81 protein-coding genes, 2 tRNA genes and 1 pseudogene (1 of these 84 running past the window's edge) are annotated in these 115,343 nt (G+C 61.2%); 60 read left to right on the top strand and 24 right to left on the bottom strand.

Annotation, left to right across the window (positions count from 1 at the left end):
• The 5 genes from ftsX to DW870_RS00385 form a co-directional block, all read left to right on the top strand.
• Positions 1 to 352 carry the end of a permease-like cell division protein FtsX gene (gene ftsX, locus DW870_RS00405; RefSeq protein ID WP_117769462.1) on the top strand. Its footprint begins 569 nt before the window's first position, so the window shows 352 of its 921 coding nt (coding positions 570–921); its start codon lies beyond the left edge, outside the window; its stop codon occupies positions 350 to 352.
• A 135-nt stretch (positions 353 to 487) separates the two neighbouring features.
• A complete protein-coding gene (locus DW870_RS00400) occupies positions 488 to 2,623 on the top strand; it encodes a ribonuclease R family protein (protein WP_117876600.1) in 2,136 nt (711 codons plus the stop codon).
• A gap of 177 nt (positions 2,624 to 2,800) precedes the next feature.
• Positions 2,801 to 3,406, top strand: a complete 606-nt coding sequence (locus DW870_RS00395) for a recombinase family protein (RefSeq protein ID WP_055251867.1) — start codon at positions 2,801 to 2,803, stop codon at positions 3,404 to 3,406.
• 105 nt (positions 3,407 to 3,511) lie between these two features.
• Positions 3,512 to 4,093 (top strand): VanZ family protein, encoded by a 582-nt coding sequence (locus DW870_RS00390; protein WP_055251869.1) that lies wholly within the window; start codon positions 3,512 to 3,514, stop codon positions 4,091 to 4,093.
• A gap of 122 nt (positions 4,094 to 4,215) precedes the next feature.
• A complete protein-coding gene (locus DW870_RS00385) occupies positions 4,216 to 4,575 on the top strand; it encodes an arsenate reductase family protein (RefSeq protein ID WP_055251871.1) in 360 nt (119 codons plus the stop codon).
• Positions 4,576 to 4,647: 72 nt separating this feature from the next.
• Here the strand turns inward: DW870_RS00385 and DW870_RS00380 are convergent, their stop codons facing one another.
• Positions 4,648 to 5,058, bottom strand: a complete 411-nt coding sequence (locus DW870_RS00380) for a hypothetical protein (RefSeq protein ID WP_117564211.1) — start codon at positions 5,056 to 5,058, stop codon at positions 4,648 to 4,650.
• Between the two features lie 265 nt (positions 5,059 to 5,323).
• On the opposite strand from DW870_RS00380, the gene DW870_RS00375 reads away from it, so the two are divergent.
• The 6 genes from DW870_RS00375 (at position 5,324) to DW870_RS00350 (ending at position 7,909) form a co-directional block, all read left to right on the top strand.
• Positions 5,324 to 5,397, top strand: a tRNA-Gln gene (locus DW870_RS00375).
• Between the two features lie 17 nt (positions 5,398 to 5,414).
• Positions 5,415 to 5,491 (top strand) — tRNA-Glu (locus DW870_RS00370).
• 97 nt (positions 5,492 to 5,588) lie between these two features.
• Positions 5,589 to 6,506 (top strand): hypothetical protein, encoded by a 918-nt coding sequence (locus DW870_RS00365; protein ID WP_117876598.1) that lies wholly within the window; start codon positions 5,589 to 5,591, stop codon positions 6,504 to 6,506.
• On the top strand, positions 6,496 to 6,966 hold the full coding sequence (gene smpB, locus DW870_RS00360) for an SsrA-binding protein SmpB (protein ID WP_006235325.1): 471 nt from the start codon (positions 6,496 to 6,498) through the stop codon (positions 6,964 to 6,966). The genes DW870_RS00365 and smpB overlap by 11 nt, the downstream gene beginning before the upstream one ends.
• Before the next feature lie 206 nt (positions 6,967 to 7,172).
• A complete protein-coding gene (locus tag DW870_RS00355; protein WP_117876596.1) occupies positions 7,173 to 7,676 on the top strand; it encodes a flavin reductase family protein in 504 nt (167 codons plus the stop codon).
• 89 nt (positions 7,677 to 7,765) lie between these two features.
• Positions 7,766 to 7,909: a rubredoxin-like domain-containing protein gene (locus DW870_RS00350; RefSeq protein WP_055251878.1), complete on the top strand. Its 144-nt coding sequence runs from the start codon at positions 7,766 to 7,768 to the stop codon at positions 7,907 to 7,909.
• Between the two features lie 227 nt (positions 7,910 to 8,136).
• On the opposite strand, the gene DW870_RS00345 is transcribed toward DW870_RS00350, so the two are convergent.
• Entirely contained in the window at positions 8,137 to 9,393 is a 1,257-nt protein-coding gene (locus DW870_RS00345) for an Nramp family divalent metal transporter (RefSeq protein WP_117876595.1), read from the bottom strand.
• Between the two features lie 521 nt (positions 9,394 to 9,914).
• Here DW870_RS00345 and gltB point away from each other — a divergent pair.
• The 5 genes from gltB (at position 9,915) to DW870_RS00320 (ending at position 20,255) form a co-directional block, all read left to right on the top strand.
• Entirely contained in the window at positions 9,915 to 14,612 is a 4,698-nt protein-coding gene (gene gltB / locus DW870_RS00340) for a glutamate synthase large subunit (protein ID WP_117876593.1), read from the top strand.
• Positions 14,613 to 14,617: 5 nt separating this feature from the next.
• Positions 14,618 to 16,099 (top strand): glutamate synthase subunit beta, encoded by a 1,482-nt coding sequence (locus DW870_RS00335; RefSeq protein WP_117876591.1) that lies wholly within the window; start codon positions 14,618 to 14,620, stop codon positions 16,097 to 16,099.
• Between the two features lie 352 nt (positions 16,100 to 16,451).
• On the top strand, positions 16,452 to 17,159 hold the full coding sequence (locus tag DW870_RS00330; RefSeq protein WP_117769477.1) for a hypothetical protein: 708 nt from the start codon (positions 16,452 to 16,454) through the stop codon (positions 17,157 to 17,159).
• A gap of 344 nt (positions 17,160 to 17,503) precedes the next feature.
• A complete protein-coding gene (locus tag DW870_RS00325) occupies positions 17,504 to 18,589 on the top strand; it encodes a hypothetical protein (protein WP_117769479.1) in 1,086 nt (361 codons plus the stop codon).
• A gap of 295 nt (positions 18,590 to 18,884) precedes the next feature.
• Positions 18,885 to 20,255, top strand: coding sequence for an amidohydrolase family protein (locus DW870_RS00320; RefSeq protein ID WP_233504575.1), 1,371 nt, complete (start codon positions 18,885 to 18,887; stop codon positions 20,253 to 20,255).
• Between the two features lie 107 nt (positions 20,256 to 20,362).
• Here the strand turns inward: DW870_RS00320 and DW870_RS00315 are convergent, their stop codons facing one another.
• The 7 genes from DW870_RS00315 to DW870_RS00285 all read right to left on the bottom strand — a co-directional run bounded on the left by DW870_RS00315 (position 20,363) and on the right by DW870_RS00285 (position 31,457).
• The gene (locus DW870_RS00315; RefSeq protein ID WP_055310332.1) at positions 20,363 to 20,836 is read right to left on the bottom strand and encodes a hypothetical protein; all 474 of its coding nucleotides are present in this window, start codon (positions 20,834 to 20,836) and stop codon (positions 20,363 to 20,365) included.
• 146 nt (positions 20,837 to 20,982) lie between these two features.
• Positions 20,983 to 21,255, bottom strand: coding sequence for a metal-sensing transcriptional repressor (locus DW870_RS00310; protein WP_022094020.1), 273 nt, complete (start codon positions 21,253 to 21,255; stop codon positions 20,983 to 20,985).
• Positions 21,256 to 21,294: 39 nt separating this feature from the next.
• A complete protein-coding gene (locus tag DW870_RS00305; protein WP_055251893.1) occupies positions 21,295 to 21,516 on the bottom strand; it encodes a heavy-metal-associated domain-containing protein in 222 nt (73 codons plus the stop codon).
• A gap of 147 nt (positions 21,517 to 21,663) precedes the next feature.
• Positions 21,664 to 24,003, bottom strand: coding sequence for a cation-translocating P-type ATPase (locus DW870_RS00300; protein ID WP_117769485.1), 2,340 nt, complete (start codon positions 24,001 to 24,003; stop codon positions 21,664 to 21,666).
• 498 nt (positions 24,004 to 24,501) lie between these two features.
• Positions 24,502 to 27,837 (bottom strand): CAP domain-containing protein, encoded by a 3,336-nt coding sequence (locus tag DW870_RS00295; RefSeq protein ID WP_117769487.1) that lies wholly within the window; start codon positions 27,835 to 27,837, stop codon positions 24,502 to 24,504.
• A 401-nt stretch (positions 27,838 to 28,238) separates the two neighbouring features.
• Positions 28,239 to 30,323, bottom strand: coding sequence for a DUF6273 domain-containing protein (locus tag DW870_RS00290; protein WP_158556877.1), 2,085 nt, complete (start codon positions 30,321 to 30,323; stop codon positions 28,239 to 28,241).
• Positions 30,324 to 30,494: 171 nt separating this feature from the next.
• Complete coding sequence (locus DW870_RS00285; RefSeq protein ID WP_117769491.1) at positions 30,495 to 31,457, bottom strand: FHA domain-containing protein; 963 nt, start codon at positions 31,455 to 31,457, stop codon at positions 30,495 to 30,497.
• 507 nt (positions 31,458 to 31,964) lie between these two features.
• Here DW870_RS00285 and DW870_RS00280 point away from each other — a divergent pair.
• From DW870_RS00280 to DW870_RS00225, 13 genes are all read left to right on the top strand, one after another.
• Positions 31,965 to 34,223 carry a DEAD/DEAH box helicase gene (locus tag DW870_RS00280; protein WP_199573559.1) on the top strand — a complete coding sequence of 753 codons (2,259 nt, stop codon included), beginning with the start codon at positions 31,965 to 31,967 and terminating at the stop codon, positions 34,221 to 34,223.
• Positions 34,224 to 34,844: 621 nt separating this feature from the next.
• On the top strand, positions 34,845 to 35,606 hold the full coding sequence (locus tag DW870_RS00275) for a 4Fe-4S dicluster domain-containing protein (protein ID WP_117769493.1): 762 nt from the start codon (positions 34,845 to 34,847) through the stop codon (positions 35,604 to 35,606).
• Positions 35,607 to 35,949: 343 nt separating this feature from the next.
• Positions 35,950 to 36,462, top strand: a complete 513-nt coding sequence (locus DW870_RS00270; protein WP_158556878.1) for a PTS glucose transporter subunit IIA — start codon at positions 35,950 to 35,952, stop codon at positions 36,460 to 36,462.
• An 18-nt stretch (positions 36,463 to 36,480) separates the two neighbouring features.
• Positions 36,481 to 37,335 carry a PRD domain-containing protein gene (locus DW870_RS00265; RefSeq protein WP_233547368.1) on the top strand — a complete coding sequence of 285 codons (855 nt, stop codon included), beginning with the start codon at positions 36,481 to 36,483 and terminating at the stop codon, positions 37,333 to 37,335.
• A 99-nt stretch (positions 37,336 to 37,434) separates the two neighbouring features.
• Complete coding sequence (locus DW870_RS00260; RefSeq protein ID WP_117769497.1) at positions 37,435 to 39,051, top strand: PTS transporter subunit EIIC; 1,617 nt, start codon at positions 37,435 to 37,437, stop codon at positions 39,049 to 39,051.
• 3 nt (positions 39,052 to 39,054) lie between these two features.
• Entirely contained in the window at positions 39,055 to 40,437 is a 1,383-nt protein-coding gene (locus DW870_RS00255) for a 6-phospho-alpha-glucosidase (RefSeq protein WP_117769499.1), read from the top strand.
• Between the two features lie 256 nt (positions 40,438 to 40,693).
• Positions 40,694 to 42,526 carry an NAD(P)-binding protein gene (locus DW870_RS00250; protein ID WP_117769501.1) on the top strand — a complete coding sequence of 611 codons (1,833 nt, stop codon included), beginning with the start codon at positions 40,694 to 40,696 and terminating at the stop codon, positions 42,524 to 42,526.
• Positions 42,520 to 44,163 carry a [FeFe] hydrogenase, group A gene (locus DW870_RS00245; protein WP_233504577.1) on the top strand — a complete coding sequence of 548 codons (1,644 nt, stop codon included), beginning with the start codon at positions 42,520 to 42,522 and terminating at the stop codon, positions 44,161 to 44,163. Before DW870_RS00250 ends, DW870_RS00245 begins: the two co-directional genes overlap by 7 nt.
• On the top strand, positions 44,164 to 44,331 hold the full coding sequence (locus DW870_RS09440) for an iron hydrogenase small subunit (protein WP_233504578.1): 168 nt from the start codon (positions 44,164 to 44,166) through the stop codon (positions 44,329 to 44,331).
• Complete coding sequence (locus DW870_RS00240; RefSeq protein WP_233506189.1) at positions 44,325 to 45,389, top strand: ABC transporter substrate-binding protein; 1,065 nt, start codon at positions 44,325 to 44,327, stop codon at positions 45,387 to 45,389. Before DW870_RS09440 ends, DW870_RS00240 begins: the two co-directional genes overlap by 7 nt.
• 3 nt (positions 45,390 to 45,392) lie before the next feature.
• Positions 45,393 to 46,772 (top strand): ATP-binding cassette domain-containing protein, encoded by a 1,380-nt coding sequence (locus DW870_RS00235; RefSeq protein ID WP_147332633.1) that lies wholly within the window; start codon positions 45,393 to 45,395, stop codon positions 46,770 to 46,772.
• A 215-nt stretch (positions 46,773 to 46,987) separates the two neighbouring features.
• Positions 46,988 to 47,209, top strand: coding sequence for a hypothetical protein (locus DW870_RS00230; protein WP_022093947.1), 222 nt, complete (start codon positions 46,988 to 46,990; stop codon positions 47,207 to 47,209).
• Between the two features lie 23 nt (positions 47,210 to 47,232).
• Positions 47,233 to 48,141: a CPBP family intramembrane glutamic endopeptidase gene (locus tag DW870_RS00225; protein WP_158556879.1), complete on the top strand. Its 909-nt coding sequence runs from the start codon at positions 47,233 to 47,235 to the stop codon at positions 48,139 to 48,141.
• A 156-nt stretch (positions 48,142 to 48,297) separates the two neighbouring features.
• Here DW870_RS00225 and DW870_RS00220 read toward each other — a convergent pair whose 3' ends face one another.
• Positions 48,298 to 50,433: a YgiQ family radical SAM protein gene (locus tag DW870_RS00220; protein WP_233547367.1), complete on the bottom strand. Its 2,136-nt coding sequence runs from the start codon at positions 50,431 to 50,433 to the stop codon at positions 48,298 to 48,300.
• A gap of 253 nt (positions 50,434 to 50,686) precedes the next feature.
• On the opposite strand from DW870_RS00220, the gene DW870_RS00215 reads away from it, so the two are divergent.
• The 3 genes from DW870_RS00215 to DW870_RS00205 all read left to right on the top strand — a co-directional run bounded on the left by DW870_RS00215 (position 50,687) and on the right by DW870_RS00205 (position 54,383).
• Complete coding sequence (locus DW870_RS00215; RefSeq protein WP_117769509.1) at positions 50,687 to 51,403, top strand: YoaK family protein; 717 nt, start codon at positions 50,687 to 50,689, stop codon at positions 51,401 to 51,403.
• Between the two features lie 165 nt (positions 51,404 to 51,568).
• Positions 51,569 to 52,735 carry a lactaldehyde reductase gene (gene fucO / locus DW870_RS00210; protein WP_117769511.1) on the top strand — a complete coding sequence of 389 codons (1,167 nt, stop codon included), beginning with the start codon at positions 51,569 to 51,571 and terminating at the stop codon, positions 52,733 to 52,735.
• A gap of 604 nt (positions 52,736 to 53,339) precedes the next feature.
• Entirely contained in the window at positions 53,340 to 54,383 is a 1,044-nt protein-coding gene (locus tag DW870_RS00205) for a M42 family metallopeptidase (protein WP_117769513.1), read from the top strand.
• A gap of 136 nt (positions 54,384 to 54,519) precedes the next feature.
• Here the strand turns inward: DW870_RS00205 and mnmA are convergent.
• Together mnmA and cysK are read right to left on the bottom strand one after the other, a co-directional pair.
• Positions 54,520 to 55,623, bottom strand: a pseudogene (gene mnmA / locus DW870_RS00200) (tRNA 2-thiouridine(34) synthase MnmA); the annotation flags it as partial.
• Positions 55,624 to 55,801: 178 nt separating this feature from the next.
• Positions 55,802 to 56,740 (bottom strand): cysteine synthase A, encoded by a 939-nt coding sequence (gene cysK, locus DW870_RS00195; protein WP_117769517.1) that lies wholly within the window; start codon positions 56,738 to 56,740, stop codon positions 55,802 to 55,804.
• 253 nt (positions 56,741 to 56,993) lie between these two features.
• On the opposite strand from cysK, the gene DW870_RS00190 reads away from it, so the two are divergent.
• Positions 56,994 to 57,422: an Rrf2 family transcriptional regulator gene (locus DW870_RS00190; protein WP_022094857.1), complete on the top strand. Its 429-nt coding sequence runs from the start codon at positions 56,994 to 56,996 to the stop codon at positions 57,420 to 57,422.
• Between the two features lie 141 nt (positions 57,423 to 57,563).
• Here the strand turns inward: DW870_RS00190 and DW870_RS00185 are convergent, their stop codons facing one another.
• Positions 57,564 to 57,929 carry a phage holin family protein gene (locus DW870_RS00185; RefSeq protein ID WP_117769519.1) on the bottom strand — a complete coding sequence of 122 codons (366 nt, stop codon included), beginning with the start codon at positions 57,927 to 57,929 and terminating at the stop codon, positions 57,564 to 57,566.
• A 324-nt stretch (positions 57,930 to 58,253) separates the two neighbouring features.
• On the opposite strand from DW870_RS00185, the gene DW870_RS00180 reads away from it, so the two are divergent.
• From DW870_RS00180 to DW870_RS00125, 12 genes are all read left to right on the top strand, one after another.
• Positions 58,254 to 58,553 carry a YerC/YecD family TrpR-related protein gene (locus DW870_RS00180; RefSeq protein ID WP_022094855.1) on the top strand — a complete coding sequence of 100 codons (300 nt, stop codon included), beginning with the start codon at positions 58,254 to 58,256 and terminating at the stop codon, positions 58,551 to 58,553.
• A 184-nt stretch (positions 58,554 to 58,737) separates the two neighbouring features.
• Positions 58,738 to 61,836, top strand: a complete 3,099-nt coding sequence (locus tag DW870_RS00175; RefSeq protein ID WP_117769521.1) for a PD-(D/E)XK nuclease family protein — start codon at positions 58,738 to 58,740, stop codon at positions 61,834 to 61,836.
• A gap of 3 nt (positions 61,837 to 61,839) precedes the next feature.
• The gene (locus tag DW870_RS00170) at positions 61,840 to 65,505 is read left to right on the top strand and encodes a UvrD-helicase domain-containing protein (RefSeq protein ID WP_117848434.1); all 3,666 of its coding nucleotides are present in this window, start codon (positions 61,840 to 61,842) and stop codon (positions 65,503 to 65,505) included.
• A gap of 175 nt (positions 65,506 to 65,680) precedes the next feature.
• On the top strand, positions 65,681 to 69,484 hold the full coding sequence (gene dnaE, locus DW870_RS00165) for a DNA polymerase III subunit alpha (protein WP_117769525.1): 3,804 nt from the start codon (positions 65,681 to 65,683) through the stop codon (positions 69,482 to 69,484).
• 28 nt (positions 69,485 to 69,512) lie between these two features.
• A complete protein-coding gene (locus tag DW870_RS00160) occupies positions 69,513 to 72,977 on the top strand; it encodes an SNF2-related protein (protein ID WP_117769527.1) in 3,465 nt (1,154 codons plus the stop codon).
• A 150-nt stretch (positions 72,978 to 73,127) separates the two neighbouring features.
• Positions 73,128 to 73,490: a desulfoferrodoxin family protein gene (locus DW870_RS00155; RefSeq protein WP_055285739.1), complete on the top strand. Its 363-nt coding sequence runs from the start codon at positions 73,128 to 73,130 to the stop codon at positions 73,488 to 73,490.
• 117 nt (positions 73,491 to 73,607) lie between these two features.
• Positions 73,608 to 75,593: a hypothetical protein gene (locus DW870_RS00150; RefSeq protein WP_158556880.1), complete on the top strand. Its 1,986-nt coding sequence runs from the start codon at positions 73,608 to 73,610 to the stop codon at positions 75,591 to 75,593.
• 242 nt (positions 75,594 to 75,835) lie between these two features.
• Entirely contained in the window at positions 75,836 to 76,357 is a 522-nt protein-coding gene (gene ruvC / locus DW870_RS00145; protein WP_022095142.1) for a crossover junction endodeoxyribonuclease RuvC, read from the top strand.
• Entirely contained in the window at positions 76,357 to 76,977 is a 621-nt protein-coding gene (gene ruvA / locus DW870_RS00140; RefSeq protein ID WP_117769531.1) for a Holliday junction branch migration protein RuvA, read from the top strand. Before ruvC ends, ruvA begins: the two co-directional genes overlap by 1 nt.
• Positions 76,977 to 78,044 (top strand): Holliday junction branch migration DNA helicase RuvB, encoded by a 1,068-nt coding sequence (gene ruvB / locus DW870_RS00135; RefSeq protein WP_117769533.1) that lies wholly within the window; start codon positions 76,977 to 76,979, stop codon positions 78,042 to 78,044. Before ruvA ends, ruvB begins: the two co-directional genes overlap by 1 nt.
• A gap of 144 nt (positions 78,045 to 78,188) precedes the next feature.
• Complete coding sequence (locus tag DW870_RS00130; RefSeq protein WP_117769535.1) at positions 78,189 to 79,856, top strand: formate--tetrahydrofolate ligase; 1,668 nt, start codon at positions 78,189 to 78,191, stop codon at positions 79,854 to 79,856.
• 180 nt (positions 79,857 to 80,036) lie between these two features.
• Positions 80,037 to 81,044 (top strand): hypothetical protein, encoded by a 1,008-nt coding sequence (locus DW870_RS00125; RefSeq protein WP_117769537.1) that lies wholly within the window; start codon positions 80,037 to 80,039, stop codon positions 81,042 to 81,044.
• A gap of 12 nt (positions 81,045 to 81,056) precedes the next feature.
• Here DW870_RS00125 and DW870_RS00120 read toward each other — a convergent pair whose 3' ends face one another.
• Complete coding sequence (locus tag DW870_RS00120; RefSeq protein ID WP_117769539.1) at positions 81,057 to 82,238, bottom strand: cation diffusion facilitator family transporter; 1,182 nt, start codon at positions 82,236 to 82,238, stop codon at positions 81,057 to 81,059.
• Positions 82,239 to 82,456: 218 nt separating this feature from the next.
• Here DW870_RS00120 and DW870_RS00115 point away from each other — a divergent pair, with 218 nt between their 5' ends.
• A complete protein-coding gene (locus DW870_RS00115; RefSeq protein ID WP_117769541.1) occupies positions 82,457 to 83,794 on the top strand; it encodes a hypothetical protein in 1,338 nt (445 codons plus the stop codon).
• Between the two features lie 724 nt (positions 83,795 to 84,518).
• On the opposite strand, the gene DW870_RS09250 is transcribed toward DW870_RS00115, so the two are convergent.
• Entirely contained in the window at positions 84,519 to 84,791 is a 273-nt protein-coding gene (locus tag DW870_RS09250; protein WP_117848843.1) for a helix-turn-helix domain-containing protein, read from the bottom strand.
• 254 nt (positions 84,792 to 85,045) lie between these two features.
• On the opposite strand from DW870_RS09250, the gene DW870_RS00110 reads away from it, so the two are divergent.
• The gene (locus tag DW870_RS00110; protein WP_117769543.1) at positions 85,046 to 85,315 is read left to right on the top strand and encodes a hypothetical protein; all 270 of its coding nucleotides are present in this window, start codon (positions 85,046 to 85,048) and stop codon (positions 85,313 to 85,315) included.
• Between the two features lie 95 nt (positions 85,316 to 85,410).
• Here DW870_RS00110 and DW870_RS00105 read toward each other — a convergent pair whose 3' ends face one another.
• Together DW870_RS00105 and DW870_RS00100 are read right to left on the bottom strand one after the other, a co-directional pair.
• Entirely contained in the window at positions 85,411 to 87,900 is a 2,490-nt protein-coding gene (locus DW870_RS00105; RefSeq protein ID WP_117876587.1) for a phosphatidylinositol-specific phospholipase C, read from the bottom strand.
• Positions 87,901 to 88,205: 305 nt separating this feature from the next.
• Positions 88,206 to 88,799: a hypothetical protein gene (locus tag DW870_RS00100; protein ID WP_117769547.1), complete on the bottom strand. Its 594-nt coding sequence runs from the start codon at positions 88,797 to 88,799 to the stop codon at positions 88,206 to 88,208.
• Positions 88,800 to 89,262: 463 nt separating this feature from the next.
• On the opposite strand from DW870_RS00100, the gene DW870_RS00095 reads away from it, so the two are divergent.
• The 7 genes from DW870_RS00095 to DW870_RS00065 all read left to right on the top strand — a co-directional run bounded on the left by DW870_RS00095 (position 89,263) and on the right by DW870_RS00065 (position 100,026).
• The gene (locus DW870_RS00095) at positions 89,263 to 89,895 is read left to right on the top strand and encodes a cyclodeaminase/cyclohydrolase family protein (RefSeq protein WP_158557029.1); all 633 of its coding nucleotides are present in this window, start codon (positions 89,263 to 89,265) and stop codon (positions 89,893 to 89,895) included.
• Between the two features lie 2 nt (positions 89,896 to 89,897).
• Complete coding sequence (locus DW870_RS00090) at positions 89,898 to 90,752, top strand: bifunctional 5,10-methylenetetrahydrofolate dehydrogenase/5,10-methenyltetrahydrofolate cyclohydrolase (protein ID WP_117848839.1); 855 nt, start codon at positions 89,898 to 89,900, stop codon at positions 90,750 to 90,752.
• A gap of 354 nt (positions 90,753 to 91,106) precedes the next feature.
• Positions 91,107 to 92,630: a C69 family dipeptidase gene (locus DW870_RS00085; protein ID WP_117770612.1), complete on the top strand. Its 1,524-nt coding sequence runs from the start codon at positions 91,107 to 91,109 to the stop codon at positions 92,628 to 92,630.
• A 99-nt stretch (positions 92,631 to 92,729) separates the two neighbouring features.
• The gene (locus tag DW870_RS00080) at positions 92,730 to 93,146 is read left to right on the top strand and encodes a hypothetical protein (RefSeq protein WP_022095127.1); all 417 of its coding nucleotides are present in this window, start codon (positions 92,730 to 92,732) and stop codon (positions 93,144 to 93,146) included.
• Between the two features lie 8 nt (positions 93,147 to 93,154).
• Complete coding sequence (locus DW870_RS00075; protein WP_117639742.1) at positions 93,155 to 94,918, top strand: AarF/ABC1/UbiB kinase family protein; 1,764 nt, start codon at positions 93,155 to 93,157, stop codon at positions 94,916 to 94,918.
• A 431-nt stretch (positions 94,919 to 95,349) separates the two neighbouring features.
• Positions 95,350 to 99,132, top strand: a complete 3,783-nt coding sequence (locus tag DW870_RS00070) for a DUF4430 domain-containing protein (RefSeq protein ID WP_158561621.1) — start codon at positions 95,350 to 95,352, stop codon at positions 99,130 to 99,132.
• 9 nt (positions 99,133 to 99,141) lie between these two features.
• Complete coding sequence (locus DW870_RS00065) at positions 99,142 to 100,026, top strand: DUF4430 domain-containing protein (RefSeq protein WP_233508891.1); 885 nt, start codon at positions 99,142 to 99,144, stop codon at positions 100,024 to 100,026.
• Between the two features lie 159 nt (positions 100,027 to 100,185).
• Here DW870_RS00065 and DW870_RS00060 read toward each other — a convergent pair whose 3' ends face one another.
• The 3 genes from DW870_RS00060 to DW870_RS00050 form a co-directional block, all read right to left on the bottom strand.
• Positions 100,186 to 100,593: a GtrA family protein gene (locus tag DW870_RS00060; RefSeq protein ID WP_022095123.1), complete on the bottom strand. Its 408-nt coding sequence runs from the start codon at positions 100,591 to 100,593 to the stop codon at positions 100,186 to 100,188.
• Between the two features lie 218 nt (positions 100,594 to 100,811).
• Positions 100,812 to 101,207 (bottom strand): GtrA family protein, encoded by a 396-nt coding sequence (locus tag DW870_RS00055; protein WP_117758763.1) that lies wholly within the window; start codon positions 101,205 to 101,207, stop codon positions 100,812 to 100,814.
• Positions 101,208 to 101,285: 78 nt separating this feature from the next.
• Complete coding sequence (locus tag DW870_RS00050; RefSeq protein WP_117758764.1) at positions 101,286 to 103,202, bottom strand: fructose-1,6-bisphosphatase; 1,917 nt, start codon at positions 103,200 to 103,202, stop codon at positions 101,286 to 101,288.
• Positions 103,203 to 103,521: 319 nt separating this feature from the next.
• On the opposite strand from DW870_RS00050, the gene DW870_RS00045 reads away from it, so the two are divergent.
• Positions 103,522 to 104,412: a DegV family protein gene (locus DW870_RS00045; RefSeq protein ID WP_117876585.1), complete on the top strand. Its 891-nt coding sequence runs from the start codon at positions 103,522 to 103,524 to the stop codon at positions 104,410 to 104,412.
• A gap of 80 nt (positions 104,413 to 104,492) precedes the next feature.
• Here the strand turns inward: DW870_RS00045 and DW870_RS00040 are convergent, their stop codons facing one another.
• Entirely contained in the window at positions 104,493 to 105,584 is a 1,092-nt protein-coding gene (locus DW870_RS00040; protein ID WP_117639734.1) for a hypothetical protein, read from the bottom strand.
• 190 nt (positions 105,585 to 105,774) lie between these two features.
• Between DW870_RS00040 and DW870_RS09290 the strand changes: the two genes are divergently transcribed.
• Complete coding sequence (locus tag DW870_RS09290) at positions 105,775 to 105,945, top strand: hypothetical protein (protein WP_158565173.1); 171 nt, start codon at positions 105,775 to 105,777, stop codon at positions 105,943 to 105,945.
• 24 nt (positions 105,946 to 105,969) lie between these two features.
• Here the strand turns inward: DW870_RS09290 and DW870_RS00035 are convergent, their stop codons facing one another.
• Together DW870_RS00035 and DW870_RS00030 are read right to left on the bottom strand one after the other, a co-directional pair.
• Positions 105,970 to 107,073, bottom strand: coding sequence for an RsmB/NOP family class I SAM-dependent RNA methyltransferase (locus DW870_RS00035; RefSeq protein WP_117876583.1), 1,104 nt, complete (start codon positions 107,071 to 107,073; stop codon positions 105,970 to 105,972).
• 36 nt (positions 107,074 to 107,109) lie between these two features.
• Positions 107,110 to 109,260: a class I tRNA ligase family protein gene (locus tag DW870_RS00030; RefSeq protein ID WP_117876581.1), complete on the bottom strand. Its 2,151-nt coding sequence runs from the start codon at positions 109,258 to 109,260 to the stop codon at positions 107,110 to 107,112.
• A gap of 132 nt (positions 109,261 to 109,392) precedes the next feature.
• Between DW870_RS00030 and DW870_RS00025 the strand changes: the two genes are divergently transcribed.
• The 3 genes from DW870_RS00025 (at position 109,393) to queA (ending at position 111,827) form a co-directional block, all read left to right on the top strand.
• Positions 109,393 to 109,959, top strand: coding sequence for a DUF3267 domain-containing protein (locus DW870_RS00025; RefSeq protein ID WP_117770604.1), 567 nt, complete (start codon positions 109,393 to 109,395; stop codon positions 109,957 to 109,959).
• A 10-nt stretch (positions 109,960 to 109,969) separates the two neighbouring features.
• On the top strand, positions 109,970 to 110,545 hold the full coding sequence (locus tag DW870_RS00020) for an epoxyqueuosine reductase QueH (protein ID WP_117876579.1): 576 nt from the start codon (positions 109,970 to 109,972) through the stop codon (positions 110,543 to 110,545).
• Positions 110,546 to 110,615: 70 nt separating this feature from the next.
• Positions 110,616 to 111,827, top strand: a complete 1,212-nt coding sequence (gene queA, locus DW870_RS00015; RefSeq protein WP_117770602.1) for a tRNA preQ1(34) S-adenosylmethionine ribosyltransferase-isomerase QueA — start codon at positions 110,616 to 110,618, stop codon at positions 111,825 to 111,827.
• 389 nt (positions 111,828 to 112,216) lie between these two features.
• Here the strand turns inward: queA and DW870_RS00010 are convergent, their stop codons facing one another.
• Entirely contained in the window at positions 112,217 to 113,980 is a 1,764-nt protein-coding gene (locus DW870_RS00010) for a hypothetical protein (protein ID WP_117848833.1), read from the bottom strand.
• Positions 113,981 to 114,274: 294 nt separating this feature from the next.
• Here DW870_RS00010 and DW870_RS00005 point away from each other — a divergent pair, with 294 nt between their 5' ends.
• The gene (locus DW870_RS00005) at positions 114,275 to 115,075 is read left to right on the top strand and encodes an SDR family NAD(P)-dependent oxidoreductase (RefSeq protein ID WP_035137314.1); all 801 of its coding nucleotides are present in this window, start codon (positions 114,275 to 114,277) and stop codon (positions 115,073 to 115,075) included.
• The last annotated feature ends 268 nt before the right edge of the window (positions 115,076 to 115,343 follow it).

The following is a 115,343-nucleotide window of genomic DNA, read 5'->3' as shown; positions in this document are numbered from 1 at the left end:
TCTGACCTTTATCGCATTCATCTTCATCAACAACACGATTCGCCTGTCCATCACGGCGCGTCGTCGTGAGATTGCGATTATGCGTCTGGTCGGCGCCAGCAACGGCTTCATTCGTGGCCCGTTTATCACCGAGGGCGTGCTGCAGGCCATTTTGGGCTCGCTGCTTTCCATCGGCGTTCTGGAGCTGCTGCGCAATCTGATGATCCCGCGTCTGCAGGAGAGCATCGGCTGGATGTCGTTTGCCCTGCCGATGCAGTACTACCTGGTGACCTATGCTGCGCTGATTCTGGTCGGCGTGATTATCGGTCTCTTTGGTTCTGCCATCGCCATGCGCCGCTACCTGCGCGTGTAGGCATGCTTGGAATTCATCCCTTCCAACGGGTCGTCTCTTATGGGGCGGCCCGTTTTTTGATCCCTAGGGGACGGCAGGAAAGCGAATCATTTGGGTAGACTCTTTGGAGTTCGCAATCGATAGTTAGGAGGCGCCATGGGGCGCAATAACAAGCATAAGCGTGGAGCTCGCAATCAGCGCGGGCCGGTGCGCAGCGAACGCCGTCCGAGCCTGACCGGGCGCGTGCAGCTCCATGAGCATAGCGCCTACGTTGTAACCGAAAACGGCGACTACAAGGTCATGGGCCGCGGTAAGCGCGAGATCATGGATGGCGATACCGTTGCCGTGAGCATTAAGAACAGCCCGCACGGTGAGCGGCGCGCCGTGATCGAAAGCGTGGTTGAGCGTGCAGCCATAAGCGTGGTGGGCACGTACCAGACCGCCGGTCCGCTCGGTGTGATCGAGCCGCTCGATTCGCGTCTGAAGGCCGACTTCTTCATTCTGCCCGAGGATACCTCGGCGGATCGTCTGGGTGTCCACCCGGGTGATGCTGTTGTCGCGCGCATTTTGACCTACCCGACGCGCCTGGAATCGGGTACCGTGACGATCGAACGCCGCATTGGCGGAGATGACGCGCCCGATTTGGGCGTTCAATATGTGATGGCGCGTTACGGCTATACCGATAGCTATCCCGAGGCCGCGCTGGACGAGGCCGAGGGGCTTTCGCTCGATGTGTCCGCGGCGCTTAAGGACCCGCTCCGCCGCGATCTGCGCGACCGCTTTGTCATCACGATCGACCCAGTCGACGCGCGCGACTTTGACGACGCCATTTCGCTGGAGCGAACGCCCGAGGGTGGCTACAAGCTGGGTGTGCATATCGCCGACGTTTCACACTATGTGGCTTGGGACGGGCATATCGATCTTGAGGCTCGCCATCGTACGACATCGGTGTATCTGGCCGATCGCGTGCTTCCCATGCTGCCCGAACGCCTGTCCTGTGACCTGTGTTCGCTTCGCCCTGACGAGGACCGTCTTGCGTTTACCGTCGATATCGAGCTCGATGCGCAGGGTCGCGTGCGGCATTACGATCCGTACCCCAGCGTGATTCGCTCGCGTGTGCGTATGGACTATGACGGCGCCGAGGCGCTGCTGGTGCGTGCCGGCGCGGTGGAGTATGGGGTGCTGGAGGGTGCGGCCGAGGATGTTGCGGCTGCTGAGGCCTCGCGCGAGGAGGCGCTTGAGCGCGGTCTTGCGTGCGAGGAAACTGCTCGCGGCTATAACGTCGACCTCGGCGATTTTCTTGTCGCCGCCAACGAACTCGCCGAACTTCGCCGTCGTATTCGTCGTGCCCGCGGCTCAGTCGATTTTGACACGGCCGAGATTCGCGCTCTATTGGATGAGGACGGAGTACCCGTGCAGATTGTGGCGCGTGAGCGTTCGTGTGCCACGTCGCTTATCGAGGAAGCTATGCTGCTCGCCAACGAGTGCGTTGCAGAGTGGCTGGCAGACCGTGATATCGAGGCCTGCTATCGCGTGCATGAGGATCCGAGCCCCGATAGCCTGCACGGTGCCGCCGTTGCGCTGGCGCAGCTAGGCATCATCGACGATCGCCGTGCTGCCGGTATTGCCCTGGGGAGCCCCGATGAGCTGCAGGCTGCAGTCGATGCTGCCGCCGGTACGGCCAACGCACCGCTCGTTAACACGCTGCTTCTGCGCAGCATGCAGCGCGCGCTGTACAAGCCGCGCAACGAGGGCCACTTTGCGCTCGCCGCGCCGTGCTACTGTCACTTTACGAGTCCCATCCGTCGCTACCCCGATCTGGTGGTGCACCGCGTGCTCAAACTGCAGTTGGCCTATGAGCGGCTCGGCGGCAAGGACGCCTTGGTCCGTACGCCGCGGCTGATCGGCAAGGGGCGCGAGTCGCTGCCGCGCATTCTGCCGCAGATCTGCCGCGCATGCAGCGATGCCGAGCGCGCGGCAGATGCCGCCAGCCATGCGACGCAAAAGATCAAGATTGCCCAGTACTATGAGGACCGTCTGGGCGAGCGCTATGCCGGAACCGTCTCGTGGGTTAGCAGTATGGGCCTCTTTGTGCGCTTGGACCTGACGCAGGTCGAAGGCTTGGTTTCGATCAAGAGCCTGGGCAACGAGTGGTTTGAGTTCGACGAGGACGCGCTAACGCTCACAGGTGCCGACACGGGCACCCGTTACGAGCTGGGGCAGCGCGTAATTATCGAGGTCTCGCGCGTCAATACCACGCGTGGGCACTTGGACTTTAAGCTTATCCATTAGCCAAATCCCGGCTCATGGTGGGGGAGCGGAGGGCGGCCTTTCGGGACCGCCCTTTGCATTTGAATCGTGGCTACCTTGCCGTCTGCTCGGCCGCCCGCTTACCTGCTATTTGAGAGGTAGAACCTACCAAAATAAACCTGTCCCTTTTTGGCAGGTTTACAAGAAAGCGGGGATGAGATGGCGACGGTGTACGGTTATGCGCGGGTGAGTTCGCGCGATCAGAATCTTAATCGGCAGCTGGATGCGCTGGGCGCCTATGGCGTGGGCTCAGCGAATATTTATGCCGACCATGCGAGCGGCAAGGACTTCGATCGACCGCGTTATCGCGAGCTGCTGCACGTTCTGGGAGACGGGGACGTGCTGGTGGTGCTTTCTATCGACCGACTTGGTCGTAATTACTCCGAGATTCTTGAGGAATGGCGGCGCATTACCAAGGAGCTCGGGGTTGCCATTGTGGTGTTGGACATGCCATTGCTTGACACGCGTGTCAGGGCCAGCGGCGCGCCGGATGTGACCAACACCCTGATTGTCGATATTGTGCTGCAACTGCTGAGCTACGTGGCGCAGGTGGAACGCGAGAATATCCATCGGCGCCAGGCGGAGGGAATTGCAGCGGCGCGGGCGCGAGGGGTCCGTTTCGGTCGACCTCGCAAGCCGTGCCCTCCTCAGTTTGAGCTAGTGCGCGATAGCTATGAGGCAGGCGATATTACCCGCAGCCAGGCAGCAAAGTGCCTGGGCGTGTGCGTGGGGACGTTTGATCGCTGGATGCGCGAGGCGGGGTAGGGGTTTGCGTCGCCTTGTCGCTTCCTGTTGCGATTCAAATTTTGATACGGTGACGATGTCATTTGGGGCTACACTCGCTGATATTCAAAAAAAGGAGGTTGGCCCTTGGCGCGCGTAAAACAAATAATCGGATGGACCGCGATCGTTCTGTTCGCTGCAACGCTGGCGGGCATCTGGGTGCTGACGGAGCAAAATGCGGTGGAGACGTCGTTGCTGAGCGAGTCCACCGCGCGTGTGGTGGAGGGTCAGGCTACGGGCGTTCAGGCCGCCGATGCCACGGGTGAAGCCCAGACGGAGAACGGAATGACCGGGGGCACCGATTCGGCTGCCTCGAATGTCCGGTCTGGCCGACTTGCTTCCATTCGCATGTGGGTGGGCGCAAACGTCCGTCGCGTTGCCCATACCGTAGAGTTTTTCTTCGTCGGATTGTTCGCCTCGGTGATCGTGGCTTGCTTTTCCAGGCGTCCGTGGAGCGTGTGCTCCCGTTGCGTGCCCGTATTGCTCTTTTGCGCCGCCTGCTCCGTTGGCGATCAGGTACATAAGATCTTTGTTCCCGGCAGGCATTTCGACGTTATCGATTTAGGATTCGATGCTGCGGGCTATATCACCGCCATGCTGTTGGTATTGCTGGCAGCGGCGTTGGTGCGCCATGCGACTCGGCCGATCGGCGCCCATGCAAGGCGCTAGCCTTAAGACGAGACATCGCGACTGCCTATGCTTCGACATTGACTACAATAACGGCTGCAATCGCGAGCGGTCGTCGATGTGCAGTTTTCCATACACCTGTTTTCTCTAAGAAAGGAAATCCCATGGCGGTATTGTTTGTTGAATATCCCAAGTGCTCGACCTGTAAGAAGGCCAAGGCATGGCTGGACGAACATGGGGTAGAGTATATCGACCGCGATATCGTTTTGGACAATCCCACGGCTGATGAGCTTGCGACCTGGATTGCTCGTTCGGGGCTGCCGGTGCGGCGCTTCTTTAATTCGTCGGGCATGAAATATCGAGAGCTGGGCCTGAAGGCGCGTCTGGATGCGGGCATGACGGATCGGGAATGCTATGAGCTGCTGGCGACCGACGGCATGCTGGTCAAGCGTCCGCTGCTGGTGGGCGACGACTTTGCGATTCCTGGCTTTAGGGAAGCGGCTTGGGCCGAGGCGTTGCTGTAGCGGCTCCGGAAAATGCGACCCGTTTTGAGTGATCGGGGTGGGATGTGTTTTCCATCGGCGGGCTCGCTCGGCTCAATCCTCGAGCTGTGCCCATTCGTGCGGATCGTAGACCTTTACGTGCTTGTTGGGCTTGCCGCTCCAGTACTCCTCGTCCATAAAGGGCAGATATGCCTGAACGCCGGGGCAGATAAAGGGGATCCGCTGCTGTTGCAGTCGCTCGCGCTGGCGCTGCTCCAGGTGCGCCTCGGATATGACGGTCGGCATACCGGACAGCTCGACGAGGCTTGCCTGGATTCGCTTAAGGTCGGGGAGTCCCGCGTGCCATGACATCCGCATGATCAAAAAGGATGCACGGCGGTATTTTGCCTGCATCACCGTGATGGCGGGGCGCAGAGTGGGATGGATTTTGTCCCGTTCGGGCCAAAGGTCAGCAGTGATCTCGAGGCCCAGGGTCTCCCATAGGTAATCAAGCTCTTCGTCCATGGCGCCTCGATATCCGTGCAATGATGACGGTTCGATTGTGCCATCAGCCGTGAGTGCTGCATTGTTGTAATCTACCAGCGGTAGATGCGGGATGTTTTACGGGCTTTGGCGCCGTACGTGTCGCTGGCGCTTCACAGGTCCTTCACGTGTTGGCCGTATTTGACTGAATTTCAAAAAAGTCAAAATTGGGGCTTGCGTCACGGTCGGACTTCCCGTATATTTCTTTCTTGCGCAAAGGCACAGCCGAGCGCAGCGATGCAGTCATTGGGATGTCGTCTAATGGCAGGACAGCGGATTCTGGTTCCGTCAATGGGGGTTCGACTCCCTCCATCCCAGCCATTGCATTTGCTACATATGGCCCGTTCGTCTAGCGGTTTAGGACGCCGCCCTCTCAAGGCGGAGATCACCAGTTCGAATCTGGTACGGGCTACCAAAATTGAACGCCCGGGCCTCGTAAGAGACCCGGGTTTTGTGTATTGACCGATATTTAAGGCGCGCGTTGAGTCTGCCGCCCGGACCGAGGAGTTGTCATGGACCTGCCTATCAGCTTGGAAGACATCACGTATGCCGAGAACTATCTGGCGCAGGGCGACCTGGCTACGGCGACGCCGCTGCTTGAGCGTCTGGTGGAGCTCGCCGAGGAGTATATCGACGCTGAGTGCAAGACGGAGGAGAAGCGCCAGTACTTTAGCTTCGACAGCAAGTTTGAGCGCCTGGCCTATCGCCGTGTGGAGAAGGATCCGCGCGAGCTGGTGCAGGTCGAGGTTCCCTTTGACCGCCTGTACTCCGACATGGCGTTTGCCTACATTCGCCAGCAGGATTATGTGAGTGCTCGGAATGCCCTGATGCAGGCCGTGCGTTGGGATCCCATGAACTGCAACTATCGCTTGGACTTGGCCGAGCTGTTCCGCGCGCTTGAGGACAAGCAGGAGTGGGCATCGCTCTCGTTCTCGGTGCTGGAGCGCGCGAGCGACGGTAAGTGCGCCGCACGCGCCTACACCAACTTGGGTCAGTACTTCTTGGAGCCCGAGACCGAGAACATTTCGGCTGCCGTGGGCTGCGCGCGTCTGGCGCTGCGCCTGGCGCCCAATGATGCGCATACGACGCGCCTGCTCAACAAGATCCATACCACCTATCCGGATGCCGCGGACGAGAGTGACGACCATGTGATGGGTGAGCTCGCCCTGCAGGGCGTGCCGACCTCGCCTTCGGCCGAGATCGCCATCTGCCTGATCATGTGCGCGACCGATGCTGCAAGCGACGGCGACAAGCAGGAGGCTACGCGCCTGACGGTCCGTGCCCGCGACCTGGTGGGCGAGGAGGCATGCGCGGCGATCATTAAGCTGGTGCGCGAGAGCGATGCCGAGCTTAACGCCGAGCGCAAGGCAAAGCGCGCGGCTGCGGGCTCAAACGCCGACGACGTCAAGGAGGCCGGCGATGCCCAGTAAGCGCGAGCGCAAGCTCATTTCCAAGAATCGTTCGGCACATCACGAGTACTTTATCGATGAGACGTTTGAGTGCGGTATTGAGCTGAGCGGCACCGAGGTCAAGTCGATTCGCGAGCGCGCGTGCCAGATTACCGATACCTTCGCGCTGATCCGCGGCGGGGAGTGCTGGCTCGTCGGCCTGCATATCCACCCTTATAGCCATGGTGGCGTGTGGAATCGCGATCCCGACCGTCGGCGTCGTCTGCTGCTGCACCGTAAGGAGATCGACTTTCTTGACGGCAAACTTCGCAACCGTGGTTATGCGCTGGTTCCGTTGGAGCTCTACTTTAATACCGACGGCCGCGTAAAGCTGCTGCTGGGTCTGGGCCGCGGCAAGAAGCTCTACGACAAGCGCGAGGACATGGCCAAGCGTGATGTCCAACGCGAGATCGACCGCGCCCTCAAGGAACGCAACCGCTAGGCACTCTGTATAAGTTGCGGTGGAATACGGACTGTTTTGCCTGTTTGAGGGGCTATTCAGTCCCTATTTCACCGCAACTGCGGGCGTCTCATCTTGCTTACTGTTCTGACACATATGTCTCAAAGGCGGCGTCCGTTATGGGCGCCGCCTTTTTTGTGGGTACATACATCCATAAGGTACCAACCCGGGTTAGGGGAGTGATCGTTATGGACAAAACTGCGTTCTTTACCATGCCGAGTGGTCTGTACGTGGTGAGCGCTGCGGCAGACGGGCTGCGCGCCGGCTGCGTCATCAATACGGCGGTGCAGGTGACGTCCATGCCGCCGCGCATTTCGGTTGCCGTGAACAAGGACAACGTCACCTCGGGCGTCATCGCATCGGCCAAAGCGTTCGCGCTGACCGTGATCGATCAGACTGCCGACATGCTCTACATCGGTAACTTTGGGTTCCGCACCAGCAGCGATTATGACAAGTTTGCCAAATACGAGACCCGCGAGACGGCTCTGGGCATGCCTTATGTGTCCGAGCACGCGGCGGCTCTGTTTAGCTGCCGTTTGATCGACACTGTGGATGTGGGTACGCATCTACTGTTTATCGGCGAGGTCGAGGACGCCGAGCGCCTGAGCGACGAGACGCCGTTGACCTACGACTACTACCATAAGGTCCTGAAGGGCAAGACGCCTCCGAAGGCGTCCTCGTATCAAGGCTAGAAATGTTTTAAAAACACTTGCATTATATTATTGAGAACATATACTAATAAGCGAAGTACATCACCAGTCACGTTCGAGAGGAGAACATCATGGCTGAGGAGAAGAAGACGTATAAGTTCGTGTGCGTCGTTTGCGGTTACGAGGTTGAGGTCGATACGCCCGAGCTGCCCGAGGATTATGTGTGCCCGGTGTGCGGCGTCGGTCCCGATCAGTTTGAGCTCGTCGAGGAGTAGCTCGCAGACACGCGGCGAAAGCCGAACATAGCTCTGTCCAAGGGCCCCGGTCGAATTCTCGGCTGGGGCCCTTTTCCTCCGTCCCCAAGGGATCACGGTTGCTGTTGGCCGATCCTGTCTGTTGTGAGTCCGGCCGACCTTTTGTCTCGATCTGTAACATCTAGACATCAAAAGCGGGTCTAGATGTTACAGATCGAGACATTTGCCTGGGTAGGTGCCCCGCCCCATTACATCCCTGTCAACAGCACGACATCGAGAATCGTCACGATGGCGCCGATCCCTACGAGCAACGCGTTGAGCGGGCGTGAATTGGCGTATTTGCCCATAACGCGGGGCGAACTGGTGAGCCGTATGAGCACAAAGACCGTAATCGGCAGCTGAAGCGACAGCAGTGCTTGACTCCAAATGAGACCCTCAAAAGGATTCGGGACGACCAGGCACGCCGCCACTGCGCCGACGAAACAGGCCACCACCCCGATCGAGGAGTGTCGGTCGTGGATGTCGTATTCCTCGTTGAACATGCCCGCGGTGATGGTGCCCGCCGCCATGCCCGCCGTTACACTACTCGATATGCCCGCAAACAGCAGCGCCACCGCAAAGATGGTCGAGCTTGCCGGGCCCAAGATGGGGGAGAGCGTGGCCGCTGCGACGGCGAGGTCGCCTACGACCATGCCGTGCGCAAAGAAGGTCGTTGCGGCCAGGATGACCATGGCCGAGTTGATTGCCCAGCCCACGCCCATCGAAAAGAGCGTGTCGAAGAGCTCGTAGCGCAGACGTTCTTCGATAACCTGCTCGCCTTGGCCTTCGAAGTGCATGGATTGGATGACCTCGGAGTGCAGGAAGAGGTTGTGGGGCATAACGACCGCGCCTAGGACACTTACGATAATCGCGGCCGAGCCGGTGGGCATACTGGGTGTGATCCAGCTTGTGGCGGCTTGCGGCCAGTTGACCTTGACCAGCAGAAGCTCGGCTAAAAACGAAAGTCCCACCACACCCACGAAGGCGATGATCCAGCGTTCGGCGCGTTTGTAGGAGCTTGTCATGAGCATGGCAATCGATGCCGCCGCCACGATGATGCAGCCGGCGCGTACGGGCAGGCCAAAGAGCATTTGAAGCGCGATCGCACCGCCCAGGACTTCGGCCATGGCGGTGGCGACCGTGGCTAGATACGCGCTGCCGAGTATCGCACGCCCGACGAGGCGGGGCAGGTGGCGCGTCGTGGCCTCGGCAAGACACATGCCCGTGGCGATGCCCAAGTGCGCCGCGTTGTGCTGCAGCACGATGAGCATGATCGTGGACAGCGTGACGATCCACAGCAGTGCGTAGCCAAACTGCGAGCCCGCGGCCATATTGGAGGCCCAGTTGCCCGGGTCGATAAAGCCGACGGTGACGAGCAGCCCGGGGCCGATATGCCGCGCAATGTCTAGGCCTCCGTGACCACCGGTGCGTCGGGAGCCAAAGTGTTGTTTGAGATGGTTGAGCATGGTGCGCTCCTGCGTGCCGTTTGTTTGACGCCGCAAAGGATACCCGTTTTAGGCTTAAAAGTTAATCAAGACTAACAAAATTGCTGTATTTGAATAGGATGATGAAGGGGGGTTGCGAAATGTCTTGATCTGTAACAACTAGGGATGGAAATTGAGCCTAGGTGTTACAGATCGAGACAGGAAGAAATGGCCCTATGGAATGTCTCGATCTGTAACAGCTGACCGCCAAAATCGGCCCTTCGTGTTACAGATTGAGACAAACGGAGCCGTCTCTCAAAAACATCTCGATCTGTAACAGTAAGTCGACGAAATTGGGCTCTCCTGTTACAGATTGAGATGTTTGAAGCGGTGAGCTTACGGACCGAACCTGGGGCCCTTGTTGTCGTCCTTGAGGTCGGCGGTGTCCACTCGTAGGGCGCGCGTTACGCGATTGTTTCGAAACGGGCGGGAAACACAACGGGCCGGCGATGCTCCTAGTATGCCTATTCAACTGACTGTCATATTTCTAGGGGAGGATCGCGATGCAGGCAGATTCCGCTCAGCAGCAGGACCTTTATCGCCCCGAATTCGACCACGATGCATGCGGCATCGGCGCGCTTGCCGATATCAACGGTGAGCGCCATCACCAGATTCTGGACGATGCGCTGTCCATTCTGGTCAACTTGGAGCACCGCGGCGGCACGGGACTCGAGAAGAACACCGGCGACGGCGCTGGCATCCTGTTCCAGGTTCCGCATCACTTTTTCCGTAAAGAGGCCCAAAAGTGCGGCCAGATTCTGCCGGCAGAGGGCGACTATGGCGTGGCCATGCTGTTCTTCCCGCAGGACGACAAGGGCGTAGAGGATGCCCGCCGCGTGTTTGAGGAGGGCTGCGCCGAGGCCGGTGTGCCGCTGCTCTTTTGGCGCGAGGTGCCCGTCGACCCGCACGACCTGGGCGAGACGGCCCGCGCCTGCATGCCTACTATCCTGCAGGCCTTCCTGGGCCGTCCGGACGACACGCCCGCCGGCGATGCCTTCGAGCGCCGCCTGTACGTGTGCCGCCGCACCATCGAGAAAAAGGCCGACGCCGAGTTTGCCCTGCGCGACAAGATCTTCTATGTGTGCTCCATGAGCTCGCGCACCATCGTGTACAAGGGCATGCTGGTTGCCACGCAGATGCGCCGCTTCTTCATCGATCTCAACGACGCCGCCGTCAAGACGGCCGTGGCGCTCGTCCACTCGCGCTACTCCACCAACACCACGCCCAGCTGGGAGCGCGCGCACCCCAACCGCTTTATCATCCACAACGGCGAGATCAACACCCTCAAGGGCAACGTCAACTGGATTCGCGCCCGCGAGCCCAATCTGTACAGCCCCGTGCTGCAGCACGATCTTGAGCGTGTGATGCCCATCATCAACCGCGAGGGTTCCGACTCTGCGATTTTGGACAACGTGCTCGAGTTTTTGGTCATGAACGGTCGCCCGCTCACGCGTGCCGCGTCCATGCTGCTGCCCGAGCCGTGGGACCACAACGACAATCTGAGCGAGGAACGCCGCGCCTACGATGCCTACCAGTCCATGCTCATGGAGCCGTGGGATGGCCCGGCGGCCATCGCCTTTACCGACGGTCGCACGCTGGGTGTCGCCCTCGACCGTAACGGCCTGCGTCCCGCCCGCTACTATGTGACGCGCGACGGTCGCTTTATGCTGGCAAGTGAGGTGGGCACCATCGAGGTGAGCCCCGAGAACATCCTGACGAGCGGCTGTCTGGGGCCGGGTCAGATGCTCGAGGTCGATTTTGCCCGCGGCCGCGTGATCTACAACGATGAGCTGCGCGCCCGCTATGCCAAGGAAAAGCCCTACCGCGACTGGATTGCCGAGGAGACGCTGACCGTCGACGCGCTCGATGAGCCCGTTGCGGCAACGCCCGCCGAGGACGCCGAGGTGCCCGCCGCCGTGCGTATGGCCAAGCTCGGCTACCACTGGGATGACGTCGACGAGGTCGTGCGTCCCATGGCCCAGCAGGGCAAGGCCCCGCTCGCCTCGATGGGCATCGACGCGCCGCTGGCTTGCCTGTCCAAGAAGACGCGTTCGTTCTTTGACTATTTCTATCAGCTGTTCGCTCAGGTCACGAACCCGCCCATCGATGCCCTTCGCGAGCACATGGTGACTTCGACCACGCTCTATCTGGGCAACCACGGCAACCTGCTCGAGGATTCCCGTACGGCCTGCCAGCTGGTGCGCCTGGAGCGCCCGTTGCTCAACGAGGAGGAGTTCGAGCGCATCTGTGCGATTGACCGCGTGGGCTTTAAGACCCGTCGCTTCCGTGCCGTGTACCGTCGCGATGCCGGTGAGGGCGCGCTGCAGACTGCGCTCAAGCAGCTTGCCGAGGACGTTGAGTCTGCGGTCCGCGACGGCGTGAACATCGTGGTGCTGAGCGATCGCGCCGGAGCGGGCGAGGTGCCCGTGCCGTCGCTGCTTGCCGTGGGCTGCGTGCACAATTACCTGATCCGCGCTGGCGTGCGCACCTTTGCCGACATCGTGGTGGAGTGCGGCGACGCCGTGTCCCCGCACGACTTTGCGGCACTGGTGGGCTACTCCGCGAGCGGCATCTATCCGTACAACGCACATGCGTGCATCCGCGACTTGGCGGCGCACGGCGATCTGGACGTGACAGCCGAGCAGGGCATCGCCAACTACAACAAGGCTGCGACCGCCGGCATCGTTTCCATCGTGTCCAAGATGGGCATCTCCACGGTGCAGAGCTACCATTCGGCGCAGATCTTCGAGGCCGTGGGCTTTACGCCGGAGTTCGTCAATGCGTACTTCGCTGGCACGGTGAGCCGTGTGGGCGGTATGGGTGTCGAGGACGTTGAGCGCGAGCAAAACGAGCGCTACGACGCCGCGCTCGCTATCCTTAAGAGCCCGGCTCCCGATCAACTGCCCACGCTGGGCCTGACCAAGTGGCGCCCGCTTGGCGGCGAGGATCACCTCATCGATCCGCAGACTGTCTACTTGCTGCAGACCGCCTGCCGTGAGGACAGCTACGACACCTTTAAGGAGTACAGCGCCCGCCTGCACCGCACCGGCCGTGCCGTGCGCCTGCGTGACCTGCTGGACTTTAATGCCAACGGTCGCACGCCGGTTTCGCTCGACGAGGTGGAGCCCGCGCTCAACATCGTCCGCCGCTTTAACACCGGCGCCATGTCGTACGGTTCCATCAGCAAAGAGGCACACGAGTGCATGGCCATCGCCATGAACCGCCTGCACGGTCGTTCCAACTCGGGCGAGGGCGGCGAGGATCCGCGTCGCGAGACCCCGCTGGCCAACGGTGACTCCAAGAATTCCGCCATCAAGCAGGTGGCAAGCGCGCGCTTTGGCGTGACGAGTCGCTACCTGTGCAGCGCCTTTGAGATTCAGATCAAGATGGCCCAGGGCGCCAAACCCGGCGAGGGCGGACACCTGCCCGGCAAGAAGGTCTACCCCTGGATTGCCGAGGTCCGTCAGTCCACGCCCGGCATCGGCCTGATCTCGCCTCCGCCGCACCACGACATCTACTCCATCGAGGACCTGGCGGAGCTTATCTTCGATCTTAAGAACGCCAACCCCGGCGCGCGCGTGTCGGTCAAGCTGGTCAGCGAGGCCGGCGTCGGCACCATCGCCACCGGTGTGGCCAAGGGCGCGGCCGACAAGATCTTGATCAGCGGTCACAATGGCGGCTCGGGCGCCGCTGCGCGCGACTCTATCTGGCATGCGGGCCTGCCGCTGGAGCTTGGCCTTGCCGAGGCCCAGCAGACGCTGCTGCAAAACGGCCTGCGCTCGCGCGTGGTGCTCGAGGCCGATGGCAAGCTCATGGACGGCACCGATGTTGCTGTCGCTTGCCTGTTGGGCGCCGAGGAGTTTGGCTTTGCTACCATGCCGCTCATCTCCATGGGCTGCCTCATGCAGCGTGACTGCCAGCAGGATACCTGTCCGGCCGGCATCGCGACGCAAAACTGCCGCCTGCGTCACGGCTTCCGCGGTAAGCCCGAGCACGTTGAGCACTTTATGCTCTTTGTGGCCGAGCAGCTGCGCGAGATCATGGCGAGCCTGGGCTTCCGCACCATCGACGAGATGGTCGGCCATCCCGAGTGCTTGCGTCAGATCGAGGTCCCGGGCAACCGCAAGGCAAACCTGCTCGATCTGTCGCCCGTGCTGGCGAGCGCGACCTGCGAGTTCGGTGCCCATATCCCGGGTGCCGACGGTCGCCACTTCCTGCCGCAGATGGCCGCGGACAGCGAGCTCGACAAGACGCTCGACTCCACGTTGTTTGTGCCCTATACGGCCGATGCCCGTGCACACCTGCGTCCGATTCGCTTCCGCGCCGATATCGCCAACGTCAACCGCTGCGTGGGCACCATCTTGGGCAACGCGGTGACCAAGGCGCATCCCGAGGGCCTGCCCGCCGGCTCCATCACCGTCGATTGCGATGGTTCGGCCGGTCAGAGCTTTGGTGCCTTCCTGCCGCGCGGCATTACGCTCAACGTGTGCGGCGACGCCAACGATTACTTTGGCAAGGGCCTTTCGGGCGGCGAGGTGTCGGTGCGCCCCAATCCGCATGCGACCTACAAGTTCGACGAGAACATCATCGTGGGCAACGTTGCGTTCTTTGGTGCTACGAGCGGCCGCGGCTTCATTAACGGTCTTGCCGGCCAGCGTTTTGCCGTGCGTAACTCCGGTGCCACCGTGGTGGTCGAGGGCTGCGGCAATCATGGCTGCGAGTACATGACGGGCGGTCTGGCGCTCATCCTGGGCGAGGTCGGGCAGAACTTTGCCGCCGGTATGACGGGCGGCGCGGCCTATGTCTTTGACCAGTACGGCACGCTCGATGCCCGTGTGAACCACGAGAGCGTTGAGCTTAAAGCCCCGACGGCCGGTGAGCTGGCGCAGATTCGCGAGCTCATCCAGGAGCACGTGGACGCGACGCAGAGCCCGCGCGGCATTAAGCTGCTCTACAGCTTTGAGACGATGAGCAAGCACTTTGTGAAGGTCATTCCAACCGAGTACGAGCGCGTGCTGGCGATTGTCGCCGCCGCCGAGGCCGTCGGCAAGACGCATGAGCAGGCCGAGGAGCTGGCGTTTGACATTGTGACCGGTCGCGCCGACGCCGCCGATGTCGCTCGCTTTGATGTGGCGGGTGGTGTCGCTGGCGCTGTGCCCGCCGCCGCCAGCTCTGTTGCTTCGACCAAGAAGGAGGCGTAAGTGCCATGGGTAAGCCCGGTGCTTTTCTTGATATCGATCGCGTGACCCACGAGCTTCGTCCCGTGGAGGAGCGCAGCCATGATTTTGATCCGCTGTACGTGGAGCTCGATGACGATGCACGTCGCGCCCAGGCGAGCCGTTGCATGATGTGCGGCGTGGCGTTTTGCCAGATGGGCGCGAGCTTTGGCAAGGCACGCCCGAGCGGCTGCCCGCTGCACAACCTGATTCCCGAGTGGAATGAGCTGGTGTACCGCGGCCGCTGGGACGAGGCTGCCGAGCGTCTGTCGCTCACCTCGCCCATGCCCGAGTTCACGAGTCGCGTGTGCCCGGCGCTGTGCGAGGCCGCATGCAACTTGGGGTCGGTCGACGGTCAGCCCACGACGATCCATGACAACGAGCGTGCGATCAGCGACCACGAATGGGCAAACGGTGGCCCGCGTCGCTTTGAGCCGGCGGGGGAGGGCGCACCCACGGTCGCCGTGGTGGGCTCCGGTCCTGCTGGTCTGGTGGCAGCATGGGAGCTCGCGCGTCGCGGCGCCCGCGTGACGGTGTTTGAGCGTGACGACCGTCCGGGCGGTTTGCTTATGTATGGCATTCCCAACATGAAGCTCGGGAAGTCCGTGGTCGAGCGTCGCGTGGCGCTCATGCGCGAGCTGGGCATTGTGTTTGAGCTGAGCGCAGATGTGACGGACCCTGCGGTGGCAGCCAAGCTCGATGGCTTTGACGCTGTCGTGGTGGCTGCCGGCGCTCGTGCTCCGCGTGGGCTTTCGGCTGCGAACATTGATGCCCCGGGCGTGGTGTACGCCGTGGACTACCTGACGGTTTCGACCGTCTCGGTGCTCGATGGCGGAGAGCCCGTGGTGAACGCGTGCGGCCTGGACGTCGTGGTCATTGGCGGCGGCGATACCGGTAACGACTGCGTGGGCACCGCGGTACGTCAGGGTGCGCGCAGCGTGCGCCAGTTTGAGTTCTTGCCGGCGGCGCCTGATGCGCGCGCGGCGAGCAACCCCTGGCCGCAGTGGCCAAACGTTAAGAAGACCGACTACGGCCAGCAGGAGGCCATCGCTGCCATGGGCGGCGAGATGCGCGCTTGGGGCGTGGATACGCTCGAGGTGCTGCTGGACAAGAAGGGCGCGGCCGCGGGCCTGCGCGTGGTCGATCTGGATTGGTCGGCTGGCAAGCCCGAGCGCATCGCGGGCTCCGAGCACGAGGTGCCGGCGCAGCTGGTGCTCATCGCCTGCGGCTTTACGGGTCCTGAGCATGGCGTGTTCGATGCGGTAGGCGTGCCTGTTGCCACCGCTGGTCGTCCGCTGCCTGTGATGGCCGTCGAGGACTCGCATCTTGCGGCGCGTGTCGACGGCGTCGCCGCGGATGCCGCGCCGGTGTATGTTGCCGGTGATGCGCGCAACGGCAGCTCGCTCGTTGTGAACGCCATGGCCGACGCCCTGGCCTGCGCTGCCGAGGTCGCCGAGGCGCTGGAGCTGTAAAGTAGTCATTTAAGAACGTCCCCAATGACTGGTCATTTTTGTCTAGTCGTTGGGGACACTCTTTGCGAGCGGTTCGTTCGTTTGTCGACGCGCGAGTGTCCATTCGGCGTCTTCTTGAGCTGTGGTGCTCTGCTGTTTCTGTGGTGGCCGGGGGCGCTTGGCTCAAAAGGGCGGGTTGGCCGCCTATGTTTACCTGCGGTTTTGTTCCAGTGCGCATTTTCGGTCAAGCTTTTCGTCAAGTGTTTGGTCAGCATCTGGTTTGCAGCCGGAGGCCTATTTTGCCCGCGCTGGTCGTGGCTGCCCACCCTCCTCGTAAGCTCAAATTGAGGTCCATCAGTTTGAGGAGGATGCCATGACTGATCACGCTTTAGATCGAGCGCAGCTGGCCGAAGCCGTCGGCAACGATATTGCCGACATGGCCCATTTTTGGATGCTGCGGAAGTTCCAGTTTTTGGAGCCGGCGCGTGAACAGTTCGAGATCATTGTCGACCCGTGGCTCAGCTATTGCACCGAGCCTTCGCAAAACGAAATCATGGCCTACAACATGGCATTTACCGATTGGCTGCTCTTCGAGCGCCCCTATCGCCATGGCAAGACGTTGCTCGAGCTGTATGTTGAAGAGCCGCCGACATTGCTTTCGCCTGCCTCGCTCAAGCGGCTCGAGCAGGTACGCGACACACAGTATTTCTCGCGCTTTGGCATTTTGGACAAGGATCCTGCGAACGGCATGGTTGCGCTGAAGGATACGCGCACCGACCGTCGCTTTGATGTCTACGACCCGCATATCGTGCAAAAGGAGCATTGGAGCGACGGCGCGATTGCGGTGCGCCTCGCCTGCGTCGACGATGTCTGGCTGACGGCGGGACAACTCTATCTGTATGACATCGCACGCCTGAGTGACACGGCGGTCGATGGGCCTGGTGCGGTGCATCCGGAGGACCTGCAGGATGGCTTTGACACCTTGTGCATCAGTTTCTTCTTGCGTCTGGTCCGCGACATCATGGGCGCCCAGGGGCGGTACGTAAAGTCGCTCAACATCTACGAGCAGGAGTGGGAGTAGGGGATGTGACTGGCGTCGCCTGCTGCCCCTGACTTTGTCTCAATCTGTAACGTTTAGGGACAAAAAACCGGTCTACCTGTTACAGATCGAGACGAACGCTTGGGCGCCGCTGGTTTGTCTAAATCTGTAACGTTTGGGGGCTGGAGAACGTCTAACTGTTACAGAACGAGACGTTTGGCACCTGGTTGGGGGAATGTCTCAATCTGTAACATCTACAGGCCAAAATTCGACCTACCTGTTACAGATTGAGACAAAGGGTGGACGCGGTACCGAAAGATCTTGGTCTGTAACATCTAGCGGTCAAAAATCGGTCTTTCTGTTACAGATCGAGGCGTTTGCCGACAGTGGCAGCGGTGACAATGGTCCATTTGTCCGATGTGGTGGTGATGGAAGTGTCTAATACCGTTTTTAAACACAAGCATGCAGCACGTAACACCTTGGCGCGGAACAGGATGCTCGCGCGGCTCACGGAGGCGACCGAGCAAGGTGCACTGCTCGCAACGCATGACAATGCCGAGCTCATGTGGCTACGACGCCATGTTGGAACCGACGATATCGCGGAGCCCGAGCCGTACCTGTTCTGTTTTCAGCATGATTGGGATGCATTGACGCCGGCGGAGCGAGCGCTGAGGACTATCAAAGGGCTTGCGGAGTTTCATCCCGATTGGGCGTTTTGGGGCTATGACGCGGCGCTTTTGTGGGGTCTGGAGGTGCCGAATGATCTGCTCGGGCCACGATATCTTGTTAAGACGGGTTGCTCGGTGCCGCTGAGTGCAGGATGTCGGCTGTTGCGTCCGCAGGCGGCGGGTGCACTTGAACAAGCCGACGGCGTGCAGGTGACGTCGTTTTGGCGCACGGTGGAGGATTGCTTACTGCGTGCGCCGTTCTCCTACGGGTTGGCGATTGCCGATTCTGCACCGCGGGCGAAAGGCGTATCACGTTGGGATTTGTGCGAGCGCCTCCGCGCCGATTGCGAGGGCAGGCGAGGGTATCGCAGGGCACAGGTGATTGCGTCGTATGCGGACGGGCTGTCCGAAAACGGCGGCGAGTCTCGGTTCCGAGCGTTCTTTATTGCGTACGGCTTTCCAGTTCCGGAGCTGCAGGTGGAGTTTCGCGACCCGCTCGATCCGAGCCAGGCGTTTCGCGTCGACTATTTTTGGCGGCTCATGGACGGGACGTGTGTCATCGGCGAGCTCGACGGAAAGGGGAAGTACACCTTGCAGAACGGCGAGGGTCGGGAGTCGGTCGGCCCATTCGTGGCAGAACGTCAGCGAGAGTCCCATCTGACGATGCTCGGGCACAAGGTGCTTCGGTTTACGTTTGATGAACTCAAGAACCCGGGGAAGCTGGCTGAAAAGATGAGGTTGGCGGGTATTCCGCGACGGCCCGATTTGGCTGAGGAGTGGAGACGTCAGTGGTATGGGCGCTGAGAGGTTTTGTCTCGATCTGTAACGTTTAGAAGTTGTTTGAGTTCGTAATTGTTACAGATCGAGACAAACCGGTGAAACGTCGACCGAATGTCTCGATCTGTAACATCAGGGGGCCCAATAACCCTGTACCTGTTACAGATCGAGACATTCCCCTGATGTTGCTGGGGTGGGGCTGCAACGTATTCCGTCCCCCACATCCCCTCTTCCCTCCGTTAACCGATATGCTCGACTTTAGGTCGCTGCATTAGGTGATAATGGACAAATGTTCAAGTTAATCGTGAGGGAGGAGCTCGATATGGCGTCTGCCGATCGTCCCACGTTGTTTATCAATGCGACCGTCTTGGATGGCTCGGAGCATATGGAGCCGCAGCCCGATATGGCCGTGGCCGTCGAGCGTGGCATCATCACCTGGATTGGTCCGAGCGCCGTGGCGCAGGCGCCGGCGGGCGCCGAGGTCATCGACCTGGCAGGGGCGTATCTCATGCCGGGCCTCATCAATATGCATGTGCATCTGTGCGGTTCGGGCAAACCGGTTTCGGCGGGCGATGCGGGCGCGCTGATGAAGAAGCTCGATAATCCCGTGGGGCGCGCCATCGTGCGCCATATCTTCAAGGGCAGCGCTCAGCAGCAGCTGGCAAGCGGCGTGACCACGGTGCGCGGCGCGGGCGACCCGCTGTTTGCCGATCTGGCCGTGCGCGATGCTATCGATGCCGGCAAGTATCAAGGTCCTCGCCTGGTGGCGCCGGGAACGGGCGTCACGGTGCCGGGCGGCCATGGTGCGGGCCTGTTCGCCCAGGTGGCCAACAGTCCCGCCGAGGCAGCCGAACAGGTGCGCGACCTGTATGTGCGCGGTGCCGACGTCATTAAGCTGTTCGTAACGGGCGGCGTATTCGATGCGACCGAGGTGGGCGAGCCGGGCGTGCTGCGTATGCCGGTGGAGGTTGCCACGGCGGCATGCAAGGCGGCGCACGATATGGGCCTTCCGGTTATGGCCCATGTCGAGAGTACCGAGGGCGTGAAGGCCGCGCTTGAGGCCGGCGTTGACACGATTGAGCACGGCGCTCCGTTGACACCCGAGATCTTGGAGCTGTACCGTGGCGCCGCGGGCACGCAGCTCGAGGGGCGTGCTCCGAGTGTGACCTGCACTATCAGCCCGGCGCTGCCGTTTGTATTGCTCGACCCGGAAAAGACCCATTCGACTGACACGCAAAAGAAGAACGGCGATATCGTGTGCTCGGGTATTATCGAGAGCGCTCGTGCCGCACTGGAAGCTGGCGTTAAGGTGGGCCTTGGCACGGACTCGAGCTGCCCGTTCGTGACGCAGTACGACATGTGGCGTGAGGTGGCCTATTTTGCCAAGTATGTCGGCGTGAGCAACGCCTTCGCGCTGCATACAGCTACGCAAGTCAATGCTGAGCTGCTGGGGCTGGGCGGCGAGACCGGCACAATTGAGTGCGGCAAGGCTGCCGATATCTTGGTGACGCGCGAGAACCCGCTCGATGACCTGTGCGCTCTGCGTGAGCCGATGCACGTGATGTGTCGCGGCGATCTGGTGCGCAAGCTCAAGGTGAAGCGCATCCTCGAGGTGGACGCCGAGCTCGACGCGATTATGGCCATGCCTGCCGAGGCGTTGGCCGAGGAGCTTGCCCGCGATGGCGTGGCGTAAGCGCGCGATATGGTGATGCGACAAAGGGACAATCCTTTTGTCATAATCAGAAAAAGCCGAGGTCCCAGTGCGAGGCCTCGGCTTTTATTTGTCCCATGGTATGGCGGCTATGAGCGCGTCTCCATCTTGGCATGGCACTTGGGGCAGGTGACGCGGATCTTGCCTTTGCCCTTGGGAACGGAGAGCATCTGGCCGCAGTTGGGGCACTTAAGATAGGCCGTGGTCTTGCGGCCCTTCCACATCTTCTTGGCTGTGCGCTTGGCACGTTCAAAGTCTTCCTTGCTAGTACCGGCTGCGCGCGAGGCGTTGGCCGCTGCAGCTCCGCCGCCCAAGCTAGCTACAAACTTGCCCAAGCCGGGTACGTTTGCAGTCGCGGCGACAAAGGCCTCGTTCTCCTTGTGACGTGCGTCGATATTTTTGGACAGGCCGCGCAGCACGCCAATCACGATTACGGCGATGGCAATCCAGCTGAGCCACTGGATGCGGGCTATCGATCCGATCATCGCGATGACGATGCCGGCAAAACCCATCACGATGGTGAGTTCATCGGCACCATTGCGACCCTTCATAAAGTCATTCATGCAAATTGCCTTTCGTTCGATATGCTGCACGCCTTTATACCCGATTTAGAGCAAGGGGGACAGGTTAATCTGCACCAATGTGGTGCAAACATACCTGTCCCCGGAATACCAAGACGGTGCAAACGTACCTGTCCCCAATGCCCCAATTACTTGGAGAGTTTGTCGACGACGCGTTCGATTTCGGCGAGTTTGGCGGCTTTGAGGTCTTCGTCGCCCGATTCGATTGCCGAAGTCACGCAGCCCTCGATATGCGCCTTGAGCACGTCGGCGTTAATGCGCGCGAGGAGCGCCTGTGTGGCCATGAGCTGTGTGGAGATATCGACGCAGTAGCGGTCCTCCTCGACCATCCGCAGGATGCCGTCGATCTGACCGCGTGCCGTCTTGAGCATGCGGGTCACCGATTTATGGTCTGCCATCATGGCGGGTCCTCGTTTCTGGTCGGGGGTACGTGCGGGTCGTTATGCGGCGGTCACCGAAAGGGCGTGGAACTTCTCGCCGGCGCCCTCGACGGCGGCAGCGAGCTGCTCAGCGGTCACGGTGTCGGCGCACTCCACCTGTACGGTCTGAGTCTCGTGATCGGCGTCGGCGTCGGTCACGCCGGCCACGTTGAGCAACGCCGTCTCGACGGTGGCGTCGCAGTGGCCGCACATAAGGCCGGAAGTCTTAATTGTGAAACGCATGGGTATTCCTCTCTGTTGTGTCGGCTTTCCCAGGCACCCGACCTTGACCTTCAAGCCGTCGCTCGCGTACCAAAGTACGCGTCGCTCCTCTTTCAGGTCAATCTCGGGCACCTGGAAAACCCGTTCTAAATGGACTTAATGGCGATCCTATTTTGCCACTTTGGGCTTAAAGGATTTTAGGCGCAGAGCGTTGCTTACGACACATACGCTCGACAGGCTCATGGCCGCAGCGCCAAACATCGGCGAGAGCTGCCATCCGGTGAGCGGGAAGAACACGCCCGCCGCCAGCGGAATGCCGATGCCGTTGTAGAACAGCGCCCAGAACAGGTCCTGCTTGATGTTGCGGATCGTGGCGCGCGAAAGCTCGATGGCCCGCGCAACATCCATGAGGTCACTGCGCATGAGCACCACATCAGCCCCTTCTTTGGCGATGTCGGCGCCGGTGCCGATAGCAAGGCCCACGTCGGCGCGCGCCAGGGCGGGGGAGTCATTGATGCCGTCGCCCACCATGGCGACCTTGCCGCCCGCATCCTGCAGTTCGCGCACGTGGCGTTCCTTGTCGGCGGGGAGAACGTCGGCGATGACCTGTTCGCTGCTCAGCCCCACGCGGCGGGCGATCGCTTCGGCGGTGACGCGGTTGTCGCCGGTGAGCATGCGCACGTCGACGCCAAGCGAGCGCAGTGCGGCGATGGCCCCGGCGCTCGTCTCCTTGACCTCGTCAGCCACGGCAACGGTGCCGGCAAGCTCGCCGTTCTTGGCAAAGAACAGCGGCGTCTTGCCCTCGGCGGCAAATTGCTCGGCAAGACCCGCGGGCACGGTAACGCCCAACTCGTTCATCAGGCGTACGTTGCCGGCTGCAATGGCGTTTTGCCCCTCGCGCGCCGTAACGCCGCGACCGGGCACGGCGGTAAAGTCCTCGACCATGCGTGCGACGATCTCGCGTGTCTCGCACTCGGCCATAATCGCCTCGGCCAGCGGGTGCTCGCTCGAGCGCTCCAACGCGGCGGCCAGCTTGAGCAGCGCCTTTTCGCTCATGGCGGGCGAGCCGTCGGCGCGCGTGGCTGCCACGATATCGGTCACGGCAGGCTTACCGCGGGTGACGGTGCCCGTCTTGTCGAGCACCACGGTGCCCACGCTGCGCAGGTTCTCCAGTGCCTCGGCGCTCTTAAACAGAATGCCCATCTCGGCGCCCTTGCCGGTGCCGACCATAATGGCGACGGGCGTGGCCAGGCCCAGCGCGCACGGGCAGCTGATCACCAGCACAGCGACGGCGGAGGTGAGCGCTTCGTTGACGCTTCCGGTCAGTGCCATCCACACCACGAAGGTCACGGCCGAGATCACGAACACCACGGGCACAAACACGCCGGCGACCTTGTCGGCCAGGCGGGCGATGGGCGCCTTGGTGGCGTTGGCATCCTCGACGAGCTGGATAATCTTGGCGAGCGACGTGTCGGCGCCCACACGCGTGGCGCGGAAGGTAAACGAGCCCGTGCGGTTGACCGTGGCCGCATTGACAGTGTCGCCGGCGGTCTTCTCCACGGGGATGGACTCGCCGGTGAGCGCGCTCTCGTCCACGGCCGAGCTGCCCTCGAGCACCACGCCATCGACGGGGATGGACTCGCCGGGGCGCACGCGCAGGACCTGGCCGGGAAGGATGGCGTCGACATCGACGGTGGTTTCGGTGCCGTCCTCTGCTACGACGGTCGCGGTCTTGGGCGCCAAGTCGATGAGCGCCTCGATGGCGCCGCCGGTCTTGGATTTGCTGCGTGTCTCGAGATATTTGCCCACGGTGACGAGCGACAGGATTGTGCCGGCGCTCTCAAAATACAGGTTGTCCATGCCCGTCATCATGGCCTCGTGGACCTGACCCGCGGCTAGCTGGTCGGCCATGATGAACATGGCGTAGAGCGACCAGGCGATGGAAGCAGTGGCGCCCACGGCAATAAGGGCGTCCATGGTAGGCGCGCCGTGCGCAAGCGATTTAAACCCGTTGATAAAGTATGCGTCGTTGACGTAGACGATGGGAATGAGCAGGACGAGCTCGGTGAGCGCGAGCGTCATGCTGTGGGTGTGGTCGGTGAAGACGCCGGGCAGTGGCCAACCGAGCATGTGCCCCATGCCTATGTAGAACAGTGGGATGAGGAATACGATCGAGACGATGAGGCGGGTGCGCATGGCAGAGGCGGCGGCCTCCAACTTTTTGGTCGGCGACTCCATATGGGCGGCGCCGGACCTGGCTTGCGCACTTCCGCTTTGGACAGCGTCGGTGCCCGCGCTGACGGGCGAGGCCGAGTAGCCCGCGCGGTCGACAGCGGTGCAGATGTCGTCGGGGGAGACCTGCGCAGGGTCGTAGTCCACCAGCATAGAGCCGGCGAGCAGATTGACCGCGACGCTTTGGACGCCGTCGAGCTTGCTCACGGCACGGTCCACGTGCGCCTGGCAGGCGGCGCACGTCATGCCGCCCACATCGAACTTATCTTGAGCCATGGCTTCTCCTTTCTGTGACGTAGTGTCGGAAATGTTAACCATCCGATACTATACACCCATACCCCCTGGGGGTGTCCAGTACAGAAATAATATATGAGATTTCGTTACAGATGAGGATGGATGGTTGGCCGATGGACCGTCCCAACCAAGCATCTCAATCTGTAACATCTAGCAGGGAAAATGACCTCTAACTGTTACAGATCGAGACATTGCGTCGAGCCACAACTTAACGTCTCAATCTGTAATATCTGGGGACCGTTTTGCCTGCTAGATGTTACAGATCGAGACAAACCATTCGGGGGTAACCCGAACATCTCGATCTGTAACAGTAAGACCGATGTTTGGGTCTTAGTTGTTACAGATCGAGACAATCTCGGAGCAGATGCCCCGGGCATACAACGTAAAACGCCGGGGAGCCCGCGTGATGGGCGCCCCGGCGCATGTTGGGCAGGGTTTGCGAAGCGGTGGGAGGGAGGAGAAGCCGTCCTCCCGAAATCCTTACTCCTGACGACGCTTCTTGTCAGTCAGGAAGACGCCGGCGGCTACGAGCACGACACCTCCGATGACAAACGTCTCACCGGCGAGCGCAGCATTGTCGCCCGTGGTGGGAAGCGCCGAGTTGTCGGCCGTCTTGGCGTTGCCGGCAGACGGCTTTCCAGCAACCGGCTTAGCGGCGGCCTGCGTGATCTTGGCCTGCTCGGCCTTCGCCGCCTCCTGCTCCTGACGAGCGATCTCGTCCTTCAGGGCCTGCTCGGCGGCAACGCGTTTTGCCTTTGCCTCGTTGTAGGCGTTGAGAGCCTCGGTGTAGGCGGGCGTCGCAGCATCAAGGTCTGCCTGAGCGGCATCAAGTGCGGCCTTTGCGTTATGTTCTGCCTGCTTGGCGGCGACGCACTTGGCAAAGAGGGCATTGAGCGTATCGTTCGCGTTTGCGTCAGAGCCAGTAGCAATGCCGTTTTCGACGTTGATGGACTTGAGCTTTCCGAGAGTAGCGGCAGCGGCGTCCGATGCGGCCTGAGAATTCTCGACCGCCTGTTCGGCGTTTGCGATGGCGTCGTTTGCCGCACCAAGGGCGACTCCGGCCTCAGTCACTGCTGTGTCGGCGTCCTTCTTGGCCGCCTCGGCGGTGGCAAGATTATCGGCTGCATTGCTCAGGGCGTCGGCACGGGCCTTCTTTGAAGCAAAGTCGTTTTCCGCCGTGGCCAGATTGCTTGTGGCGTGCTCCGCGGTCGCCGCCTTGGCCTCGGCGTTGTCCTTCGCGGTGTCGAGGGCCTGCTTCTTGGCAGCCCCGTCGAGCTTCGCCTTTTCGAGAGCGCTCTGGGCAGACGTCTGGGCTGCCGTGGCTTCATCAAGCGCCTGATGGGCCTCATCGGCTTTCTCCTGAGCCGCAGCAACATCGGCTGAATACTTGGCAAGTTCCTTCTTTGCATCTTGCAGAGCCTGCTGCTTTACGAGAGTCTCTGCCTTGGCGTCATCAACCTTCTTCTGACTCTGAGCGGCTTGCTCTTGCGATGCCTTAAGCTCGGCGCGCTTCTGGTTGACGACCTGCTCTGCGGTCGCCACGTTGCTTTGGGCGGCTTTGACCTGGTTTTCGGCTTCGGCAACTTTTCCGTTTGCCTTGGCGAGATTCTGCTTTGCTAGGGCAACAGCGGCGGCGGCACTTGCTACGCTGTCGTTCTTGGCGGCAAGGTCGCTATTCGCGGCAACAATGCCTTCCTGCTTTTGAGCGACGAGGGTCTCAGCTGCCTTTACGGCATCGGCTTTCGATGCCGCCGTGCTGCGCTTTTGCTCAAGGTTCGTCTTTGCGGCGGCAAGGTTATCGCTGGCTTTGGAGAGGCTCAGCTGATACTGATCAAAGAGATTCTCGAGTTCATCGATCGAGTATTCTTTTTCGTACGAACCGTAATTGTTGTCGATCTCCAAGACGAACACATACGGCCAAAGGGTTCCGCGCGAGTTGATGCCGTATCCCATGGTTTTGGCGTTAGGTTGTACGATATTCAAATAATGGCCGACGGTGCCAAAGTCTGCCCCTTGCTTTTCGAATTCGGTTTTGTGGCTCCAGAAAGTATCCCAAGCATCTTTGGGGGCAACGTTGCCAAGGCCGGCTTTCGCCGCAGCCTCGTCAAATATCTCCTTTTCAGCATCGACCCATTGGTGCGCGATGTTTTCTTTAGTACTGAAGTTCCAGGCGGCATTTTCACAATTGGCGTAATCTGAGTGACCTAGCGTTTTGTCAGAGTAATTGGAGTCGGATTGAGCGATTGCCATTTGCTCGGCCGTCACCCTAAGCTCACTCAATCCAACGCTTGCACGGTATTCGTTAATCTCGCGCAGCTTGTTAAACGATAGCTTGGCGTTGTCGAGTGACGTGCCGTCTTTTTTATCGCCAATGGTCGTCGGGTTTTTATCGCTCTGCCTATAGATGATGTTTGCAGCGTCGTTGGCGCCGATGAACTGGTAGAAGCCGATGACGCTCTGCGCCTCCGCCGTCGTTGCCTTATCGGTTGCTGCCTTGCATGTATCGTATGCTTTCTGTGCATCGATAACGGCTTGATCGGCGGCCTCCTGGTTTGCCTTGGCAGTTTCGAGCGCCTTGTCTGCCTGCTCCTTCTCGGCTTTTGCCTGGTCGACTTGTTTCTGAGCGGCCATTGCCTTCTCCAGTTCGGCAGCATGTGCCTGCTTCGCCGAGGTCAACTCCGATTGCGCCGCATCGGCTTTCGTCTGGGCTGCCGTTACATCATGTTCGGCTGCTGCGACTGTCTGCTTCTTGGCTTCGAGCTCGCTTTCGGCGCCGGTGAGGGCGTCCCGCTTGGATGCAACGTCGCTATTTGCCTGAGAAAGGCCTGCTTCGGCAGTCGCCTGCTGCTGTTTCGCCTGGTCGAGTGCGCTTTGGGCAGCATCGACCTTTGCCTGGGCGGCGTCATACTCCGGGCCCTCGGCGCCTGCCTTTGCGGCCGCCAAATCGGCTTGTGCGCTGTCGTACGCTGTCTGTGCCGCGACTACCTTACCATCCGCGGCGTTCTTTTCCTGCTGAGCGGAAGCCAGCGTGCCTGCCGCTTCGTCGTAAGCGCTCTGCGCGGCGCTCTGAGCCTGCTGAGCGTCAGCGAGCGCGGAATCGGCAGTGGCCTTCGCAGCCTTTGCTTGATCCAGAGCGGCCTGCGCATCTGCGGCAGCCTGCTCGGCGACCTTGATTTCCTCCGGCGTTGCGTTGGCGGCTGCCTTTTGGGCTGCCTCGAGCTTGGCCTGCGCATCAGCTGCCGCCTGTTTTGCGGCGTCAAGGACCTTCGACTTGTCCTCGGCGTCGGTCTTGGCTGCATCGAGCTTTCCCTGGGCATCCTTCAGCGTGGCACTGGCGCTGTCGGCCGCCTTGACGCTTTCATCGAGCTGGCGAGCATATTCGGCGCGCGCGGCGGCCTCTGCCTGCGAATTATCGGAGACGGAGACGTCATAGGTGCTTTGTGCGTTGTCGCGTGCCGCCTGCTTTTCGGTATAGGGGGCAGCCACCGTGTCGTAGTCGGATTTGGCGTCTGCCTCGGCAGCCTTTGCGGCGTCGATCGCAGCCTGCAAGTCGGCAATCTTCTGGGCGTCTGCCTTTACTGCGGAGCCTGCCGCCTCGCCGGCGTGGACAGCAAGCGGGGACATGATCGCGTCCTGTGCCGTGGTATCACTCACATCGTTGGCAAATGCCGAGAACGGCGCGAGCAGCGACGAGCCGGTCATAGCGATGGTGGTTGCCGCGGTGACGGCGAGTCGTGTTGCCTTGTGGCCCGAGAATGTGGGGCGAGGCTTGGCGCCGCCTGAGACTTCCGAGTGTTTAGGTGCGTACTTTGTCATTTCTTCTCCCAATCGTTGAAGGGGTACCTACGACAATTCGTACGTTACGACCGCCGAAAGGGCTCCTGTTGCGCAACATTGGCAAGGAAACATCGACGCACTTGAGTCACATTTATGAGGCGAAGTTCTCGGCAAGCTAATGTCTCAATCTGTAACATCTAGCAGTGAAAATGACCTCTAACTGTTACAGATCGAGACGGACCATCCGCGGTCAACTCAAATGTCTCGTTCTGTAACATCTAGAGAGGTTTTTGACCCCTTACTGTTACAGATTGAGATGTTGTCTCGCGGGGTTGGGGTTTGTCTCGTTCTGTAACATCTAGACCTGTATCTGCCGAGCTGGTGTTACAGATCGAGACATTTGCCGGGGAGGGGTCCCGTCACGGCAAGACGCCCGCCGCCTAGATACAGAACCCGGGAATCACACAGGTTAGCTTGTTTGGCTTTTCCGCAGGCGTTGCGTACGTAAAGACGTCGCCGTCGTGGCCCACACGGTTTATGTAGAGCGTGCCTTCGGTCTCCGATGAGTCGGGGCTCACCGTGCGCTCCCACCAGCAGGTGTCCTTGCCCTTCCACTGGCGGACCATCGTCTCGTTCGTGGAATACGGGCTCACCTTGAGCTCGCGGAAGAGCTGATACTCCTTGCCCTCGCCGTTGTAGATTTCTGCCAGGTAGTGATAGTCCTTGGCAAACGAATCGGACGGTTGCGTACCGCACAGCTCGACCATGGCGGGCAGCCAAAGGGTTGCGGGCAACTCGCTCAGGCACGATGCGCTGTTGGCGGCGCCCACATTGTTCGAGACCTTCTTGACCCCTTTAATGAGTGCGCGCAACTTGTTGGGCAGCAGCTTAAGGCCGTCGCCGTCGAGCCATTCCCGCAGCTCGCAATCTGCCCAGCCGGCGCTCGGCGGTTCAGACGCAGCGTTGCGCTCGGCAATACCCGCGTCGAACATAAACGTCAGTCCGGCCTTGCCCGTCCCGTCCAGAAGCTCATCGTGACGGATGCCCACAAGCTGCGCGCCGACCTCCAGCCCGTTGGTGAGTTTCACGCGCTTGGTACACGGATAGGGGATATGCCCGTTGTCATCGAGCAGATGATAGCGCTTGGCAATCTCGCGTGCCTCGCTACGGGTCTCGGCGGCCTTAATCTTGAGCGAGATCTCCTGCAGCTGATCCCAAGTGTAGTCGTCAAGCGAACCGCGGATGCCGTTCAGGTAGTCGGGGATGCCAAAGCCATGGGTCGCCGCCCCAATGACGCTGAGCCCCGCAACGACTGCAACGACGCCACCGATAATAAAGCGGCGGCGGGTCATGGCATCGTGCCGGGCCTGCTCCAGGATCTCTCGCGCGCGCTCGCCGGCGACGTCGACCTTAAGGTGCGTACCGGAGTCGATGTCGATTGCGGCGTCACTGCCCGCGCCTTCGCGGCCCTCGGATTCGGCATCGGTGAGGTATGCCGAGAGCGCCTCGAGCATCTGCTGCTCGGTGGGACGATCGCACTGCTCGACTGAGAGACCCTTCATGATGATTTGGACGAGCGCTTCATCGCCCTCGCAGCGCGGCTCGAGCGGTGCCGGCTTGGTCTTGGTCTTTACGAGATAGAACGAGCCGGTTGCAGCGGCGTCCGTCGACTCAAAGTCAAACGGTTTGCGACCGCTGTAGAGCTGGTACAAAATGCTCGAAAGCGCATAGACGTCGATTGCCGGCGAACGGCGAAGGGCCGCGATGCCTTCGATATCCTGCGTGAGCATCTCGGGCGCGGCGTATGCGGGCGTGGCAAAGCGCCAGATGTCGGCGCGCCGGGTGATCGTGTCGTCGCCGAGAGCCATGGTCGCGGAGCCCATGTCGATGAGGCAGGGGTCAAAGGAACAATCAGCAATCTGCTGCTCGAGCGTTCGGCTGGTGGTGCGGAACATGATATTGGCAGGCGAAAGGTCGCGATGGACGACCGGATTCACAAGGCCTTGGGTCATCAAGAGCGCACGAAGCACGGCGTTTCCGACGGCGGCGACCATCTGGGTGGTCAGCCCGCCCGAGGCGTCGTGAGGAAGCAGGGGCAGCGCCTGCTTGAGCGAGGTGCCCTCGACCCACTCCATGAGGATGAGAGGGTCATCCTCGCACGATCCGTAGCCATAGACGCGCGGAAATCCGCGCAGGTGCGAGACGGTACACAGATGACGGTACTCCTCGAACAGCGCGGCGGTGCTGGCCAGGTGCGCTGCCGATTGCTCGGCGGAGCGGTCGGGGGCTTGGCCGGAAAGGATGGCGTTGTCCTTGAGTAGCTTGACGGCAAAGACCTCGCCGCTCGTGTTGGTCGCGCGCAGCACGTGTCCGATGTTGCCGTTGTTGCGGTGGGCCGTCTGGAGAATAAGCGTCATAAACCGACGCTTGGCGTCGTCCTCGGCGCTGGGGTCGACCGCCACGGCGGTGTCGAACGTGTCAAGACGGATGAGTTTGTCGCCATAGGCGCTATCGGTAGTATCCATGGCGTTCCTTTGTCTGGCATGGGTTGCCGCGCGTATACGTGAGCAGTGCGGATATCGGTAAAGTACCATGATAGCCGCACTGCCCACGTATACCGCTGAGTATTGTCGTTTACGACGCAGAAGGTAGAAGACGAAAGACGGACGGCGACCGTCTTCCGATCGCCGTCCGTGCTAGTCCACAATGACAAGGAATGTCGTGTAGAGACCCAGATGGAGCCTGTCGCTGTTGGCGATTTCCACGGGGGGATAGATCTTGCCGGGCTCGCGTAGGTCGCGCGGCGGCTCGATTACGATATCGCCGTCGCCCGCGCCCGATTCGAGCACCGTGCCGTTGGTCGATCCAAGGCCCTGGGCGTACCAGTGCTCACCCTCAAGCCAAATGCGAAGATGTTCGCGCGATGCGTCGGCGCCCACATCGGTGATGCTGGGCGAGGTTTTGGGCAAGGATCCAATTACCGTGCCACGCGGATCGCGTGTGAGGGGATGGATTTGCATGTCGACGCAGTTGTCGGCATGTGTCCTGAGCAGACCGAGGTTGGGAGCGACGGCGTGCGGCTGATCCAGACTGCCCATAAAGCCACGTCCGACGGTAGTTTCGGTGGTGCCAAAGTGCCCACCCGTCTTGCTGTCGCAAAAGCGCTCGACGGTGGCCACGCCCTGAACGGGATCGGCGAGCGCCCCCGTTGCCACAAAGAGCATAAGGTAAAGCGTGCTTTTCTCACGCACGGCATTGCCGTCAAAGTTGTCGATGCGATTGAGGGCATTTGCATATAGGCGGCTGTCCAGCTTGTAGCTGGCGAGAGCCGACATCATTTCGTTGGCGGCCGGACCGCGATAGTGCTCGGCGATTGCCCGATAGGCGGACTCGCCGCCGCCGAGCTTGCTGCAGATTGCCGCGGAAAGGTGGAGCGTGGTGACGGTAAAGTCGCTGTAGATGGCGGGCGCGCACTGGTCAGGCTTGCGATGGACGATGTAACGGGTGAGATACGAGCGGTTGGAAGAGCATTTCTCGAGCAGGGTACTGCCGAGATAAGAGTTTCCATTGATGAGCATTCGGGCGATCTCGAGATGTTTAAGACCGCCGAACGAGCGAATATCGTTATAGAGGACCGAGCAAGGCGTCTCTGCTGCCACGGATACCTCCTTTGATTGCTTCCTAGCCAATATGGCGATAGGAATTAATGGCTCCCGGTGGGCGACGTATTAAATGGCTGCGCAATATACAGCGTAACCAAAGCAACATTATAGGCCACATGTTCGAAATTGCAGGAAGACTGAGAGATTTGGTTTGGACTGGACGGAAATCCCCCTCTGTCTTGTTCTGTAACATTTGGACCCGGTTTTGCCCTGCATCTGTTACAGATTGAGACAATCGGCCAGGCCCGCCCCGTCCGCCTCGTCATCTGTGGTTTACGTGGGGGCATACGGAGTGCGGGTATACTAACCGGCGGCGAATCTGCTCCATCGCTTAGAGCTGCTGCGTCTGGACGGCGCGTGATAGGGCTGCCAAAGCGATCGCCAGCGTGCTGAGCAACGTCCTCTCTGTGCGCACCTGTTTTTGTATGTATTAGCGCACTACCAAGCACGCCCGCGCGGCCGCATGCCGTGCCCATTGCGCGTGCAGATAAGGAACAACAACATATGCGTAATTCTGTATCCGACGTCACGGACGCCGAGATTCTGGACGAGGCCCGCGAGGCCATGACCCAGGCTGCCTTCGATGCCGCCGATGAGGCCAATGCTGCCCAGACCGTCGAGTCCGCTACCGAGAGCCTGCCCGCCTTTGACGAGCTGGGCCTTTCGGACGAGATGCTTCGTGCTATCGAGAACCTAGGCTACACGGCGCCCACGCCTGTCCAGGCTGGCTCGATCCCCGTGGTGCTCGAGGGCCGCGACCTGCTTGCCGCTGCTCAGACCGGCACCGGCAAGACGGCCGCCTTCTTGCTGCCGACCATGAACAACCTGGAGCACATCGCTCCGCCCAAGCCCGTGCGCGAGCGTGGCGGTCGCAACCGCCGTCGCGGCGCCAAGAAGCCCGAGGGCAACGGTCGCGGTCCCTTGATGCTCGTCATCACCCCCACGCGCGAGCTTGCCCAGCAGATCGACGAGGTCGCGAGCAAGATTGCCGACGTCACTGGCCATGTCGCCGTGACCGTCGTGGGCGGCGTGAGCTACAAGCCGCAGACCGCGGCGCTCAAGTACGGCTGTGACATCCTGGTCGCTACGCCGGGCCGTCTGGTTGACCTGATCGAGCAGGGCGCCTGCCACCTGGACGAGGTCAAGGTGCTGGTGCTGGACGAGGCCGACCGCATGCTCGACATGGGCTTTTTGCCCGCCGTCCGCCGCATTGTGCGCGAGACGCCGGCCGAGCGTCAGACGCTGCTGTTCTCGGCCACGCTCGACGAGGAGGCCGTGGGCGAGATCACCGACCTGGTGAGCGACCCGGCACGCGTGGAGATCGCGCCCGCCACGTCGACCGCCGACACCGTCGACCAGTTTGTATTCCCGGTGTCCATCGAGGCCAAGAACAATCTGCTGCCCGAGTTCCTCAAGAAGGAGGGCCCGGAGCGCACCATCGTCTTTATGCGCACCAAGCACCGCGCCGACAGCTGCTGCCGTCGTCTGGAGCGCAAGGGCATCAAGGCCGCCGCGATTCACGGCAACCGCAGCCAGGCTCAGCGCGAGCGTGCCCTTTCGGCCTTCCGCGACGGTACCGTCGACGTGTTGGTGGCAACCGACGTGCTCGCCCGCGGCATCGACATCAGCGACGTGCGCTACGTCGTGAACTTTGACGTGCCGGCCGAGCCGACCGACTACATCCACCGTATTGGCCGTACGGGCCGCGCCGGCGAGCTGGGCTGGGCCATCACGTTTGTGACCGAGCAGGATGTCGATGAGTTCTACGAGATCGAGAAGCTCATGGACAAGACCGCCGACATCTACGAGGCCGGCGACCTGCATGTGGGCCCCAATCCGCCCGCGGTTGACCCCGAGCGCGATCCTGCGGCCTTTAAGGTGAAGAAGAAAACCAAGCGCGGCAAGTCCAAGAGCAAGAAGAAGCTTGAGCAGGCGCGTCGCGACGGCAAACGCAACGGCGACGATTACGGTGATGTGGCCGGTCGTTCCAACCGCGGTCGAGACGAGCGTCGCGGCGACGGTGAGCGTCCGAGCCGTCCCAAGCGCGGCGGCAAGACCCGCGTGCGCGAGGGCGTTCAGGCTCGCGTGGACGAGGCTGTGGAGAGCGTGGCCCGCGAGGTGGCTGCCGAGGAGCGCGGCGGTGCTGGTGTCGTTGAGCAGGCCCCGCGCGGCAACCGTGCCGAGCGCCGTGCCAAGCAGTTCCAGGGCGAGGCGCATCGCCGTCGCCGCGAGGACGAGGACCGCGGCGGTCGTCGCCGTGTTGAGCGCGAGGACGAGGGCCGTGGCTCGCGTGGCGGCAAGCGTGGTTCGGGCGATCGTCGTCGTTCCGGTCGCGATGGCGAGCGCGGCGGCCGTGATGAGCGCCGTGGCGGCGAGGGCCGCGGTTCGCGTGGCGAGCGTGGTACTCGCGGCGGCGAGTCCCGTGGCGGCAAGCGCTTTGATGAGCGCGGTGGCCGTGGCGGCGAGCATCGCGAGGGCACTCGTGGCAATGGCAGCCGCAGCGGTGCTGGCCGCTCTAACGAGTCGCGCGATCGCCGCGATCAGCGTGCCAGCCGCGATCGTCGCGATGACTGGCGCAACTACGACGATACCCGCGAGGAGCGTCGTGGCGGCTATCGTGGCGGGCGTGGCGGCAACCAGGCCGGCTCCCGCGGCGGCCGTGCCGGCGGTCGCGATAATCGTGGTAGCTATGGCAATAGTCGTGGCGGCAAGCGCGGCGGCAGCTCCCGTCGCCCCGGTGACGGCGGCGGCAAGCGCAAGTAACATACGCATCGCCCGCTAGAGCGAGGTGAACCAAGGGCCCCGAGCAACTACGCTCGGGGCCCTTTTTGTTTGCCGTATCCGATCGCTAGTTCAAATGTGATTTCCTCGGGAATGCATCTAGAGGATGCCGTGGGCCTGTTTCCTACCATGCGGCAATGGGTCCCATGGGGTGCGCCGTGCATTTTTTGGAGTATTCTGCAGTTCGAGTTGTCTGCATATGATTTGACGTCGCCAACGGTGGCTTTCGGATATCCCTAGCGAGCGTTCTGAGTCAGATTTCGTCGTTTTCCGGAGCAGGGGCGCGTCATTCTCGCCATGTCGGAACCCAAAATGACGCAGCGCCCTAAAGGTTTGCCCGCTCGGGGTATTGCTGGCGCGGTCACGTTGCAGAATACTCCGTTTTTTGCACGGGCCAGGATGGGGTACCTCGGGAGAACACGGCGGTATCCCGTAAATATATACAATCTGTACCGTAATTTATACAAAACGAAGAGGCAGACAGCGTAGGGTTGGTGCATTGGGGTGCTTGATGCACCAAAATGGGGATCCCACGTGCCGTATACTCTGGCTGGATGTGAAAACGGCTTGACGCGTTGCCAGACGTAGGGGGAGGGTGTCTCGATGAGCGTATTCGAAATTGTGTTTAGTCCGACGGGTGGAACGCAGAAGGTGTCTGGCCTTGTGGCCGGGGCACTGGACAAGAATACCGTTACCGTCGATCTGACCGATAGCGGGCTAGATTTCAGCGCTGTCTCGATGACTGAGGACGACGTGGCCGTAATCTCTGTGCCGGCGTATGCCGGTAGAATCCCGGCTGTGGTGGCTGACCGGTTGGGCATGGTTCACGGCAACGGAGCGCGGGCCGTTCTGGTGTGCGTCTACGGAAACCGCGCGTTTGAGGACACGCTCGTAGAGCTGGAGGACGTTGCGAAGCATGCGGGATTCCGGGTGATCGCGGCAGTTGCGGCCATTGCAGAACATTCCATTGCGCGACAGTTTGCTGCCGGTCGTCCGGATGCGCAGGATGCGGCGCAGCTTGCTGAGTTTGCTCAGCAAATTCAGCAAAAGCTGTTGGCTGAGGATGCGTCCGAGCCCTCTATCCCCGGCAATCGTCCTTATAAACAAGCTGGAGGTCACCGCATGGCGCCCGAGGCAACAGAGGATTGCGTCTCCTGCGGTGCATGCGCCGCGGCGTGCCCCGTTTGTGCTATCGACAAGGGTGACTCCAAACGAGCAGCTGGCGAGGCGTGCATCTCCTGCATGCGCTGCATCGCCGTATGTCCGCGAGGTGCTCGCAAGCTTGATTCCAGCAAACTATCCGCTGTTTCCCAGATGCTGAGCAAGGTTTGCGTCGTGCGGAAGGAATGCGAGCTCTTCATCTAGCGCATACGAAATTGGCGCAATGGGGCCAGGTTAATCTGCACCGACCTGGTGCAAACAAACCTGTCCCCAATGCACCAGAGCAAGGAGTGTCCCCGGGTGCCGGCAGAAAAGGAACGTCCCTAAGTACCGCATAAATACCGTTTATCGGAGAAAAAATACCGTTCGCCGGTCATAATGATTGTTCCGGCTTTGGGCTTGTCTATAATAACCCCCGTAAAAGAAATGCGGAAGGTTACCGAGTCCCCTCGGACGTGGGCCTAACCAAAGTCTTAGAACGGGTGTGTCTCAATGGGTGCATTCGATTGATTTTGGTTGGGCTATATTTATGAAGGGACATGTCACCATGGGTTTCTTTTCTCGCCTAATGGGTGGTTCGGATAAGCAGACGACTGCGGCTTCCGAGTTCGAAATCCTCGCTCCCGTTTCCGGCGAGCTTGTTAATCTAGAAAAAACCAATGACCCCGCTTTTAGCAGCCGTGCAGTGGGCGATGGCGTTGCCGTGGTTCCCCAAGAGGGAACGGTGTGCGCTCCTGTTTCCGGTACCGTCGCCGCTCTGTTTCCGACTGAGCACGCGCTGGGCATCATGTCCGATAACAGCTCTGCTCAGGTGATGCTGCATATCGGAATCGACACTGTTAAACTTGAGGGCAAGGGCTTCCATGCGCTTGTTGCCCAGGGTGATCACGTTGACGCGGGCCAGCCCCTCGTCGAGGTCGATTTCGACGTGGTTCGCGCTGCCGGCTTTGATCCCACGGTCTTCGTTATCGTGTGCGAGCGTTCGGAGAACTCGACTCTTCGTGAGCATGCTTCCGGCCCTGTTGCTGTTAAAGAGCCTGTCGTCTGGCTTTCCGAGTAAATTCTTGTGGTGGGTACCGTGGTTATCAAGCGAGTTTTTAACAACAACGTCGCAATGGTCACTTCGGACGATGGCTCCGAGCTCATCGTCATCGGTCGAGGCCTCTGCTTTGGCCGTCATGCCGGCGATGCCATCGACGAGGCGTCGATCGAAAAGACCTACGCGTTGCAGGAGGGAACTTCTCAGGACTCGCGTACGATTGACCGCTTGGCACATCTTTTGGAGTCCATCCCCACCGTCAACCTCGTGATTTCCGAGGAAATCGTTCAGATGCTTCGTCGAGAGCTCAATGCCGACATCAACGATAAGATTCTCATTGCTCTCGCAGACCATATCAGCCTTGCTTTGGAGCGCGAGCGCAAGGGCGTCCCCTGTGAGAATCCGTTGCTACTCGAGATCCAGCAGTTCTATCGCAAGGAGTACGCGCTTGCGGGCCGTGCGCTGCAGATTGTCAAGGAGTATATGGGCATCCAGATGAGCGAAGAAGAGCAGGGTTTCATTACGCTGCATATCGTCAACGCCACCATGCCGCAACGCTCCGATCGTCTGATTGTTTCGGTCCAGCTTGTTCGCGACGTGCTCGCGATTGTTTCTGAGCGCTATGCTACGACCCTCGATGACACCTCGCTGCCTTACGAACGTTTCGTTCGTCACCTGCAGTTTTTCGCACAGCGAGCGCTCGATCCTACGGCCGGGCAAATCAACGGAGACGCGCTGTTCCGAATCGATGAAACGGCGTATCCGTGTGCATTCTCGTGCGCGGACGCCATAGCCGCTCACTTGTCGTCTATCTATAACGTTGTCGTTACCGATGCCGAAAAGAGTTATCTCGCATATCACATTGTTAACCTGCTTGGAGAACCTGGTCTCTAGGCATAACGTGCCCACACATCGATTGATATAAGGCAAGGCTCACGGTCTTGTCTAGGGCACATCTGTCTTAATTTGCGGAAAAGGAAGGGGAGTACCGCTATGACCGCAAAAAAGAAGTTCAATTTCAAAGCGCCGTTGGAGGTGTTCGCGAAGTCGATCGTCCAGCCGATGATGTATCTCTCGGTTGCCGGCATCCTGCTCATCGTGGGCATTATTCTGACCAACAAGACCATCTGCGCTTTGGTCCCCGTACTGGGCTCCGGTCCGTTCCAACTTGTGGGCGCCGTTGTCTATCAGTCGCTGATGTTTATCATCAACAACCTCTCGATTCTGTTCTGCGTGGGCATCGCCGGCGCCATGGCAAAGAAGAACAAGGGTCATGCTTCGCTGATCGCCCTGATGTCGTTCTTCCTGTTCCTGCAGGCTAACAACATCGTGCTCAACGCCACCGGCTCTCTTGCCGATGCGAGCGGCATGCTCGGTCTTACCGGAACCGGCCAGGCCACCGTTATGGGCATCCAGGTACTCGATACTGGCGTGTTTGGCGGCATCATTCTCGGTTGCATCACCGGTGCCGTGTTCAACAAGTACTCGAACAAGCAGTTCCCCATTGCCCTTTCGATGTTCTCGGGCGTTCGCTTCCCGTTCCTGATTATGATCATCATCTCCTGGATCATGGGCGCTGGCTTCTGCATCGTTTGGCCTCCGGTTCAGGGCGCCATCTCCTCCGTTGCCGGCATCATTAAGGAGTCGGGCAACATCGGTCTGTTTATCTACGGCATGCTCAACAAGCTGCTCGTTCCCACCGGTCTGCACCACCTCATCTACACCCCGTTCCAGTTCTCCGATGTGGGTGGCACCCTGACACTGGGCGATCAGGTTATCGCCGGCGCCTACCCCATCCGTGTCGCCGAGATGGCAATGACGGGCCAGCCCTTCTCCGATAGCACCTACTTCAACAGCTACACCTTCAACAACCTGTGGCCCTACATCGGTATCGGTCTCGCCTTTATCGTCACCGCTTACAAGGGGAACAAGGATAAGACCAAGGCCGTTATCATCCCGCTGATCATCACCGCCGTGCTCTCCTGTGTCACCGAGCCCATGGACTTCCTCTTTGTCTTTGCCGCTCCCGTGCTCTTTGTCGTTCACTCGGTTCTTTCCGGCATCTTCCTGGTCCTGCTCAAGGTCCTCTCCGTGCCCGCTTCGACTGCAGGCGGCATCATCAACATCGTGGTTTCCAACCTGGTCCTCGGTGTCGACAAGACCAACTGGCCGGTTATGCTGGTGCTTGGAGTCGTCAACGCCGCTCTGTACTTCTTCCTCTTCACCTTCCTTATTAAGAAGCTCAACCTCCACACGCCTGGTCGCGAGGAGGAGTCCGAGCTCGCCGAGTCCGTTGCCGAGGGCGAGGCCGCCGCGTCTGTCGCGGTGAAGCAGGGCGCTGTTGCCGCGGCTCCCGCAGAGGGCGTCGATGCAGGTATTGCCGACCTGGTCGCAGGTCTTGGTGGCAAGGACAACATCGAGGAGCTCGAGAACTGCTTTACGCGTCTCCGCGTGAACGTTAAGAACCCGGACCTCATCAATGAGGACCTCATCAACCACGTGCCCAACAGCGGCATCAACCGCAACGGCAATAATATCCAGATCATCTTTGGCATGAAGGTCGCCGAGATGCGCGACAAGGTCGAAAACGCAATTGAGAAGGAGCAGTAAACAATGATCATTACTCTGTGTGGTGGCGGATCCACCTTTACCCCCGGCATCGTCAAGTCCATCGCCCTGCGCAAGGACGAGCTCGACGTTGACGAGATTCGTCTGTACGACATCAACGAGGAGCGCCAGCGCAAGATCGGCGTGCTCGTGGACTGGATTTTGCACGAGGACCTCGGCCTGGACATCAAGCTCACGGTGACCACCGACAAAAAGACGGCTTTTACCGACGCGAGCTTCGTGTTTGCCCAGATGCGCGTGGGCGGCTACGCCATGCGCGAGCAGGACGAGAAGATTCCGCTGCGTCACGGCTGCGTGGGTCAGGAGACTTGCGGTTGCGGCGGCCTTGCCTACGGCATGCGCACCATCTTCCCCATGGTCGAGCTGATCGATGACGTTGAGAAGTACGCCAAGAAGGACTACTGGATTCTCAACTACTCCAACCCTGCCGCCATCGTCTCCGAGGGCTGCCGCGTGCTGCGTCCCAACGCTCGTATCATCAACATCTGCGACATGCCGATCGCGATCATCGACGTGGTTTGCGCCGCGCTCGATATCGACAAGAAGGATGTCGAGTACGATTACTTTGGCCTCAACCACTTTGGTTGGTTCACCTCGATCCGCCACAAGGGCGAGGAGGTGCTCCCGCAGCTGCGCGAGTACATCAAGGAGCATGAGATTCTGCTGCCCGACTCTTACCTCAAGGGCATGGGCTCGCTCATGGCAAAGAAGCCCGAGGAGGCCGTCGACGAGCACCCCGAGCAGAACCGCCACACCAAGGGCAGCTGGTACTACGTCTGGAAGGGCGAGTACGAGATCATGGAGTGCTTCCCGGAGTACCTGCCCAACACGTATCTGAACTACTACCTGCAGCAGAAGGAGTTCGTCGAGCACTCCAACCCCGAGCGCACCCGTGCTAACGAGGTTGAGGAGACGCGTGAGAAGAACCTCTTTGATGGTATCGACCATTACGAGAAGACGGGCGAGATCGACGAGAGCACGTTCTATGCGGGTAGCCACGGCGACTGGATTGCCGATCTGGCTATCGCTCTGAAGAACGACACCAAGCAGCGCTTCCTGGTCATTTGCGAGAACAAGGGCGCCATCCCCAACATGCCCTACGACGCTATGGTCGAGCTGCCTGCCTACATTGGCAAGAACGGCCCCGAGGTCATCAGCCGCGACAACATTCCGCTGTTCCAGCAGGGCCTCATGATGCAGCAGCTGAACTCCGAGAAGCTCATTGTCGAGGCTACGATCGAGGGTTCGTACGAGAAGGCGCTTAAGGCCTTTACGCTCAACAAGACCGTGCCGTCGATGAAGGTCGCCAAGGAGGTTCTCGACGACATGATCGAGGCCAACAAGGGTTACTGGCCCGAGCTTAAGTAAAAGCAACAGGGTCGCTGGCCGCATGCCTGAAGCAATGCCCCGCCCACGTGATTGCGTGGGCGGGGCATTGTCGTTTGGTAACGCGTTTTATCAAATATGGCATTTATCTGCGATAATGTTCATTTTCACCGCTGATGGTGACATTTCATACCGCCTGCCGAACTGCGTGGAGACCTAACAACTTTTTAGGTCAGTGTTGTGCGTGTAGCAATTTCGCCCGGCCTCGCCTCCGGGCTGCCATGTGAGAGGGGATCTTATGGCTCGACTGCACGTAATGGAACGCAGCCACGCTCAGGCCGTCATGGACGACCTGCACGATGCACTCGGACGTCGTCTGGCGGTGAGTTCACTCGCCCCGTGCCCCGTCGAGTTTACGGCGGCGCTCGTCAACCTGTGCTCCACCCAGAGCTGCGGCAAGTGCACGCCCTGCCGCGTGGGCCTGAGCGCGCTGAGCGACCTGCTCGCCGATGTGCTCGAGGGCCGCGCCGACGAGTCCACGCTCAACTTGATTGAGCGCACGGCCCGCACCATCTACCTTTCGAGCGACTGCGCCATCGGCTACGAAGCTGGCGCCATGGCACTCACGGCCATTCGCGGCTTCCGCGACGATTTTGAGCACCACATCCGCGAGCACTCCTGCGGCTTTGACCGCGAGGCTCGCGTCCCGTGTGTCTCGGGCTGCCCGGCGCACGTCGACATTCCTGGTTACATCTCGCTCGTCGAGGCAGGCCGTTATGCCGACGCCGTCAAGGTCATCCGCAAGAACAACCCACTGCCGCTCGTCTGCGGCTTGGTGTGCGAGCATCCCTGCGAGATGCACTGCCGCCGTGGCATGGTCGATGATCCCATGAACATTCTCGCCCTCAAGCGTTTTGCCGTTGAGCACAGTGACCTCAACGACCACAAGCCGCATGTAGTGGACAACACCGGCAAGCGCATCGCCGTGATCGGCGGCGGCCCGGCCGGCCTTTCCTGTGCCTACTACCTGGCCGTGATGGGCCACAAGGTGACCATTTTTGAGCAGCGCCACCACTTGGGCGGCATGCTGCGCTACGGCATCCCCAGCTATCGTCTGCCGCGCGAGCGCCTGCAGGCCGAGATCGATTGGATCTTGAGCGCCGGCATCGACGTTGAGCTCGATCACTCCGTCAACGGCGAGGAGCTTGTCCGCCTGCGCGACGAGTTCGATGCCGTCTATCTGGCCATCGGTGCCCATAGCGACAAGAAGCTCGGCCTTCCGGGCGAAGAGGCGCCCGGCGTGGAGTCGGCCGTCAAGATGCTGCGTGCCATTGGAGACGACGAACTGCCCGACCTGAGCGGCCAGCGCGTGTGCGTCATCGGCGGCGGCAACGTGGCCATGGACGTGGCGCGCTCTGCCGTGCGCTGCGGCGCCGAAAAGGTAAGCATCGTCTACCGCCGTCGCATCTGCGATATGACGGCTCAGGACGCCGAAATCGCCGGCGCCCAGGCCGAGGGTTGCGAGGTTCTGGAGCTTACGGCCCCGCTCGCTATCGAGACGGGCGAAGATGGTCGCGTGAGCGGCCTGCGCGTGCAACCGCAGATTATCGGCGAGCCCCGCCGCGGTCGTCCGGCTCCGCGTGCCGCCGCTACGCCCGAGCGCGTCATCCCCTGCGAGCGCGTGTTTGTCGCCATTGGCCAGGACATCGATTCCAAGCCGTTTGAGGACATGGGCATCGCCTGCAAGTGGGGTTGCGTGGTCACCGACTCGGACGGTGCCGTGCCCAACTTCGATGGCCTCTTTAGCGGCGGCGACTGCCAGACCGGCCCCGCCACCGTCATCCGTGCCATCAACGCCGGCCGCGTGGCTTCGGCAAACATCGACCGCTATCTGGGCTTCGACCACAAGATCAAGCTCGACGTGGAGCTGCCGACCGTTCAGTTTAAGGGCAAGCACGAGTGCGGCCGCTGCGAGCTGGGTGAGCGCGAGGCCGGCGAGCGTATTCACGATTGGAATCTGGTCGAGCAGGGCCTTACCGAGGAGGAGGCGCGCCAGGAGGCAAGCCGCTGCCTGCGTTGCGACCACTTTGGTTTTGGCGCGTTCCGCGGAGGGAGGAACCTGGAATGGTAGAGCTCAACAACCCCACTGTCAGCGATAACACCGAAAGCGGAGCACTCAATATGGTCAAGCTCACTATCGATAATTGCGAGGTCGTGGTGCCCGAGCACACCACGATCCTGGACGCGGCCAAGTCCGTCGGCATCCAGATTCCCACCCTGTGCTACCTGCGCGATCTGAACGAGATCGGCGGCTGCCGCGTGTGCGTGGTCGAGGTTGAGGGCTGCGACCAGCTGGTTGCCGCCTGCAACAACTACGTGCTCGATGGCATGGTGGTCCACACCAACAGCCCCAAGGCCCGCGAGGCGCGCCGCACCAACGTGCAGCTGCTGCTTTCGCAGCACGATTCACGCTGCACGAGCTGTGTGCGCAGCGGTAACTGCAACCTGCAGACCATTGCCAACGACCTGGGCATTTTCTATCTGCCGTATCAAAGGCATTTGGCGGGCGAGGGCTGGGATTTCGATTTCCCCATCATCCGCGAAAACGACAAGTGCATTAAATGCATGCGCTGCATCAAGGTGTGCGAGAGCGTACAGGGCCTAGGGATTTGGGACCTGACCAACCGCGCCACGCATACCGCCGTGGGCACCCGCGGGCGCGTGCCGATCGGCAAGACCGATTGCGTCGCGTGCGGCCAGTGCATCACGCATTGCCCGACGGGCGCGCTGCGCGAGCGCGACGACACCGAGACCGTGTTTGACGCGCTCGCTAATCCCGACAAGATCGTGCTGGTGCAGATCGCGCCGGCCGTGCGTAGTGCTTGGGGCGAGGAGCTCGGCATTCCGCGCGAGGAGGCAACCGTCGAGCGTCTGGCTTGCGCGCTGCGCCGCGTAGGCTTTGAGTATGTGTTCGATACCGATTTCTCGGCCGACCTCACCATTATGGAGGAGGGCTCCGAGCTGCTCGAGCGCCTGGGCGCCGCCGCTAAGGGTGAGGGCGACAGCCGCGGCTGGCCCATGTTTACGAGCTGCTGCCCGGGCTGGGTGCGCTTTGTGAAGGCACGTTACCCCGAGTTTGTCGACAGCCTGTCCACGTCAAAGTCGCCGCAGCAGATGTTCGGCGCTATCGCCAAGACCTACTACGCCAAGGTGCTGGGCGTGGAGCCCGAGCGTCTGTTCGTGGTGTCCGTTATGCCATGCACGGCCAAGAAGGCCGAGTGTGCGCTGCCGAGCATGATGGGCGAGGGCGGCGCGCCCGACGTGGACGTTGCGCTGACGGTGCGCGAGATGGTGCGCATGATCCGCGCGAGCCACGTGAGCGTTGACACGCTGGTCGAGGAGCCGCTCGATACGCCGTTGGGCTTTGGCACGGGCGCGGGTGTGATCTTTGGCGCCACGGGCGGCGTGATGGAGGCCGCCGTGCGCTCGGCATATTACCTGGTGACGGGCAAGAACCCGGATGCCGACTTCTTCACTGACGTGCGCGGACTCGAGGGCTGGAAGGAGGCCGTGGCCGATATCGACGGTACCAAGGTGCGCGTCGCCGTGGCGCACGGGCTGGGCAACGCCGCCCGTCTGCTCGACGCGATTCGCGACGGCCGTGTGAGATATGACTTTGTTGAGGTCATGGCGTGCCCGGGCGGCTGCGTCGGTGGCGGCGGTCAGCCCATCCACGACGGCTGCGAGCTGGCGGCTGAGCGTGGCTAGGTGCTGTGGAGCCTGGATGCGAAGGCGGACATTCGTTTCTCGCACGAGAATCCCGATGTCCAGGCGTGCTACCGCGAGTTCTTAGGCGAGCCGCTCTCGCCACTGGCCGAGGAGCTGCTGCATACCGACCATCACGCATGGACGATGCCTAACGAGGGGACATGCTAGCGATGCGCGCGTTTGATTTTGAGATGTCGCGCCGGGGGTTTGCCTCGGCGCTCGCCGCGGGCGCCCTGTCACTTGCGCTCGCGGGCTGTGGCGGCGGGGCTGCCGGTGCCGGGTCCGCCGCGGGCTCGGTTGCCACGGACGGCGCCGGTGCTGCCGCAGAGCCGGTCGAGGTGCACGTCGCCTCGCTCAAGGGTCCGACGTCGATCGGTCTGGTGCAGTTTATGGACCAGGCAGCCGATGGCGAGACGGACAATGAGTTCGACTTTGCGATCAACACTGCCGCCGACGAGATTGTGCCCAAGGTCATTCAGGGCGATATCGATATCGCCCTGGTGCCCGCCAACGTGGCGAGCGTGCTCTACAACAAGACCGAGGGCGCGGTGCAGGTCATCGACATCAACACGCTGGGCGTGCTGAACGTGGTGACGGGCGACGCGAGTGTGGCCTCGTTTGGCGATCTGGCGGGCCATACCGTCTATATGACGGGCAAGGGCACCACGCCGGAGTACGTCATGAACTACCTGCTGGAGCGCGCGGGCTTGGCCGGTCAGGTGGCGCTCGAGTTTAAGAGCGAGCCTACCGAGGTGCTCTCGGCTCTGCTTGCCGACCCGACTGCCGTGGGCGTGCTACCCGAGCCGTTCAAGACGGCGGCCATCGCCAAGAGCGAGGGCAAGCTGTCGGCACCGGTGAGCCTGACCGATGTGTGGGACGAGCTGGCAGGAGACACGGGCTCGCGCTTGCTGACGGGTGTGACCGTGGTGCGCCGTGCCTTTGCCGAGGAGCATCCCGAGGCCGTGGCGGAATTCCTGAGCTGCCATGTTGCGAGCGTTGAGGCCGTGAACGCGGCGCCGGCGGACTGGGCGCAGGCCGTGGTCGATGCGGGCATCGTGGATAACGCCACGATTGCCGAAAAGGCGATTCCCGGGTGCATGCTTGTCTGCCAGACAGGGAAGGATATGAAGGCCGCGCTCGGTGGGTACCTGAAGGTGCTGGCCGATGCGGACGCGAGCGCCGTGGGCAGCAAGCTCCCGGCTGATGATTTCTACTACATGGAGTAACCCGTGCGTGCGTTTGCTCGACAAATGATAGAGCGTATGAAGGCGGTGGCGGCAGCAGGTGCCGTTGCCGCCTTTTGGCTTGCCGTGTGGGTCTTCGTGGCGGCGCTGGTGGCACAGCCGCTGATTTTGCCGGGTCCGGGTGCTGTTGTGGTGGCGTTGCTGCGGCTGGTATGCGATGCCGGCACGTGGGCGATTCTGGCGGGCTCGGGTGCGCGGATTCTAGGCGGTTTGGCGCTTGCCGCGGTGTGCGGTGGTTTGCTGGCCGGAATTTCGTCGCGCTCGCGGGCGTTTGCCCGCTTGGTGGCTCCGGCGCTTTCGTTTGTTAAGGCGACGCCGGTTGCCTGCGTGGTGGTCCTGCTGCTCATTTGGCTGGGGTCGGCGCGCGTAAGCATTGCGGCGGTCTTTTTGATGGCGCTGCCGGGAGTGTATTTTTCGCTGGTCGAGGGTTTGGCACAGGTTGATCAGCCGCTGGAGCAGATGTTTCGTCTGCATGGCGTGCAGGGTTGGCGTCTGTTTTGCGCCCATACCTGGCGCGAGGTCCTGCCGTTTGTGCTTTCGTGTGCGCGTGCCGTGATCGGCATGAGCTGGAAGGCCGGCGTGGCGGCGGAGCTCATCGGCATGGCGACGGGCACCGTGGGCGAACGCATCTATCAGGCGAAGCTTTTGATCGAGACGGCGGACCTGCTGGCGTGGACCGTGCTGGTCGTGGCGGCATCGTGGGCATGCGAGCGCGTGCTGGTGTGGTTGCTGCGGGCTTCGGGGCCCGTGGCGTGGCGTACTGCCGTGCGGGCGCATGGGCGCGGTGGCCGCGGGCGTGCGTGCGGCTCTGCTGGCGGCGGGGCTGCTGCGGAGCTTGCGCTCGCCGTGGGCGACCGGGCGCCCTGGTCGCCGGCGCTCGACGGACTGGTGCTTCATGTGCCCGCCGGTGGACGCACCTGTGTGATGGGCGCTTCGGGCGTGGGCAAGTCGACGTTGCTTGCGCTGGTGGCGGGGGAGTGCGCACCGTGCTCCATGGTGTTTCAGGATGTGCGCCTGGTCGAGGACGCCTCTGCTTTGGATAACGTGCTGGTGTGCGCCGATGCACGCGTGAATACCTCGAGTGCCGCTGCCTTGTTGCGCCTGCTGGTACCGGGGATCGATGTGCATGCCCGCGTGGCCGAGCTCTCGGGCGGGCAGCGCCGTCGTGTCGAGATTGCCCGAGCCCTGCTGTGTCCGGGCGGCGCAGTGATTCTGGACGAGCCCTTTACCGGTCTAGACATCGCTGCGCGCGACGCATGCACCGAGGTCGTGCTCGACTTGCTCGACGGCCGTATGCTGTTGCTTGCCACGCACGATTCCGCTGACGCTCGGGCCCTCAATATCTCGGACATCATCACGCTCTAAAGACTTACTCAGCAACAAATTGATCCGTTTTTTCTCCGTCCCCATGGGGTCGGGTATGGTATTCTATCTACGGGGTAATACTTAGGAATACCAAGTAATACCAACGCCGTAGAACAAACTCAAGATGCGGGCCAATCGGGTTGCCTTCACAGCCCGTCGCCCAGCCGCGTGGCCCGCATCCATCCGCACCACCGTCGTTTCAAAAAGGAAGCGCCATGGCAGAACACATGACCCCGGTTGTCGCGAAGGTCTTGCCCGAGGAAAAGGCGGCCTTCGCGGCGGCAACCCAGCTCGTGGGCACTACGCCGTCCAACGCCATCCGCATGTTTATCGCCGCCTTCAATCGCTGCGGCACCTTCCCGTTCGACATCTCGCCGAGCGGGGCTTTTGGTAAAGAGTGTCCCCAACAGCTAGTCGTTGAAGAACGTCCCCAATGACTAGTCGTCGGGAGGAGGTTGGCATGCTCAATGCGATGATTTGGGCGCTTGCCTGTTTTGGCGTCGTCGCTGCCGATATTGCCCTGAGCGTCGTTTTGTTTTCCGCCCTTGGTGTCGCGTCGGTGTTCATGGGCTTTTCGATTGACGACCTCGATATTCAATTGCTTCAGGCTGCCGCGCAGATGGCGTCGTTTTTGATGGCACTGCTGTGGTGGCGTTATCTGTGGCCGCGCTCGTTTATGGCGCGCTGGCAGGGCGAGCGCCCGCTTGGCGGGGGAGCAGGCAAAGCATGGAGGCGCATCGCCTGCGTTATCGTGATCGGCCTTGCCCTGCAGGTGGTCGTTGGCTACGTGACCGACGCTGTGCTGTCGCTGTTGCCCGAGGCGGCGGCCGATTACAGCGAACTTGTCGAGGAGACGGGCATGGGCGAAACGAGCTATCTGGCCGTCCTGACCACGGTGATCGGCGCTCCGTTTTGCGAGGAGCTGCTGGTGCGCGGTATCATTTTTGAGTTTTCGCTCCGAGCATTTAACCCGCAGTGCCGTCCGCTCTGGAAGCGCCGGCGTCGTGCGAGCGCGCAGGGCGGCGCCATGGTGCCCTGGGCGGCCCCAAGCACGTGGGGTATCGCAGCGGCGATTGTACTGCAGGCGGCAATCTTCGGTTTTATGCACATGAATTGGGTACAGGGTTGCTACGCGGGTGCCGCCGGCCTCATCTTCGGTTGGGTGCTCGTGACCACCGGAAAGCTCCGCTACACGATCCTGCTGCACTTTGCCTTTAATGCCGGGTCGTATCTCATGGGGCTGCCGTGGTTTGTGAATACGCCGCTCGACGTTGTGGTCACGGTTGGCATCGCCGGCTTTGTGCTGGTAGAGGCGATGCGGTCGCTCAAACTGACGTGCCAGACGGATCGTCCCTGCCAGCAAGCGTGATTCCCCTAAGGAAAACACGGCTAGGCGTGTCTGAGCGTGTTCCCCCTAGGGAAATCACGACTGGAGACAGCCCAAGCGTGTTTCCCCTAGGGAAAACACGCTTGGGCGATGAGGAGACGCCGACTGGCCAAGAGGCACCGGCCGGCCCTCGCCACGCTAGTTGTGGCGTCCGCCGCCGTTGGCGCCCTGACGTCCCTGGGCCGCGCGGTTGCGTCCGGCAGTGTTCTGCGCGCGCGACATGCCACCGTGGCCCTTGCTGCCTTTGGGTCCCTTGCCGGCGGCGCCACCGTGGGCCTTGCCGCCCTTCTTGCCGGTGCCATGGCCACCGCCAGCAGACGTCTCGCCCGGACGCGGGGGCACGGGACGAATCAGGCAATGCTTGGTGTAGCCGATCAAATCGCGGCGGCCGGCCTTTTCCAGCGCCTCGCGCACCAGCTTGTAGTTCTCGGGCTTGCGATACTGGATGAGCGCGCGCTGCATGGCTTTCTCGTGCGGGTCGCGCGCCACATAGATCGGCTCCATGGTGCGCGGATCCACGCCGGTGTAGTACATGCACGTCGACATGGTGGACGGCGTGGGGTAGAAGTCCTGCACCTGCTCGGGCATGTAGCCCATGTCTCTCACGGCCTCGGCAAGGTCCACAGCTTCCTTCATCGTTGAGCCGGGATGGCTCGAGATTAGGTACGGCACTACGTACTGCTTGAGTCCGTATTCGCGGTTCAAGCGTTCAAATTTACGGCAGAATGCGTCGTAGACGGCGCGGCTCGGCTTGCCCATCACAGACAGCACGGCGTCGCTCACGTGCTCGGGCGCTACGCGCAGCTGGCCCGAGACGTGATGCTCCAGCAGCTCGCGCAAAAACTCGTCCGAGGCATCGGCCATGGTGTAGTCAAAACGGATGCCGCTGCGGACGAAGACCTTCTTGACGCCCGGTAGCTGGCGCAGGTCGCGCAGCAACTGCGTGTAGCCGCTCTCGTCGACCACCATGTTCTTGCATACGCTCGGCCACAGGCAGCGCTTGTTCTTGCACACACCGTGCTTGAGCTGCTTGTCGCAGGCAGGGCGGCTAAAGTTGGCCGTCGGTCCGCCCACGTCGTTGATGTATCCCTTAAACTCGGGGTCGTGCGTGAGCAGCTCGGCCTCGCGCATGATCGAGTCGTGGCTGCGCATCTGCAGCACGCGACCCTGGTGGAAGGTGAGGGCGCAAAACGAGCACTCGCCAAAGCACCCGCGGTTAGAGCTGATTGAAAACTTGATCTCGGCAAAGGCCGGCACGCCGCCTGCCGCGTCGTAGTCGGGATGCCAATCGCGTGCGTAGGGGAGCTCTGCCACCTCGTCCATCTCGTCGGTGGTGAGTGTCGTCGACGGCGGGTTTTGCACCACATAGACGCTGTTGGGATAGGGCTCTACCAGGCGATGGCCGGTGATGGGGTCCATATTCTGCTGCTGCACGTTAAAGCTGCGCGCGTAGTTGAGCTTGTCGGCGGCAAGATCGTCCCAGCTGGGCAGCAGGTCGTAGTCGTAGGCCTCGTCGAGCGAGTTGGTGCGGTAGACGGTGCCGTTGATATAGGTAATCTGGTCGACGGGCAGTCCCGCGTCGAGCGCGTCGGCGATCTCGACAATCGCGTGCTCGCCCATGCCGTAGATGAGGATGTCGGCGCCCGAGTCGAGCAGCACCGAGCGCTTGAGCTTGTCCTGCCAGTAGTCGTAGTGGGCCAGGCGACGCAGGCTTGCCTCGATGCCACCGATAATGATGGGGGCGTCCTTAAACGTCTGGCGGATGAGGTTGCCGTAGACCGTGACGGCGCGATTGGGACGGCGCCCCTCTTCGCCACCGGGGGTATAGGCGTCGGTGTGGCGGCGATGCTTGGTCACCGAATAGTGGTTGACCATAGAGTCCATGTTGCCGGCACTGACGAGAAAGCCTAGGCGCGGCTCGCCGAGCACGGTGATGCTGGCGGGGTCGGTCCAGTCGGGTTGGCAGATGATGCCCACTTTGTAGCCGTGCGCGTCGAGGACGCGGCTGATGATGGCCATGCCAAAGCTGGGATGGTCCACGTAGGCGTCGCCGCAGATGTAGACAAAGTCGCACTGGTCCCAGCCGCGTGCATCCATGTCGGCTCGACTGACGGGGAGGAATTTATCGCGGCCCGGGCGCCAGGGGCGGGCGGGCGCTGCCGGGGTATGAGCGGCGTGGCCGCCCTGGGCCTTGCCGCCACGCTTTTGCTGCTGGCCCTGTTTGCCCTGCTGACTGCGCTGGTTGTTCTGAGCGTGCTGAGGCTTTTTTGCCACGATCCCTCCCGGTGTTTGTATGCTGCACGTAATTGTAACCAGTCTTTTTGGGGCGGGGCTAAAAAGACTGGGGGAGTACATGAGCTGGTGAGTGAGAGCGTCGCTGAGCCAGTCGTTTGTTTCCAGACTGTGTATCTGCGCGTTGGAGAACCCGTCTCGCGCGCACGCCATGTTGTCAATGGGTTACAGTATGAACGGCGGTTATGTTTCCGCCAACGCACGAGAGGGTCGTCAACAAGGAGGATGCACGACGATGCAGCGTGCCAAACAGATATCGGAGTCCATCGAACTGGGCATTATCCTGGCGCTCGCCGGTGGCTTTATGGATGTGTATTCGTACATTGGGCGCGACCATGTTTTCGCCAACGCGCAGACGGGCAACATCCTGCTTGTGGGCGTGAGCATTTCGGAGGGCAATTGGGTGCTGGCGGGACGCTATTTCTTCCCCGTGGTGTCGTTTGCCGTGGGCATTATGCTTGCCGACCTGGTGCACGAGCGGTTTGGCAGCGTGATCCACTGGCGTCAGGTGACGGTGTTCTTTGAAGCCGTCATCTTGCTGGGCGTGAGCTTTATCCCCGGTGGCGGTTACAACCTGCTCGCCAACTGCCTTACCTCGTTTGCCTGCGGCATGCAGGTCGAGAGCTTCCGCAAGATCCACGGTCACGGCATCGCTACGACCATGTGCATCGGCAACTTGCGCAACGCGCTGCAAAACGTGGACGATTACATCATCACCCACAGGCGCGGCTTTTTGGAAAACGGCCTGCTGTACTTTGGCGTGATCTTTACCTTTGTGTTTGGCGCCGTGTTGGGCAACTGGTGTATTGAGCGCATGGGCCTGCACGCCATCGTCGTGGCGAGCTTGCTGCTGTTTGTCGCGTTTGCCATCATGTTCATCGACCGCGAGCGCGACTTGCGCTTACGCTGGAAGGTTGCGGCCGAGGCTTGGAAAGAGGGCTGCCGAAAGTAACCGAATGCGGCAAAGGGGCTGTCCCTTCGCCGCATTATTTTTCATCATCTGTTGAAACGCTTTAAATAGTTTGACGTTCTCACGCGTTTTTTGTTTCAAAAGCGTTAGGATGGGACTCATAGCGTGGGGCGTAATGGATGCCCCGCACACGATGGGAGGCTATCAATGGCTAATCGTTTCGTTCTCAATACCATCTCTTATCATGGTTCCGGCGCCATCAAGGAGATCCCCGGCGAGCTCCAGCGTCGCGGCTACAAGAAGATCTTCGTCTGCTCCGACCCCGATCTGGTCAAGTTTGGCGTTACCGCTAAGGTGACCGACGAGCTCGACGCCGCCGGCATCGCTTGGAGCCTCTACTCCGAGATCAAGCCCAACCCCACGATTCAGAACGTCAAGGACGGCGTCGAGGCCTTCAAGGCCGCCGAGGCTGACGCTATCGTGACCATCGGTGGCGGCTCCTCCATGGACACCGCCAAGGCCATCGGCATCATCATCAACAACCCCGAGTTCGCCGATGTCCGCAGCCTCGAGGGCGTTGCTCCCACTAAGAACCACGCCGTGTTCACCATCGCCGTGCCGACGACCGCCGGTACCGCTGCCGAGGTGACCATCAACTACGTCATCACCGACCCCGAGAAGGTCCGCAAGTTCGTGTGCGTCGACACCAACGACGCCCCCGAGGTCGCCGTCGTCGACCCCGACATGATGGCTTCCATGCCCGCCGGCCTGACCGCCTCCACCGGCATGGACGCTCTGACCCACGCCATCGAGGGCTATACCACCAAGGGCGCTTGGGAGCTCTCCGACATGTTCCACTTTGAGGCCATCAAGCTGATCAGCGAGAACCTACGCGACTCCGTTGCCGAGGCCAAGTCCGGCCAGCCCGGCTCCGGCCGCGAGGGCATGGCCCTTGGCCAGTATGTCGCCGGCATGGGCTTCTCCAATGTTGGCCTGGGCATCGACCACGCCATGGCTCACACCCTGTCCGCTCACTACGACACCCCGCACGGCGTCGCTTGCGCCATGCTGCTGCCGATCGCCATGGAGTTCAACAAGCCGGTTTGCGCCGAGCGTCTGGCCAAGGTTGCCGTCGCCATGGGCGTTGACACCACGGGCATGAGCACCGACGAGGCTGCCGACGCCGCTATCGCCGCCGTCAAGCAGCTTTCCGCCGACGTGAATATCCCGCACGTCTGCGAGGCCATGAAGGCTGACGAGATCGAGGTCCTGGCCAAGGACGCCATGGCCGACGCTTGTTTCCCGGGTAACCCGCGCGAGGCGACGCTCGACGACGTCATCGAGCTCTTCAAGAAGATCTGCCCGGTTGCCTAACCCAGTTTGGTGGTCCTTCGCCCGTAGGCGTATGGTCTTTTGACTTGCCGCTGGCCCCGCCGTGCTACGCATGGCGGGGCTTTTTGTGCTGCGTCGATGCCCTGAGACGGGCAAAACCAAGGTGTACTGCCCGCTACGGATAGGTGGTGCACTTCCCAGCGTGCATTTTTGGGAGTATTCAGCAAGCTCTTAAAAATGCATAACGTTTTGAATGGCCCGTAGTGGCCCGCAGGCGCCCATCGACAGCCATTGCGGGTGGGCTATCGATGAGTGGAGGGGGTTGTTACTGAGTTTCTGCTTTGCGACGACCCGCAACACTGCTGTAACCGCGTCGTTTTGTCGTTCGCGATGGGGTCGTTGGGGCCCACGATGCTGAATACTCCGTTTTTTGCACGGCCCAAGGTGGGGTACCCTGAGACGAAGCAAAAAGATTCCTCATTTCTATGCAGATACCGATAGGATTTATGCAAGATTGGGATCGTAAGCCGTGCTCGTGCGCAAAATCGGCGCGAGGACGTCTGGAGGTGGCTCGGCTCCCAGAGCCTTGCGCGTGCAGAACGGTTAAAATCGGGACTCGGTCTTAGTTTTGCTTGGAAGGATGCACATGGCTTCTGTAATCGATGCTTCTCTAGAGGAGACGCTCTCCTATATCGCGGGACAGCTTAAGACGCTGACTTCTATTGCTTCGCCGACGGGCTATACCCGTGCGGCGACTGATTATCTGATGGAGACGCTGCGCGATATGGGGTTTGGGCCTGAGCGTTCTAATAAGGGTAACGTGCTCGTTGAACTTGGTGGCGAGGGTGAGCCGCTCGTACTGGCGAGCCATGTCGATACCCTGGGCGCCATGGTGCGCTCCATTAAGGACAATGGCCGCCTGCGTCCCACGACGCTTGGTGGGCACCAGTGGTCTACGGCCGATGGCGAGAACTGCACTGTCTACACGCGTGACGGCAATGTGTACACGGGCGTGGTTCTCAATACCGAGCCTTCGGCGCACGTTGCCGACGAGCCGGTCAAGACCGTCGAGAAGAACATGGAGATCCTGCTCGACGAGAACGTCGACAGCAAGGACGATGTGCTCGAGCTGGGTATTCAGACCGGCGACATCATCGCTATGGATCCGCGTACCACGGTGACGGAGAGCGGCTACATTAAGAGCCGCTTCCTGGATGACAAGCTTTCGGCCGCCATTTTGCTGGGCTTGGCGCGTGCCGTCGCCGCTGGTGAGGTGACGCTTTCGCGTAAGGTTTCGCTGCTCTTTACCGTGTACGAGGAGGTGGGCCACGGCGGCGCCTTCGTGCCGGCCGACACGCGCGAGATGATCAGCGTTGACATGGGCTGCGTGGGCGACGACCTAGGCTGCACCGAGCACATGGTGTCGATCTGCGCCAAGGATTCGGGCGGTCCGTACAACTACGACCTGGTGACCACGCTGTCCAATATCGCGCGCGAGCTTGAGCTCGATTACGCTATCGACGTGTACCCGCATTACGGCTCGGACGTTGAGGCCACGCTTTCCGCCGGCTACGACATCCGTCACGGCCTGATCGGCCCCGGCGTGTACGCGAGCCACAACTACGAGCGCAGCCACATGGACGGCGTGCGCAACACCTACGAGCTCGTCCGCGCCTACGTACAGCGCTAACGATGCAGCGGCCTCGGCTGATACGGCAGTACCGACCGAGGCCGTCCTCTCTAAGTCGCGGTGAAATAGGGACTGTTTGGCGGTTTTAAACGCTTAAACAGTCCCTATTTCACCGCAATTTATGAAGGGGATGGGGCTACTTAAGTGCGCCGGTCACCGTGCCGCCGCCGAGGACGATGTCGCCGTGGTAGACTACAACGGCCTGGCCGGGGGCGATGGCTCGCTGCGGCTCGTCAAAAGTCAGCAGCATTTGCCCGTCTTCGCCGCGCGTAAGGGTCGCTGCTTGGTCTTTCTGACGGTAACGGTACTTGGCGCCCACGCGAATGCCGCCGGCATCGAGTTCTGCCTCCATGCGGTCGGCAGGGGCGCTCCAGATCCAGTCGTCGGCCGTGAGTGCTGTGGCCGTTAGGTCCTCGGCCTCGCCCAGATGCACGGTGTTGTTGGCGGCATCGACGCCCGTCACATACACGGGATGCGCCATCGCGACGCCCAAGCCCTTGCGCTGGCCGATGGTATAGCGCAACGCGCCGTTATGGCGTCCGACCACGCTGCCGTCGCGCCACACAATGTCGCCCGGTGCAGCGGGATGTCCGCAGCGGCGCTCGATATAGCCCGCGTAGTCGCCGTCTGGAATAAAGCAGATGTCCTCGCTTTCGGCCTTTTGGGCGTTGGTAAAGCCCTGCTCGGCGGCTATGCGGCGCACGTTGCGCTCTTTGTCTAGGCCCGCCAGCGGAAAGATCGTGTGCGCCAGGCGCTCCTGCGTAAGCGAATACAAAAAGTAGCTCTGGTCCTTTTTGGAATCTTCGCCGCGATGTAGCTGCCAGGTGCCGTCTGCCGCCTGGCTTGTTTTGGCGTAATGTCCCGTTGCGATGTAGTCGCAGCCCATGTCCAGCGCCGCATCGAGCAGCGCGCCAAACTTAATGTGGCGGTTGCAGATAATGCACGGGTTGGGCGTCAGTCCCTCCTGGTAGGCGTTCACAAAGCGCTCGATAACGTTGCGGTCGAACGTCTGCTGCAGGTCGAGCACATGATGGGGGATCCCCAGACGCTCGGCGACGGCCTTTGCGTCGGCGATGTCGCGGTCGACCTTACTCATGCCCGTGATGGGATCGGGTGCGGGGCAGGTGAGGCGCATGGTGGCGCCGACGCATTCGTAGCCCTGGCTTTTGAGCAGGTACGCGGTCACGCTGGAATCGACGCCGCCGCTCATGGCGACGAGCACGCGCTTGTTGTGCATGGGGAGGTTCTCCTTGGTGGCATGTGGCCAAAAAAGAAAAGCGGCGCGGGAGGCTGGTTCCGCGCCGCAGACATTGTAGCAAGTTCGGACGTCTCGTGGGACACCCTAACGAGATGAGCTCAGGCCGCCAGAAGAGAGGGTAGACCGGCGTGCCTTGGGCCTATCGACAAGTGACGGGCCCTTAGTCCTGGAACAGTGCCGTGGACAGGTAGCGCTCGCCGGTGTCGGCAAGCAGGGCCACGATGGTCTTACCCTCGTTCTCGGGACGCTTGGCCAGTTGCAGTGCGGCCCACACGGCGGCACCGGACGAAATGCCCACGAGCACGCCCTCCTTGTGGCCCACGGCGCGGCCGGTGGCAAAGGCGTCGTCGTTCTCGACGGGGATGATCTCGTCGTAGACCTGGGTGTCGAGGACGTCGGGCACAAAGCCGGCGCCGATGCCCTGGATCTTGTGCGGACCAGCCTGGCCCTTAGAGAGCACCGGGGAGGTGGCGGGCTCGACGGCGACGACCTTAATCTCGGGGTTCTGCTCCTTGAGGAACTCGCCCACGCCGGTCACGGTACCACCGGTGCCAACGCCGGCGACGAAGATGTCGACCTGACCGTCGGTGTCGTCCCAGATCTCGGGGCCGGTCGTGGTCTTGTGAATGGCCGGGTTGGCGGGATTCACAAACTGGCCGGCGATGATGCTGTTGGGAGTCTCCTTCTGCAGCTCCTCGGCCTTGGCGATAGCGCCCTTCATGCCCTTGGAGCCGTCGGTGAGCACGAGCTGCGCACCGTATGCCTGCATCAGCTTGCGGCGCTCGACGGACATGGTCTCGGGCATGGTGATGATCACCTTGTAGCCGCGAGCCGCCGCCACCGAGGCGATGCCGACGCCGGTGTTGCCGCTCGTGGGCTCGATGATGGTGTAGTCGCCGCCGCGCACGAGCTTGCCTGCCTTCTCGGCCTCGTCAATCATGTTCTTGGCGACGCGGTCTTTAACGGATCCGGCGGGGTTGAAGTATTCCAGTTTGACGAGCACGCGAGCCTTGAGGTCCTCGTCGCCCTCAAAGTGGGTGAGCTCCAGAAGCGGGGTGTGGCCGATAAGCTGATCGATGGACGTGTAAACCTTGCTCATGGTGAACCTCCAAAGTGTTCAAATGACTGGATACCGTGTGGTTTTACGGTGTGTGTAGCAGCGAAACCCACAAACCTTATGGGTTGTTCGTTTTGCTGTTGGCAAGCATAGTAGACAGTAAAGCCTAGTAACGCAATAGGAAATAGAAGATTATTACGAGTCGATTAACCATCTTGACCGGAACGGGTATTTTCAAAACCAATATTTCGGCTAGAATTTCTACGGACTAAATGACCGAAAGGCAGCACTATACATGTTGGTTTCTACTAAGGGCAGATATGCCCTGCGCGTTATGGTCGATCTGGCCGAGCACCAGGCAGCCGGTCGCATCCCACTCAAAGAGATCGCGGCGCGACAGGGGATTTCCGAGAAATATCTCGAGAACATTTTGGCTACGCTCGTGCGCGCCAACATGCTCTCGGGCATGCGCGGCAAGGGCGGCGGCTATGTGCTCACGCGCCCGCCCGAGCAATACACGGTGGGCGAGATCTTGCGCCTGACCGAGGGCAGTCTGGCGCCGGTCGCCTGCCTGGATGGCGACTGCAAGGGCTGCTCGCGTTCGGATGAGTGCCCCACGCTCGACGTGTGGAAGAACCTGGACAAGCTCATCAACGACTACCTCGACGGTGTGACGCTCGATCAACTTGTCGCTCCCAACCATGGCTACGACTACGTCATCTAACCCACACCTGCATTTGGGGACGGGGTGGAAATGGTAGATTTTCTCGCCCTTTGAGACTTGGCAAATAAGAAGGCCGCCCATTTTTGCGATGGGCGGCCTTCGTTTTGGGCTGTTGAGACGGACACGGCCGGAATGGCCGTTTTAGTCCTCGGCGATGCTGTCGAGGATGCTGCGCGTGATGGACACCAGGATGCTGCCCATAAAGGCCGATCCAAAGCTGGCGATGGAGATGCCGACGCCCAGCAGGTTGACCGACAGGTAACTCGCGAGCTCAAGCATAAAGCTGTTGACTACGAGCTGAAAAACACCAAGCGTAATAATAGTGAGCGGCAGTGAGATGACGGTCAGGAACGGCTTGACGAGCGAATCGACAATGTTCAGGAACAGTCCCACAAAGGCAAAGCAGACCCAGGTCTCGGCAAAGCCGAAGGGTTGGATACCGGGGACGAGGAACGTGGCGATCGCGATGGCGATCGAGGTGAAGAGCCAGTTAAGCATAAAGCGCATGGCGTGAATCCTTTCTTGCGCCGGGGTTGCTGGCGTCGCGTGAAGCGGCTTGCGGCGGCGACCTGGATGGTTGCGCGGGCGCGCCGCGGTGTTTGGGCGCCCATTGTCTCAAATATTCGTGGAGCTTACGTGCGCATACGGTTTCTAAACGGCGTTCGTCCTGAAAAACGCGCCGCTGGCAGAGAGTCTTGTCGCTTTAGTTTGGTGGTGTGCTACACTGCTACGGGCAAAAGCCACAGGCGTTGCCCTATTGCATAGAACGGGTGAACGATGCCCGATGTCAGTATCAACTTCGATGCCTTTTGGCGGGTTTGGCGGTGATCGATGAATATCGAGAACATGTTTGACAAGCCTGATGTCAAGCAGCTGGTCCACGCATTTAGCCTTTTGGACGACGAGAAGGATATCCAAGCGTTTTTGACCGATATCTGCACGCCGCGCGAGATTTGCGACCTTTCTCAGCGTTTGCAGGTTGCGCGCTATTTGGACGAGGGCGAGCCTTATGTTGAGGTTCAGGCCCGTACCGGCGCTTCGTCCACCACGGTGAGCCGCGTTTCAAAGGCGCTGAACGGCGAGTACGGTGGCTACCGCAAGATCCTCATTAAGTTGGAGGATGGCGAGTAGGCCAGCGACAACATTGAATTACGAAGAACCGTCCCTCCGGGGGCGGTTTTTATATGCCTGCAATCGGCTGGTGCGTTGGGTTCAGGTTGCTTTGTACCAAAAGATGGAACTGCGGTGGCAATGTGTCCGCTTGGGCGGGTAGGATGGATGCATTGATTATTGCGAACGGTTTGAGCGGAGGACCATGCCTGTTCGAATCTATACCACCAATGCCGGCACGGATTTGAGCGATGCCGAGTCGGCGCTGCTTGCCGACCTTATTGCCCGTCACGGGCGTGCCGTGTTGCTGGCACCAACGTTTGCCGAGCTCGATCTGTGCCGTCATGATGCGGCGGAAGCCGGCATTTCGCTGGGTATCGACTACAAGACACCCGCATCGTGGCTTCGCTCGCTTTGGGAGCTTTTGGGCGACGGGCGCGGTTTCGTCGACAACCTGCAACGTCAGATGCTGTTTTCGGATATGATTGCCCGCCGCGACGATGCCGACCTGCAGCCGCTTTCGCGTAGCCAGGGCACGGTGCGCATGCTCGCGCGCATGGCCCGCGATGTGCTGCCGGGTGTGGCGGGGACGACGGCCGAGCGATGCGGTGGCAACAATTGCCAGCCTGAGCCAAAAAGCGATGCCGAGGCTCGTGTGTTTGAGCTTTTGCGTGCCTACGCGGGCGGTTTGGACCGTCGAGATATGGTCGAGCCCTGCGAGGCAGCCGACATTATGGCCGGTGCCTTGGCCGATAGCCTGCCGGCGTGCGCCCGCGCCGTATGCGTGCGCGGTACCACGTCGTTTACGCACGGTCTACTCGAGCTGCTGTCTGCCGTGGCGAACAATGGGGGAGAGGTCGTCGTGCTGCTTGCCTGCGAGCAGGCGGCGATGCGCGAGGAGCTTGCCACGGCATTTGATGCCCGCGGTGTGCTGTTTGAGATCGCGCCGCTGGGGGAGGACGCCGTCGCGTCTGATGTCGCTTGCGGGGCCGCCGCTCAGCCTGCCTTTATTGAGGTCGCCGGCCCCCATGCCCGTGCTCATGTCTATGCGGACGCCATCGATAAGTTGGTGAAAGCGCACAAGGAGTCCAAGGCCGATAAAGCTACTGCAACGCCCGCCGACCCCGTGCGCGTGCTCGTCGTTTCTGCCCGGGCACCCCAGCTGTTCGGCGAGCTCGCCGCCCGTTTGGCGGCACGTCACATTGCGGCCGAGACGACTGAGTTCACGGCGTTTTCCCAGTCCATCGCGGGCAGGCAGTTTACGGCGCTCGCCAACCTGATCGAGCGTATGAAAGCCGCCGACGAGGGCACCGCTTCCAAGACTGAGTGGTGGCCCGCGCCGGAGCTTACCGACTGGATCTACAGTCCGCTTTCGGGCGCTGATGCCGTCAATGCCCGTACCTTCGATAAGAATATGCGTCTCTCGCGCAGCAAGACTACCGCGGGCGTCAAGAGCCTGCTGCAGAGCGTTCAGGGCCAGGTGAGGGGCGCGCGCAAGGCGACGAGCGACGATAACTGGTTTAAGAACGTACCGTGTGTGGTCTCGGACGTGTTCCAGGCGCTGTGGCGTGACAAGCCCGTGACGGCGCTTAAGGCCATGCTTGCCGTTGCCGAGGCGTTGCCCGATCGCGCTCTAGGCGGCCTTGACGGCCAGGCCCGTCGCCAGGCAGAGACGGCTTTGCTGCGCCATGCCATCGACATCCTTATGAACGATGCTCGCGCGCTCGACGTGTCGCAGGCCGCGACCGTGCCGGTTCTCGACGGCGTTCGAACCAAGGTGGACAAGCGCAGTACCGCCTACGATTACGAGACCTATGAGGTCGATCGCACACCACGAGCACAAGTGCGCTTCGCGTCGCTTGCCGATGCGTCGGTTCTTCGCCCTGGCAGCTACGATGCCGTGCTGTTTGCCGATGTCGACCTGGACAGCTATCCGCTTTCGCACGAAGAGGGCCCGCTTGCCACGTTGACAGCCGAGCTGCGCCGCGACGGCGTGTCTTTGGAGCCCGCTGCCCTGCTGCGCGTGCGCTTTGGCCGTGCGATGCAGGCGGCGAGCGGTCCGGTCGCGCTCGCCCGTGTGACGCACGATCGCCAGGCACGCGAGTGCTACCCGGCAGCCGTATGGACCGAGCTGTGGGCACATGCCGAGGCCGCTGGCGCTGCCAAGCCCATGCGCGTGGGCGAGGGCGATATCATCGCCGACTTTGATCCCGCTGCAGGCGAAGGTCTTAGGCGCGAGCGCGTGACCTGCGATGCTCCTCAGCATCTGAGCGATGAAGCCATTCCGTATCTGGTCCTGCGCCGTCGCGATGGCGAGGGTGAGGACGCGCCGCTCGTGCCGCGCCTGACGTCTGCCTCGCAGATCGAGGCCTATTCGACCTGCCCGCTATGCTGGTTCGTCTCGTACCGCGTGAAGCCCCAGTCGATCGACGCAGGCTTTGGCAATATGGAGAAGGGCAACTTTGTCCACGACGTGCTGGAACACCTGCACGCCCGTCTGCCCCAGGAGGGCATGGAGCGCGTGACGCCCGAGAACCTGCCACGTGCTCAGGAGCTGCTGCGCGAGGTCTTTGACGAGACCTTGGCCGAGCATGCCTCCAAGCGTGGCAACGAGGGCCCGCTGGTGCCGCTCTCTGCGGTGGAGGAGCGCCAGGTGGCCGAGATCTTGCCGCAGCTGGAGGGTGTGCTTGCCTACGAGTCCGAGGCACTTGCCCCCTTTGCCCCGCGCTACCTGGAGTTCGCCTTCAACGAGCTCAAGGTCGAGTATGCCGGTTGGCCGCTTGGCGGGCGCATCGATCGCGTGGACGTGGACGCCGAGAATCGTGCCGTGGTGATCGACTACAAGCATCGCACGGGCGTTGAGGAGTTTAAGCTCGCCGACCCTACGGTGCGCGACGAGGAATCGGGCACGGCGCCCATCGACGATCCACGCTGGTTGCCACCACATACCCAAACGCTCATCTACGCCCAGGCCATGCGCCGGGCGCTGGATTTGGACACCCGCGCGGCGCTCTACTTTTCGACCAAGGGTGGCAAGCCGGCGTTGCGCGGTGCTGCGAGCGCCGAGCTGCTCGAGGAAGAGCGCGGCGACGGTCGCATCCCGGGCCTTAAGAAAGGTTTCCCCGGCGAGGGTGGCAGCATGGACTTCGACGCCCTGCTCGATCGCGTTGAGGCTGGCATCGCCGAGCGCCTGCGCGAGCTCGAGGCAGGCAACGTTGCCGCCATCGACCCGACGTCGGCTCAGGCCGCGCATGCGCGCTGCTCGTATAACCACGAAGGAACGTTTGTAAGGAGGGACGTGTAGACCATGGATCTTTCGACTTTGATGCCGCAACAGCTGCAGATTGTCAAAACGCTCGACCGTCCGCTGTTTGTCTCGGCGGGCGCCGGTTCGGGCAAGACCTTTACCCTCACGCGCCGCATCGTCTACGCGCTCTCGCCCGAATCAGGTCCGTTCGTTGAGCATCTGGACCAGGTGCTCGCCATTACCTTTACCAAAGATGCCGCGGCCGAGATTCGCGACCGCGTGCGCCGTGCGCTTATCGACGAGGGCATGGACGAGGAAGCACTGACCGTCGACGACGCGTGGATCTCGACCATTCACGGCATGTGCTCGCGTATCCTGCGCGCGCATGCGCTGGAGCTGGGTATCGACCCCGAGTTCACGGTGCTCACCGATACCGACGAACTTATGGACCAAGCTGTTGAGCATGTGTTGGCCCGCGCGACGGCGCCCGATGCCGCCCCCGAGCTCGCGGCATCGCTCAAGGCCCTCTATGCCTGGTATCCCATGGCGGGCGAGGGCGGCCCCTTTGGCACCGGCACGACCATCAAGGGCCTGGTGCGCGACCTGCTGGAGCTGTCGAGCCAGTTGCCGGGCGGTATGGACGACGTGTGCGTGGCGCGCGGCCAGGCCGATACCTCGGCACTTGCCGATGCCTATCGTGCGGCGCTGGGCGCAAGCAAGGCCGCGACCGAGAAGGCGCAGACGGCGCTCGATGCCATCGACGCGTTCGAGGCGAGCGGCAAGACCATGGCCGATGCGGCGCGACTCATGATGTCGTGCACCATGCCGCGCGCGAGCAAGGCGTTCCCCAAGGAGCAGGTCGAGCTGCTCAAGGCGGAGGCTGCCGATGCATTTATCAATATCGTGCTTGCCTGCGGTGGCCCGGCGCTCGATGCGCTGGTGGGCTTGGCCCGCTCTGTAGAGGCTGAGTACCGCGCGCTGAAGGCTGCCCAGTCTGCCCTCGACAACAACGACCTGCTGCGCATGGCCTACGAGGCCCTGCGCGATTACCCGGCCATCCGAGTGGCATACGAGAGCCGCTTTAAGATGGTCATGATCGACGAGTTCCAGGATACCGACCAGATGCAGGTCGATCTGATCTGCTACCTGACGGGTGCGGGGGAGCGCGCGCTGTGCACCGTGGGCGATGCACAGCAGTCGATCTATCGCTTCCGCGGCGCCGAGGTCGAGGTGTTCCGTCGCCAGGAGCGCAAGGTAGGCGCTTCGGGCGCGGCGGCAGCTGCCAGCACCCCGGGCGCCGTCCTCGCTTCGTCCGAGGTGTCGGCCTCGTCCGGGGCACCGGCCGGTGAACTCGTCAAGCTCGTGCGCAACTTCCGCAGCCATGACGAGGTGCTGCGTTACGTGGCGCGCGTCTTCGATGGCGATGACGGCGGCCTGATGCAGGGCTTTTTGGATCTTGAGGCGAGCGACGGCCGCAAGGACACGCTGGTGGCAGACGCCTCGCGTCGCCAGGCCCTCTTTGTTGCCGGCGGCAGTACGCAGGAGCGCACACAGGCCAAGGCCCGTGCGATCGCCGAGCGCTTCCGCGCGCTTGCCGATGCCGGCCAGCCCCAGGGCGGCATGGTGCTGCTGCTGGGCCGCATGACCAACGCCGACGTCTACGCCCAGGCCTTCCGCGACCAGGGGCTCGACTGCGTCATCGCGGGCGGCTCGGTCTTTGCCCAAGCAGCCGAGGTGCAGACGGTGCGCGCCCTGGTTTGTGCGCTCGCCAATCCGGCCGATACGGCGCAGGGCCTTATGCCGCTGCTCGCCTCGCCGATGTTTGCACTCGGCGCCCAGGAGTTCCTGGCGCTGGCGACCAAACTCGACGATCAGACGGGCGAGACGTCGCGCCGCAACATCGATGCGGGCATCATGAGCGATTCCGATGTGCCGGGTTTGCAAGACTTGCCGCTCGTGACGCGCGCCCGCGAGGTGCTGCGGTATGCGCTTCGTCGCGTTGGCCGCGATTCGTTCGCCGCCATCGCGCGCGACGTGGTCAACGCCTCCGGCTGGTTTGTACGTCTGGCACAGCGTGGTCCCGAGGGCAAGGCCATTGCCGCCAACGTGCTCAAGGCGCTCGATGCCGTGGCCGAGGCGGAGGCCGAGTTCGGCAACTCGCCGCGTTCCATCGCGCTGGCCTTCGACCGCTTCTTGGCGGGCAAGGAAGCCCCGGGTGCCCTCAACGAGGGGGGCGACGGCGCGGTGCGCATCATGACGGTGCATGCCTCCAAGGGTCTGGAATATCCGGTCGTGGCGGTCGCCGAGTGCTTTGGCGTGCGTAAGTCCTCGGGTGCGGCACAGATGGGTCGCGTCGAGGGCGGAGCACAGGTCGTGGCACTGCCGGCACGTTTCGACGGCGTTAAGCTCGCCGACGGTACCTTTGTGAAGGGCGACGACGTCAAAAAGCAGTTTGAGCATGCGTTTAAGGGCAAGGGCACGTCGCTGTGGCTGCCGCCGGAGCTCATGGAGGACGTCTGTGCGACGGGCTCTCCCGCCGAGGCATTTGCCCGCCTGCGCAACGACGACCTGCGGCTTTCGCTCGAGGAGCGGGCCCGCTTGCTCTACGTTGCCATGACGCGTGCGCGCGAGCTGGTGATCTTGGCGATGGATGCTGGCGTGAGCCGTGGCAAGGTGACGGCGCCGACCTTCGATGTCGAGACCGATCTGACCTACGACGTGCTGCGCCGTATTTTGCCGACCGACGCTCTGGACATGCCGCAGCTCGATGCCGACCGCCTGGTGTTCGACAACTCCCAGCCGGGCGACTACGAGCTCATTTCGCTTTCGGACTTTACCTTTGGCGAGCAGGCGTTTGAGGCCAACGCTTCGCTGGATGCCGAGGGCAGGCTTGTTCGTGGCGATGCCGATGCCGCCGATAATGCTGCGCGCTCAACCGTCCCCGGTCCTGCCGACCCCAAGCCCGATTCGTTTGAGCTTGTGTATTCCCAGGCAGTGGGCGTGCGCATGGGCATCTGTCCGTATCCGATGCGTGATTCGTATAGCTACTCGTCAATCGCCGCGGCGCTCCATGCCGAGACGGAAGATCGTGCCGCCGAGGCACACGTGCCCATGGACGAGGCCGGCGATGATGCGGAGTCGGATGGCTCGGAGATGACGGATGCAGACGTGGCTGCCGTTGAGCCCGCCGGCAACCCCATGGCGCTGGGCTCGGCGTTCCATGCCGCCTGCCAGTGGCTGATCGAGATGGGTGCCGATGCGCTGCCCGCTGAGCGTGCCGATGCGCTGGCGCGCCTGTGGTGCCTGACGCCGGAGCAGCGTGAGCGCTTCGACGTTGCCCTGGACCGCTGGCTCAAGTCGGCTGTTCGTGCCGACTTGCTCGCGTGGCCGTGCGTTCGCGCCGAGGTGCCGTTCTTTTCACTGGGCTGCGAGGACGAGGACATCGCTCGCTACGGTGCTTATGCCGAGGGCGCCATCGACGCTTTGGCGACGAACCCGGCGGATTCGTCATGTGCGCTGGTCATCGACTACAAGACGGGCGGCGCGCCGGACGAGACGCCGGAACAGCTGCAGGAGAAGCACGCCCTGCAGGCGCGCGTCTACGCCGACGTTCTGCGCAGGGCGGGCTTTGAGGCTGTGACCGTCAAGTTCGTTCGCGTGGAGCAGGCCGATCCGACTCTCTTCGTCAATCCCGCCGAGCCCCAAGTAGTCACCTACAATCTCTAGCCCTCAGATAGCTTGCGGTGGAATAGTTCCTGTATTGCGGCCCAGATGGCCCAAGCGGGAACTATTTCACCGCAACTCAAGAGGAGCCGTGTGGGTTTGGCTAGGTTCGGGTGCTGTCCGTGCCGTGGGGTAAAATCGTTCAGTCAGAACACGAACCCGCATCGGAGCTCATCACATGGCATTCGTCCATCTGCACAACCACACTGTCTTTTCCATGCTCGACGGCGCAACCCGTATCCAGGATATGGTCAACCGTGCCGTTGAGCTGGGCATGCCCGCCGTGGCCATTACCGACCACGGCTACATGTATGGCGTGCCCGACCTGGCGCTGGCCTGCGACGCCGTCAACCACAACACGCCCGAGTACAAAACCTGGAGCCACGACAAGGCCTTCCTGGAAAAGGACCGCCGCGACGAGCTGGTGGAGCCCGATCCCGAGGAAAACCCGCGCGAGCATGCCCAGTATGTGAAGGACATGGCCATGTGGGACGAGAAGGGCAACATCGACGAGCTCAAGCCGCCCCTGGTCATCAAGCCCATCTTTGGCTGCGAGGTCTACTTTACGCCGGACGAGACCCTTGCTCGCGACCACAAGCCCGAGCTCTACCACATGATCCTTCTGGCCAAGGACCAGGAGGGCTACGTCAACCTGATGCAGACGGTTTCCGAGGCCGCCGTGCAGGGCTTTTACTACAAGCCGCGCGTGACGCTCGACAACCTGCGCCGCCACGCCAAGGGCATGATCTGCACGAGCGCCTGCATCGCGGGCATCATCCCCAAGTACATCGACCGCGGTGACATGGAGGGCGCCATCAAGTGGGCCGAGACCTTCCGTGACACCTTCGAGCCCGGCGACTTCTACATCGAGATCCAGGAACACGGCATCACCACCGACAACGGCCTGACCGACGAGCAGATGGACCGCACGCTCATCGACATCGCCAAGCAGGTGGGCGTCAAGGTCATCGCCACCAACGACTTCCACTACCTGCGCCGCGAGGACGCGCCCGTGCAGGACGTCATCATGTGCATTGGCATGAACGCCAAGGTCGACGACCCTAACCGCATGCGCATGACCGGCTCGGAGTTTTACATGAAGACCGAGGAGGAGATGCGGGCGATGTTCCCGTATTGCCCCGAGGCCTGCGACAACACGCTCGAGATCGCCGACAAGTGCTACGTTGAGCTGGACTGGGACTCCATCATCCTGCCGCGCTTCCCGTTGCTCGATCCCGGCGAGACGCACGAGAGCCAGTTCCGCCGCGAGTGCGAGAAGGGCCTGCGCCAGCACTACGGTGACGACTGGGCCACGCGCGAGATCGGCGGCGTCAACATCAAAGAGCGCTTTGAGTACGAATACAAGGTCATCTGCGACAAGGGCTTTGCCGCCTACTTTTTGATCGTTGCCGAGTACGTGCAATGGGCCAAGGACAACGGCATCGGCGTCGGCCCCGGCCGTGGCTCGGCCGCCGGCGCTATCGTCGCCTACGCCATGAACATCACCGCGTTCGACCCGCTCGAGAACGGCCTGATGTTCGAGAGGTTCCTGTCCCCGCAGCGTACCGAGATGCCCGATATCGATATGGACTTCGACGATGAGCGGCGCCTCGAGGTCGTGGAGCACGTTCGCCAGCTCTACGGCCCCGAGAAGGTTACCCACGTCATCACCTACTCGACCATTAAGGCCAAGCAGGCCATCAACGACGCCGCGCGCGTCCTGGACTACCCGGTCTACATGGGCCAGCGCCTGTCCAAGATGGTCTCGAGCGACCCCAAGGTCAAGCTCAAGCAGGTGCTCGAAAAGCAACCCGGCAAAGAGGATCTGTTTAACCCCGACTTTGCCGAGGCCTATAAAAAGGACGACGACGCCCGCCGCATCATCGACACGGCGCTCTCGATCGAGGGCCTTACCCGTGGCGAGGGCGTGCACGCGTGCGCCGTTCTGATTTGCCGCGACCCCGTCAACGAGCACGTGCCCACCAAGCTCGATACCAAGGGCGGCGTCGAGATTACCCAGTACGAGGGCCATACCGTTGCCGACATGGGCCTGCTCAAGATGGACTTCCTGGGTCTGCGTACGCTGACGGTTATCTCCAAGGCCAAGGCCAACATCAAAAAGAACTTCGGCATCGACATCAAAGAGGAAGAGATTCCCTTTGACGACCCCGAGATCTTTAAGCTCATGGGCTCCGGCCACACCGCCGGCGTCTTCCAGGTCGAGTCCGCCGGCATGACGGCCACGATCAAGAACATGAAGCCCACCGAGTACAAGCACGTCGTGGCATTGATCGCTCTGTACCGCCCGGGACCGCTGGGCGCCGGCATGGTTTCGTCCTATATCAACCGTATGAACGGCAAGGAACCGGCTGTCTCCTACGACGACCGTCTGGACGACATCCTGGGCGAAACCTACGGCACCATGGTCTATCAGGAGCAGGTTATGCTCATCTCCGTCGAGATGTGCGGCTTCTCCAAGGGCGAATCGGACTCGCGTATCCGTAAGCCCGTGGCTAAGAAAAAGATCAAGCTGCTCACGTCGACGGTGCTCCACTGGGAGGATGGCTCGGACGAGACCACCTACGACCACTGGATGAACGGCGCTATCAAGAACAACTACACGCGCGAGGTCGCCCAGAAGATTTGGGACGATGTTCTTGAGTTCGCGTCCTACGCCTTTAACAAGTCGCACTCCGCCGGCTACGCCATCCTGGTTATGCAGACGGCGTGGCTCAAGGCGCACTATCCGCACGAGTACATGGCGGCCGTTCTGACGTCCTATACGGGCAAGACCGACAAGATCGTTCACTACGTCTCGGCGTGCCGTCACGACGGCATCCCCGTGCTGTCGCCAGATGTCAACGAGTCCGGTACTGAGTTCACGGCTACCAAGGAGGGCGTGCGCTTTGGTCTGGCCGGCATCCGCGGCGTGGGCACCGGCGTGGCGCAGGCGATTATCGCCGAGCGCGAGGCGGGCGGTCCGTTTAAGACGCTGCACGACTTTGTCGAGCGCGTGGACTCGAGCCAGGCCAACCGCCGTGTGATCGAATCGCTCATCAAGGCAGGCGCCTTCGACTCCACGGGGTATCCGCGTCGCCAGATGATGCACTTTGTGGATAAGAACAACCCTGAGAACATCATCGATGCCGCGGTGAAGCGCCAGAAGGATCGTGCGAGCGGCCAGACGTCGTTCTTCGACATGTTTGGTGATGTTGAGGGCTCGGGCTTTGAGGTGAGCGTGCCCGATCCGGATGGCCAGGAGTGGGACCGCCACCTTAAGTTGAGCCAGGAGAAGGAGGTTCTGGGCATCTATGTCTCGGACCACCCGCTGCGCCCGTTTGAGTATGCGCTGGCCAAGGCACGCGACTTCTCGTTCTCGCAGATCGACACTGGCTACGAAGTTCAGAATCCTACGGGCGGTACCATCAACCAGGAGATTCCCGAGGGCAAGGCGCTGTGGTGGGCCGGCATGGTCTCGAGCGTGTCCAAGCGCGTGACCAAAAACGGCGACCCCATGGGCATCGTGCAGCTCGAAGACATGGAAGGCGAGGCCACGGTCGTGGTGTTCCCCAAGACCTACAAGGAGGCCGAGGGGTATCTGTATGGCGAGGTCGATCCCGAGACCGGCGCGCAGCTGTCCGACGCGTTTGTGCGCATTAAGGGCAAGCTCGAGCGCTCGGACCGCGGCGACCAGATCATTGCGCAGGAGATTGTGCCGCTGGAGCTTAGCGAGGAGAAAAACAAGCCCAAGGTCTTTGAGGTCATGGTGCCCAACAGCCGATTTAGCCAGGGCAATATGGCGCGCCTGGCCACGGTGCTCACCACCAACCCGGGCGGCGACCGCGTGGAGATCTTTATTGAGCAAGTCGACGGGCGCGTGCTGCGTGCCGAGGTGCCGGCCAAGGTCAATGCACGCTCGATTCCGCTGCTGGCAGAGGCAAAGGCCATCGTCGGCAACCAAGGCCGCGTGACGGTTATCTAAGCTACCCCGGGTGAGATTGGAGGAAGTGATGGCGCAGGGGACGTTTGTGCAGGCGCTCCGGAAAGAGGCGGCGCTGAGTGGCACCTTTATGAAGGGGCGTTCGCTCATGCTCAACGGCGCCGTGCTGTCGATCGAGGACAGCGGCTCGCGCTTCTCCAAAAACGTGACGGTTGAGGGCTCGGTGCGCGGTTCGCGTGGCGACCTGTACAAGACGCGCGTGGCGCTCGACATGGACGAGCACGAGGTGATCGACTACGACTGCGATTGCCCCGCTGCCTATCGCTACCCCGGCATGTGCAAGCACGCTATTGCCACGGCTCTGGCGTATTTGGATGCCAGCGGCGCCGAGCCCGTCGAAGGTTTGCGCACGCCGGTCCGCACGTTTGCGGCGCAGCCGAAACAGCCCGCGCGCAACGCGCCCAAAGCGCCGGCCGTCAATCCCAACTTTCCCTTTCCGGCGCCCGTCCCCACGAGTCCCAGCCTCATGGCGGCGCTCTCCGATCTTTCGGACGCGCGCATGGATGAGCTGGCGAGCATGCGCCGCAAGCTCGCCGGCAGTGTGGATCCCGATGCCCCCAAGGCGGTGTTGGAGCCCTCGCTGGTGCCGTATTACAATCCACTGTTTGCCGAGCGCTTTAGCTGGGCGCTCGAGCTTCGCATTCGCTGTGGATCGGTCTCCTACGTGGTCAAGGACATCGACGGCATGGCCGATGCCTACGTGCGCGGCGGCACCTTCTCGTACGGCAAGAAGCTCACGTTTGTCCATACGCCCGAAGCCTTCGAAGACGTGTCGACAAAGCTGCTCAACCTTGTCGTGACGACAGTTGCCTATCTCGATGACATCACAAGCTCGCGTTCGGCGTCGTACGACTTTGCCCGCAGCGGTTTTGTCGCCGAGCGTCAGTTGCCGCTGTCCGAGCATAGCATCGTATATGTGCTGGACCTGTTGCGCGGCCAGACCATCTCTTTTGAGCCCGCCTGGTCGCGGGGGACGACGACGCATCGCACCTATGACGTGGCGGTTGAGATGCCTCCGGAAGGGGAGGACGAGGCGCTGTCTGAGCGCCCACCGCTCCTTGCCGCCAAAATCGCGCCGGCGGCTGGTGGCAGCTACGATCTACGCCTGCCGGCCGATGCATACTGCTTTGCTTCGGGCGACGTTGCCTATCTGGTCGACACCCGCCGTGCGCGCCGCGCCGATGTAGCGTTTGCCCAGCATGCGGCGCCGTTCCTATCGCGCTTACTGCCCTGTCGCACGCCGATCCATATCGCTGTCGACCAGGTGGGGGAGTTCTGTCGTATGGCGCTGCCCATTTTGCGCGACTATACCGACCTTACCGCGCCCGCCGCGCTCGATACCGTGGCGCCCGAGCCGAGCTTTGCTATGGCGATCGGCGTCGACGATGGGCTTGTGACCTGCAAAATTACGGTTGCCTACGGCGACTGGTCGGCAGATCTCTTTAGCCTGGGCGCTCCGGGCAGCCCCTTCGAAGAGCAACGCCCCGGCGTGCCGCCCCGCGACGAGGTGGCAGAGTTTCGTGTTATGGACACGGCGGCCCTGTACTTCGATTTCTACGAGGGCGGTCTGGCGTTTGAGGAGCGCGATGACGAGAGCTTGTTCTGCCTGCTGACCGAGGGCCTGTCCGCCCTGTCCGAGCTGGGTGAGGTCATGCTCAGCGACCGTCTGCGCCAGATTTCGGTGCGACCCGCGCCCAAGCTCTCGGTTCGTGCGACCGTCAAGAGCAATCTGCTCGACGTCGAACTGGGCGCGAGCGGCCTTTCGGCGTCAGACCTTGCCATCTACCTCGACTCCTACAAGCGTCACCAGACGTTTGCGCGCCTTACGTCCGGCGACATCATTCGTTTGGACGAGGGTGCCCGAGCCGCGTTTGGCCTTGCCGAGGATCTGGGGGTCGATGCTGTTGACCTGCTCGACGGCGTGTCGCTTCCCGCGTCGAGCACCCTGTTCGTCGATAGCATGCTCGCGCGCACGCCCGCGCTCGAGGCCGATCGCGACGCTGCGTTCCGCCGCACCGTCGAGCGCTTGGATACGCTCGGCAAGATGGACTTTACGGTGCCGGCATCGCTCAAGGCAACGATGCGCGGCTACCAGGTCGACGGATACCAGTGGCTCGGCTCGCTCGAACACCTGGGCCTTGGCGGCATCTTGGCCGACGACATGGGCCTGGGCAAAACGCTGCAGATGATCGCGCATATCCTGGCGCGCGTGGAAGCGGGGGACATTAAGCCCACGCTTGTGGTGTGCCCTGCGTCGCTCGTGTACAACTGGACTGCCGAGCTGGAGCGCTTCGCCCCGTCGCTCGATGTGTGCGCCATCGTGGGCGCCAAGGCCCAGCGTCGCGTGCAAATCGCCGGCGTGGCCGAGCATAACGTGGTCGTGACGTCGTATGACCTTATGCGGCGCGATATCGACGAGTACGTCGAGCAGGACTTTGCCCGCGTGGTACTCGATGAGGCCCAGTACATTAAAAACCCGCTCACCCAGGTGGCGCGTGCCACCAAGCGCCTGCCGGCCGGCGTGCGCTTTGCCCTGACGGGCACGCCCATCGAAAACCGCCTATCCGAGCTCTGGAGCATCTTCGACTTTTTGATGCCGGGCCTACTTGGCACGCGCGAGTCGTTTGCCAAGCGCTTCGAAAGCCCGGTCGAGCATGCCGAGGGCGACAGTGCCGCCCGCCTGCAAGCGCTCGTGTCGCCGTTTGTGCTGCGCCGTGTCAAGGAAGACGTGGTGGCCGACCTGCCCGAGAAGATCGAGGATACGGTCATGGCGCAGCTTACCGGCGAGCAGCGCAAGCTCTACCTGGCCAACCAGGACCGCATCGCCCAACAGGTGCAGCACCGCGAGTCATCCGAGTTTAAGAAAGACAAGCTCAAGGTGCTCGCCGAGCTCACCAAGCTGCGCCAGATCTGCTGCGACCCGCGTCTGCACTACGAGGATTACAAGGCGGGGAGCGCCAAACTCGATACGTGCATGGAGCTCGTGCACGGCGCACTCGACGGCGGGCATCGCATCCTGTTGTTCAGCCAGTTTACGGGTATGCTCGATATCATCGGTAAGCGCTTGGCCAAGGAGGACATCGACTTCTTTAAGCTCACGGGCGCTTCGTCTAAGGAGAGCCGCGCCAAGATGGTCGCGCAGTTCCAGGAGGGCGAGGTTCCGGTCTTTTTGATTTCGCTCAAGGCGGGCGGCGTGGGCCTTAACCTGACGGCTGCCGACGTGGTCATCCACTACGACCCGTGGTGGAACGTGGCGGCGCAGGACCAAGCAACTGACCGTGCACACCGTATTGGCCAGCAACATACCGTGACCGTGTACAAGCTCATCGCCAAGGACACGATCGAGGAACGCATTATGCGGATGCAGGAGTCTAAGCGCGACCTGGTCAACAGCGTACTCGGCGGCGACGGCATCTCGTCGGCACTGTTCACGCGCGAGGATGTTCTGGCGCTGCTCGGCGGCGACGGGCGTTAACCCGCTCGGGTGAGGCCGCCAGGGCGGATAGCCCGCGCTGTCCCATCGTCCCCGCTCGTTATGTGTTCATTTGCAATGCCGTGGATGGTTTGTCTGCCTTTGGGCATAAGAACCATCAAGAACATTGGCACATCAGCAAAGGAGAACATCATGGCGAAATTCTTTAAGGACCCCGACGGCAAGCTCATCGCTGCCCTTGGCGACGACGTTGCGACCCCTGCCGGTTGCACGGAGCTGACCGCAAACACTGAGGACGCGGCGCATGAGAAGCACGTGCCTGTTGTCGAGACCGAGCGTGACGGTCACGTGATTCGCGCCCGAGTTGGCTCGGTCGAGCACCCCAGCCTGCCCGAGCACTACATTGAGTGGATCGCCCTTGAGGCCGAGGGCCGCTTAGAGGTCCATTACCTTGAGCCCGGCATGAAACCCGCGACGTTTTTCGCGGGCGGCTCCAAGACCGGTACCGTCTATGCCTACTGCAACCTGCACGGGCTGTGGTCCGCGACATTCTAGGAGCGCGCCCCCGCTCGGGGTATCATAGCTAGCATATGCACATGCAAGCGCCGGCTGCATTATGCGGCCGGCGCTTTTACTACGATTTCGATGGTTTACGACGGAAAGGGCTGGGCCATGAAGCTCGCGCTTGCACAGATCGATATGCGCCTGGGTGATATTGAGGGCATTTGCGGCCGCATTGAGGACCAGGCTCGTCTGGCCCACGAGCGCGGGGCGCGCGTGCTGTGCGTTCCGGCTCCGCTCTTTATGGGCGCCATGCCCGGTGGCCTGGTGGGCGCTGCCGACTTTGAGCACGACATGCTTGCCGGCTTGACTGGTGTCGCCGAGCGTATCCAGGAGCTTGACATGATCTGCATCGTGCCCGCGGCGGTTTCGTTTGAGGGCCAACCGCTGCTCGACTACATGATGCTCAAGGACGGTCATGTGGTGCCGGCGCGTTCGAGCATTGCCTTGCAGCGTGGCGAGAACAACGACACGCGTTGGGCGCCGCCGGTGTTCGACGTGGACGGCGTGCGCATCGCCGTAATTTTTGACTTGGACCGCGAACTCGAGATGTTGCCGACCGGTGTTGACCTCATTGCGTATTTCCAATTCAACGCGTTTGACATGACCGACCGCGAGACTGTTGCCATTGCCGCCGTTCGCAGCGGCGCCTACCGCAAGGTCGCCTCCAAGCGCAGCGTGTGGTTTGCCTGCATGGCGCCGGTCGGTGCCTATGACGAGTCGGTGTATACCGGCGGTTCGTTTGTGCTCGACGACTGCGGTCGCGTGGTGGCCCAGGCGCCGTGCTTTGAGGAGAGCCTGCTGGTTCAGGAGATTCAGCGCGGCGTGATGCTCGATGCCCTGGAGGATCACGAACTGCCCGAGTTCCGTTCCGAGGAGTGGCTGTGGCAGGCGCTGGTGCTCGCCGTGCGCGACAACGCCCGAGCCCACGGTGCGTCGCGTGCTGTGGTGGCACTCGAGGGTGACTTGCCGTCGTCCCTGCTGGCGGCGCTGGCCGTCGACGCTCTGGGCCCGCGCAATGTGATTGGCCTGGTGCTGGGGCGCAACCGTATCTTTACGCCGGCGCAGGAAGAAGCCGAGGCTGCCCGCTGTGCCGCCGTCCGCGCCATCGCCGAGCGTCTGCACATTCGCACCGTCGAGCGCGATGCACCGGATGCGGCGCGCGTGCTCGATCGCGACGTGTCGGCGGGCGATGCCGAGCGCCTGCGCTCGCGCACGCTGGGCCTGATGCTGGAGGATACGGCGCTCGAGCTGGGTGCGATGGCGCTGAGCCCGCTGTCCAAAACCGAGTACGCGCTGGCGGCGCCGGCGCTTTGCGGCGGCTACCAGGGCGACTTTGCGCCCTTTGGCGATGTGTACCTGTCGACGCTTGAGTTTGTGGCGCGTGTGCGCAACCGCACGTCTGCCGTGGTGCCCCAAGAGCTCGTGACGCTCAACGCAGTGGAAGATTGTATGGAGCGCGTGCTGGCGCAGGCGCTCTCGACGCTCGACGGTCCGGTCGATATGCTCGACCGTGCGGCACAGCTGCTCGGCGGGCTTGAGCCGGGTGAGGTCGATGGCGCGCTCGAGGCGCACGTGGACCGCAATCGATCTTTCGACGACATCCCGATGGCCGCTGGCAAGCCTGAGGCCTGCTCGCTGCTGCTGATGCTCGTTCGACAGGGTGAGGCTGCCCGCCGCATGTTGCCGATGGCGCCGATCGTCTCGGCCCGTTCGTTTGCCGAGCGTGCCTGGCCGTATATGCTCGCGTGGTCCGACCTGGGGCTTAACGGCAAGGAGCGTATGACGGTCGATTCGCTGGCGCGCGCCGAGGTGCGCCGTTTTGCTGACGAGGATACGAGCGAGCGCGTGCGAAACGAGATGATGGGCGTGCTGGGCGAGCTACTGGGTATTTCGCCCGAGCAAATGGAGGAGCTGCGCTCTGAGGACGGTCAGCGTCGTTTACACGAGGGAATGAAAAAGTTCGAGGGCGAGGTTCAGGACGCCATCGATAAGATGATGGGCGGCCAGGGTGGCCCGCAGGGTGGGCCCCAGGGTGGCCCGATGCCGCATCCGCCGGTTGATCCCCGACAATTTCCGTTCTTCTCTCAGAACTAGGTCGCTGCGCGCCCGCCAGAGCGGCAATCTGCCTTTCAATCGTCGGACATGACCGCCAGGTCAATGCCCTCCTCTTTCAAGGCACCTTGCTCGCTCTGGCGGGCGCTCGCTTGCGTATACTCAACCTACAATTCGATCTCGGCTGACTTATAGGGCTAGCGTTGTGTTATTCTAGAACAGACGTTCGTGAATGATGCGCGGGGCCTTGTCTTGCGCTGTGCTTGTGGCGAGGGGAGGTCGGCTTGGTTATCTTGGGCATTGACCCCGGTTTGGCTCATACGGGTTGGGGGATTATCGAGGAGCGGCGTGGCGAGGTTCGCTGCCGTGCCTATGGCTGCATCGAGACCAGTGCCGGAAGTCCGCTCGCGGTGCGCCTGTCGCATATCGCCCATGACCTTAAGGATGTCGTTGAGCGTTATCGACCCGACACGGCTGCTGTCGAGAGCATCTACTTTGGCGCCAACGTTCGTTCGGCCATCCCCACGGCGCATGCCCGCGGTGCTGCACTCGTCGCACTTTCGGAATGCGCGCTCGAGATTGGCGAGTACACGCCCATGCAGATCAAACAGGCTGTGGTGGGCACTGGCGCCGCGGACAAGCGGCAGGTCGCCTACATGGTACGCACACTCACACAGCTCGATCACGACCCGCATCCCGACCATGCCGCCGATGCCCTGGCCTGCGCCATCTGCCACGTAAACCTCAGCCGCACCCGCGCCCTCACCGGTGGCGAGTTCTATCAACAGAGAGGAACCGGATACTGATGATTTCCCAGCTCCACGGAACGCTTGTCGAGGCCACGATGAGCTCTGCTGTCGTCGATGTGTCGGGCGTTGGCTTTGAGCTCGGCATCTCGGGCAGCACTGCGGCCACGTTGCCGACGCCCGGCGGCGAGGTCCGCCTCTACACGCGTATGCAGGTGCGCGAGGACGCCATGACACTTTTCGGTTTTTCCTCAAAGGATGAGCGCACGATGTTCGACCGGCTCGTGTCCGTTTCGGGCGTTGGCCCGCGCCTGGCGCTCGCCGTGCTTTCCACCTATACCGTGGGGCAGCTGTATTCGCTGGTGATGGCCGAGGACGACAAGGGCATGGCCAAGGTACCCGGTGTGGGCAAAAAGACAGCTCAGCGCCTGATCCTGGAACTCAAGAGCACCTTTGCCAAGGATAAGGGCTTTGTGCCGGTCGACGTGATTCCCGGCCAGGTTGCGATGCCGGTTCCCGCCGCCGCTCCTTCGGCGATCGATGATGCCCGTGCGGCGCTCCTTTCCATGGGCTTTAGCCTGCAGGAGACCGATGTTGCCCTGAGCGGGTATGATGGGCAGAATATGCGTGTCGAGGATCTGCTCGGCGCGGCGCTTAAGCGACTCGGAATGGATGCGTGATGTGGGAAGCCGATGACTCTCAGGACCTGTGGGCGACGCCCGGCAACTCGCCGGCGGCATCCATGGCGCACGGCGAGCGCATGGTGGGCTCGGAGCTGACGGCCGAGGACCTCGATGTCGACCGCACTTTGCGCCCCCAGCGCCTGGACGATTACTGTGGTCAGGAGCACATCAAGCAGAGCCTGCGCGTGTTGATCGAAGCGGCGCAGAGCCGTGGCGAGACGCTCGACCACGTGATCTTCTCGGGTCCTCCGGGCCTGGGCAAGACCACGCTGGCCACCGTTATCGCCAACGAGCTGGGCGCTCAGATCAAGACCACGAGTGGCCCTGCCATCGCGCGCACGGGCGACCTGGCGGCCATCCTTACTAACTTGCAGCCGGGTGATGTGCTGTTTATCGACGAGATCCACCGCCTCAACCGTTCGGTCGAGGAGGTCCTGTACCCCGCGATGGAGGACTTTGCCCTCGATATCGTGATTGGCAAGGGTCCGGCGGCGCGCTCGATTCGCCTGGATATTCCCAAGTTTACGCTGGTAGCGGCAACGACCCGCTCAGGCATGTTGACCGGCCCGTTGCGCGACCGCTTTGGCATTTCGTATCGCCTGGATTACTACACGGTCGAGGAGCTCGCGCAGATTGTGACGCGCTCGGCGACTATCCTGGGCGTGACGATCGACCATCCCAGTGCACTCGAGATCGGCTCGCGTTCGCGCGGCACGCCACGTCTTGCCAACCGCCTTCTCAAGCGCGTGCGCGATTACGCACAGGTGCGTGGCAGCGGCCCTATCGAGCTCGATATCTGCCGCCAGGCGCTCGAGTTCTTCGAGATCGACGAGCTCGGTCTGGACTGGATGGATATTCGTATCTTGGAGACGCTTGCCAAGACGTTCTCCGGCCGTGCTGTAGGCCTGACGACCCTTGCCAGTGCGGTGGGCGAGGACCCGGGCACGCTCGAGGATGTCTATGAGCCCTATTTGCTGCAGTGCGGGTTGATGATTCGTACGCCGCAGGGCCGTCAGGCAACCCTTCGCACCTTTGAGCACCTGGGGATTGAACCTACCGTTTAGGGCGCTTTGTTTTGGCGGGCTGTTGGGCTATCGCTGGGCATCGGGTAAACATATCGCCGTTCATCGGTTATGGGCGTTTTACTATTGCGCGCCCGTGCTATGCTGAATTGGTCTTTTTCTCATTCGGTAACGAAAGGACCGCCCATGCCTACTGACATCGAAATCGCACGTTCTGTCACGCCACTGCCTATTACCGAGGTGGCCAAGAACGCCGGCGTCGACGTTAAGCACCTTATTCCGTACGGCTTCGACAAGGCTAAGGTCGACTATTCACTGCTCAACGAGCCGACTGATCACCAGGCCAAGCTCGTCCTCGTGACCGCTATCAACCCAACGCCCGCGGGCGAGGGCAAGACCACCACGACCATCGGTCTGGCCGACGGCCTGCGTCGTCGCGGCGTCAAGAGTGCCGTTGCCCTGCGCGAGCCTTCGCTCGGCCCCGTCTTTGGCGTTAAGGGCGGTGCTGCCGGCGGCGGCTGGGCTCAGGTCATCCCCATGGAGGATATCAACCTGCACTTTACCGGCGACTTCCACGCTATCGGTGCCGCCAATAACCTGCTGGCCGCCATGCTTGATAACCACATCCAGCAGGGCAATCAGCTCGGTATTGACGTTAAACGCATCACTTGGAAGCGCGTCGTCGATATGAACGACCGTCAGCTGCGCCACGTCATCGACGGCATTGGCGGTAAGGCCCAGGGCGTGCCGCGCGAGGACGGCTTCGATATCACCGTCGCCTCCGAGGTCATGGCAATCCTGTGCCTGTCCACGAGCATCAACGATCTTAAGGAGCGCTTGGGCGAGATCGTTGTCGGCTACAGCTATGCCGGCGAGCCCGTCCGTGCCCGCGACCTCAAGGCCCAGGGTGCCATGGCCGCGTTGCTTAAAGACGCGCTCAAGCCCAATCTGGTGCAAACGCTCGAGGGCACGCCCGCGTTTGTCCACGGCGGTCCCTTCGCCAACATTGCTCACGGCTGCAACTCTATCATGGCCACGCGTATGGCGATGCGCTTTGGCGATGTTGCCATTACCGAGGCCGGCTTTGGCGCCGACCTGGGTGCCGAGAAGTTCCTCGATATCAAGTGCCGCATGACGGGCGTTCGCCCCAGCGCCGTCGTGATCGTCGCTACCGCTCGTGCGCTTAAGTACAACGGTGGCGTCGCCAAGGCCGATCTCAACGAGGAGAACCTCGAGGCACTCAAGGCTGGCATGCCCAACCTGTTGCGTCACGTCGACAACATCCAGAACGTATATGGTCTGCCCTGCGTGGTCGCCATCAATCGCTTCCCGACGGACACCGAGGCCGAGCTTGCTCTCATCGAGTCCGAGTGCCAGAAGCTCGGCGTCAACGTTAAGCTTTCCGAGGTCTGGGCCAAGGGCGGCGAGGGCGCGCTCGAGCTTGCCGATGAGGTCATGCGTCTGATTGAGCAGCCGAGCGAGCTCAAGTTTGCCTATGAGGACGGCGCTGATGTCGCTGATGCCCTCGAGGCCGTTGCCACCAAGGTCTACCGCGCCGACGGCGTTGACTTTACGCCGGCCGCCAAGCGCCAGCTCGCCGAGCTGCGCGAGAATGGCTTTGGCAACCTGCCGGTGTGCGTCGCCAAGACGCAGTACAGCTTTAGCGACAACGCCAAGGCCCTGGGCGCTCCCGAGAACTTCCGCATCACCGTGCGTGAGCTCAAGGTTTCTGCCGGCGCCCACTTTGTGGTCGCGCTGACCGGCAGTGTTCTGACCATGCCTGGTCTGCCCAAGGTGCCCGCGGCCGAAAACATCGACGTCGACAACGACGGCGACATCACCGGCCTGTTCTAAGCCTGCTGTCCATAGCTGCTAGCCCGCCCCGTCGCGCCTACCAAGGCTCGGCGGGGCTTTTTGATCCTTAGGCACGCGCATGTCTTGTAGATACCGGCGGGCTTTGCCCATCATAGGCTTTTGCGCGGGTAGAATGCATGGATAACTTGATGCTTGCAGGCGACGGAAAGGAAACGTTGCATGGACCAGGACAAGACGACCGTGATGGGCGGCTACGGTTCCGCGCAGGCTGGCGATAGCGCCGATGCGACTCGCGTTGTTTCCAACCCCGGTTATACCGACCCCGCCGCGACGCAGACGTCTGCCGAACCCACACGGGTTATAGGCTACGGCGATACACCACGGGATCCGTTTGATTATGCACCGCAGGACCCGTATGACAATGCGGCGCCGGACCCGTATGGCAATGCGGCGCCGGACCCGTATGGCAATGCGGCGACAGATGCTTATAACAACCTGCCGCATAATCCCATTCCGCAGCCTCAGCAGACGACGTATATGCCGCGTACGGCGCAGGTCCAGTCTCGTTATGAGTCGCGCGATCCGCATGCGTGCCAGCCGTATCGCGAGTATCCCAAATCGATTCCGCAGTATGGTGAGGACGAGGAGAAGGCACCGTCGCGTTCGTCGAGCGTGATCAAGAAAATCCTGATTGTGCTGGCGATCTTCTTTGCCTTGTCGATCGTGTTCGCCATCGTGTCGGGCATGCTCAACAAGCGGGGCGCCACGACCGATGCCACGACCGAGCAGGCCGAGACCACCCAGTCTGCTGCCGTCGACCTGAGCGATATCCCGGGACAGTACTGGTCCAACGCCAAGAAGCTCCTCAAGTCGCGCGGAGCCGACCTTTCGAACGCCGTGATTCTGACCGACGATGGCTCAACGCCCGTCATCGATTCCAACTGGGTTGTTACGAATGCCTACTATAACGACAACGGCAACCTGGAGATTCAGCTCACGCACAAGAACAGCTATGGCAACTCGTCCGGCGGCCAAAGCGGTACCGACAGCTCGAGCTCCAATACGCTGGAGGACTTGAGCAACAAGGCGCAGGAGTTGGGAGATAAGGCGCAAGAGCTGGGCGATACGGCACAAAACCTGGGTGATACTGCTCAGAATCTGGGCGATATGGCTACCAATGCCTGGGACGCTCTGCAAAACGGCATTTCGGGCGCACAGGGTAACTAGCTGTTAAGCGGGCTACAGCTGCTCTGCCGGACGGTCGGGCGAGCTAAAGCCCGAGTCAAACGTAACGACGCATGATGCATCGGGCCGGCGCTCGTGCACGATGCGCGTGACGAGCTCCAGTAGCTCTTCGTCGGATATGTCAAAGCCGTCGGGACGCACCAGGTCAAACGAAACAAAGCCGTCGTGCTCGTGCAGGTCGTGGATGGAAAGCGCAGGGTCGATCTGCGCTACGCCGCGCTTTACCCAGCCGCGCAGGTCGTCACCGGTTGTTGCAATGGGGTCGCAGTGCAGCGTAATGCCAATGCCCATCTGGCGTTTGATGTCGTGTTCGATGGTGTCCAGAATCTCGTGGTGCTCAAAGGCATCGCCCTCGCCGGGCATTTCCACGTGTGCGCTGGCAAACTGACGGCCGGGGCCGTAGTCATGCACCATGAGGTCGTGCGTGCCTAGAACCTGGGGGTATGACATGATCCTGTCGCGGATTTCCTGGACGAGCTTGGGGTCGGGCGCTTGCCCCAACAGCGGGCTGATGGCGTCGCGCACCAGGCCCATGCCGCTGATGCAAATGAAGATGCCCACGCCCAGGCCTGCCCAGCCGTCGAGATCAAAGCCGGTCGCTTGCGAAATAAGCGCCGCCGCCAAGACCGAGCCCGAGGTGATGACGTCATTCTTGGAGTCCTGCGCCGTGGCGATGAGCGTTTCGGAATCGATGCGGTTACCCAGCGTGCGGTTGAACGCGGCCATCCAGAGCTTTACGAGCATGGACGTAGCCAGTGCCGCAAGGGAAATGAACGTGTAAGCGGTGGGGGAAGGCTTGATGATCTTGGTGACCGACTCGAGGATCAGATTGATGCCGACGGCGCAAACCAGGACGGCGACGAACAGGCCGGCTAGGTACTCATAGCGACCGTGGCCATAGGGGTGGCCTTCGTCTGCCGGGCGGCTGGCAAGGCGGAACCCGAGCAGACTCACGATGTTGCTCGAGGCATCGGAGAGGTTGTTGAAAGCGTCGGCGATGAGGGAGACGGAGCCGGCGAGCAGGCCCGCGATGCCCTTGGCCAGGCACAGGGTGATGTTGAGGCCAATGCAGACGAGGCTTGCGGAAAAGCCCGCGTTGGTGCGGCAAGATGCATCGACCGGCTCGCTCTCGCTGCCGGGAACAAGCGTATGTACCAGCCGATTTACAAATAGCATAGCGGTCGTCCTCACAATCATGTTTAAGGGGATAGTGTAGCTCGCACGGGGGCGCCGTGCGCCGATGCTCAGAAAATGCAGCAATAGTCTGCCGGTGCTAACGAGCGAGCCTTCTCGTCTGCCTGGGTGGTCCATTTTGGGCCACATGGGTATGGGCATGTGCCTGCTTGCTCGACATACTTAATGTCGACAACCCCTGTGCAAAGGAGGACGTTTCCATGGACGAGATGTTTGCCATTAAATGTCAAAACTGCGGCGGCCCTATGTACTCGCACCAGGCTAAGCGCAGCTTTGAGTGCGCCTATTGCGGCACGGTGGTTCCGTGGCAGGCGGACGCCGGAGAGCCCAAGAGCGCTTTGGGTATTCGCCATACGCCGTTGACGGTGGTGGATGGACTGCTCAAACTCACGCATGTGTCGCAACTCGAGCGCCCGCAGGACCCGGACTGGTATTTCTTCAATGCGCACTGGCGCAATCAGTCGGTCCTGGAACATCTGCTGTGGGAGGATCGCGGCACGGCGCAGGAGTTCCAAGAGGCCACGCATGTGAGCATTCCTTGCCCCTTCTGCGGAGCGTCCTTTGAGGGCGAGTCAGCGCAGCGTGTGTTTGAGTGCCCGTCCTGCGGCAATAAGATCGGCATTGCGGACCTGCTCAAGCCGGGGACGTTTAGCAAGCGCCTGACCATGGGCGTTGGTGCGGAGTATGTGCCCGAGCAGGGTATTCCCTGCGAAATCTCGCCGCAGCAGGCACGTGCCAACGCGCTGCAGCTGGTGCGCCAGTATCCGGATGCCTTTGCCGGGCACGACGTGGAAGACGCGATCCAAAACGACATGATGCTCTTCTATTTCCCCATGGCGCTGGCGGACTTGCGCATGATGGCGAGCTTCCCGGGCAAGGGCCTGAGCAAGGAGGCCTTGGTGTACTACGAGGTGCTCGACTGGGCATACCCCAGGGCAAACTACCTGGACGTTCGCCTCATGGGCATTTTGGAGCCGTGGGACTTTGCCAAGGTCGGTCCGTTCGATCCCGCCATGCAGGAAGGTGACTTTCGCGTTGTCTCAGTCGATGCGTCTACCAAGGACCAGGTGGTCATTGATAAGTTGGCGCTCGACGTTGCGGGCAACGACGCCGAGGCTGTACTGGGGCTCAATAAAAAGAGCATTCGCATGTGGGCGCGCAAGGCCCGCAAACATAAGGACGGCCTGGTGATGGTGCCGGTCTACTTTGTCGATCGTCCGGCGACAGACGGCCGCGATGGCGAGCAGGTGCGCATTGCCGTAAACGGCCAGACGGGCCGCGCGGCCGCGGTGGTGTTTAGCGACAAGCGCGAAACGCATATCGTGGCGTCGCTCAGCCCGAGCCTGCATCTGTCCGGTGAGAGCACCGTGCACGCCACGCCCGTCGAGGTCAAATACGTTAAATCGCCCTTCCTGTACCAGATCGTGCGCCGTGGAGGCGGCGAGCAACCGCGCCAGGTTGCAGCGGTTGCCGAGGGTTCTTACCGAGAGGAAAAGCCCAAACGCAAGGGCTTGTTCGCTGCGATCTTTGGGAAGTAGGGGAGTAGCGCCGGTTGTTGCCGTAACGTGATGGCCGGGGGTGCGGGGCGGCTCTCAGGAGTGCGGGCTGCTGTCTGATTGTTTGAGGGTGCCAGATGTAAATAAACAGTGGAGCGGCTGCAAAAGAGCTGCCTCACTGGGTAAAATCAGGTTGTGCCGCGGAACCCGCTCCTCAGCGCTTAAACTTCGGAGACGCGGGCAACGCAGGTATTATCGTCTAGGGCCGGCTGCAACCGGCCCTTTTCTATGACTCCCTTCGCTATCCGTTACTGCTTATATTCCCGCCAGATCGCGTAGAGGTTCCGGGCAATGCCGGTCGCGTACATCGAGAGGCGCAGGATTTCAAGAAACAAGTTCATAGGCTTCACCCCAATCGGAGATCGGAGCGTTGCCCGCAGGCGGATTCCGCGGCAGACAAGATTTTACCCTATACGCCGCAGCGGGGGATATCTGACCCCAGTGTTAGAGTGGTGTCCATTTGCATGGATGACCGGGCATGATCGCGACATGTCCTGGAGTTGAAATGCCGCTGGGGATACGAGGGGGAGCCGGGGTCGGATGTTGGGGCTCAACGAAGCAAGTGGCGCTTCTGTCTTTTTGGGATCGGGGATGCGAATCAGCCTGCAGCAATGGGCCCAGCTCGATTCGGGGCGCAGTGAGTCCCGAATCGAGCGTTCCTGGCTGCCATGCATGTCAGGTGATGAAAGCCCACAGCGGCATCGCCTTACACGGCAACGGGGGCCTCTTTGGGGCGTCCCACCCTTGGTGCATCGGCGAGTCGTGCCTCGATGGAGGCTTTGGACATCATGTGCTTGGTGCCATCCTTCCATGAATCCAGCAGTCCTGCATTTAGCAGTTGTGACACCCGTGCTGAGCTAACACCGAGCATACGCGCGGCATCCACTGCGGTGACGGCGGGAATGTCGCCGAGTTCGCGGTTGACGGCTACAGCGATAATCTTGCCGCCGTGTCGCGGCTCATGTCCGAAGTCTGGCACGGGAAGTTCAATGCCGTCCGAATCAAAGAACTCGAATTCCCATACGTAAACCAGGTAAGACCTCCTCTAATGGCGAATAATACGAGGCGTGCTCCTAGAATATTCCGGTCGCATCGATGCAGCTGAGCATACCTATCTTAAAGCCTCGCGCGGACACGAATTGCTGTGCTGTCTGACATCATCGCATGGGGCCTTGCGGTGGTTAAAATGTGACCATAGAGGCAGTTTTAGCGAACCCCGCGGGAGTGACGCGTATGGACAACAACACGCTGCTGTTCCAGGACAAAGGTTCGGGTAGGTTTAAAGACGTCAAGATCTACCTTAACCGCATCGAGGTGCTCAAGAAGGGCACTTTTGGTGGCAAGCACACCGAGATTGTTTATCTTAAGGACATTACGGGGGTCAGCAGGATCAAGGGCCGCGACGTTTTCCTACGTAACAGGCTGTTGACTGCCTGTGTCTTTAGTCTGAGCAGCCGCTCCCAAGCTCAGGAGTTCGTGAATGCGCTGAACATGGTGATGTAGCCGATAACGGTGTTCGGGCTAAGGTAAAAATCGGGGCGCAGAACGGTATTCTGCGCCCCCCCAATTGAGTCGATGTGTCTAAAAGGCGGGCTTGCCTATTCGCTGTCGTCCCCAACGTTTTCGCGGTCATTGGCAAGCATCGCCGCGCCGGCGACCGTTGTCGCCACGGCGGCGGCAGCGAGCCCGGCGGCAACGCCAGAGCCGTCGCCCGTGTCGGCGAGTTTTCCGGTCGAGCCCTTGCTCTTGTTGCCGCCGCCGTTCTTGTCGGCGCCGTCTGCGTTGGAACCCGTGCCGCTACCGGTGCCGCCTGCACTGCCCGAGGCCGCTACGGTAAAGCTTGCGGCTCCATCGCTGGCGAGCGTGTAGTTTTGCGCCGCGTCGCCCAACAGACCTTTCGCACGCACCCAATACGTCCCCGCGGCAAATGCCTCGCCCTCGGCCATTGCCGTGCCCGGAGCGCCGTCCGCGTCGTGCACAAACTCGAGCTGGGCGGTGCAGGCGTCGGTTTCGAGCTTGCCCTCGAGTGATGCCGCAATCTTGGCGCGCACGTCTTCGCCGGCCTTAAGGCCTTCGAGTCCCTCAAAATGGGGCGTCAGCGCGAGCGGATCGATATCGATGGGCACAGAGCCCTGCAGCCCCGTAACGGTCTCGTTGCCCAGGGCGTCGACATCCACGTATTCAATGGCAAACGCATGGCCCGAAGCTGTCGCGTTGAGCGCGTTGCTGCTGTCGGCAAGGCGGAAATGACCCTCGCCAACGGTCTTGCCATCCTGGAATGAGGCATCGCTCAGCGAGTCGCCGTACGTCATGCGCATGCGGGTCGGGAGATAGTACGGGAGATAGTACGAAGCCGTCTGCTTGTGCTCCGTATCGTAATTGCGCTGATAGATGCTCCGGGCCAGCGCCGCATCAACAAAGTCGGATGCGATGATGCCAATGTGCTTGAGGTAATCTGACTTTGTATCCTCGATGCCGCTGGGATTGATGTACGGGCTCTTATACAGATGCTCGTTGACTACTCGTGCCGAGGTAAAAGGATTGCCTCCGTGCGACAAGCCCGTGCAGCTGGTGTAGTTGATAGACCAGCAACGCTCCAGGACTTTCTCCTTGGCCCCGTTATCGTCCTCGACATCTACCTCGTTGCGCGCGCGCCCGGACGTTTCCTTCAGCGCATTATCGACCCAGCTGAGCTTGTCGGTTCCCGTGAGTTTGTACTTGTCCTGGGCGTATACCTTGGTGCAATAGGGCTCTTTATCGCCTGTTTCCCCCGCGGCTTCAAAGCCCCGCGCGTCTTGGACGAGACACATAGTGGCGCTGTCGGAGTGAGCCTTGATCTTGTCATCCCATTCGGTAAGGTCGAGGCCCCACGTGTGGCCGCTTACACTGTTGCCGGCGAGCCTAAATCGACGCAGCAGAACGATCTTTCCGCGCACCTCGTGTAGCGTGGGGATTCGGCTCGACGTATAGAACAGTTTGGGGTTGTCGTCCAAAACCTTGGCGAAAGCCGTCGTAACACTTTCGTCGGTAGCCTCGTCGTTGCCTCGTGATACAAGCATGATGAGCGCTTCTGTCGGGTTTTCGTTCAAAAACGTTTTAAAGTACCCGATGACATCGGAGAGATGCAGATAGTCCCCGTCTTTTTTGAATAGGTAGAAATCCCCGTGGCAGATGCCAGGGTTGTCGCCCTTTCCGAGCCGGATATCAAAATAGCGAATGCCTTCGAGCAACTGCGTGGGAATGTAATCCTGCTGGCATTTTACTTGCGAGGATTGGGGCTCGGTGTCGTTGTCCACGCTACAGGTGCCCGAATCGTGCGTACCCGGGATGCTCAGCTCGTCGAGGAACTTGTTGTCGTCGACGTATTTCATCCAACATGGCCCATCGACGTAGCTGCTGTACGTGATCCAGTCGAGGCTGCTAACCGTGGCATCGTTCTTTTTCATGTCGTAACCGATAAGTTCGAGCTCCCACGGAATGCTCTTACTCTTATGGCAGATCTTATTGTTGTCCTGGTCTTCGCCGTTCGATTCTATTGCCAGGTACTTAATGTCTTTTTTCTCGGTTTCTTTCTCGACCGTGCGGTCTCGGATGATATAGGTTCCGTTTGATTGCCGCTCGAACGCAAAAGCGCGGCTGGGCTTGTTGTCATACTCGCCGCTCCATACGTGGATGACCTTTCCGTCTTTGTCCGAGTCGCCATCGACCGACCAAATGCTGTAGCCCGTCTTTTTATGCTCTTCGAAATTGAGCAAGGTGCGGATAGCATACCAGTTTGTATCGTCATTCTTGGTCGTTACGTTCTCAAGGATGAGCTTGCTGGACGTGCCGTCATTAAACAGATGGCAGACGTTGCCGATGACGTTGCCGTCTTCGTTAACGCTTGCGGTACGAAAATAGCCCGCGGGGCGAAGGCGAATGACGAAATTGTCGAGGCTGACTGCTGGCCCGGCCGTGCTGTCCGCAAAGGCTGCCCGCGGGCTAATGCCCAGCATGGCGGTTTCGGGCAGGCTTGCAAGTGGCGACAACGCCGCGAGTCCAAGGCCCAACGTAAATGCTCGGCGGCTGATGGCGCGGTGTTCGGTCATAACTTCTCCATTCGTAGAGTGCGGTTATGCGATAGTTTTGGTCACTATACTGCTCAGATGTTTAAAGATGCTGGTTTAATTGTCTGCGCGGCGCAATAAATCGGCGGGCGGACGTGTTGGGGTGCTTGTCGTTTTCGTACTGTTGCTACATTTGGAGCGGTTCCGGCGTCCGGCATCCTCGCGTTCGTTGGCTACCGGCATAAGAAAGGGAGGGTCGGTTTACCGGCCCTCCCTGGGTACGAAGCTCTGGGGTACCGTCGCTTGTTTGCACTGCGCCTGTGTTTCCCGCTGCACTCGCCAGTCGCTTAACGCTTGATCTCGATATCGTCGAGCTTGACGTCCATGGCCTCGGTCTTGGCCTCGGCGATGTCGTCGGCAAACTCCAGAGACTTCATCATGGTCTCGACGGCGTCCTTGTGTTCCTCGACGTTGTCGATGCGCACATACACACTGCCACCGTCAACGTCGGTGAAGTGCTCGGTCGTCACGCCGCCCGAGTGCGTAAAGTAGGCACTGCGCCAGGTCTTGCCGTTGTACTTAACGGGATCGCTCTCGGTCCATCCGGAGTTGGCCTTCCACTTTGCCTCGTAGTCGAACAGCTCGTCGGCGTTCTTGTCAGGATCGAAGACGGGGATGAAGCGGTCGCTGGCGTGCTCGCTCTCGGTGAACTTAAACTGGGCCCTATCGGCCGTGTCGCCTGCGACGTCGGTGATCTCGACGCCCTCGGGGACCTCGACCTTAAACCAAATGAAATCGGTCCTCATATCCACGGCTGGCTTTTCTGCTCCGCCGCCACCGCCGCTTCCGGTAGCGCCGCCGCTGCCACCGCAGCCCACTAGGGAGACTGCGGCTAAGAGGCTTATGCAGAGGGTGAGAATCGCAAAGGCCTTCTTTTTCATGGTCGTGTCCTCCTCGATCTGTAACCGCCCATGGATTACCTGCCTTTACTGTACGCGCGAGCGGCTCGTTCTGGTGGGCCATGTGTCCCATTCTGGGGGCTGGAATTGCGCCGACAAGTGGCAATATACGCGGGTCCAAAAGAGGGGAGGGCCGATGCTGTCGGCCCTCCCCGGGGTTGGGTGCCCGTTGTTTTAAAAGGGGCGCGTGTACGCGGGCGTTGCCCCAACAGGTTCCTTGTTTATAGATATGCCCCAGTTTGTGACGTCCGGAAGTCTCGAAAGGTGGGCCATGTGTCCCATGCTTGCGTTGTCGACGCCTATCGCGTGCCATAGAAATCCGCGATGGCCAGATGCGCTGACGCTCGCGTACTTATGGGCTAGACTTAGCACCATTACGTGATCGATGCGGTCGGCCGGCGTCGGCCGCCCGACCGATATATATGACTTGAAGGTGCGTGTGCGTATGAGCCAAGAGATGATGGATAAAACCTGTCGCGGTTTTGCCGAGGCGCTGGCCGCGCGCGAGCCGGTTCCCGGTGGTGGCAGCGCGAGCGCTTTTGTGGGCGCGCTGGGCGCCTCGCTTTGCGGGATGGTCGCTCGTTATGGGGCAACTAATCCCGCGCTTGCCGATCGCGCAGACGATCTGACGCGCGCATTTGCCCAGGCAGACGAGTTGGTGCAGGAGCTTGTGGGCCTGGTTGCCGAGGATGTTCGTGCATACGGCCAGGTATCTGCGGCATACGGTATTCCTCGTGATGATCCGGCTCGACCTGCGGCGATTCAGGATGCGCTGCGCGTGGCTGCCATGCCTCCGTATCGGATCATGGACGCCTGCGGGCGCGCGCTGGCGCTGCTCGAGGTCATGGCGGACAAGGGCTCCCGACAGCTGCTGTCCGACGTGGCGTGCGGTGCCGTATTCTGCCGCGCCGCCATGCAGGGCGCGAGCCTGACGCTCTTTGCGAACACCACATCTATGAAGGATCGCGCTCGTGCTGAGGAGCTCGAGACGGCGTGTGATGAGTTGCTCGACACATGGTTGCCGCGCGCCGATGCGCTGGCGCGCCGCGCCTCCGACGCTGCAAGGAAAAGGGGATAGACATGGCTGAACTGCTGAAGGGTGCTCCCGTTGCTCGCGCTTTGACTGAGGAACTTGCTGCTCGCTGCGCAGCCCTGCGCGAGCGGGGCGTTGTTCCGACGTTGGCTATCGTGCGCGTGGGCGAGCGCGAGGACGACCTGTCCTATGAGCGTGGCGCTCTTAAACGCTGCGAAAAGGTTGGCATCGAGGCTCGTCGCGTTTTGCTTCCTGCCGACGTCTCGCAGGACGAGCTGCTGGCGGCTATCGAGGGCATTAATGCCGACTTGGCTGTTCATGGCTGTTTGATGTTCCGCCCGCTGCCCGCCGGCCTTGACGAGGATGCGTTTGCCGCGGCGCTCGATCCCGCCAAGGATGTTGACTCCATGACGCCGGCCTCGCTGCTTACCACGCTTTCGGGTCGTGGCGAGGGCTTTGCTCCCTGCACGGCCGAGGCCGTGTTGGCGTTGCTGGACCATTACAGTGTTGAGCTGGATGGGGCCAAGGTTGCGGTCGTCGGTCGGTCTCTGGTGATTGGTCGTCCCGTTGCCGCCATGCTTACGGCTCGCAATGCCACGGTGACGATGTGCCATACGCATACACGCGATCTTGCTGCCGAGTGCCGTTCTGCCGACATTGTGGTTGCCGCCGTTGGACGCGCGCGTACGATTGGCGTGGATGCCGTTCGCGAGGGCCAGACGATCATCGATGTTGGCATTAATTGGGACGAGGCCGCTGGCAAGCTGGTCGGGGACGTTGATTTTGATGCTGCAGAGCCGGTTGTTGACACCATCACGCCCGTGCCGGGCGGCGTGGGAGCTGTGACGACGGCGATCCTCGCCAAACACGTGATCGAAGCGGCCGAGCGCGCATTGAAATAGGCGTTTTGGGCTGTTTGAGGGGTTAGTTCTATACCCCGTGGACAAAAAATGCCAAATATGAGTACTGTTGCCAAGATAGTCACATATGTCTTACGTCTTTTTGGCTTCCTAACGGTATCCATTATCGTTAGGAAGCCTATTTTATTGAACTTATGGGGAATAACGTTGTCTTGCTTTTGGGCAAATGGGGATTTTCGGCACTCGTTACAGGGAAATTTGCTGCCACTAAATTGGTGACAGTACTCATATTTGGCATTTTTTGACCACGGGGGCTGCCGAGGCCGTGGTTTCGCCCTTTCTGCGCCGAAGCGATACACTGTTATCGTTTGATTTCTTCACTCAAGGAGGATGCGCATGCCGTGCACAACGATTCTGGTCGGTAAAAACGCAAGCTACGACGGGTCGACCCTGGTCGCGCGTAACGAGGACTCGTCCAACGGGGTGTTTGAGCCCAAGCGTATGCGCGTGGTGCATCCCGACGAGCAGCCGCGCGTCTACACGAGCGTCCTGAGTCACCTGACCGTTGAACTGCCCGATAACCCCATGCGCTACACGAGCGTCCCCGATGTTGTCCCGGGCCACGGCATCTGGGCCGAGGCCGGTTTCAACGAGCTCAATGTGGGCATGTCCGCAACCGAGACGCTCACCACCAACGAGCGCGTCCGCGGCGCCGACCCACTCGTGGACTACGTGCCCGCCAAGGGCAACGAGGGTGAGGACGGCTATGTGCCGGCGCAACCTGGTGGCCTGGGCGAGGAGGATATGGTGACCCTGGTCCTGCCCTACGCCAAGTCCGCCCGCGACGGCGTCCGTATCCTGGGCGACCTGCTCGAGCGCTACGGCACCTACGAGAACAACGGCATCGCCTTTAGTGATGTGGACGAGATCTGGTGGCTCGAGACCATCGGTGGTCACCACTGGATTGCCAAGCGTGTGCCCGATGACGCCTATGTGACCATGCCCAACCAGCTGGGTATCGACAGCTTTGACCTGGATGACGCCGAGGGCGCCCAGGCCGACCATATGTGCTCCGCCGACTTGCGCGCCTGGATGGCCGAGTGGCATCTGGACCTGACGCTGGGCGTCGAGGGCGACGGCCCGGCTGTGGTCTTTAACCCGCGCGAGGCCTTTGGCTCGCACAGCGACAGCGACCATGTCTACAACACGCCGCGCGCCTGGTACATGCAGCGCTGCCTCAACCCCAGCGACGTGTGGGATGGCCCCGACGCCGACTTCACGCCCGAGAGCGACGACATCCCTTGGAGCCGCGTGCCCGAGCGCAAGGTGACCATCGAGGACATTAAGTACGTGCTTTCGAGCCACTACCAGGGCACGGAGTACGACTGCTACGGCAGCAAGGGCACGCCCGCCACGCGCGGCGCCTATCGCCCCATCGGCATCAACCGCAACAGCCAGCTCGCCGTGTTGCAGCTGCGTTCCTATGCGCAGCCGGCCTATCGCGCCGTGCAGTGGATGGCCTTTGGCTCCAACTCGTTTAACGCGCTGGTTCCGCTGTACGCCAACGTCGAGACCATGCCCGAGTACTATGCCGACACGCAGGCTCGCGTGACGTCCGAAAACTTCTACTGGGCCAACCGCCTGATCGGTGCCCTGGCCGACGTCCGTTTCCATGAGTGCGGCCGCGCGGTCGAGGATTATCAGGAGAAGATCGGTGGCATGGGCCACAAGCAGATCCATGACGTCGACGCTGCCGTAGCCGCTCTGCCCGAGGCCGAGGTGCCTTCCGAGCTTACACGCGCCAACGAGGCCTTTGCCGAGCGTGTTCGCGTGGAGACCGATGCCCTGCTGGGCAAGGTGCTCTACACCACGAGCTGCGCCATGAAGAACTCTTTCGCGATGAACGACAACGTGAGGTAGGGATTTCCCGTCGATCGAATAGCGCTAAAACGCTTTGTCGCTTTCGCTCAATCTTGGGTACAAGAACGCCAATGCAGTTGTTTGTGATTGGAGACAACCATGGTTATGAAACTCGATCAGCTTGTTAACGGCGCCATTAACGTGGGCTTTGGCGCTGCCGCCGTTGCTGTCGAAGGCGGCAAGAAGGTCCTCGACGACCTTAACACCAAAGGCGAGCAGGTCCGCAAGGACACCGCCACCCCCGATATCGCCCGCAGCGTGTCCGACATGTTCGAGCAGGCCGGTGGCACCATCTCCGATCTGACCGAGCGCTTGGGCATACAGGGCGAGACTGCGGCCCAGCGCGTGCTCGACGAGCTCATCCTTGCCCGCGTCCGCGTTATGACCGCCCCTGAGCGCACGGCCTTCCTAGCCCATGTGCGCGACATCGTCGATTCGGTCGAGGACAACGTGACCTCGGTGCCCGTCGAGTCCGTTGAGCCCGACGATGCGAAGGATACCGAAGAGGCCGAGTAGCAGCGCAGATGGCAGATTCCACCACCGATTACAACAATCTAGATCCTTTGGGTGACGAGGCGGCGGTTGTCGATGAGGTCGATGCCGCCGTCTCGGGCGCTCGCAAAAAGCCGCGCGCTGTCGATATGGTGCCCGAAGAGCCCGACGCGATGGCGCCGGACGAGGAATACCAGCTCACGCCGGCGGGTCGTCGCGAACGCATCGGACAGATTGTTCGCCTGGTCAAAAAGTACCGCGTGTGGGATAACCTCACGCCGGTTCGTTTGCGCCGCCTGCTCGAGGAACTCGGCCCCATGTTCGTCAAGATGGGGCAGATTCTGGCCAACCGGTCCGAGATTCTGCCGCAACGCTTTTGCGACGAGCTGCGTCGTCTGCGCTCCGACGTGGAGCCGGTGCCGTACGAGGTCGTACTCAGTTGTCTGGAAGAAGAATACGGCCTGCGCCTGGGGGAGATGTTCGATGCGATCGACCCCAATCCGCTTGGTAGCGCATCGCTCGCGCAGGTGCACCGCGCTCGTCTGGTGACGGGCGAGGACGTGGCCGTCAAGGTGCAGCGCCCCGGTGCGCAGCAGGTTATGGCACAGGACATCGATATCATCCGCTCGGTGGTGCGTATCGTTTCCAAGTTCGTCAACACCGATCAATTCGTTGACCTGCACGGCGTAGTCGAGGAGTTGTGGACCTCGTTTCGCGAGGAGACCAACTTTTTGGCCGAGGCCAAAAACCTCAACGACTTCTACGAGTTCCATAAGAGCGTTCATGGCGTGACGTGCCCTAAATCCTATCTGGACCTATGCACCGAGCACGTGGTGGTCATGGATTACGTCGACGGCATTTCGATCGCCGATCCTGAACGCTTGGTGGCCGAGGGCTATGACTTGGAAAAGATCGGTGCCGCGATCGTCGAGGACTACTCGACGCAGGTGCTCGACGACGGCTTTTTCCATGCCGACCCGCATGCGGGAAACATCATTCTCAAGGACGGTATCGTTTACTTTATCGACTTGGGCATGGTCGGACGCATGTCGAGTCACGATCGCGGTATCGTAAAGGACATGATTTTCGCCGTGGCCGAGGGTGACGTTCCCAAGCTCAAGGATTCGCTCATGCGCTTCGCCGTGACGCGTGGCGATTCGGCCGAGCTCGATCATTCAGCGTTTTTGTCCGACCTTGACTTTATCGTGGCTGACTTTGCGGGCCTTGACCTGAAGGATCTTGATATCGGCGAGTTTTTGACCTCGCTGTTAAACCTGGCGCGCAAAAACGATGTTGAGCTGCCGAGCGTGGTGACGATGTTCGCGCGCGGCATGGTGACGCTCGAGGGTTTGCTGACCGAGTACATGCCCAACGTCAACATGATCCAGATCATCCAAACGCACATTAAAAACGAGAAAAGCACCTATGCGCGTGTGCGCGATATGGGGCGCGATCTTGCCGCGAGCAGCTATCGCGCGGCGAAGGGCTCACTCGAGGCGGCTGAGTACCTGGGGCTGGCTTCGCGCATGCTTACGCGCGGCCAGCTTAAGGTGAACACGCAGATCATGAGCAGCGATAAGGCACTGCGACAGCTGGGCGGAATTATCGACCGCATGTCGATGGCTATCGTTATCGCCGGCCTGTTTATCGGTTCGTCGGTGGTGTACTACGCACGCATCGAGCCGGTTGTGTTTGGTATCCCGGTCATTGGCTTTATGGGCTACGTGAGCGCGCTGGTGCTGGCGCTTATGCTGGGCCGCAATATCTGGCTCAACAGCCACGGCGGCAAACACTAGAGGCTGCGACCGTCACCGCTTTTTCCTATCGCAAACAATAGCTTTTACCTTGGGCTTCGCCTGTGTGCGGGGCCCTTTTGCGTGATACCATTTTGACGATAATAATCGATGGCCTAGATGGTGGTGCGGAGACGCACGAACGCGCGGTTTTCCTGCGCGTTTGGGAGAATCGGGGTGCAAGTCCCCGGCTGTACCAGTAACCGTAATTCCTCTTGGCTCGGGATGTTCGCGTCGCAGATCGGACGACGCGCCTGAGCCGTTAAGGTTAAGTCGGATCGCCTCCCATCTTGCATGCGGCTGCGGCGTATGCCGCCGGTGTGCATAGGGCTCTGGAGGGAAGGGGGACCCCGATGGGGGAACTCGAGCGTAACATGCGCGATGACGTGGGGCAGCCGCTGGGCAATGCTCCAAGTACAGACAATGGGGGACAAATGGATATGTTTGAGGACGAGCGCGAGCGCGCCTCGCTGCATCGCCGTGGCGCGATTGCACGCGGCGTAGCCAAGCGCGGCCTGGTGGCATTCCTGGCCTTCGCGATGGCCTTTGGCACCACGCCGGCTCAGCTGTGGGCCGAGGGCGCCGAGGGCATTGCCGAGGCCGTGGCTCAGGCTGCGACGCCGGGCGAGGACGCAGCGCTTGCGGGCGGTACCACTGAGCAGAGCGGCACCGAGGTTTCGGATTCCGAGGGCGTGCCTGCGGCTAGTGCCGCCACAACAGAGGCAGCAACTGGCGACGAAGGCTCGGCGACGGGGGAGAGCCCTGCCACGAGCGAGCAGTCTTCGACGGCGCCCACTGGCCAAGCAGGATCTGCCGCCGCGGCTGCCGTTCAGACGGAGAGCCCGACAGAAACTGGCGATGTCGCCAAGAAGCAAGTCGAGGTCTCGTTCTCGATTATCGGCACCGATGCCGACGGCAAGGCTCAGACCTGGGTGGCACCTACGCAGCTTAAGCTCGACGAGGGCTCGACGGCTGCGGACGCCTTCGTTAAGCTGCAGCAGAAGGTGGGCTTCAAGGCGAAATACGATCCGAACACGGCATACGGTTTCTACCTCGAAAGCATTACGTCCCCGAGCGATGGCCGCACGCTTGCCTTCGATCCGGCGACTTATGCCTACTGGCAGCTGTTTGTCGACGGCGCGTCTTCCTCGGTTGGCGCGAGCGGCGTCAAGCTCACCCAGGGGCAGAAGATTGAGTTTGCCTATACGGCTGGTAGCTCGTCCCCTGTCGTTAAGGACCAGGTTGCCGCAAATGTGACCGTCATTGGTCGCGATGCCCAGGGCAAGACTCAGACTTGGGTCGATAACGCGCAGTATGTGGTGACGTCCGGCTCGAACGCACTTGACCTTACGAAGGTCGCGCTCGAGGCGAATGATATTGACGCCGTTGTTGCGGGCTCCTTCATTCTGAGCCTTAAGTACAACGGCGTTGAGCTGGGTACGCCGCTCGATTATTCGACCTCTTGGCAGCTGTTCATCAACGGCAAGTCGAGCGACTACACGGCGGACAATGTCACCATTCATGCCGGCGATACCGTTACGTGGTTCTACGGTGGCTGGGGCGACCAGTTGCCCTCTGATTCCGTCCATGCTTCCGTTCAGGTGCTTGGCAAGGACAAGGACGGCAAACAGCAGGTGTGGGCCTCGACGGGCCAGACGGGTCTCAAGGCGGGCTCTACTGCCAAGGATTTGCTGGAGCAGACTGGTCTTAGGCTCGATTCTAGCGAATCGTCTTGGGGCTGGTTCCTCAACGGCATTTATTCGCCGTTCGACGTCGACGGTAAGCCCTATGTCGGGGATGCTGCAACCAATAGCTATTGGCGCTTCTACGTAAATGGCGAGTTCAAGAACGTTGGCGCTGGTGCCTACGAGCTCCAAGAGGGTGACGCCGTCACCTTTATGTATGCTGGCGACAGCGATGCCCTTCCTGGCCAGGTTCTTGGGTCTGTCGATGTTATCGGTCCCGATGTCAACGGCAACAATACTCGCTGGGGCTCGGCAAGCAATGTTTCTTTGCCCGAAGGCTCCACGGCCCAGAACCTTATTGAGGCATTTCTGAAGGCCAAGAGCGTTGCGTATAACGGCTCCCAGAGTGGTGAGTACTGGCTCCTTAATTCCATTACTTCGCCGTTCGATCACAAGCCGTATGGCTGGGATGGTGCGACCAATAGATATTGGCATCTGTATATCAACGGAGAGCTCACATCTCTCTGCGCCAACCAGGTCACGCTCAAGAGCGGCGACAAGGTTACGTTTGCCTACACCACCGATAATTCGCCCATGCCCGACCCCGACAAGATTGTCGTGGACCCGAGCGCGACGGCTCCTGATTGGGATGCCGAGTGGGCCGGCTACGGCAACAGTGGCAACGGTTCGACCGTAACGGATGCCAAGACGCCTGCGCAGGCTGCCGGTCTTAAGTGGGCCTTCGATTGGAAGGCCGAGTCTGGTCAGCAGTATGCCAACTGCAGCGAACCTGTCATCGCCAACGGCTTTGTGTACATCGCGACCGAGAACGAGCTCATTAAGATCGATTCGTCCACGGGCAAAAAGGTTGCCTCTGCGCCGCTTGCCTCCAAGGTGAGCTATACCTCTCGTCCGATCTATACCAATGGCCTTATCATCGTTCCGCTCAACGGCGGTGCGGTCCAGGCGATTACTGCAGACAAGCTGATCTGCAAGTGGCTGACGCCTGGTTTGACGGACTTGACGCAGAGCTCCTGCACCGTCGTTTCGGACGGCGAGTACGTCTATGTAGGCTCGGTCGATATTTCGTATGACGAGAATTACAACGCGACCTACGGCAACGGCTCCTTTGCGCGCATTAAGATTGCCACGGGCGAAGTTTCTTGGCAGAACATCGACCCTGCCGAGGGCTATTACTGGACTGGTGCGGCTTTGACGGATAAGTATGCCATCGTTCCTACGAGCGCGGGTACGCTTAAGTGCATTGATAAGACGACGGGCGATGTCGTTTCGACCATGAAGCTCGGCGCTGTCGCAAATGCCGATTGCATTGCCGATCCGTCCAATGGTTCGACCTTTTATCAGATGACGCACGATGGAAAGCTCCATGTGATTTTGCTTTCGGCGACGGGCGTGTTGAGTGAACAGAAGACGGTTGATCTGGGCCTTACGAATAATCTGAGCGCCCCTGCGGTGTCTGGTGACAATCTGATTGTCGGCGGACAGACGGGTACTGGCTCTGCTCTGGTTCTCTATAACCTGAAGACGGGTAAGACCACGATGGTCGCTGCTGCCGACGGCAAGGCGCTGCCGGCTGGCCTCAACGGTATTGCTGCTACTCCGCTGGTGAGTGTTCAGGGCGGCAAGACCTATGTGTACTTCACCGTTAACAGCGCGGATAGCAAGGATTACGTCAACTACTCTGCTGGTGGTGGCGTGTATCGCTATACGCTCGGCGATGCAGAGGCGACGCAGATTTATGATGCGGCTGGCCATTACCAGTACTGTGACTCTCCGGTCATTGCCGATGCATCTGGCAACCTGTACTACATCAATGACTCGGGCACGCTGTTCAAACTCGGGGCTGTTGAGTCTTGGACGGTCGCCTTTAATTCCAACGGCGGGTCTGCTTGCGACACTAAGTTTGTTGCTACGGCCGACGGCAAGTTGGTCAAGCCGGCCGATCCGACGCGCGATGGCTACACCTTCGCTGGCTGGTATACCGATGAGGCTTGCACGCAGGCGTATGACTTTAGCACGCCGGTGACGGCCGATCTGACGCTGTATGCCAAGTGGACCAAGAATGCTGTTAACCCTGGCGGTAATGGCGGTTCTGGCACTAATGGTGGCAACGGCGGCGCTGGCAACGGTTCCGGTGCTGGCGCTGGCGCGGGTTCTGGCTCCGGCTCGAAGGGCGGCGCTATTGCCCCGGGCAAGAAGCCGGTGACCAAGACGACGGTGTCGACCAAGACCGAGACCAAGGACAACAAGTCCGACAAGAAAGACTCCGATAAGTCCGATAAGAAGGACGAGAAGAAGTCTGACAAGAAGTCTGGCAAGAAGGACAGCAAGTCCGACAAGAAGTCCGATTCCAAGTCCGATACGGGTGCTGTTTCCACGACCGCTGCTAAGAAGTCCTCTAGCGCTTCCGAGCAGGAGACTGGCATCAACCCGCTCGCCATTGTTGGCGTTGCCGCCGGCGTCATCGGTCTCGCCATCGTCGGCGTGTTCGTGTTCACCAAACGTCGGTAGGTGAGGGCTGTGTCCAATAAATCCAAGGACGCTGATCCCAAGCAACCAGATTCCTCGTTCATTCAGTTCGACGATGCAAAGCAAAAGGGCGCCGCTTCGGCGGCGTCCGCCCCTCGTCGCAAGGCGCTCCTTGGCGTTCTGGCTGCCGCGTGCACCATTCTGATCGTCGTCTCGCTGGGCTTCGTCCATCCTTCCACAAGCGGTGCCTGGTCCATCGACTGGATCATTCAGACCGTGACGGGGGAGAGCGTCGTCACCAAGGACACCAAGGCGTCTGGCTCGACTACGACTTCGGGCGAGGCCAGTTCCAAGGATTCCAAGTCATCGAATGACGCAAAGGATGAGTCCAAGGACGATTCCGAGTCTTCAAACAAGGAATCGGATAAAAGCTCGGATAGCAAGAAGTCCGATGGTCAGGACGGCAAGAAGTCTGGAGATAAATCCGCTGCCCAGAATACGGGAACCGGCGATACTTCCAATGTGTCTGGCGGTGCTTCTTCGGGCGGCGGCCAGTCGTCTGATGGAGCCTCCAGCTCTAATGGCGGAAGCGCTCCCTCGGGCGGCCAGAGCGGCTCGCAGGAGTCCAGCTACGTAACAGTGACGGTTTCGGTTACATCGAGCGCCGTGGGCAATCCTGTGTCCTCTGGTGGCACCTTTACCTTTAACGAAGGCGCTACCGTCTACGATGCCCTGTACGCGCTGGGCCTTTCTGTCAACGCACGTGGCTCGTCGTACGGCACGTATGTCTCCGCGATTGGTGGTTTGGCCGAGAAACAGTACGGCGGCACGAGTGGCTGGATGTACTCCGTCAACGGCACAACGCCCATGACGGCGTGCAGCAACTACGTTCTCTCCAACGGCGACAACGTGGTCTGGTATTACGTTACAGGCTAGAGGCCTCGACATATCGCACCAAACGGGCGGTTCGGATAAGCATCCGGGCCACCCGTTTTTCATGCGTAGAGGACTGGGTCGCCGGGTCTCTCGGCAAACAAAAAACCGGTTGGAACGGGAATTCCAACCGGTTATACATTCAAGCAAATAGTGAATCGACTACGACCGTGCGCCCTCGAGGAAGAAGCGGCGGCTGAAGTAGTTGTACCAGGTGACGAGGAACGTAGCGATCGCTTTCATGGCCTGGTAGCCGATGCTCAAAAACGTGACGCCCACAAACATGTACAGGTCGTTGAGGCCCAGGCCGATCACCGACAGGATGGTGAAGATCGTGAACTCGCGCTTGCGGCTCATGCCCTCGCGATGGTCGAACACGTACTTCATGCTGAGCCAGTAGTTGACCACGACGGACGTGATGAACGAGACCGTGGTGCTCATCAAAAAGTCGAGGTGGAACAGCTCAACGAGCGCAATGAGCATACCCCAGTCGATGCCAAAGGAGATAAGGCCCACGACAGCGAACTTGAGGAACTGCTTAGTATGAGGTTGTGCCAGTGCCTTGCGCACGTAATCACATCCAATGCGTTGATGAATCGAGCAGAGGATACTTTAGAGCTTTTGCAAGGGAAACGTAAGGTCTTTGCCAAGAACTATACGAACTCGCCAAATTATCAAGTGCTAATCCGCAAACGTTGAAAATTTGCCCGTAAACGAGCAATGCCCACGAACAACACAGCGCACGACGCGCGTCATCCGTGGGCATTGTAAAGCTGTAAGGTTGCGAGTTACTTGGTCTCATCGCCTTCCAGGAAGATCTTTCGGGTCACAAAGTTGTAGACCATGACAAGCGCGGTGGCGCAAATCTTGGCGATATTGGCCTCGAGCCCCAGGCCGGCGTTGAGTGTCAACACGATGCCGTCGTTGAGTGCCAGGCCGATCACGGACAGCACGACAAAGATAATGAACTCGCGGCGGCGGCTCATGCCTTCCTTGTGCGCAAACACGTACTTCATGCTTGCGAGGTAGTTAAAGATGAGTGAGACGATAAAGCCGCTGGTATTGGCGATTAGGATGTTGAGGCCCAGACCGTAGTGGAGCAGATTCATAATGCCAAAGTCGATAACCGTGGCAATGACACCGACGACGCCAAATTTCATGATCTGCGCAAGGAGCTTTTGCATGGTACCTGCCTTATGGTGGCGCCGGGGCGCCGCGGGGATGACAAACTCAGCAAGTTTAGCCAATCCCCACGGGTGGTGCTAGGCGCGCTCCTCGATAGCACCGTTTCTATATGCATCGAGCAGCTGGCGCAGGTCTTGGATCTGGCTGCGGATCTTGGCTCCGGAATCGGTGTCGCTCACCATGCGGCGACGGTCTGCTTGGTCAAAACGGTTGGTCTCGCTTTCGATGTCCACGTTGCGCGTGAGTGCCTCGGCAACCGTCGTAAAGGCCCGGTGCGACTTGAGGCGGCAGCCGCGCGAGCTCGAGATGAGCGTATAGCCGGCGATACCCGTCTTGGGATGGTAAGCGCGGCAGAAGCCGCCATCGATGACCAGCAGTTTGCCCTCGGCGCGGATGGGCTGCTCACCCTTGGTGGTTTTAACGGGCGTATGGCCGTTGATGATGTGGCCCGTCGGCGAGCAAGCCATGGGGGCGACGCCAAACTCGCGCATGATGTCGTCGCAAACGGACGAGGATGTGGTGAGCGTATAGTACGGGTCCATCGGCTCGACCCACGTGCTCTTGTCGGCGAGGTAGGCGCGCTCGAACGTGCGCACCACGCGTCCGCTGGCGGGTGAGTTAAAGCCGATCCACAGGTACCACATCCAGTCGAGGGCATCGCGGTCGCCAACGCGCCACGCGCGGCGGGCGATATGGTCGCAGAAATCAAAATAATCGCGGCCGGCGTGCCAGGTGCCCAGGCAGTTCATGCTGCTAAAGGTGCCGTCTTCGTTGAGCGGCGCGCAGCCGTGGAAGAGCAGGTTGCCGTTGGCGACCTTATACAGGGAGCCGTGGGTATAGAGGAAATCGATGTGGCGATGCAGGTGATCGGCGGTGACAAACTCGGACACGAGCTTGTCGATGATGTGCTGCTCCTCGGGCATGAGCGTGTAGGGGTCCGCCGGATCGACGGTGGGGAAGTCGTTGGTCGTGAGCGGCCATACGCTGCCGTCGGCAAGCGTGACCGTGCTGGCGTCGTGATCGATCTTGTCGAGCAGCAGGCGATCTGCCATGTCGAACTCGGGGTGGCGCTGGATAATCTGGCCCTCGAGCTTAAAAAGCAGGACGTTAATGGCTTTGATGAGCGGGCTGATGGACTCGCCGGCGGTATAGGTGGCGTCGGCGAAGGCGACAAGCTCGCGCAGCGAGATGCCATAGTCGTTCTCAAGAATCTCATAGTTGTCGTAGCGCAGGTTGTTGCGCAGCACCGTGGCGATGCAGGCGGGCTCGCCGGCAGCGGCGCCCATCCACAGCAGGTCGTGGTTGCCCCACTGAATGTCGAGCGAATGATAGGTAAGCAGGCGGTCCATAATCTTGGCCGCGCCGCCACCGCGGTCGAAGATGTCGCCCACCAGGTGCAGGTGGTCGACGGCGAGGCGCTTGATGAGTGAGGCGAGCGACTCGATAAAGTCGTCGGCGCTGGCGGTCTCCAAGATGGATTCGATAATGCGCTCGTGATAACGCACGCGGTAGTTGTTCTCATCCGGATGCGTGTGCAGCAACTCGTCGATGATGTAGGCGTAATCGCGCGGGATGGCCTTACGCACTTTGGAGCGGGTATAGCGGCTCGAAAGCGAGCGGGCGACCACAATGAGTCGGTCGAGCATGGTCTTGTACCAGGTGGGCGAGTCCTCACGCCGGCTGCGGACAAGATCGATCTTCTCGCGCGGATAGTAGATGAGCGTGCACAGCTCGCCCTTTTCGTCAAAGGAGAGCGTGTCGCCAAAGATTTCGTCGACATGTTCGCGCACGACGCCCGAGCAGTTGTTGAGGATGTGCATAAAGGCTTCGTACTCGCCATGCACATCGCTCATAAAATGCTCGGTGCCCTTGGGCAGGTTGAGGATGGCCGAGAGGTTGATGATCTCGGTGAATGCGGATTGCTCGGTAGGGAACTGTCTCGATAGCAGGCGCAGATACTTGAAGTCTTGCGGATTGCGATCGAATGCGACCATGAGGCACCTTCCGATGTGGTTGCTAAAACTGATAAAAACAGCGTCAAACGTTTATCAGTATGCGCCGCTTTTGTTTCGATTGGAGATGGGAGGTCGAATTGTTGGCCGAACGGTTTGGTAAATCGATTTAGTCGAGGTGGATATGGCGGTTGAATGGAGACGCGGGGTCGTTTTGCAGGCGCATGCCTCCGGGATCGATAGAGATGATGACGGTAAAGATGTTCACTACCTTTGGTTCAATTTGGTAAATAGTGGACATTTGTACCGTATTCACATTTGCTGTGCGATAATTTGCGCAGCAATGAGTAAGGAGCCTCATATGAGTGATTTTGTCCTGACCTGTGAATCCGCCGCCGATCGAACCCGCGAGTTCTTTGAATCGCGCAATATCCCTGTCGTGTGTTTTCATTACGAGATCGACGATGTTGTCTATACGGACGATCTGTATCAGTCGATTGCGCCGGACGAGTTTTTTGCCCAGATTGCCGCGGGCGCCATGCCCAAGACGTCTCAGGTGAGCGTGGGTGAGTACGAGGAGTTTTGGGAACCGTTCGTTGCCGGGGGTAAAGACGTGCTGCACCTGACCTTGTCGTCGGGTATTTCGGGCACGTATGGATCGGCCTGCGTTGCGGCGCAGATGCTCGCGGATCGCTATCCCCAGGGCGGCAAGGTGCGCGTCATCGATTCGCTGGCAGCGTCTTCGGGCTTTGGCCTGCTGGCGGAATGTGCCGCCGACGTGCGCGATAGCGGGGCTTCACTCGACGAGACGGCCGCTTGGATCGAGGAGCATAAGCTCAACCTGCACCACTGGTTCTTCTCGACCGATCTGTCGAGCTACCTGCGCGGCGGTCGCATTTCGGCTGCGAGCGCGATCATCGGCACGGCGCTTAAGATTTGCCCACTTATGACGGTCGATTGCGACGGCAAGCTGTCGCCACGTGAGAAGATTCGCACTAAGAAGCGCGCGATTTCCGAGATGGCTAAGACCATGATGGCACACGTGCAGGACGGTGCGGATTATTCGGGTAAGTGCATCATGTCGCACTCGGCGTGCCGCGAGGATGCCGAAGCAGTTGCGGCGCTGATTGAGGAACAGGTTCCGCAGCTTAAAGGCAAGATTGAGATCAATAACATCGGTACTCTGATTGGCTCGCATACCGGACCTGGTACGGTGGCGCTCTTCTTTATGGGCGACAAGCGCGTGGATTAATTTGCCCCATCACATCGCTGCATGATTGCCCAAACGAAAACGGCCCGCCTCACGTTTGTGGGGCGGGCCAAGATGTTTTGCTAGCGTTTCTTTCCTCGGAAGAAAAAGCCGTGCAGTGAGGGCTTGAGCCCGCGGTTGGCGCGACGCTCCTCGACGCGCTCGTGGATCGAAGCGACGCGCTCGATGACCTCGTCGGGAATCGGCACGTCGGGATTCATGTTCTCGACCTGGCTGACTTCGGCGGCGGCGACCTGGTCGATAATGGGCACATCGTCGCGCGAGATAACGGGCGTGGCGTCTTCCTTCATCTTGCGATAACGCTGCATCATGTCGGTCTGTAGCTGCTGTGCCGAAGGCGGCGTCCAGATGATGGCGTTGGCGCCGGCGGCGATGGTCTCGCGGATGCTCTCGGGCGTCTTGCCGCCCGGCGCGATGAGCGGCAGGTTGGGATAGTGCTCGCGCAGTTCACGCAGGACCTGCGGCGTGTTTTTGCCAGCGGCGATGTTAAGAATCTTGGCGCCGGCGCGCACCTTTGCGTGAGCATCGTCGTCGCAACGTACGACCGTGGCGATGACGGGGATGTCGGCGATGTTGGTGATGTGCTCGACCATCTCGGCGGTGGCGGGGGAGTTGACCACACAGCCCGCCGCGCCCTGCATCTCGGAGACGGCTGCCATCTGAACGGAGCGCTTGCCGGTGGTGGTGCCACCGCCCACGCCTACGAAGACCGGGCACTCGGCGACGGTCAGCAACGCCTGCGTAATGGCGGGCTGCGGCGTGAAGGGGTAAACGGCAAAGACGGCATCGGCGTTGGAGTTGCGGATGACCGCGACGTCGGTGGTGTAGATGAGCGATTTGATACGACGGCCGAAGAGCGTGAAGCCGCTGGCCTCCTCAATCTCGTCAGGCATGCGAAGGGCCGCCTTGCGCAGGCGCCCGTCGATGGGCAGCGGCTCCATGGGAAGCAGTCCGTTGGGGGTCACAGCTACCTGGGGTTCGGTGAACTCGTCTGCGAGCTCGACCTCGGAGAAATCGACCGAGGCGACAATGTCCTCGTGAACCTCGGCGGGCACATCGATGGGGGCTTGGTCGTTTGCCGCGGCAGGCGTGTCGAAAGAGCTGGTGCCGACGAAGGCGTCGACGCGCTCATTTAGATCGTTGAGGGTATCCATGGAAGCTCGATTCTATGTGATGACGGCCGGCGCGATGCAGCCGGAATTGCGAATGCTAAATCGTTTGACGAGTTGATTTTTCCCCGCCGCGTCCTCCGTTAGACCGAAGGGCGGCGAACGTGAAGGAGCTGTGGTGGCGGTGATCGAGGTGCTATCTTGAAAGTCCCGTTTAAAAGAGAGGTGACGCGGTATGGAATTGACAGCAATGTTTGGCTCGATCGGCCTGTGTGTGGCCGCAATCGTTGCCGCCGCGGTCATCTACTTTGTGGTCACGGCCATTAAGGGCAAAAGGGCCGAACGCAAGGAGCGCACGATGCTTAAACAGCATCGCGACCAGCAGGGCAAACGCGCACGGAGATAGCTTGTTGAGTTTTGGATCCGTGCGCTAGCTGCGTTTTCGGATCAGGGCAATGTAGAAGCCCTCAAATTCGCGGCTGGGCGGAATGGTGAGCGTGCCGGGCAGGCCGTTGGCGATGGCCGATACCTGACCCGCGGCAATGGCCTCGGTCAGGGCGTTGGACTCGATGCGCGGCTCCTCACCAGCTTCCTGGGCACGGCGTGCCTCACTTTCGCTTGGCGTGCCGTCGAGGGGGATGAGCTCGCAGTCCATATGCTTGTCGAGGGCTTCTTGCAGGGCGTCCTCGTTTTCCTGCGGCAAGATCGAACAAGTCGAATAGACGAGCGTGCCGCCCGGTTTGAGGGCTCCCATGGCGCGGTCCAGAAGCGCACGCTGCGAGCGGGCGCATTTGACGAGCAGCTGCTCGGTCAGGCCGCGCAGGCTTTTCTCGTTGCCGCTGATGACGGTGCCCGTGCCGGTGCAGGGAGCGTCGAGCAGGATGCGGTCAAAGCGGAAGAACTCGTCGAGCTCGCGTGCATCGGTGCGCATGACGGGCACGTTTTTTGCGCCTTGGCGGTGGAGGTTGGCTTCGAGCTTCTCGGCGCGGGGAATGCTCATCTCGCAGGCGGTAAGGTGCGCCTGCCCCTGCGTGAGGGCGGCGATCTGCGTCGTCTTGCCGCCAGGGGCTGCGCACATGTCCAGGATGTCCTCGCCTGCCTGTGCGCCCAGGACCAGCGGCGGCATCATGGACGACAAGCTCTGCAGGTAGATCTTGCCGTCGCGGTAGATGCCGAGATCCCACAGATCGGAAACCTGGGCCTCGGGCAGGATGAAGGCGTCTGGGTACCAGGTGACGGGGTTGTGGGCGATGCCGGCGGCATCGAGCGCCGCAGCGATGTCCTCGGCGGTTGCCTTGAGCGTGTTGGCGCGCAGCGTGACCGGGCGTGTGGCCGCGGCGCCGAAGCCCTCGATCATGAGCTCGGCATCGGCGGGCGCATAGGCGCCGGCGACCGTGTCGACCATAAAGCGCGGCAGGTCGGCGGCGCAAGGAAGGGCGGCAAGCTGGTCGGAAAGCTCGGTGGCGGCAAACTGCCTGAGCTTGAGCTCGGCCTTGACCTGCTTTTTCTGCTTACGACGACGCGGCTTGGACATCCGTCTTTCCTTCCCATTCCATTACATGTCGAGTGTTTAGTACTGGCTCTCGTGCTTGCTAAAGAAGTCGAAGCGCGGGGGCAGCGGCTTTACGCGGTGCTCGCCGGGCTTCTCGCCCAGGCTCTCCACAAACTCATCCGTGGAGGCGAAGATGTTATCCCAGCTAAAGAAGGCGACCGGGTCGATGTCGAAGTACTCGCAGATGAGCTCGCAGCCGGCAGGGACGATGCCGTGCATGAGCACGGTCGCCACGCGCAGCTCGGTAAAGGCGTCGACGAGGGCCTGCGTCATCGCGGCGTTTGCTGCCTTGCCTTCGAGCTTGTTGGCGGCCTTGGAAGCGTCGCTCCAGCGCTTGTTGGCGGCGCGCAGGTAGTCGTCGCACACGGCAAGCGCGCGGTGCGTCTCGAACTTGTACATAGCCTGCTCAAAGGCGAGGGCTGCCTGCTCGGCGGCTTCGACCACGGCGGCAGAGGCCGCACCGGCGGGGATGCAGCCGTTGCGATAGGGGCTCTCGTCGCCTTCCTTGACGGCGACGCCGTAGAAGCAGCTGCGGGCCAGACGGTTGAACACGCCGGTCAAAAGGGCGCTCTCCTTAAGGGCCGGATCGATGACGCGCTTGTCGTCGCAGGCGCGCACCTCGTTGCCGTCCTTGTCCTTGCCGGTCACGCGGGTGTCGTATGCCTTGGGGCTAAAGCTCACCGGCTTTTCGGACAGGCCGAGCGACAGCCAGTGCGCGCGCATCTGCTCGCAGGTGTAGTGGTTGAGCAGGTCGTCTGCCGGCGGGGGAGGCGTCTGCGAGGACGAGCTGGCCTTTTTGCCCATGTAGAGCAGGTGGTAGCAGGCGCTGACGGTGCTTTGCGTAAGGTTCCAACCCAGGGCCTCCCACATGGCGGTCTGCGCGATGCAGTAGAAGTAGATGTTGTCCTGTCCAATGAACTGGTAGATCTGTGCGTCGTCCGAGCACCACCAGTCGCGCCAGTCGAGCGAGCTGTGCTGGTAGGTGGGCGCGGAGACCTGCGTGGAATCGGCGGCGGGCTCGCCCATGAGGGCGGCGTCCTGGGCGGCGACACCCTCGGTCACGCCGGCGGCACGGGCGTCGCGGGCGAGTACGGTACGCGTGTAGCTGATGGGCGCCCACAGGCTCTCGGGCCAGCACCAGCAGGTGACGTCGGTTACGCCGTCGACCTCGGGCACCGGAACGCCCCAGTCGATGTTGCCGGTGATGCGGAAGGGCACGAGCGCCTTGCCGCTGCGGAAGCGCACGCCGCCGTTGGCGAGCACCGCGTGGGCGTCGTCGCGCTCCTTCCAGCTGGGGAAGGTGACGGTAAAGCTGCTCTTGTTGCCCTCGGGCTCCAGCACGGTGTGCTCGGGAAGCTGGTCCTCGACGGCATTGAAGGCCTCGCGGAACTTGTTCTGGATGTAGAGCTGAGCCGGCAGCAGCCACTCCTCCATGGTCTTGGAGACCACTGAGCGAACCTGCGGGCTCTGGGCGAGCTTGGCGGTGTAGGCCTTCATAAAGTCGAGGTAGGCCGGCAGGTCGAAGTAGAGGTTGTCGACCGGGCGCAGCTCGGGCACCTCGCCGGTGAGCTGGCTCTTGGGCGCGATGAGCTCCTCGGGCTCAAACTGGTGGCCCAGGTCGCACTCGTCGGCATAAGCCTTCTCGGACTTGCAGCCCTGGATGGGGCAGCGGCCGATCACCTGGCGGCCATTGAGGAACGTGCCGGCCTTGGCGTCGTAGAACTGCAGTGTGGAGCGCTTGGAGATGGTGCCCTGCTCGTGCAGGCGCTTGATAATCTCGGCGGTAACCTCGTTGTGAATCTGCGCAGCCGGCTCAAGGCCTGAGCCGCCGTAGATGTCGCAGCTGATGTTGTAGTTGTTGAGGGTCGCGGCCTGTCGGGAGTGATTGGACTCGACATACTCGCCGATGGACTTATCGTAGCCTTCGTTCTCCTTGAGCTTGCGGTAGCTCTCCATGATGGGCGAGCCATAGCAGTCGGTGCCCGAGGTGAAGATGACGTTCTCGCGGCCCAGACGGTCGCGCAGGAAGCGGGCGAAGAAGTCGGCCGGGACAAAGACGCCACCGACGTGGCCAAAGTGAAGGCCCTTGTTGCCGTAGGGCTCGCCGGCGGTAACGATGGCGCGGCGAGGCCAGCTGGGACGGTCGTTCATGGAGTATTTGGATGCCATGGGACTCCTTCGCATATGGTGAGAGCGCGGCCGGGCGCGGGGCTCGGCGGCGCAGTGGTCAATTCGTGCATATCGTTCGACATTATCGCACATGCGGACGGGTACGTGGCAGGGGCGCTATCCTAAGATGCTATGAATGAGATTTCCAACATACATGCGTTTGAAGACGAGGAATTTCTGCACGCTTGCTTCGTGTGGGGGATGGTCGTAGTCGGCGTGTTTGCCGTGTGCCTGGCGCCGGTGTTTATGCTGCTGGGCGGGCCTGCAGACTTGGATGCGGCTGACGCGGGCGGCTGGATGGCTGTCGTGGGCTGGATAGTCGGCTTGGCTGCGGTTTCTGCGGCGTCATTTGCCGTGCACGAGCTGGTGCACGGTGTGTTTTTTAAGCTGCTGGCGCCTGCGGGCGCGCAGGTGACCTTTGGGGCGAATCGCGAGACGGCGATGATCTATGCCTGCGCCGAGGGCGTTGTGTATTCGCGCCGGCGGTACATGGCGGTTTGCCTGGCACCGACGGCTGTTGTGACGACAACGCTTGCCCTGGGGTTTGCGTTTTCGGGCTATCCGCTGCTGTGCTATCTGGCGGCCGGCTTGCATTTGTCAGGCTGTGTGGGCGACTGGTATTACGTGCGGACCATTTTGCGCGACCGCCGCATTGTCGCCTGCGAGGACACGTCCTTCGGCGTGCGCTTTTTCGGGTGAGGAGATGTCGATGAAGCCGTTGTTGTTGCACGCCTGCTGTGCGCCGTGCTCTCTTGAGCCGGTCCGCCTGCTGCGCGAGGAAGGGTTTGAGCCCACAATCTGCTGGACCAACCCCAATATTCAGCCGCACGATGAATGGCAGCGGCGTTTGGACGAGCTGCGCCGGTGGTGTGCCGATGGCGACATCGAGCTTATCGAGGCGGGGGAGGACCGCGAACGCTGGGAAACCGGCGTGGCTCCGTTGGGTGCCGATCGGCCCCGTCGCTGTCGTGCGTGCTATGCCCTGCGCTTGGCCGAGGCGTGCCGCGTGGCCCAGGAGCGTGGGTTTGAGTTTGTGGGTACGACGCTCGCCGTCTCGCCGTATCAGTTGTTCGAAACCTGCAATGATGTGTTGGAGCGTCTGGCTGCCGCCCGCGGTCTCACTCCGGTGATTCGCGATTTTCGTCCGTATTACCCCGAGGCGACACGCCGTTCGCGCGAGCTGGGCATGTATCGGCAGAACTACTGTGGTTGCCGCTTCTCGGCTGTCGAGGCGGCCATGGACCGCGCCCGCATCCGCGACGAGCGCAAAGCGTCCAAAAAGTAGTTCATTTGGGACGTCAGCCTGCTAGGATGTAGAGCGGACTTTAGCTATATAAGGAGTATCCGACGTGTCTATGCGTACCGATGATTTTGACTACAACCTTCCTGAGGAACTGATCGCCCAGGCTCCAGCCGAGCCGCGCGACTCCTGCCGCCTGCTGGTGGTGGATCGCAAGGGCTCCCAGGCGGGAACGCCGCTGGAGCACGGCGGTACCGTTGAGCACCGCATCTTCCGCGACATCATCGACTATATCGAGCCGGGCGACGTGCTCGTCATCAATCAGACGCGCGTGATGCCGGCCCGTCTGATCGGTCGTAAAACGGGATCGGGCGGCGTGGTCGAGACCCTGCTGCTCAAGCGCCGCGAGGACGTGGATCCGCTGGGCCATGTTTGGGAGTGCTTGGTCAAGCCGGGTAAGCGCCTGAAGCCCGGTGCTCAGATTGAGTATCGTGCGGGCGGCGCCCATGCGCCCGAGGGGGCTCCCGTGGTGCTGACGGCCGAGGTCATCGACTTTGTCACCGATAGCCGCGGCGGCCGCCTGGTGCGTTTTGAGCCGGCCGGTTGCAATGCCGCCGGCGAGCCGCGCACGCTCGACGAGGCCATCCATGCTGCCGGCCACGTGCCGCTGCCGCCCTACATTACCGATTACGAGGGCGATCCCGAGAAGTACCAGACCGTCTACGCCATGAAAGAGGAACACTCGGCTGCAGCTCCCACGGCGGGTCTGCACTTTACTTCCGAGCTCATGGCCGCTATCGAGGCCAAGGGTGCGAAGTTTGCCGCCGTCGAGCTCGAGGTGGGCATCGATACCTTCCGCTTGGTGGAGGAGGACGACCCCACGCAGCACGTCATGCACACCGAGCGCTACCACGTGTCGCAGGAAGTTGTCGACGCCGTGCATAAGGCGAAAGCCGAGGGTCATCGTGTGATCGCCGTCGGCACTACCGCGGTGCGCTCGCTCGAGAGCGCGTTTGACGCAGAAGCCCCGGTGTTCGATCCGGCCGTGACGGCGCGCTATTTTGAAGGCCGCGAGGACGGAGCCGACACGCTTGGCCGCGGTGACATCGTGGTGCGCGAGAACGCCACGACGCAGCTCTACCTCATGCCCGGCTCGACCTATCACGTGGTAGACGCGCTGATCACGAACTTCCACGTGCCGCGCTCCACGCTCATGATGCTCGTGAGCGCGCTTGCCACCCGCGACCAGATCATGGATGCCTACGCTGCTGCTATCGAGGAGCGCTACCGCTTCTTCAGCTTTGGCGACGCCATGCTCATTCAGTAGGTTACGGCGTTTTACAAACGCCGTAACCGGTCGACGCTGCGCGGGCCGCATTTGGACAATCTGACGTTCAACTTCAAGGGCACGACCAGAAGGTCAGCGCCCTTTCGTTTCACGTCACCTTGTCTCAAATGTGACCCGCTCGCTGACTCTGCCATTACATCGGTGTTGCCGTGGTTGTTGAGTAGTCATTGGGCACTTGGCACTTGGGGACGTTCCTTTTGTGCCGGCACCTGGGGACAGTCCTTATGTCATGAGATCGGTGCAAGAGGGGTAGGTTGCCTTGCGTCGATCTAAATAAGTTGCGGTGAGATAGTTCTTGAATTGGCCTTTTTGGGGCTAAACAGGAACTATCTCACCGCAACTGCGTTGAGCGTTTTTTGGCGGTTGGTTTACTTGCTTGCGAACAGCCAGACTAGGATGATCACCAGGATTGCGGCGACGATGCAGACGATGGCGCCGGTGAATTTGATGCGTGAGTCGCGGGTACGCTCGCGCACCGCGTCCTCGGTGGCCTCGAGCTGGGCGACTTCTCGCTCGGTCTCGGCGTGTTCGGCTTTGTCTCGGGCCAAGGATCCTGCAAGCGACTCAGTGATCTCTGGATGGTCATGTACCTCGGTCGCCTGCTCGATGATCGACTGTGCATGTGCGGCATCTGCTTGGGCGTTGGCGATGCTTTGCTCTTGGTCGCGGCGTGCCTTGTCCTCGGCGGCGATCTTCTCGCGCAGTTCGCGCTGGCGCGTCGTGGCGGCAGTTTTCGCCGTCTGCAGCTCGTCGCGCGCGGCATCGGCCTCAGTCGTCACGGCTTGGTGTGCGCGTTTGGCTTCGGCAATGGGGGCTTGAGCCTGCTCGACGGCCTGCTCGGCTGCGGCAAGCGAGTGCTCAAGGTCGGCGGTGATGCGCGGGACATCTTCTTCGGCTTTACGCAGGGCATCTGCCGTGTCGGAGATCTGCATCGAGAGCTCGCTGGTGCGCACCGTATAGCTGGCGGGATTTGCCGAGGGATTGCGTTGCAGCTCGGCATACTCATGACGCAGCGTCTCGAGCTGGGCGCGCGTGGCGTCGACGGTTTGTTGTGCGGCCGCAATGCCGGCGTCTCGCTCGGCCTTCACCTTGTCGCGGATACGCTTGGAATCCTCAAGACGTCGAACGAGGCGGTTGCCGGTCTCGCGCGAGCTCGCCTCGCGGGCCTCCACGGCGTCGAGCGCGGCCTTCAGGCGGAGCTCAGTCGCGTCATCCTCTGTCTTCATTTGTTCGAACTGACTCTTGAGCTCTGTCGCTTTGGCGGCGTGGGCATCACGGTCAATCTCGGCTGCCGCAGCGGTCTTTTGCGCTGTGGCGATCGCCTGACGCTGGTCGGCGACGATCTGGTCGTAGCGGCCTGCGATATCCTGGCGCGTCTCGAGTTCCTCGGTCTGATCGGTAATGCGCTGCTCAAGTTCGGCCAGGTGGGCGCGGGCATCGGCAAGTGCCTTTTTCGCGGCGTTCATCTCGCGCATGGCCGAGGCACCTTGGGCGATAAAGGTGCCCACGGCGTTCGCAGTGTTCGAGACAGCGGTCCCCAGATCGTGGCTCGCGGCGGGGTAGTGCGGGGCGGTCGGGCGAGCGGTGTCGGCAGCGTCCGCATCGTCAGCCTGCGGCGCGGCGATATTGCCGGTACCGCCCTCGACCACAGAAAAGCCTGCTGCGTGCGGATCGACCGCATCGGCGCCAATCGTGGGGTGCTCGAGCTGCAGAAACGAGGGCATGGTGCTGCCCTGGTCGGCAACCGGAGTCTCGCCGGGCACAAAGGTCGAGGCGGCCTCGGCAGCCTCCTCTTCCTCGGCATCAATATCGGCATCGGACACGGCGTCTTTCATCGCTTTGACGGCGTCCATCATGGAGTCCATGACGGCATCGAGCTCTTCTTCCGAAGACACCTCGATGGGGCCCGCAGCTTGCGGGGCGTCGTCCTGTACAGGGGCGTCGTCCTGAGCGGGCGCATCGTCGTTTTGCTCATCGGCGTTTTCTGTTTCGGGGGTTTCCGCCGTAGCGCTTTCGTCCAAGATGGGGTCGTCGATGTCGATACCATCGCAGGTCACAGCGTCAGTATCTGCGGTGACGTCTGCGGGATCATCAATATGCTGTTGAGTCTGGGGGTCCAGCTCGTCTGTCATAGGCATGTGCTCCTCATCGTTGTTTGTCACCCTATGATAAAGTCTCGCGCCGACATCCCGCGCGCCGCAGCAAAGTTTCAAAACGTGTTCGATGGCTCGATCTGATAACAACAACTCGGCCGCTTTATCCAGTTTGTACTTGACAATCCCTTCGCCGAATGACGTTGCGCCGTTCGCCTGCTGCGGTCTTTATTTTTCACTTGAACACGCTAAAGTTGCATTTCAGCTTTTGGCGCGTGAAGTTGGATACGCGCAGTCGGCGGGCGTGCCCGTCGCGATTCGAAAGGACTTTGTATGGGACTTTTCACTGGTAAGACCGTGATCGTCACCGGCGGCGGCAAGGCCACGCTCAAGGACGGTTCCGCTGGCTCCATCGGTTACGGCATCGATATCGCTTTTGCCAAGGAGGGCGCAAACCTCGTTATTACCGGCCGCAACGTTGCCAAGCTCGAGGCTGCCAAGGAGTCCCTCGAGGCCGAGTACGGCGTCAAGGTTCTGCCTGTTCAGGCCGATGTCTCAGCTGGTCAGGACAACGAGGCCGTCGTCCAGAACGTCATCGACAAGGCCATTGAGGAGTTCGGCCGCATCGACGCCGTCGTCAACAATGCTCAGGCCAGCGCCTCGGGCGTGACCATCGCCGATCACACCATGGACCAGTTTAACCTGGCCATTTACTCCGGTCTGTATGCTACCTATCTGTACATGCAGAAGGCCTATCCGCACCTGAAGGAGACCAAGGGCTCCGTGGTCAACTTTGCCTCGGGCGCCGGCCTGTTTGGCAACTATGGCCAGTGCAGCTATGCTGCCGCCAAGGAGGGCATCCGCGGCCTGACCCGCGTTGCCGCCAACGAGTGGGGCCCCGACGGCATCAACGTCAACATCGTGTGCCCGCTTGCTTGGACCGCTGCGCTCGAGAACTTCCAGGATGCCTACCCCGAGGCGTTCAAGGCCAACGTCCACATGCCGCCGGCTGGTCACTACGGCGACGTCGAGAAGGAAATCGGCCGCGTGGTCGTTCAGCTCTGCGGTCCCGACTTTAAGTACATGAACGGCGAGACCGTCACCCTCGAGGGTGGCATGGGCCAGCGGCCTTAGGGGTTACGCGGTTTTACCAAACCGCGTAACGGCTCGACGCTGCGCGGGCCGCATTTGGACAATCTGACGTTCAACTTCAAGGGCGCGACCAGAAGGTCAGCGCCCTTTCGTTTCACGTCACCTTGTCTCAAATGCGGCCCGCTCGCTGACTTATGCTCAACCTGTGGCGCCATTTTGCCTGAAGGCACCTTGCTCGCTCTGGTGGGCGCTCGCTCATATGACCCAATCCGCTGTCAAGAGCCACAATGGCCCCGCCGACCGCTTGCAA

This window comes from Collinsella sp. AM38-1BH, assembly GCF_003467545.1.
Classification (GTDB): Bacteria; Actinomycetota; Coriobacteriia; order Coriobacteriales; family Coriobacteriaceae; genus Collinsella.
The sequence above is the reverse complement of the archived record's forward strand: the minus strand, read 5'-3'. Positions and strand labels throughout refer to the sequence as shown.

Bases quoted from the DNA above. Each gene is read 5' to 3' on its own strand.
- DW870_RS00400 (WP_117876600.1), top strand. From the start codon at position 488: ATGGGGCGCAATAACAAGCATAAGCGTGGAGCTCGCAATCAGCGCGGG.
- DW870_RS00395 (WP_055251867.1), top strand. From the start codon at position 2,801: ATGGCGACGGTGTACGGTTATGCGCGGGTGAGTTCGCGCGATCAGAAT.
- DW870_RS00385 (WP_055251871.1), top strand. From the start codon at position 4,216: ATGGCGGTATTGTTTGTTGAATATCCCAAGTGCTCGACCTGTAAGAAG.
- DW870_RS00380 (WP_117564211.1), bottom strand. From the start codon at position 5,058: ATGGACGAAGAGCTTGATTACCTATGGGAGACCCTGGGCCTCGAGATC.
- DW870_RS00365 (WP_117876598.1), top strand. From the start codon at position 5,589: ATGGACCTGCCTATCAGCTTGGAAGACATCACGTATGCCGAGAACTAT.
- smpB (WP_006235325.1), top strand. From the start codon at position 6,496: ATGCCCAGTAAGCGCGAGCGCAAGCTCATTTCCAAGAATCGTTCGGCA.
- DW870_RS00355 (WP_117876596.1), top strand. From the start codon at position 7,173: ATGGACAAAACTGCGTTCTTTACCATGCCGAGTGGTCTGTACGTGGTG.
- DW870_RS00350 (WP_055251878.1), top strand. From the start codon at position 7,766: ATGGCTGAGGAGAAGAAGACGTATAAGTTCGTGTGCGTCGTTTGCGGT.
- DW870_RS00345 (WP_117876595.1), bottom strand. From the start codon at position 9,393: ATGCTCAACCATCTCAAACAACACTTTGGCTCCCGACGCACCGGTGGT.
- gltB (WP_117876593.1), top strand. From the start codon at position 9,915: ATGCAGGCAGATTCCGCTCAGCAGCAGGACCTTTATCGCCCCGAATTC.
- DW870_RS00335 (WP_117876591.1), top strand. From the start codon at position 14,618: ATGGGTAAGCCCGGTGCTTTTCTTGATATCGATCGCGTGACCCACGAG.
- DW870_RS00330 (WP_117769477.1), top strand. From the start codon at position 16,452: ATGACTGATCACGCTTTAGATCGAGCGCAGCTGGCCGAAGCCGTCGGC.
- DW870_RS00320 (WP_233504575.1), top strand. From the start codon at position 18,885: ATGGCGTCTGCCGATCGTCCCACGTTGTTTATCAATGCGACCGTCTTG.
- DW870_RS00315 (WP_055310332.1), bottom strand. From the start codon at position 20,836: ATGAATGACTTTATGAAGGGTCGCAATGGTGCCGATGAACTCACCATC.
- DW870_RS00310 (WP_022094020.1), bottom strand. From the start codon at position 21,255: ATGATGGCAGACCATAAATCGGTGACCCGCATGCTCAAGACGGCACGC.
- DW870_RS00305 (WP_055251893.1), bottom strand. From the start codon at position 21,516: ATGCGTTTCACAATTAAGACTTCCGGCCTTATGTGCGGCCACTGCGAC.
- DW870_RS00300 (WP_117769485.1), bottom strand. From the start codon at position 24,003: ATGGCTCAAGATAAGTTCGATGTGGGCGGCATGACGTGCGCCGCCTGC.
- DW870_RS00295 (WP_117769487.1), bottom strand. From the start codon at position 27,837: ATGACAAAGTACGCACCTAAACACTCGGAAGTCTCAGGCGGCGCCAAG.
- DW870_RS00290 (WP_158556877.1), bottom strand. From the start codon at position 30,323: ATGGATACTACCGATAGCGCCTATGGCGACAAACTCATCCGTCTTGAC.
- DW870_RS00280 (WP_199573559.1), top strand. From the start codon at position 31,965: ATGCGTAATTCTGTATCCGACGTCACGGACGCCGAGATTCTGGACGAG.
- DW870_RS00275 (WP_117769493.1), top strand. From the start codon at position 34,845: ATGAGCGTATTCGAAATTGTGTTTAGTCCGACGGGTGGAACGCAGAAG.
- DW870_RS00270 (WP_158556878.1), top strand. From the start codon at position 35,950: ATGGGTTTCTTTTCTCGCCTAATGGGTGGTTCGGATAAGCAGACGACT.
- DW870_RS00260 (WP_117769497.1), top strand. From the start codon at position 37,435: ATGACCGCAAAAAAGAAGTTCAATTTCAAAGCGCCGTTGGAGGTGTTC.
- DW870_RS00255 (WP_117769499.1), top strand. From the start codon at position 39,055: ATGATCATTACTCTGTGTGGTGGCGGATCCACCTTTACCCCCGGCATC.
- DW870_RS00250 (WP_117769501.1), top strand. From the start codon at position 40,694: ATGGCTCGACTGCACGTAATGGAACGCAGCCACGCTCAGGCCGTCATG.
- DW870_RS00245 (WP_233504577.1), top strand. From the start codon at position 42,520: ATGGTAGAGCTCAACAACCCCACTGTCAGCGATAACACCGAAAGCGGA.
- DW870_RS00240 (WP_233506189.1), top strand. From the start codon at position 44,325: ATGCTAGCGATGCGCGCGTTTGATTTTGAGATGTCGCGCCGGGGGTTT.
- DW870_RS00230 (WP_022093947.1), top strand. From the start codon at position 46,988: ATGGCAGAACACATGACCCCGGTTGTCGCGAAGGTCTTGCCCGAGGAA.
- DW870_RS00225 (WP_158556879.1), top strand. From the start codon at position 47,233: ATGCTCAATGCGATGATTTGGGCGCTTGCCTGTTTTGGCGTCGTCGCT.
- DW870_RS00215 (WP_117769509.1), top strand. From the start codon at position 50,687: ATGCAGCGTGCCAAACAGATATCGGAGTCCATCGAACTGGGCATTATC.
- fucO (WP_117769511.1), top strand. From the start codon at position 51,569: ATGGCTAATCGTTTCGTTCTCAATACCATCTCTTATCATGGTTCCGGC.
- DW870_RS00205 (WP_117769513.1), top strand. From the start codon at position 53,340: ATGGCTTCTGTAATCGATGCTTCTCTAGAGGAGACGCTCTCCTATATC.
- cysK (WP_117769517.1), bottom strand. From the start codon at position 56,740: ATGAGCAAGGTTTACACGTCCATCGATCAGCTTATCGGCCACACCCCG.
- DW870_RS00190 (WP_022094857.1), top strand. From the start codon at position 56,994: ATGTTGGTTTCTACTAAGGGCAGATATGCCCTGCGCGTTATGGTCGAT.
- DW870_RS00185 (WP_117769519.1), bottom strand. From the start codon at position 57,929: ATGCGCTTTATGCTTAACTGGCTCTTCACCTCGATCGCCATCGCGATC.
- DW870_RS00180 (WP_022094855.1), top strand. From the start codon at position 58,254: ATGAATATCGAGAACATGTTTGACAAGCCTGATGTCAAGCAGCTGGTC.
- DW870_RS00175 (WP_117769521.1), top strand. From the start codon at position 58,738: ATGCCTGTTCGAATCTATACCACCAATGCCGGCACGGATTTGAGCGAT.
- DW870_RS00170 (WP_117848434.1), top strand. From the start codon at position 61,840: ATGGATCTTTCGACTTTGATGCCGCAACAGCTGCAGATTGTCAAAACG.
- dnaE (WP_117769525.1), top strand. From the start codon at position 65,681: ATGGCATTCGTCCATCTGCACAACCACACTGTCTTTTCCATGCTCGAC.
- DW870_RS00160 (WP_117769527.1), top strand. From the start codon at position 69,513: ATGGCGCAGGGGACGTTTGTGCAGGCGCTCCGGAAAGAGGCGGCGCTG.
- DW870_RS00155 (WP_055285739.1), top strand. From the start codon at position 73,128: ATGGCGAAATTCTTTAAGGACCCCGACGGCAAGCTCATCGCTGCCCTT.
- DW870_RS00150 (WP_158556880.1), top strand. From the start codon at position 73,608: ATGAAGCTCGCGCTTGCACAGATCGATATGCGCCTGGGTGATATTGAG.
- ruvA (WP_117769531.1), top strand. From the start codon at position 76,357: ATGATTTCCCAGCTCCACGGAACGCTTGTCGAGGCCACGATGAGCTCT.
- ruvB (WP_117769533.1), top strand. From the start codon at position 76,977: ATGTGGGAAGCCGATGACTCTCAGGACCTGTGGGCGACGCCCGGCAAC.
- DW870_RS00130 (WP_117769535.1), top strand. From the start codon at position 78,189: ATGCCTACTGACATCGAAATCGCACGTTCTGTCACGCCACTGCCTATT.
- DW870_RS00125 (WP_117769537.1), top strand. From the start codon at position 80,037: ATGGACCAGGACAAGACGACCGTGATGGGCGGCTACGGTTCCGCGCAG.
- DW870_RS00120 (WP_117769539.1), bottom strand. From the start codon at position 82,238: ATGCTATTTGTAAATCGGCTGGTACATACGCTTGTTCCCGGCAGCGAG.
- DW870_RS00115 (WP_117769541.1), top strand. From the start codon at position 82,457: ATGGACGAGATGTTTGCCATTAAATGTCAAAACTGCGGCGGCCCTATG.
- DW870_RS00110 (WP_117769543.1), top strand. From the start codon at position 85,046: ATGGACAACAACACGCTGCTGTTCCAGGACAAAGGTTCGGGTAGGTTT.
- DW870_RS00105 (WP_117876587.1), bottom strand. From the start codon at position 87,900: ATGACCGAACACCGCGCCATCAGCCGCCGAGCATTTACGTTGGGCCTT.
- DW870_RS00100 (WP_117769547.1), bottom strand. From the start codon at position 88,799: ATGAAAAAGAAGGCCTTTGCGATTCTCACCCTCTGCATAAGCCTCTTA.
- DW870_RS00095 (WP_158557029.1), top strand. From the start codon at position 89,263: ATGAGCCAAGAGATGATGGATAAAACCTGTCGCGGTTTTGCCGAGGCG.
- DW870_RS00090 (WP_117848839.1), top strand. From the start codon at position 89,898: ATGGCTGAACTGCTGAAGGGTGCTCCCGTTGCTCGCGCTTTGACTGAG.
- DW870_RS00085 (WP_117770612.1), top strand. From the start codon at position 91,107: ATGCCGTGCACAACGATTCTGGTCGGTAAAAACGCAAGCTACGACGGG.
- DW870_RS00080 (WP_022095127.1), top strand. From the start codon at position 92,730: ATGGTTATGAAACTCGATCAGCTTGTTAACGGCGCCATTAACGTGGGC.
- DW870_RS00075 (WP_117639742.1), top strand. From the start codon at position 93,155: ATGGCAGATTCCACCACCGATTACAACAATCTAGATCCTTTGGGTGAC.
- DW870_RS00070 (WP_158561621.1), top strand. From the start codon at position 95,350: ATGGATATGTTTGAGGACGAGCGCGAGCGCGCCTCGCTGCATCGCCGT.
- DW870_RS00055 (WP_117758763.1), bottom strand. From the start codon at position 101,207: ATGCAAAAGCTCCTTGCGCAGATCATGAAATTTGGCGTCGTCGGTGTC.
- DW870_RS00050 (WP_117758764.1), bottom strand. From the start codon at position 103,202: ATGGTCGCATTCGATCGCAATCCGCAAGACTTCAAGTATCTGCGCCTG.
- DW870_RS00045 (WP_117876585.1), top strand. From the start codon at position 103,522: ATGAGTGATTTTGTCCTGACCTGTGAATCCGCCGCCGATCGAACCCGC.
- DW870_RS00040 (WP_117639734.1), bottom strand. From the start codon at position 105,584: ATGGATACCCTCAACGATCTAAATGAGCGCGTCGACGCCTTCGTCGGC.
- DW870_RS09290 (WP_158565173.1), top strand. From the start codon at position 105,775: ATGGAATTGACAGCAATGTTTGGCTCGATCGGCCTGTGTGTGGCCGCA.
- DW870_RS00035 (WP_117876583.1), bottom strand. From the start codon at position 107,073: ATGTCCAAGCCGCGTCGTCGTAAGCAGAAAAAGCAGGTCAAGGCCGAG.
- DW870_RS00030 (WP_117876581.1), bottom strand. From the start codon at position 109,260: ATGGCATCCAAATACTCCATGAACGACCGTCCCAGCTGGCCTCGCCGC.
- DW870_RS00025 (WP_117770604.1), top strand. From the start codon at position 109,393: ATGAATGAGATTTCCAACATACATGCGTTTGAAGACGAGGAATTTCTG.
- DW870_RS00020 (WP_117876579.1), top strand. From the start codon at position 109,970: ATGAAGCCGTTGTTGTTGCACGCCTGCTGTGCGCCGTGCTCTCTTGAG.
- queA (WP_117770602.1), top strand. From the start codon at position 110,616: ATGCGTACCGATGATTTTGACTACAACCTTCCTGAGGAACTGATCGCC.
- DW870_RS00010 (WP_117848833.1), bottom strand. From the start codon at position 113,980: ATGACAGACGAGCTGGACCCCCAGACTCAACAGCATATTGATGATCCC.
- DW870_RS00005 (WP_035137314.1), top strand. From the start codon at position 114,275: ATGGGACTTTTCACTGGTAAGACCGTGATCGTCACCGGCGGCGGCAAG.